Origin of the sequence: Cupriavidus sp. USMAA2-4 (assembly GCF_001854305.1) — a bacterium.
Classification (GTDB): Bacteria; Pseudomonadota; Gammaproteobacteria; order Burkholderiales; family Burkholderiaceae; genus Cupriavidus; species Cupriavidus malaysiensis.
The window spans coordinates 162,451-275,506 of the sequence record NZ_CP017748.1 but is presented as its reverse complement, the minus strand read 5'-3'; the positions used below and the strand labels follow the sequence as shown (position 1 = coordinate 275,506).

Genomic DNA, 113,056 nt, shown 5'->3' with positions numbered 1-113,056 from the left:
CAGCTCGAGTGCCGCCGTCATGCCTTGCCTCCCGCGATTTCCATCTGCACCTTGTCCCACGCCGCGCGCACCTTGCCCGTCGCCACCCGCCACGCGAGCGCACCCACCAGCCAGATCGCGGCCGCCACCGCCCAGGGCGTGAAGGTGGCGGCATCGAAGCCGAAACCCGCCAGCATCATGTCGGTCCCGTTGGCGCTGTCGACCTGCAGCTTGTAGACCAGCTCCACCGTCAGGATCAGCGCGCACAGCAGCACCAGGCTGGCGGCGCCGGCCGCCGCGTACGACGGCAGCATGCGGCGCAGCTTGCCCTTGGCCAGCAGCGGCACCTGCATCGTCAGCAGGCTGGCGATGCCGCCCGGCACGAACATCACCATCAGCACGAAGAACAGGCCCAGGTAGAGCAGCCAGGCCTTGGTCAGGTCCGACAGCGCCACCGCGAACAGCACGAACACCACGGCGCCGATGACCGGCCCGAAGAAGACGCCCGCGCCGCCGATGAAGGCCGCCAGCAGCACGCCGCCGGAGCGCACCGCGCTGACGTTCTCGGCCGAGACGATCTCGAAGTTGATCACCGACAGGCCGCCGGCGATGCCGGCGAAGAAGGCCGACAGGATCACCACCAGGTAGCGCACGCGCTGCGTGTTGTAGCCGATGAACTCGACCCGCTCCGGGTTGTCGCGCACCGCGTTGGCGATGCGCCCCAGCGGGGTCTGCGTCCACGCGTACATGGCGGCCATCGACAGCAGGCACCACACGGCGATCAGGTAGTAGACCTGCCGCGCCGGGCCGTAGGTGATGCCCAGCACCGCGTCGCCGACCATGCGGTTGGTGGAGATGCCGCCCTCGCCGCCGAAGAAATCAGGGAACATCAGCGAGCTGGCGAACACCATCTCGCCGATGCCCATGGTGATCATGGCGAAGGTGGTGCCCGACTTCTTGGTGGTGACGTAGCCGAACAGCACGCCGAAGAAGGCGCCCGCCACGCCGCCCACCAGGGGCAGCAGCGAGACCGGCACCCACAGCTTGCCGGCGCCCGCCATATTAAGCACGTGCACGGCGATGAAGGCGCCCAGGCCCGAATACACGGCGTGGCCGAAGGACAGCATGCCGGTCTGGCCGAGCAGCATGTTGTACGACAGCGCGAAGATGATCATGATCCCCATCTGCGACAGCAGCGTGATGGCGAAGCCGCCGGGGAACAGCAGCGGCAGCACCGCCATCAGCAGCGCGGTCACGCCCCAGAGGATCCAGCGCGCCAGGTTCAGGGGGCGATAGCGCATGGTACGGCCGGTCCTGGCCGGCTCGCGGGGTTGTTGCATCGTCGACTCCATGGCTCAGCTCTCCCGGGTACCCATCAGGCCGCGCGGGCGCACGATGAGCATCAGCACCAGCAATACATAGGGCAGCACCGGCGCCACCTGCGACACCGTCAGCTTCCACAGCGAATAGAACGGCGTGCTGCTGGTCACCTCCACCCCGAACGAGGCGAACAGGCCGGCCAGCGAGCCGTCGAGGGTGACCGCGAAGGTCTGCAGCAGGCCGATCAGGATGGAGGCGATGAAGGCCCCCACCAGCGATCCCATGCCGCCCACCACCGCCACCACGAAGACGATGGACCCCACCGCCGCCGCCATCGACGGCTCGGTGACGAAGGCATTGCCGCCGATCACGCCGGCCAGCCCGGCCAGCGCGGCGCCCCCGCCGAACACCATCATGAACACGCGCGGCACGTTGTGGCCCAGCGCCTCGACCATGTCGGGGTGGGTCAGCGCCGCCTGGATCACCAGGCCGATGCGCGTGCGCGTCAGCACCAGGTAGATCGCCACCAGCATCGCCAGCGACACCAGCATCATGAAGGCGCGGTACTTGGGGAAGGCGGAGGTGAACACCATGAACAGCGGCCCGTCCAGCTCGGCCGGGATGCGGTAGGGCACGGCCGCCAGCCCCCACACCAGCTTGACGCCTTCCTCGATCAGGTAGGCCAGGCCGAAGGTGAACAACAGTTCGGCGACGTGGCCGTACTTGTGCACCGTGCGCAGGCCGAAGCGCTCGACCAGCGCGCCGGCGCCCGCCACCAGCAGCGGCGCCAGGATCAGCGCCGGCCAGAAGCCCACCTTGCTCGCGATGGTGTAGGCGAAATAGGCGCCCAGCATGTAGAAGCTGGCGTGCGCGAAATTGAGCACGCCCATCATGCTGAAGATCAGGGTCAGCCCCGACGACAGCATGAACAGCAGCAGCCCGTAGCTGATGCCGTTCAACAGGGAAATGATGAAGAATTCCACAACCAGTCCTTCCGTCTTGCGCCGCCGGCACGCGGGGAGCCGCACGGCGATGGGGATACGGGCAATGCCGGCGGGCGAGCGCCGCCGCGCGGGCCGCCGGCAGGGGTCGGCAGGCCCGCGTTTCCAGATCCGCAGTATGCAGGAAGGAAGCGGCGCCGCGCGGCACCGCCTCCTATGCCACCTCCTGCGCCGTCTTCAAGGACGCTTCATCTGGCAGGAAGTCGGCTGCGCCGCCACGTACTGGTCCAGCAGGGCATCGGTCTTCCAGCCGTAGCCGGTGTTCTCCTGGTCGAAGCGGATGTCCTTGCCGTTGGTCTTGGTCCAGGTGGCGACCACCAGTTGCTGCTGGGCCTGGTGATCGGAGGCGCGCATTTCCACCGAGCCGTTCAGGCTGTCGACCTTCATGCCCTCCATGGCCTTGGCCACCTTCACCGGATCGGTGCTGCCGGTGTCCTTGAAGGCCTTGCCCAGCATGGCGATGCCGGTGTAGGCCGCCATCACGTAGAAGTCGTCGTTGTACTTCTTCTTGAAGCCCTCGATGACGTCCGCGCCCTTGAAGCCCTGGTTGTTGGTGTTGTAGTAGCCGACGTACTTGACGTGCTCGGCGCCGGCGGCGCCCATCGCGGTCGGCACGCCGGTGGTCGAGGCGTAGTAGGTGTAGTAGTTGACGTTGAGGCCGGCGTCCTTGCCCGCCTTGATCAGCAGGGCCAGGTCGCTGCCCCAGTTGCCGGTGATCACGGTGTCGGCGCCCGAGGCCTTGATCTTGGCCACGTAGGGCGCGAAATCCTTGACCTGGGCCAGCGGGTGCAGGTCGTCGCCGACGATCTGGATGTCAGGACGCTTGCGCTTCAGGTAATCCTTGGCGGCGCGCGCCACCTGGTGGCCGAAGGAGTAGTTCTGGTTGATCAGGTAGACCTTCTTGACGTTCGGGTCCTTGGCCAGGTAGGTCGTCAGCGCCTCCATCTTCATGTCGGAGTTGGCGTCGAGACGGAAATGCCAGTAGTTGCACTTGCTGTTGGTCATGTCCGGGTCCACCGCCGCGTAGTTCAGGTAGACGATCTCCTTGCCCGGATTGCGCGCATTGTGCTTGGCCACCGCATCCTCCAGCGCCAGGCCGACGGAGGAGCCGTTGCCCTGCACGATGTAGCGGATGCCCTGGTCGATGGCCTGGTTCAGGATGGTCAGGCTTTCCTGCGGAGACAGCTTGTTGTCGAAGCCGACCACCTCGAACTTGTGCGGCCCGCCCCAGCCCTTCTGGTTGGCCACGTCGGCAACGAACTGCCAGCTCTTGAGCTGGTTCTGGCCGACCGGCGCCATCAGCCCGGAAAGCGGATCGATGAAGGCGATCTTCACCGTATCCGCGCCTGCCGCGCCGGACCCCAGGGCGGCGAACAAGGCGGTGGCGGCCACCAGCGGACGCATCTTGATCATATCTGTCTCCTTTGTCTTTTTTCGTTGGCTTACCTGGTCCTGACGGCCGGCGGCAGCCACCCGCCCGCACCGGTGCCGGCCCGCGCCGCGGGCCGGCGGGAATACCCTGCCACCGCGGCCTCAGGCCGACGGCAACCGGTAGTCCTTGAACTGCTCGCGCAGCTTCAGCTTCTGCATCTTGCCGGTGGCCGTCAGCGGGATCTCGGTGGTGAACACCACGTCGTCCGGAATCCACCACTTGGCCACCTTGCCTTCGAAGAAGGCCAGCAGTTCCTCGCGCGTCACCTCGGCGCCCGGCTTCTTGACCACCACCAGCAGCGGGCGCTCATCCCACTTCGGATGGAAGGCGGAGATGCAGGCCGCCATGTGCACCGCCGGGTGGGCGGCCGCGACGTTCTCGATATCGATCGACGAGATCCATTCCCCGCCCGACTTGATCACGTCCTTGCTGCGGTCCGTGATCTGCATGTAGCCATCCGCATCGATGGTGGCCACGTCCCCTGTGGGGAACCAGCCATCCACCAGTGGCGAGGCATCGACACGGAAGTAGTGGTCGATGACCCAGGGCCCGCGCACATGCAGGTCGCCGAAGGCCTTGCCGTCCCACGGCAGTTCCTCGCCATCGCCGTCGACGATCTTCATGTCCACGCCGAACACCACGCGCCCCTGCTTCTCCAGGATCAGGTGCTTCTCGTCGTCCGGCAGCGCATCGTGCTTGGCCATCAGCGTCCCGGCCGTGCCGAGCGGCGACATCTCGGTCATGCCCCAGGCGTGCACCACGTCGACGCCGAGTGCCTCCAGCGCGCGGATCATGGCCGGCGGCGCGGCCGAACCGCCGATCACGGTGCGGTGGAAGCTGGAGAATTTCAGGCCATTGCCCTGCACGTGCTGCAACAGGCCGAGCCAGACGGTCGGTACGCCGGCCGAGAAGGTGACCTGTTCCTGCTCGAACAACTCATAGAGCGAAGCGCCGTCCAGCTTGGCCCCGGGGAACACCAGCTTGGCGCCCACCAGCGGCACCGAGTACGGCAGGCCCCAGGCATTGACGTGGAACATCGGCACCACCGGCAGGATCACGTCGCGCGCCGAGCAGTTCAGCACGTCCGGCAGCGCCGAACCGTAGGAATGCAGCACGGTGGAGCGGTGCGAGTAGAGCGCGCCCTTGGGATTGCCGGTGGTACCCGAGGTGTAGCACAGGCTGGAGGCGGTGTTCTCGTCGAAGGTCGGCCACGTGTAGCCGCCGTCCTGCCCGTCGATCAGGTCCTCGTAGCACAGCAGCGGCACCTTGGACTCGGCCGGCATGTGGGCACGGTCGCTCATCAGCACCCAGCCCTTGACCTTCGGGCAATGCGCGGCCACGCCTTCGACCAGCGGCAGGAAGGTCAGGTCGAAGAAGACATAGCCGTCCTCGGCGTGATTGATGATGTAGGCGATCTGCTCGGGGAACAGCCGCGGGTTGATGGTGTGGCAGACCGCCCCCATGCCCGACACCCCGTAGTAGATCTCCAGGTGGCGGTAGCCGTTCCAGGCCAGTGTGCCGATGCGATCGCCCTGCTGCACGCCGAGCGCGGCCAGGGCCTGGGCCAGCTTGCGCGAGCGCAGTTCGCACTCGCGGTAGTTGTAGCGGTGGATGTCGCCTTCGGTGCGCCGCGAGACGATTTCGGTGTCACCGTAATAGCGTGCAGCGTGCTTGATGATGGAGGAAATGAGCAGCGGTGCGCTCATCATTTGACCCATCAATGCCATGAACTCGTCTCCTGTCTTCTCATTGGTTGCCGGGCACCCGTCAAAAAAGCGAACAATCGTGCTATTTTTTTGCGATTCTTCCCATCCGTTGCATCAACGTCAACGGGATCCCTGGAATGGTGATGCGACTGCCGCCGCCGCTCTCACCTCCACGCTGGCTCCTCGCCAGCCCCTCCCACCGATCACATCAGGCATCGACGGGGACCGGGCGGTGAGCTTTCCGTGAAGGCTGTCAGACAAGAGCCGGTTTTCGGCGTCCAAGTACAATACTGCGTGGCATGTTGCGCCTCAACATGTCGTTTTCCCTAGCCTGCAAGCGCACTTGCAGACAATGCACGGCCCCGCGCCGCTGCGCCGCCCCCAAGAGAGACCATGGCCACGGACCTGAGCGCCCCTCCCACCGAACCCGCAGGCAGCGACTTTGCGCCGCTGCACACCGAGGACGGCTTCGCCGCGCTCGGGCCGCAGTTCTTCACCCGCCTCGCGCCCACGCCGCTGCCCTCGCCTTACCTGGTAGGGGTAGCGCCGGCCGCCGCCGCCCTGCTCGGCTGGGATGCCGACATCGCACGCCAGCCCGGCTTCGTCGAAACCTTCGTCGGCAACCGCGTGCCGGACTGGGCCGACCCGCTGGCCTCGGTCTACTCGGGCCACCAGTTCGGCGTCTGGGCCGGCCAGCTCGGCGACGGGCGCGCCATCCGGCTGGCCGAGGCGGCCACTGCGGCGGGCCCGCTCGAGATCCAGCTCAAGGGCGCCGGCATGACACCGTACTCGCGCATGGCCGACGGCCGCGCCGTGCTGCGCTCGTCGATCCGCGAGTACCTGTGCTCGGAAGCCATGGCTGCACTGGGCATCCCGACCACGCGCGCGCTGGCCATCGTCGGCTCCGACGCCCCGGTGCGGCGCGAGACCATCGAAACGGCAGCGGTCGTGACCCGGCTGGCGCCGACCTTCATCCGCTTCGGCCACTTCGAGCATTTCGCCGCCCACGACGACGTGGCCTCGCTGCGCGCGCTCGCCGACTTCGTCATCGACCGCTTCCTGCCGGCCTGCCGCGACGACGCCCAGCCCTACCAGGCCCTGTTGCGCGAGGTGACCCTGCGCACTGCCGACCTGGTCGCCCAGTGGCAGGCCGTGGGCTTCTGCCACGGCGTGATGAACACCGACAATATGTCGATCCTGGGGCTGACCATCGACTACGGCCCCTTCGGTTTCCTCGACGCCTTCGACGCCAACCACATCTGCAACCACTCGGACAACCAGGGCCGCTACGCCTACTGCCAGCAGCCGCAGATCGCCTTCTGGAACCTGCACTGCCTGGCCCAGGCCCTGCTGCCGCTGTGGCGCGACCCGCAAGCCGGGGAAGCCGGCAAGGAAGCCGCCATCGCGGCCGCCCGCGCGGCCCTGGACCCGTTCCGCGAACGCTACGCCAGCGCCTTCTTCCGCCTCTACCGCGCCAAGCTGGGCCTGCGCCGGCTGGGCGAGCGCGACGAAGACGACGAACCGCTGCTGACCAGCCTGTTCCAGCTGCTGCACGGGCAACGCGTCGACTACACGCTGTTCTGGCGCCACCTGAGCCGCATCTCGTCGGCCGACGGCAGCCGGGACGCGCCGGTGCGGGATCTCTTCCTGGACCGTGCCGCCTGGGATGCCTGGGCCGATCAGTACCGGGCGCGCCTGCGTGCCGAACAGTCCGACGATGCCGCGCGGGCCGCGGCCATGCTGGCGGTCAACCCCAAGTACGTGCTGCGCAACCACCTGGCCGAGACCGCCATCCGGCACGCGCGCGACAAGGATTTCAGCGAGGTGGAGCGCCTGCTCGCCGTGCTGTCGCGTCCCTTCGACGAGCAGCCCGAGGCCGAGGCCTACGCCGCGCTGCCGCCCGACTGGGCGGCCGGACTGGAGGTAAGCTGCTCCTCCTGAACCCGTCCCCGGGACTGTAAGGTCGGGCCCCTGCCGTCCGACTCATGCTGACGCCGGGCCCGCGCGCCCGGCAACACCGCCAATCGTGGCGCGCTCCGGCTGGCCCGGGCCGCACCTGGAGAACGACATATGACCGTCAAGAAAACCGACGCCGAATGGCGCCAGCAACTCTCCGACATCGAATACCGCGTGACCCGCGAGGCTGCCACCGAGCGCCCGTTCACGGGGCGCTACTGGGACCACTGGGATTCCGGCATCTACCACTGTGTCGCCTGCGGCACGCCGCTGTTCGAATCGGCCACCAAGTTCGACGCCGGCTGCGGCTGGCCCAGCTATTTCCGCCCGATCAACGGCGAGGTCATTGCCGAGCACACGGACCGCTCGCACGGCATGGTGCGGGTGGAAGTGCGCTGCAAGGAATGCGACAGCCATCTCGGCCACGTCTTCGAAGACGGGCCGGCGCCGACCGGGCTGCGCTACTGCATCAACTCGGCTGCGCTAAAATTCGACGACCGCGATCCGGCGCAGCGGGAAGCCGACGGGAACCATCCGTCCGGCGCCACGCCGCCGGACGCCTCCCGCTGATCTGCTGCAGCGCCGGGCCTGCGCCCGGCGACGCCACGGAAACCGCCGGAAGCGCGGAAACCGCCGGCGGGGGACCATCCCCGGCCGGCGCCGATCCTCAATCCTGACCAGCCTGCATGAAATTCCTGTTCGACCTGTTCCCGGTCATCCTGTTCTTCATCGCCTTCAAGTTCCAGGGCATCTACGCCGCCACCGGCGTGGCCATCGTCGCCACCGTGGTGCAGATCGCCTGGACTTTCGCGCGCCACCGCAAGGTCGAGCCGATGCAGTGGATCAGCCTGCTGATCATCGCCGTCTTCGGCGGCGCCACGCTGCTGCTGCACAACGAGACCTTCATCAAGTGGAAGCCGACCGTGCTCTACTGGCTGTTCTCCGTGGCCCTGCTGGGGTCGGTGATCGGCTGGCGCAAGAACCTGATCCGCGCCATGATGGAAAAGCAGGTGACGCTGCCCGAGGCCATGTGGGCCCGCCTGAACGCCGCCTGGGCCGGTTTCTTCGCCGCCATGGGCGTGCTCAACCTGTACGTCGCCTACACCTTTTCCACCGACGCCTGGGTCAACTTCAAGCTGTTCGGCAGCATGGGGCTGATGCTGGTGTTCATCGTGCTGCAGAGCATCTGGCTGTCCCGCCATATCCAGGAAGACACCCAGGACAAGACGCCCGACTGAGCGGCCGCAGCGAATCACCCGAGACTTTCCAGCCATGGCAGCCGACCCCGCCACCCTCGACGCGCTGCTGCGCGCCGCCCTCGCCCCCACCACCCTCGCCGTGCGCGACGACAGCGCGCTGCATGCCGGCCATGCCGGCGCGGCCTCGGGCGGGGGCCATTATCACGTGACCATCGTCAGCGAGCGCTTTGCCGGACAGAACCGCGTGGCGCGGCACCGCATGGTGTATGATGCGCTGCGCAGTCTGTTCCCGGCGCAGATCCACGCGCTGGCCGTGACCGCCTACACCGAACAAGAATACCGATCCCGCGACTCTTCCCGCGATTGATTCTTCACGCAATTCACGCAACTCTCCGACCTGATTCCATGAAGACCTCCGTCCTCTCGTTCAGCCTGGCGGCTGTGCTTGCCGCTGGCAGCCTGCCCGCCTTTGCCCAGAACGCCGCCGTCGTGAATGGCAAGGCCATCCCCTCGGCCAAGGTGGACAAGCTGATCGCCAGCACCGGCCAGCCCGACAATCCGGAGCTGCGCGACCGTGCCCGCAGCATGCTGATCGACCGGGAACTGCTGCTGCAGGAAGCCAACAAGCGCGGCGTGACCCAGCGCGACGACGTGCAGGAACAACTGGAGCAGGCCAAGCTGAACGTGCTGGCCGGCGCGGTGTTCGAGGACTACGTGAAGACCCACGGCGCCAGCGACACCGAGCTGCGCAAGCAGTACGACAAGATCAAGTCGCAGTTCGGCAACGGCAAGGAATACCACGTGCGCCACATCCTGGTGCCGAGCGAGGCCGAGGCCAAGGCGATCATCGCCAAGATCAAGGGCGGTGCCAAGTTCGAGGACCTGGCCAAGGCCTCCTCCAAGGATCCGGGTTCGGCGGCCAACGGCGGCGACCTCGACTGGGCCAACAGCAGCAGCTACGTGCCCGAGTTCTCGGCCGCGATGACCAGCCTGAAGAACGGCCAGCTGACCGACACCCCGGTCAAGACCCAGTTCGGCTGGCACGTCATCCAGCTGCTGGAAACGCGCGACGCCAAGGTCCCGACCTTCGAGGAAGTCAAGCCGCAGCTGCAGCAGATGCTGATGGGCGACCAGAACTGGCAGCGCGAGCAGTTCCAGGCCATGATGAAGTCGCTGCGCGACAAGGCCAAGATCCAGTAAGCCTCCCCATCCCGCATGCCGCCACACGCGCGGTAATGCACACAGCCTGGCGGCACCGTCTCGCGCTGCCAGGCTGGACAAGGGGCTCCCGCCCCTTTTTTCTTTCCTGCGGCAGATTCCCCTGCCGACTTCCCAGCCGGTTGCTTGATCATTTCCGCCGCCACATCTCCGGCGCGACTGTGCGCTGCCCGCCGGCAGCCGACAATGGATCAGATTTTTCCACGCTCGATCGGGATTCATTCCTAATCCCATCGGATTCGTCTCATAGAAGGCACGAGCTGTTCCAAGGAATATGTCGTCATATTCCCTAAACGCATTGATCCGTGCCTATCCAACGCTCACTACTTTCCTATAACCGCCCCCTTCCGCCACGCAACGCCACACCGCGCCATGCCGCGTGCCCGCCGGCCAGTGTGGCGGCGCATCCGTCCGCCGCACTGGCCTCGGCGACGGCACCTACGCTTGACGACATCCGGCGCGGCCTTGACGCCGGCGAGTTCGTCGCCTATTTCCAGCCCAAGGTGGACCTGCGCGATGGCAGCTGGCACGGCGCCGAGGTGCTGGCACGCTGGCAGCACCCGCGCCTGGGGCTGTTGACGCCCGGCGCCTTCCTGCCGGCCATGGAAGCCGCCCCCGCCAGCTCGCGGGCCCTGTTCACCGAGCTGTTCGCACGCATGTTCGGCCAGGGGCTGGCACTGCAGCGTGAGCTGTCAGGGCGCGCGCAAGCGCTGGCGCTGGCGTTCAACCTGCGCCCCGAGCAGCTCGCCGGGCCGGGCTTCGCCGACGACGTCGGCCGCGCCGCCGCGGCGGCGGGCCTGCCGCTCTCGGGCCTCGCCTTCGAGGTGGTCGAAGCCGACGCGGACGGCGTTCCCGTCCTGGGCCCGGCCGCGCTGGAAACCCTGCGCGCGCTGCGCCGCATGGGCTGTGCGCTGGCCATGGACGACTTCGGCCAGGGCCACTCGTCGCTGGCACGCCTGTGCGAGTTCCCCTTCGACCAGATCAAACTCGATGCCGCCTTCGTGCGCGCGCTGGAACACAGCCGCGCCAGCCGCGCGGTGGCGCGCGCGTCCTTGCTGCTGACGCGCGAACTGGCCGCTGAACTGATCGCCGAAGGCGTCGAGACATCGGCACAGCGGCAGCGTCTGCTAGCCATGGGTTGCCGTATCGGCCAGGGGTTCGGCCTGGCGCCGCCGATGGCGCGCGAGGCACTGCTGCGACGGTTTGCCCCTCGCGCCGCCGCGCTGGCGGCACCGGCCCGCGCCACGGGCGGGACGTCTTCGCCCGCGCTCTGATCGCCGCTGCGGCGGGCACCGCGCTCCCGCCACCCGCACGCCCTGCGCAACGCGCACGGCGCCCTTCGTTGCCGACCCGGATTCCCGCCATGCCTGAACGACGCGTCCTGCCGCCGCGCACGCTGCACGCCTGCCGGCCCTCCACCCTTGCGCTGCTGCTGGCACTCGCCGCCGCCATGCTGGCTGCCCTTGCCCTGGCGCCAGCCCCTGCCCTGGCCCAGGATTGGGACGACAACACCTCGTCCCTGTCCCTGCAGAGCCACCTTCTGCTCGAACGCCGCACAGTGCCGCTCGACGCGGACGACTGGCGCTGGCTGCGCGACAAGCGCCGCCTCGTGCTCGGCGTACCCGCTCCGGGTCAGCCACCGCTGGACATCGTCCACGGCAGCGATTACGAAGGCATCACGGCAGATGTGACCGCCTTGCTGCGGCAGCAACTCAATGTCGACATCGAGATCCGCCGCTTCGCCGACCGCGCCCAGGCCACGCGGGCCCTGGAAGCCGGCACCATCGACCTGCTTGCGAGCGCCGGCCGTGCCGCGCGCGCGAACGGCAGCCTGGTGGTCAGCCGGCCGTACGCGCCCGACCTGCCTGCCCTGTTCCAGCGTCAGGGCGAAGCCGCCGCGCCGCCCGACGACCTGTCGGGCCTGACGGTGGCCCTGGCGCAGGACTACCTGTCCGGCCCGGCGCTGCAGGCGACCTATCCGGACGCCCGCTTCGTGCGTTACCGCAGCCATGCCCAGGCCATGGCCGCGGTGGCGTTCGGCCAGGCCGACCTCTATCTCGGCGACCTGCTATCGGCTTCGCTGCTGGTGAGCCAGAGCTTCTTCAACTACGTGCGGCTGGCGCGCTTCCTGCCCGTCGAGCCGAGTGGCTTCGGCTTCGGCATGCGCCGCGACGGCACGCCGCTGGCGCGCATCGTCGACAGCGCGCTGGCCTCGCTCGGCCAGGGCAAGCTGGACCGCATCGCCATGCGCTGGAGCGGCGACAGCGTGCTGCTGCCCGGCCAGCGCGTCGAGCTGGACGAAGCGGAGCGGCGCTGGATCAGCCGCCATCCGGTGGTGCGGCTGGCCGTCAACGACGACCTCGCCCCCGTCGCCTTCTTCGATGCCAACGGCAACTTCAACGGCATCCTGGCGGACCTGCTGCAACTGGTCTCGCTGCGCACCGGCCTGCGCTTCGAATTCACGCGCACCGGCAGCTTCGACAGCCTGCAACGCGCCCTCACCGACGGCAAGGCCGACCTCACCGTGCTGAGCCCGACCAGCGAGCGCGAGGAATGCCTGCGCTTCTCGCGGCCGTTCACCTCGGACTACTTCGTGCTGGTCGCGCGCAAGGACGCGCCGGTCGAACCGGATGCCCTGCAGCCGCCTTCGGCCAAGCGGCTGGCCATCGCGCGCGGGCACATCGCCACGCAACAGGCACGGGCCGCCTACCCCTCGGTGCCCATCGACACGCCGTCGACCATCCTCGACGCGCTGCACATGGTGTCCGAGCGCCAGGCAGACGCCACCGTGCTGTCGCTGGGCGCGGCGCGCTACTACATCACGCGCCTGTACGGCGACAAGCTGGCCGTCAGCGGCCTGATCAGCCCGGACAGCACCCCGCTGAGCCTGGCCATGCGGCGCGGCGACACCGAGCTGCAGTCCATTCTCGACAAGGCCCTGTTGGCCTCGGGCCCGCACGAGCTGCAATCCATCGTCAACCGCTGGCGCCCTAACGCCGCCATGACCGGCCAGACCTGGCGCGACTACCGCCAGACCATCGCCTGGATCGTCGCCGGCGCCGTCGCCCTGCTGGCACTGTCCGCCGCCTGGGTGTTCCACCTGCGCCGCCAGGTACGCAAGCGGCTGCGCGCCGAACGTGCGTTGAGCGACCAGTTGCAGTTCCAGCAGACCTTCACCGACGGGCTGCCCGACCCGGTCTATGTGCGCGATTGCACAGGCCGGCTGCTGTCCTTCAATCGCCGCTACGAAGAGGTGCTCGGCATCAGCGCGCACGATGCCCTCGGCAAGACCGCCGCGGCGCTGCCTGCCAGCCTGTTCAAGTCCGCCCCCGACTTCCACGCCGGCTACCTGCGTGCGATCGCCGACGGCCAGCCGCAGCGGCGCCAGCTCGCCGTGCGCATCCACGGCGAGGCACGCTGGATCGACCATTGGGTGCAGCCCTATCGCGACGCCTCGGGCACGCTCAAGGGCGTGGTGTGCGGCTGGCAGGACATCACCGACCAGCGCCGCCTGATCGACGCGCTGCAGCAGGCCAGCCGCGCCAAGACCACCTTCCTGGCCACCATGAGCCACGAGATCCGCACGCCCATGAGCGCGGTCATCGGCACGCTCGAACTGGCGCTGCGCCGCGCCCGCGCGGGCGAGATCGACCGCGCGGCCATCGAAACCGCCTATGCGTCGGCCAACGGCCTGCTGGCCCTGATCGGCGACATCCTGGACATCGTGCGCATCGAATCCGGCCATCTCAGCCTGACACCGTTGCGGGCCCGCCTGCGCGACCTCGCCGAATCCGTCGTGCGCGTGTTCGACGGCCCGGCCCGGCAGAAGGGACTGGCGTTGACGCTGGAAATGGATTCCAGTGTCGGCGCGGACGTGCTGGTGGATCCGATGCGCTTCAAGCAGATCCTGTCCAACCTCGTCAGCAATGCGATCAAGTTCACCGCGCACGGCTATGTGCGCATCCACCTGGGCGGGGAGCCGGCCGGTGCCGAACGGATGCGGGTGAAGCTGTCGGTCGAAGACAGCGGCATCGGCATCGCGCCGGTCGATCAGGCGCGCCTGTTCCAGCCATTCTCCCAGGTCGCGCCATCCGGCGACGTGGATGAACACGGCGCCGCACATGGCGGCGCCGGCCTGGGGCTGTCGATCTGCCGCTCGCTGTGCGAAATGATGGATGGTTCGCTGCTCATGCACAGCGCCGCCGGTGCCGGCACGCGCATCGAGGTCGTACTGACCCTGCAGACCTTGCCGGCTTGCCAGCCCGCGACGCCGGACACCGCGAGCGCCGCCGCGCAGGCCGCGCCGATGCCGGCACCGGCCCGCAGGCTGCATGTACTGGTGGCCGACGACCACGCGGTCAACCGCTTGCTGCTGTGCCAGCAGCTTGCCTTCCTGGGCCATCGCACCACCTGCGTCGAGAACGGCCGGCAGGCCTTGCAGGCCTGGCACGAGGACCGCTTCGATGCGGTCATCACCGATCGCCATATGCCGGAAATGAACGGGCTGGCGCTGGCCAAGGCGATCCGCGACGATGAGCGGTCGCGCGGGCTCGCACCTTGCCTGGTGCTGGGCCTGACCGCCGACGCGCGCAAGGAGGAAATCGCCGCCTGCGTCGAGGCGGGCATGGACGACTGCCTGGTCAAGCCGCTGGGACTGGACCGCCTGGAGCAAGTGCTGGCCACCGCGGCAGTGCGTACGCCCGGCGGGGCCGCCGCCCTGCCCGCTCCCGCGCAGCCGGCAGCTGATACGAATGCGGATACGAATGCGGATACGCAGGCTGATGCAGCCGGCGCCGACGGCCTTGCACTGCCGGCCCTGCCGGACGTTCCCGACTCGCGGGAGGCGGTGACGGCTGCGCTCGAGCCCACGCCGCGGGCACATGCCGATGACCCACGCATGGCGCGGGAACTGAGAGAACTGGCCGGCGGCGACGCGGCACTGGTGCAGCGGCTGGTCGACGCCATGCTGCACGCCAATGTGCAGGATCGCCGCACCCTCGCCAGGCTGCGCCGGCAGCCGGACACCGAGGCCCTGGGCCGCGTCGCCCATCGCATCCGCGGCGCCGCCGAACTGCTCAGGGCAGCGCAGCTCGTCGATGCCTGCTCAGGCCTGCAGGCCGCGTGCCGGGCGGTGCCGCCTTCGCGGCAGGCACTGCGCGCCGCCATTGCGGCCGTCGAAGCGGCCACACAGGCGCTCGACGCGCAACTGCTGCGCGTCAGCAAGCCGGACTGAGGCAGCCCGCCGGAGCTCAGGCCACGCCGTTGCGCTTGGCCAGCTCCACCAGCGCGACCAGGTTCGATACGTTGAGCTTCTGCATCAGCCGCACCCGGTAGGTGCTCACCGTCTTGTGGCTGATCAGCAGGTCCCTGGCAATCTCCTGGTTGCCCAAGCCGCGCGCCAGCAGCCGCAGCACCGACAGCTCGCGGTCGGTCAGCGCGGCCACCTGCACCTGTTCCTCGCTGGCCGCCTTGGCGTTCTCCTGCAAGGCGATCAGCGCGTCCTCGGGGAAATAGGTATAGCCGGACAGCACGGCCCGCACGGCGCCCACCAGTTCGTCCAGGTTGTCGTCCTTGCAGACGAAGCCGGCGGCGCCGGCCTGCAGGCAGCGCATGGCGAAATTGCGCGAATCGCTCGAGGTCAGGATCAGAACCTTGACGCGCAGGCCCGCGGACTTCAGGTGAGCGATCACGGCGAAGCCGTCCATCTTGGGGATGGACAAGTCCAGGATGAGCAGATCGGGCTGGTGCTCGCGCACCGCCTGGATGCAAGCCGTGCCGCTGTCGCATTCGGCGACGATCTCGTGGCCTTCCTTCTCCAGCATCAGGCGCACGGCAAGATGGATCAGCGGGTGATCATCGACGACGATGATTCGGCTCATGTCTAGGATTCCTGGGCGGCGGGCGGCAGGGCTCCGCAGAATAGGAATTTCCTGCGGGCATATGCCGATCTTTCTAACTATGTATAGAGAAAAAGCTTAGCACAGGCGTGCACCGCCCTGCACCCGACCGACGGCGGACTCTATCCTGTCGAGCAAGGCCTGCAGCGGCGCATCGCCGGCCAGCGTGCGCCCCTCGGCCAAGGCCGTTTCTTGCTCGCGGCAGGCAGTCACGAGGTCAGCCCCACGCGCTACCGACAGTGCGCCGCGCATGCGATGCAGCAGCTGGCGCAACAGCACGGCATCGCCCTTGGCGAGCGCGGCCCGCGTGGCGGCCAGGTCCTCCGCCATGGTGGACAGGAACAGCTGGCGCAAGGGGGCGGGCACGTCCAGGGCGTCATCCGCTACCGCTCCTGCCGCATCGGCCACATCGGCCGCATCGGCCACATGGGCCACATCGGCCACCGCAACGGACTCCATTGCCCCGACTGCCGCTGCCCCCCCCACTGTCCCTGCTGCCGCCACCGCCGCACCAGCGGCCTTCGCCGCTGCGTGCAGCCGCTCATAGAGCGTCAGCAGGCTGATCGGCTTGGTCATCCACGCGTCCATGCCGGCGGCCAGGCAGCGCTCGCCTTCGTCGCGCATGGCGTTGGCGGTCACGCCGAGGATGGGCAGCGAGGCACCGCGCGCGCGCAGGGCGCGCGTCAGCGCATAACCATCCATCACCGGCATATTGACGTCGGTCAGCACCACGTCGAATTGCCCCGTCTGCGCGCAGCGCAGTGCCGCCTCGCCGTCGGCCGCCACCGTCACCGTGCAGCCGAGTGCCTCGAGCTGCTCCTTCAGCAGGGTCCGGTTGATCGGGTTGTCCTCGGCCGCCAGCACTCGCAGCCCCAGCGGCGGCCGCTGCGTCGCGGCATCGTCACCGCCGGCCGCGGGAAGGAGGCCCGGGTCCAGCCCGGCCGCTGCCGCCAGGGCCTGCAGGATGCCCGCGCGGCTATGCAGGTTGACTTGCCAGCCGCCCGCGACGGACTCGGGCCGCAAGGCCGCGTCGTGCCGCGCCGTCACGCGCGCTCCGGCCCAGGGCAGCGGCGCCAGCCACGCCGGCAGCACGTCGAGCAAGAGCGCGTTCCCGGTGTCCGCGCCGCCCTCGCCCGGTGCTTGCTCCGGCACGCCATCTGCCGCCAGCGCATGCGCGTCCCAGCCGAGCGAGACCAGCCATCGGCAAAGGCTGGCGGTCAGATCCGGCGCGGGCGAGCGCACGCAGACAGGCCGCGCTGCCACGGCCACGGCAGCGCCCGGCTGCGCCGGCAAACGCGGCACGGCGGCCAGCGGCACCGTGAAGGCAAACTGGCTCCCCACGCCGGGCACGCTGACCACCTCCAGCTTGCCCCCCATCAGGTCGCTCAGGCGGCGGCAGATCGACAAGCCCAGCCCGGTTCCGCCGATCGGGGCAGGGGCGGCGGGCCGATCCTTGCCGCGGCCATCGAGGCGGGCATCGGCCTGGTTGTCAGCCTGATAGAAGGGCTCGAACAACCGCTCCTGCTGGGCCTTCGACAAGCCGCTGCCGGTATCGACCACTTCCCAGCGCAGGCGCACCACGCCGTCGTCCGCCTCCCGCTCGCGCCGCAGGGTCACGGCGACGCGGCCCGCGCCGGTGAACTTGATGGCATTGCTGACAAGATTGGCAAGGACCTGCCGGATGCGCATGCCGTCGCCGACCACCGACTGCGGCACGTCGGCGTCCAGGCAAGCGTAGAACTGCAGGCCCTTCTCCTGCGCCCGCGCCGCGTAGCCGCGCAGGATCTCCTCGGTCAGCGCCTGCGGGTCGAAGGCCTCGGCTTCCAGCGGCATCTGGCCCGCTTCGATCTTGGAAACGTCGAGGATGTCGCTGATCAGTTGCAGCAACACATCGGAGGAACTGCGGATGGTGTGCAAGTAACCCTGCTGGCGTGCATCGAGCGGGGTCAGGCCGAGCAGTTCCAGCGTGCTGACCACGCCGTACAGCGGCGTGCGGATCTCATGGCTCATGGTGGCCAGGAAACGGCTCTTGGCCGCATTGGCCTCGTCCGCCGCGGCGCGTGCCCCGCGCAGCGCCGACAGGGCCTCACGGTGAGCGCTGATGTCGTGGAACGCGCAGAGCAGCACGCTGGCGCCGCCATACTGCGCCGGCGCCCAGCGCGCGTGCAGCGACAGGCCCCCGGCCACCACGCAGGCTTCGCCGGGCACCAGCCGACCGGCCTCGATCAGATGCCAGTCGCGCACCAGCGACACCATAGCCTCCGGGCCGCCAAGCCATGCCTGGGCCAGCGCGTTCTGGATGACGACCTCGCGTCCGCCCTGGTCCAGCACGCACAGCGCGACAGGCGCGGTCTCGATGATGGTGCGGTTGAAGGCGTGGCTCTCCTCCAGCGTGTAGTGCGCTTGGCTGGCCGGTGCCACCACGCGCCGACGATACCAGCGCAGCAGCGCCCAACCGGAGCCGAGGATCATCAGGAATGCCGCGACCAGCGCCACGATGGCCCAGCGCTCCTGGCGGAAAAGCTCGCTGTAGGTGATGAAGTAGACGGCCTGCCAGCCCTGGCGCGCACTACTGCCGCACTTGATCAACAGCCCGCTCGCCGCCAAGTGGACGCCATCGCCATACCTCTCGACCCGCTTCCGGGAACCCAGCAGCGCCTGGCCATCCGGGCTCAGCAGGTCGAAGGATGGTGTGTAGCGCCACCCCAATTCCTCGGTCAGGGCATCCAGTTCCAGCACCGTGGCAACGATCACCCGCCGTGGCGCATCCGGTTGCCACCATAGCGTGTCCGGCACGCTGTCTTCCATATAGGCCAGCAATTCCGGCTCCTTGCCACCGAAAAAACCGGTGCCGGCTTGCCAATGCACCTTCAATACGCCGGGCGACGGAAGGTCCTGGCGCACCTGCTCACGGGCGCTGTCGAGAACGCGCAGCAAGCCCTTGCGCGCCCTGACCAGCAGGTCCGGCCTGGCGTCGATCGACGGCACGGCCATGCCTGCCACGCTGTCCAGGTCGAACAGCAGCACCTGCGGTGCCCGATAGCGCGAGTGGCTCCAGAAGCTGCTGTAGACGCTGTCCGCCATCACCCCCAGCCTGAGCTGGCGCTCGCGCGCTTGCGGCGCCTGCGACGCCAGCGCCCACTGGCCGCCGGGCAAGGACAGGGCAAACGGGGGGGAGAAAGCGAACTGCTGTCCCTCGTAGATATCGACCTCCCCGCGCGGCATCACCTTCAGCGTGGCCAGTTCCGCAGGCTGCCCGGCGGGCGCGCCGGGCGACGGGGGCCTGGACTCCGGTTCGGTCGCGCGGGTGAACTGCAGCAGGAATCGCTCGTGTTCCTGCATCGTTCCGACCAGCCGTGCGAAATGGAAGGCGGCCTTTGCCTGCTCGAACCAGAGCACGCGGGTGATGGCCCAATATGCGGTACCCAGGAAGAAAAAAGCAAGCAGGATGATGACCAGCAGGCCAACGTTCAGGCGCAGCGCGCTTTGCGCCAGTTTCTGGACTTTCGAACCCCGAACGTTTTCCATGGGTGCCGACCGCAAGCGTTCGCTTCTCATTGGCGGCACACAGCAGGCCTGGCGGCCTCTGTCCCCGGGTTCCTGCCACCGTGTCAGCAGGATTGTAGCTTTGAACGCCACTTATCGGCGACTAGCGGGCATGGCCCTGCGAACGCCGGACTTCAGTTCGCTTCAGGTCAGCACGTCCCTGGCGACGCCGCGGAAGCGGTGCGCACCAGGACCGGAGCCACTACTGATAAGAGAAAGTAATCGTACTCTGCGCCTCAACCGATCCCGGCGTGACGGTTGTCCCGGTCTTGACATACTTGGCCACAAAGGGAAGCCCGATCACCCCATTTGCCCCGGCCGTATCGACGTACCATTGGTTGGCATTCCCGTTCGCCGACGAGTCCGGCCCGTAGCTGACCGGCTTCGTTTCCTTCTCGCGATAGATCCGGATACCGACACCGCGGGCACCCGAACCTTTGCCAAGACCGAGCGTGTCGCTTGTATTCACGGGATTCGATGCATCCGTCATCGTCGCGTAGACCTTCACGCCCTGATCGCACTGCAATCCCAGCGAGAACGGGGCAGAGGATTCTGCTGACTCGCCCGCCTGCTGATTCAGGCTGTGAGCCGACACCGTTGGCAGCAAAACGGTCTGCTTCGCACCGCTCGTCAGCTTGCATGAACCGGCCTTGACGGTAGCATTTCCTTTCACTCCCAAGGTCGTCGTCAGCAGGGTCTTTGACGTCGATTTCTGCTTGATATAGTTAACCAGGCTCATGGTGAAGCTATAGCTCCCGGATTTCACGCGCCCCGTGAAAACCAAAGTTGCCCTGAGCTGCAGACTTATAAAGAACAACCCGCTCGACGGCTGACTCAGCGAGCCGATGCCCTGCTCTGCGGATTTGATCGGGACCCAATCAGCCGTATTGCTCAACCTGGCCGCCATGGCAACCCCGACTCCCGGCACGCTAGTCTCCCAGACGGCGTGCTCCACGCCATTCTGCGTATAAGTGACGGTGGACTTCTTAACCGTCTCAGGAATGACGATCGACCCATTGACTCCCGACCTATCATTGCAGACCAGACTATCATCGATCTGAAGTATGCCGTAGCTGAAAGAATTGTTGGTAGCTCCGGAAGACACTGCCGTCCCCGGCACCATGGCATCCTCCGCACTCGAAATCGTTTGCGCAGGAAATGATATGGTCGTGCTACCGCTCGCCGACCAGCAGATCTCCGCCGCACGAGAGAAAAGTGAAAACGCGGAAAATATAAGAAATAATAATATTCTTGTTGCCACCCCTTACCTCCAGAATACGAAGCAAGTCAATCAAGAACACGCACCGCATAACGCTCGCCTAGATGCTGTCGACCGTCCCGCCGCGTACACGGCTGACCGCTTGTCGCCCGTATGCCAGCCCCCCGTTCCCCGTATCAGCTCGGACATGACCCTGTCACCCCAGCGCGCAGCAATACCGCTCCGGCCCTCAATCCGATCCCGCTTTCAGCAGTCCGGAAACCCGTCCGCTCATTGATAGCTCATGGTGAACGTGGCAGCCCCATTCGCCGTACCGGGCACGATAGTAGAGGACGTTCGCACATAGCGAGCCTTGAAAGGAATGGTCACGTTGACGTTGCCGAAGTTGCCGACCTTCCATTGATTGGGATTGTCTGCCGCCGCAGAGTCCGGACCGTAACTGACCAGCGTGTCATCAGCACCACGCAGGATCTGAATGCCGAAGCCTTTGGCCTGCGAGCCGGACGCCAGCGAGAGCGTATCGGTCTTATTAGCGGGACTCGTCGAGTCCGTCAGCGTCATGTACATCTGCGTCGTCGTACCTGGGTTACCACCAGAGCACTGGAGGCGCACCTCGAAGGATTTTGGTGAAGACGTTGCGCCGACGCTTTTCAGCTCGCTGGTTGTTGCCTTCCCCAGATCAACGTCCACTTTCGGGGTCAACACATTGCAGGTCGGAACTTTCGGAACGATATTGATCGATCCATTCGTCACGATGGAGCGGATCTTCTTTTCATGCGGGATGATATAGGTCATACCGATCTCCCCGCTCAAAACGCCTGCTGCCGTGATATCGCCGGTCTTCACAAGCTCAATGGTAAATTCCGTCCCTGCGACCATCCCATACGTAGTATTGGCCCCCTCAGTCGATTGCGGCCACCAATCATCCTTATTGATACCCCCTCTGATGCGAACCCCCACTCCGGCAACCGGCGTGGGATAGGTGTTGTACTTTCCGGGAGCGGCGCTTGTCGAACCGAAATACCCGACGAGACCAACGGTTGAATCGCAATACGCCGTCCCGCCCGATCCGGTCGAGCTCCCCGACGACGTGAAGATCACCGTGCCCTCCTTGACATTGGGATCAAATGGAGGCGGAGAGAATTTCGGCAGCGTGACGACGAGATAATCCACTTCTTTGTTATCGCTCGTCTTGACCGTGCATTTCGCATTCGCATAGCTGGATAAAAGAACCAGGATCGCGACGCCGATGAATTTGATTTTCCCCTTGTTCATGCTTGACTCCTTGTTTTCCGATCTTCCCGCGTGCCATGGCCGCGTCTTGTTCTGCGTTCAGCCTCGTCGATTTCGCCGCTGGTTTCGTGCGCAAGCGCCGCACATCGATGCAGCCCAGGCCCCCGATGCGCGGCCCCGGAAGGCGATCACTTGACGGTGGTGACCATCGCGCCGCGCACACAGCTCGCCACCTGCCGCTCATACATCAGCGCCTTGTTCTGCGGCTTCAACGCGTAGCCGACGGTGCATTGCTCGTCGCCCCAGCGCACGTCGATGCTGCCCTTGTCCTCGATACCGAACACCAGCAGGCGCGACTGGTTGTCCACCATGCCGAGCGGCCTGCCCTTGGCGTCATAGGCGTGGGCGCCGAACGGCACCTTGCCGGCCTGGTCCAGGCTCAGCTCGAACTGCACGCGGCGGCCCGTCTCGGCCTCGAAGCGCGTCTTGACCACGGCGCCGCGGGTGGGCACCACCATCTTGGAGTTCTCGGTGATCTCGGTCTCGACGCCGGTGCTGGACGGATCGACGTTGAGCCAGTTCACGCGATAGGGCTGCAGATAGGGCACCACGGCATAGCCGCTGCGGTCGGTGCGGACCGACGGCGAATTGCTCATCGACACGCCGGCCACCTTCGGCACCTCGACCACGGCAAAGGTCTCGCCCAGCGGCTGGCCCAGTGTCACGCCGCCGCCGTGCAACACCACGGAGCCCGACGCGCTCGCATCGACGTGGCTGCCGAAGCGGTTCTGGCTGGCGTTGCCGCTCAGCTTGGCCGTGGGCGTATCCCAGCCCAGGCTGACGCCGCCCGAACCGCCGCCGTCGCGGCTGTAGCCGGCCTGCACGCCGTAGTTGACGGTATTGGCATCGTTCAGATAGCCCGTCACGCCGGACTGCAGGTTGTAGTCGCCGCGCACCGACGACACCGCGTTGGCGTAGGCCCGATGCGTTCGCCCCACCTTGCCCAGCGGAATGCTGAGCGACACGCTGAACTGCGTTTCGGGCCGGGCGGCCAGGCCCGAGTCCCGTGTATGCGACACCGACAGGCTGTAGCTGATGTCTTTATAGCTGCTGCTGTAGCCGAGCTGCACGCGCCGGCTGCGGCCGTCGCCGCTCCAGTAGCTGGTGTCGCCCACGCCGAGGTACAGCGAGCCGCTCGACAGCGGCTGGCTGATATTGACGTCCACCCGGCTCTTCTGCCGGCGGAAGCCCTGCCCGTCGGGGCGGTCGGTCTCGTCCACGTGCTGGCTGAAGGTGCGGTAGCCGTCCGTGGAATAGCGGTAGCCCACCATGGTGAAGGTGGTGTTGGTGGGATTGACCGTCTTCGAATACAGGAAGCGGACGCTCTGCCCCTGCCGGGTGCCGTTGGGCGTGCGCGAGCGGCTGTGCGTCACGTCCAGCGACACGCCGCCGATGCGGGTGTTCACGCCCACGCCAAGGTTGGCCGCCGCGTAGTCTTGCGACGCCTGGATGCCGCCATAGGCCGTCCAGTCTTCGGACACGCCGTAGACCATGGTGCCCTGCAGGAACTTCGGGCGCGACGAACCTTCGCCGCGGTACTGGCCGCCGGCCAGCGCATAGCGCAGGCTGCCGTGGCGCACCATCACCGGCAGGTAGGAGTACGGCTGCGTAAAGCGGCGCACGCGTCCGTCGGCCTCGGTGATACGGATCTCGAGGTCGCCGTTGGAGCCGCTCGGATAGATGTCGTTGATCTCGAACGCGCCGGGCGGCACCGCCGTCGAATAGATGACGTAGCCGTTCTGGCGCACCTCGACCACGGCATTGCTCTCGGCGATGCCGCGCACGGTCGGTGCGAAGCCCATCTCGCCGTCTGGCAGCATGGCCAGGTCGGTGCCGATCTGCCCGCCCAGGAAGCGCACGCTCTCGAAGATGTCGCCCGGCGTGTACAGTTCGCCCGCCGACGCCTTGCCGCGCAGGCTGGCGAAATTCCGCTCCACGTAGGTGCGGTTGCTGGAGAAGCGGCTGCCCGTCTCGGAGGAGCCCGACAACGAGGATTCGTTGCGGAAGCGCCAGCCGCCGATATTGAAGCCGCTGCGCAGGCCGAGGTAATAGTAGTCGCTGTGCTGGCCGTTGCCGTCGTTGCGGCTGTAGGTGGCCTGGTAATCCGTGTAGAGGGCCGGCACGCCGTCATCCCACAGCGACGGGTCCACGTAGCCGCGCGCGGTGCGCAGCACATAGGCCTGCGGAATGCTCAGGAAAAGCGAGAGCGTGTTCGCCTCGAAATCCACCGCCGCGCCGTCCGCCAGCGCGGACAGGTCAACGGCAGCGTTGTCATCGGTGCCAGCAGGGATGCGGCCCTCCTTCGCCAGCTTGGCCACGTCGACACCGATCGCGCGCAGCAGCCCGAGCGGGATGGCGGGCCGGACCAGGCCTTCGGCATCCGGACTGAACTGCACGGTGTGGCGCCGGGTCAGCGACTGGTTCAGGTAGACGTCGACGTCGTAGCTGCCGGGCAGCACCGCGTTGCCCTTCTCGAAATAGTGCAGCGCGACCGGTCCATCACCCTTGCGCAGGAAGGACTCGTTGAATTCCACGGCATGGCCCGCGGAGGGCAGCACCAGCCCGAGCATGACCAGCCAAGGCACGCTGATCTGCGCGACGTTGCCGAGTTCACTGGACTGCCTGATGACTTCCTTCCTGACGATGACCATAACCGTTTTCTCTTGTGATTCGCCTCCCAGCCCGTTCCGCGGGCGGGCGCAAAGCGCCCTCCCCCCCCCATCCATGAACGGGGGTGGCGGAGATCAAGGGGAAGCGGCGTGTTAGGCGGCGGCTGTGAGGCGACAGCCTCAGCTGCCGGTGGCGCCTTCGTGCGACTGGATGGCGCCGTAGTCGTTGATGGTGTCGAAGCGAACCTTGGCGTCCGCGTTGGCGGCTCCCGCCGGCAGGCCCTTCACTTCGAACCGGCGCGTCCCGGCCGGCGGCACCATTTCAGGTGCGGCCTCGTAGTCACGGCCGCCGCTGTGCAGCTTGACCCCGGCCAGCGAGACGTGGAATGCGGTGGGATTGCTCACCTCCAGCTGCGCCTTGCCATCGTGCGGAACCAGGCGCCAGCGCAGCTGCGCGGGGGCCTTGGCCGCCTCGCCGGGCAGGCCGGCAGGCCGGTAGAAGAGCTTGATGCGCTGGCGCAGCGCGATCTGCAGCGTGTTCTCGTCCTTGGGCTTCTGCGGGATCTCCTGCACGTTGACCCAGAAGACCGATTCGCGGTCGGTGGGAAGCCCTTGGCCGTAGTAAAGAATGCGAAGCGTCTGCTGTTTCTCCGCACCCAGGCGGCCAAGCGTCGGCGTGATGGCGAACGGCACGTCCGCCTTGTCGTCGGCGCCGTCGATCCAGGCCTGGATCATGACGTCAGCCGCCGCACGGTTACGGACCAGCACCGACGCCTCCTTGCTCGGCGCGGCCAGCACGACGCGGGTACCGTCGAGCGTGATGCCGGCGAGCGACGCGCCCGAAGCCAGCCCCAGAGAGCCGGCCAGGGCCAGCCCAGCAATGTGAGAGCGTTTCATATTGGATTCCGTAGTATCCGGACGGGCGGGAGGCCTGGGCCCCCCGCGCAGCCCGGAGGGTTGGGGGGGATTACTCGTAGGTCAGCGTGAAGGGCAGCGTGCCGTTGGCCTGGCCGGCAGCGACGGCGGCGCCGTTCTTCACGTAACCCGCGCGCAGCGCCAGCTTTGCCGTGTACTTGTCGTCGGCGCCCTTTTCCAGATCGCCCTCGATCACGCTGTTGCCGCTCAGGTCCAGCAGCTCGTTCTTGCCGTTGTACAGGCCGATGCCCACGCCGGTGGCCTTGTCGTCGGTCGGGCCGGTGGTGGCGAGCAGCTTGTTGTTATGCGTGTCGATACCCGAGCCGGAGGCCGGGTCGAAGCGAACCTTGACCGTCTTCAGGCCTGCGGCGGAGTTGTCGCAGTTCAGGTCGAGGTTGATCGAGGTGCCGGCGATGATGTTGCCGCCTGCGGTGCCACCCAGCGAATCGGTGGTGACCTTGCCGAGCTTGACGTCGATGATCTGATCACCCTTGCCACCGGTCACGTTGGTGCCGCTGCCGCCGACGAGGCTGCAAGAGGCGGCGATGATGCTGCCGGTGAAGTTGATGGTGCCGTCGGCGGCCATGGCCGAGCTGGCGCCGAAGGTGGAGGCGGTGGCGGCGGCGGCGATGAGGGCCATGCGGATCTGCTTGGACATATTGTGCTCCTGTGAAGGTTGGTAGTGAGGTTCTCCCGAAAGAGGACCCCATTATCTCGACCGAAGCACATTCCGATAAAGCAGCCGAATCCTAAGATTGGATCAGAAAAATCTGATTATGGTCAGACCCCACCCTTTCCGCCCCCCGACACCATTTGAGAGAAAGCATGACGCCAACCTAGGGTATAGTATGGATTAATCCTGGCCACTCCTCAGCGGGAAACGACTCCACCAACCTATGAATGCTCTGAATATGCGGAAGCCTTTGCGCTCTCTCTTCGCCGCCACCCCACGCGCAGCCGCCCCACGGCGGTCCGAACGCCCAAGCACCGCCGTCGACGCACACGGCGATGGCACGCAGGCACTGCCACGGCGCAAGCCCTGGCAGATCTGGCGCCTGCAATCGGCCGGATGGGGCTACTGCGCCCTGGCGACAGCCATTCCGCCGCAACTGCAGGCCGGCCGCAAGGCGTGGCGCGGGCAGCTGCCGGCGCGCGACCGCTATGGCGAGGCTAAGGTGGCACGGCTGGGCTGGGCCACCTTGCAGGTCGTCGGGCGTGCGCCCGCGGCGGCCGGCGTGATCGGCGCCAAGCGTGCGCTGCGCTGCCTCTATCAGCCATGGAGCCTGCAGTTCCGCGCCGGCTGAGCCCGCCACGCCGTCGGCAGCCATGCCACGCGGCACGGGTTTATCGGAAGGATATTTTCCAGCGCTTCACCCAGCACTTTCACCGCACTCCTCGCCGCCACCACGTACCCTGATTGGGAAAGGAAGACCTTGTCCCAACGGGGGAGACATGATAATCCGGCCGCCATCCGAGAGATCGAGGCATCAGAATCCGCATCGGAAAAAGCGGATTCTAAATGAATATCCATTAATACATCGAATCCAGTCTCCGCGGCGCTCCCGGGCTTCTTTCAACCATGACAGGGATGCCGACGCCGGCATGGGCGGCGACCATGGGTGGGCGGCCCTGATGAAACACTGGGCGGCGGCCTGCCGGGCCGCCGCGGAACGTGCTGCCCTTGGCTGCCTCAGCCGATACGCACCCGCGCCTGCAGAGCGCCACCCGTGCCATGCATGCGCCCGGACAGTTCCAGGGCCAGGCCGGCACCGAGGTCGGCCAGGCCGGAAATCACCGCATCGCCATCGCTCAATTCTGCGATGGCCTGCAGCAGCGCATGCAGGTGCCCGCAGGCCAGCCCGGAAATGGCCGTGCGCCTGGAAATCGCGTTCGGCAAGAGCGCCGAATCCTGGCTCGCGCACCAAGCCGCCTATGACCTCTGGCTCGTCGAGCAAAGGCGTGGTGAGTTGCACGTCCATCCGCTGAAGCACGCGGCCTGAGCCTCAAGGCAACGCGGCGCCATCAAGGCGCCGCGTCATACCAACAGCAATCGCAACAGCTGCCAGCTGCCGCTACTGTCTTACCCCACCCACTTGCGCGCGTTGCGGAACATGCGCATCCACGGGCTGCCGCCGTCGGCCACCTGCTTCCAGGCGTCCGGCGCCCAGCTCATGGTGGCGGCGCGGAAGACGCGCTCGGGGTGCGGCATCAGCACGGTGAAGCGGCCGTCGGTGGTGGTCACCGAGGTGATGCCGTCCGGCGAGCCGTTCGGGTTGAGCGGATAGGTCTGGGTGACCGCGCCGCGGTTGTCGACGAAGCGCAGCGCCACGTCGACCTTGCCCTGGTCGCCCTGTTGCGAGAAATCGGCGAAACCCTCGCCGTGCGCCACCACGATGGGGATGCGGCTGCCTTCCATGCCGGCGAAGAAGATCGACGGCGAGGACTGCACTTCCACGGTGACGAAGCGCGCTTCGTACTGCTCGGACTGGTTGCGCGTGAACTTGGGCCAGGCACCGGCGCCCGGAATGATCGGGGCCAGGTTGCTCATCATCTGGCAGCCGTTGCACACACCCAGCGCGAAGGTGTCCTGGCGGTTGAAGAAGGCGGCGAACTGCTCCGCCATCTGCGCGTTGAACAGGATGGTCTTGGCCCAGCCCTCGCCCGCGCCCAGCACGTCGCCGTAGCTGAAGCCGCCGCAGGCCACGAAGCCGGTGAAATCGGACAGCTTGGCGCGGCCGGCGATCAGGTCGCTCATGTGCACGTCGTAGGTGTCGAAGCCAGCGCGGTCCATGCTGTACGCCATCTCGATCTGCGAGTTCACGCCCTGCTCGCGCAGGATGGCCACGCGCGGACGCGCGCCGCTGGCGATGAAGGGCGCGGCGATGTCTTCGGCCGGATCGAACGTCAGCACGGGCGAGATGCCGGGGTCGGCGGCGTCGAGCACGCGTTCGTATTCGCTGTCGGCGCAGGCCGGGTTGTCGCGCAGGCGCGCGATGCGCCAGCTCACTTCGCTCCAGTTGCGCTGCAGTTCGCTGCGCGGCGCGCTGTAGACCTTCTTGGCGTCGCGGAAGATCTCGAACTGGTCGCTCGTGTTGGGCTTGCCGACCACATGGCTGCAGGCCGACAGGCCCGCCTCGCGCAGCACGGCGAAGACCGCGTCGCGCTCGTCGCGGCGCACCTGGATCACCGCGCCCAGTTCTTCCGAGAACAGCGCGCGCAGGGTCTGGTCGTTGCGGCGCTCGGCGATCTGCTGGGCCCAGTTCTTGGCATCGCCGTAGTCCTGTTCCTGGCCCGGCTCCAGCGTCAGCATGTCGACATTGAGCGACACGCCGGTGTGGCCGGCGAAGGCCATCTCGGCCAGCGTGGCCAGGAAGCCGCCATCGGAACGGTCGTGGTAGGCCAGCAGCTTGCCTTCGCGGTTCAGGCGCTGGATCACGTTGAAGAACTGCTTCAGGTCTTCGGCGCTGTCCACGTCCGGCGCGCTGTCGCCGACCTGCTGCGTCACCTGCGCCAGGATGCTGCCGCCCATGCGGTTCTTGCCGCGGCCCAGGTCGATGGCGATCAGCACCGTCTCGCCCTGGTCGGTGCGCAGTTGCGGGGTCAGCGTGCGGTCGGTGTCATCGACGGCGGCGAAGGCCGAGATGATCAGCGACACCGGCGCCACCACTTCCTTGTCCACGCCCTCGTCCTGCCACTTGGTGCGCATCGACAGGGAATCCTTGCCCACCGGGATGCTGATGCCCAGTGCCGGGCACAGGTCCATGCCCACCGCCTTGACGGTGTCGTACAGCTTGGCGTCCTCGCCGGCCACGCCGCAGGCTGCCATCCAGTTGGCCGACAGCTTGACCTTGCCCAGGTCCTTGACGGAGGCGGCGGCCAGGTTGGTCAGCGCCTCGCCGATGGCCATGCGGCCCGAGGCGGGCGCGTCGATCACGGCCAGCGGGGTGCGCTCGCCCATGGTCATGGCCTCGCCGGCGCGGCCCTTGTAGTCGAGCGTGGTCACGGCCACGTCGGCCACCGGCACCTGCCACGGGCCGACGAACTGGTCGCGCGCGTTCATGCCGCCCACGGTGCGGTCGCCGATGGTGATCAGGAAGGACTTGCTGGCCACGGTGGGATGGCGCAGCACGTCGCGCACGGCCTGCTCCAGCGCCACGCCGGTGACGTCGACCGGCGGCAGCGCCTGCTCGACGTGGGTGACGTCACGGTGCATGCGCGGCGGCTTGCCCAGCAGCACGTCCATCGGCATGTCGACGGCGTAGTGATCCTTGAGGGCGGCGTCCACGCTGGAATCTACCAGCTGCAGCTGCTTTTCCTCGGTGGCCACGCCGACCACGGCGAAGGGCGAGCGCTCGCGTTCGCACATGGCCTGGAACAGCGGCAGCGAATCCGGCGCGATGGCCAGCACGTAGCGCTCCTGCGACTCGTTGCACCAGATCTCGGCCGGGCTCATGCCCGACTCTTCCAGGTGCACCTGGCGCAGGTCGAAGCGTGCGCCGCGGCCGGCACCGTCGACGATCTCGGGGAAGGCGTTGGAGATACCGCCGGCACCCACGTCGTGGATCGACAGGATGGGGTTGGCGTCGCCGAGCTGCCAGCAGGCATTGATGACTTCCTGCGCGCGGCGCTCCATCTCGGGGTTGCCGCGCTGCACGGAGTCGAAGTCCAGGTCGGCGGTATTGGTGCCGGTGGCCATCGAGCTGGCCGCGCCGCCGCCCATGCCGATACGCATGCCGGGGCCGCCGAGCTGGATCAGCAGCGAGCCGGCCGGCACGCCATCCTTGTGCGTGTGGCTGGCGTCGATGTTGCCGATGCCGCCGGCGATCATGATGGGCTTGTGGTAGCCACGCACCGTGCCGCCCACGTTCTGCTCGTAGACGCGGAAGTAGCCGCCCAGGTTGGCACGGCCGAATTCATTGTTGAAGGCGGCGCCGCCGAGCGGGCCGTCGATCATGATCTGCAGCGGCGAGGCGATGCGCTCGGGCTTGCCGGTCACGCCCGGCTTGTCGTCCGGATTACGGTGCGCCAGCGGCTGGGCTGCATCGCGGTCGTTCTCCCACGCCTCGAGCGCATCCGGCAGCATCAGGTTGGACACGGTGAAGCCGGTCAGGCCGGCCTTGGGCTTGGCGCCGCGGCCGGTCGCGCCCTCGTCGCGGATCTCGCCGCCGGCGCCGGTGGAGGCGCCCGGGAACGGGGAGATGGCGGTCGGGTGGTTGTGCGTCTCCACCTTCATCAAGGTGTGCGTGAGCGCCTGGTGGCGGCCATACTGCTGGCCCTCGCCGCGCGGGAACCAGCGCTCGGCCACGTCACCTTCCATCACCGCCGAGTTGTCCGAGTAGGCCACGATCGAGCCCTGCGGATTGAGCTGGTGCGTGTTGCGGATCATGGCGAACAGCGACTTGTCCTGCTGCACGCCGTCGATGGTCCAGGTGGCGTTGAAGATCTTGTGCCGGCAGTGCTCGCTATTGGCCTGCGCGAACATCATCAGTTCGACGTCGGTCGGGTTGCGGCCGAGCTTGGCGTAGGCGTCGATCAGGTAGTCGATCTCATCTTCCGACAGCGCCAGGCCCATTTCCACGTTGGCCTGCGCCAGTGCCGGGCGGCCGCCCGCGATGTCGATGAAGCGCAGCGGCTTGGCCGGCAGTTCCTCGAACAGGCCGGCGGCCTCCTCCCGCGTGGCCACCACGGTCTCGGTCATGCGGTCGAACAGGTGGGCGGCGACAGCCGCGCGCGTGCCGGCGTCCAGCGCCTTGCGGCCGCGCAGCAGCCCCTTCTTGCAGACCACCGTGATCTCGATGCCGCGCTCGATGCGGTGCACGTGCGTCAGGCCGCAGTTGTGCGCGATATCGGTAGCCTTGCTGGCCCAGGGCGAGATGGTGCCGAAACGCGGAATCACGACGAAGCGGTCACCCTCGGGCTGCGCGGCGAACGGTGCGCCGTAGGTGAGCAGCGCTGCGATGCGGCTTTGGTCTTCGGCCGAGAGCGGCGCGTTGCTGTCGACGAAATGCACGAATTGGCCGTGCACCGATTCGATGTCGGCGTCGATCTGCTTGAGGGCCGTGAGCAGGCGTTGCTGGCGGAAGGCGGAAAGCGCCAAAGCGCCGGGGAAGCACGAGAAATGCGCCATGATCTGAGCGGTCGGGAGGCGTAGGAGGAGTGGACTGCAGCCGGCGGGCGCCGCTGAGTGGGGCGTCCGGCAGCGAAAGCATGGAATTATACCTTAGCGAGGGGCGTTTCCCGCAGTGCGGCGACGCATCCAGACCTGCCCGGATCCGCCTGCCGGGCCGTCCGCAGAGAAGGGATGTGCAGGGAACGTCCCGCGCCCGCGCTGACTGCTGCCCGGGCCCGCGTGGCGCGCCTCCGCCTGCACCCTGCTCCGCGCGCGTCCGTCGCGCCGGTCGCGGCCGGCACGGCGTTACCGCCCGGCCCGCTCTGCTACAAGGAGGTCGCGGAGCGCGCTGCCTGCTCGTACAGGCCGGTCAGCACGCGCAGCAGGCGCGCCAGTTCGCCGATCTCCGCGTTCTCGGCACTGCCAGGCGTCATATTGCTGGTCAGGCATTGCTCGCGGATCTCGCGGTAGCGGGCGCAGGCCTCGGCACCGGCAGGCGTGGTCGAATAGGTGGCCTCCTTGCCGACCCGCTCCCCCGCCGCCAGGCCAAGGCCCTGCAGCTTCTTCAGGGCGTAGGTGACGAGATGGGTGTCCTCCACGTTCAGCACGAAGCAGATGTCGGCCAGCCGCTTGGCGCGGCCGCGGTGGTTGACGTGATGCAGTACCAGCACGTCGAGGAAGGTCAGATCGTGCACACCGGCCGCCCCCATGCAACGCACCACCCAGCGGCTGTAGGCGTTGTAGGCCGTGTTCAGGCCGAACTCGAACTCCGACAGTTCCGGGCTGCGCGCCGAGACCAGGTGGGCCGAGGAAACGATGTTGGGACCCACCGCGCGCTGCAGCGGGATGGGCGCCGCTTCCGGGGTGACGGCCGGGACGGCGGCCGGGTCGGCCTGGACTGGCTTGCGTGCCATCGAAATACTCCTGAATGCGATCTGCGCGGCGTGCCTGCCCATGCCGGCACGCGAGGCGGAAACAAGGACTGCCGCCGGCACCACCGGCCGGACCCGCCTGCCGGCGGCTCGCTGGCGGCACACTGGTGGCGGCGCTGGCGTCAGCACTGGTGGCAGGCTGACGGTGGCTTGGGGGTGGATCGAGCGTTGATTGGCGGCAGTTTTCTTGACAGTTTATTGGCAATTCGCCCACATGACCACCGCGGGCCACCGCTGCCAGCCCTCTCGGGCAGGCGGTCCCCGGGGCATGGTTGCGCACGCTGGCGCACCTCGCTAGACTCGACCGATCCGCTCCGGTTCCGCGAGCCCCGTCAATCCAGGCCTGCGCGCCTGCCGCTCCCCCGCCATGATGCTGCCCGACCTCGATACCCTGCAAGCCAGCCTGCGCGCCGGCACCACCAGCCGCACCGCCATCGTCGAAGCCGCCCAGGCCGCCGCCGCCGGACCGGCCGCGCGCTCCGTGTTCCTGCAGACCAGTTTCGACGAGGCCCTGCGCGTGGCCCGCGCCGCCGACGCCGCAGCGCTGGCGGGCCAGCCGCTGCATCCGCTGGCCGGCCTGCCGGTGTCCATCAAGGACCTGTTCGATATCGCCGGCGAGGTCACGCGGGCCGCCGCCATCGCGCGCGACGACGCCGCGCCGGCCGATGCGGACGCGGCGGTCGTGGCACGCCTGCGCCATGCCGGCGCCGCGCTGGTGGGGCGCACCAATATGAGCGAGTTCGCCTTTTCCGGCGTCGGCATCAACCCCCATTTCGGTACCCCGCGCAATCCGCTCGACCCCGCCGTCGCGCGCGTTCCCGGCGGGTCCTCCTCGGGTGCCGCCGTCTCGGTGGCGCTGGGGCTGGCAGTCGCCGGGCTCGGCAGCGATACCGGGGGCTCGATCCGCATCCCGGCGGCACTGTGCGGTCTCACCGGCTTCAAGCCGACCACCCGCCGCGTCCCGCTCACCGGCGCCTTTCCGCTCTCGTACACGCTGGACACCGCCTGCGCCATGACGCGCAGCGTGAGCGGCTGCGTGCTGGTGGACAGCGTGCTGGCCGACACCCCGGCCATGCCGATCGGCAAGGCTCCGGCGGCCATCCGCCTGGCGGTCGCGCGGCAATACCTGCAGGATGACCTGGAACCGGTGGTGGCGCAGGCCTTCGACCGCGCGCTCGGGCGCCTGTCGGCGGCCGGCGTGCGCATCGAGCACATCGAGCTGCCGGAGCTCGAGGAGTTGCCGGGGCTCAATGCCGCGGGCGGCTTCACCGCGGCCGAAGCCTGGTCGATCCATCGCCACCTGCTGGCCACCCGGCGTGCCCAGTACGATCCGCGCGTGGCCATGCGCATCGAGCGCGGCGCCGCCATGAGCGCTGCCGACTACGTCGACCTGATGCGCGCCCGCCTGGATTGGATCGCCCGCGTGCAGGCGCGGCTGGCCGGCTTCGACGCCATCGTCTGTCCGACCGTGCCGATGGTGGCGCCACCGCTGGATCCGCTGCTCGCCGACGATGCGCTGTTCTTCCGCACCAACGGCCTGCTGCTGCGCAACACCTCCGCCTTCAACTTCCTGGACGGCTGCTCGATCTCCCTGCCCTGCCACGCGGCCGGCGAACTGCCGGTCGGCCTGATGCTGTCGCACGGTCCGCTGCACGACGCCGGGCTGCTGGGCATCGCCCTGGCGCTGGAAGCGATCGTGCGCCCGGCGGCCTGAGCGCGGGCCCGCCATGTCCCACGCGCCGACCGCCACCGACGACTGGTTCGCGCTCGACGCTGCCAGCGCCACCCGCATCCCGCTGTACGACACGGCCGGCGTGCGTGCCATCGAGCACGCCGCACAGGCCGCGCTGCCACCCTTCACGCTGATGGCGCGTGCCGGCACCGCCGCCGCCGGCTGGCTGGCGCGGCATATGCCGCAAGGCCCGCTGCTGTGCCTGGCAGGCCCCGGCAACAACGGCGGCGATGCCCTGGTGGCGGCCACCGTCCTGCACCGCGCCGGCCGGCAGGTCGAGGCCTGGCTGGCCGCCGATCCGCTCAAGCTGCCGGCCGACGCCGGCCGTGCCTGGCAGGAGGCGCGCGCGGCCGGGGTGCCGCTGCGCGAGTTCGGCACACAGGTGGGCACCGATGCGGCTGCGCAGCCGGGCGCACTGCCCGACTGGCCGGCCGGCACGGCGGCCATCCTGGACGGCCTGCTCGGCATCGGCCTGAACCGCCCGGCCGGCGGACGCATCGCCGACTGGATCGCCCACGTCAACGCCTCCGGCCTGCCGGTCTTCGCGCTCGACGTGCCCAGCGGCCTGTTCGCCGACACCGGTGCCGGCAAGCCGGCCGTGCAGGCGGCGCGCACCCTCACCTTCCTCGCCGCCAAGCCGGGGCTGCTGACCCTGGACGGGCGCGACCGCGCCGGCGCGATCGATATCGCGCCGCTCGGCCTGGCCTATCCCCCGCCCGGCCTGCCGGCGGCCTGGGTCAACGGACCCGCCGTGTTCGCCGCCGCTCTGCCGGCACGGCGCCACGACAGCAACAAGGGCACCTTCGGCTCGCTGGCGATCATCGGCGGCAACGCCGGCATGGTGGGCGCGCCGCTGCTGGGCGCGCGCGCGGCACAGTTCCTGGGAGCCGGCCGCGTCCATATCGGCTTCCTCGCGCCCTCGGCGCCGGCCTTCGACCCCATGCATCCCGAACTGATGCTGCACGCGCTGGCCGACCTGGACCTCGCCGCCATGTCGACCCTGGTGATCGGGCCGGGCATGGGTGCCGGCGCCACCTCGCGGCAACACTTCACGCAATTGCTGCATGCCCTCGCCGGACTGCGGGCGGCGCTCGTGCTCGATGCGGACGCCCTGAACATGCTGGCCGCCGATGCCGGCGCAGCGCAGGCGCTGCGGGCACTGGCATCGCCGCGCGTGCTGACGCCGCATCCGCTGGAAGCCGCGCGCCTGCTCGGCAGCAGCGTCGAGGCGGTGCAGCGCGACCGGCTGGCGGCTGCCAGGGCATTGGCTGCGCAGTGGCAGGCCACGGTGGTGCTCAAGGGTTCTGGCAGCGTGATCGCGGGGACCGACGGCGCCGTACCGGCGCTCAATCCGAGCGGCAATGCCGGCCTGGCCAGCGCCGGCACCGGCGACGTGCTGGCCGGCATGATCGGCGCGCTGCTGGCGCAGGGCATGTCCGCCACGCAGGCCGCCTGCGCCGGCACCTGGATCCACGGCCGCGCCGCCGACCGTCTGACAGCCGCCGGCGAAGGCCCTGCCGGCCTGACCGCCAGTGAACTCTACCTGCCCGCGCGCGCCATCCTCAATGCACTGCTGCGGGAGCCCGTGCGGGCATGAGCGGCGCCGGCGGCATTTCCCTGAGCAGCCCCGCGCGGCGCCAGTTGCTGACAGGCATCGCGCTGCTGGTGATCGGGCAATGGGTGCTGAGTCTGCTCGACGCTACCAGCAAGACGCTGACGCAGCAGGGCCTGCCGGTGATGGCGGTTGCCTGGGTACGCTACGTCGGCCATGTCGCGGCGGTCTTCCTGCTGCTCGGGCCGGCCGGCTGGCGCCGGCAGTGGCGGCCCGCGCGCCCCGGCCTGCAGTGGCTGCGCGGCGGGCTGATGCTGGTTTCCACCGTCGTCTTCTTCAGCGTGCTGCGCTTGATGCCGCTGGCGCAGGCCACTGCCCTGAATTTCTGCGCCCCGCTGTTCGTGGTGGCGCTGTCGCCGTGGCTGCTGGGAGAACGCCCGGGGCGCCATGCGCGCTGGAGCCGCTGGGCCGGCGTGGCGGTTGGTTTCGCCGGCATGCTGGTGGTGGTGCGCCCCGGCGGCGAGCTCAGCCCGGTCGGCATCGCGCTGGGGCTCTTCTCGGCCCTGGTGTTCGCGCTGATGCAGATGCTGACCCGGCGCATCGCGGCGCATGATGCGCCGCTCACCACCTTGATCTGGAGCGGCGTGACAGGCGCCTGCCTGACCTCCCTGCTGGTGCCCGCCTTCTGGTTCGAGACCATGCCGACGCCCGCCCAGTGCGCACTGCTGCTGTCGGCCGGCCTGACCGGCTCGCTCGGCCACTATTTCGTCATCCGCGCCTTCCAGTATGCCGACGCATCGTTCCTGAGCCCCTTCCTTTACCTGCAGATCCTGTCGGCCACGACCATCGGCTACCTCGCCTTCGAACAATTGCCGGACTGGACGACGGCCCTGGGCATCGGCGTGATCTGCCTCGGCGGCCTGTGCGTGGCCGGCGGCGAACCGCTGCTGCGGGCGGCCGCGACGCGCTGGCAGTCCCGGCGCTGAGGACGGCCCCTCCGATGGTCGGGTGCGAGTAGGCGGGCGAGTCACCTCTGCGCCACGCGCACGCACGTTATACTTGGCGATGCAACCACAGCGCCCGCGCAGCGGGCCCGAAGCCACTGATTGCCACGCATGCCCACAAATCTTCACGCTTGGGACGCCCTCCAGCAGCACCATGAGGCCATTCGCGAGCAGCAGATGCGCGACTGGTTCGACGCGCCCGATGCCGGCCAGCGCGTCGCACAGTTCTCACTGGAAGCCGCAGGGCTGTACCTCGACTACGCCAAGAACCGCGTCACGCCGCAGACGCTCGCCCTGCTGATGCAGCTGGCCGACGAGGCCGGGCTCAACGAGCGCCGTGACGCCATGTTCGCTGGCGACCAGATCAACGCGACGGAGCACCGCGCCGCGCTGCACATGGCGCTGCGCGCCCTGCCGGAGGCCGGCTACCAGGTCGACGGCGCCCCGGTCATGCCGGCGATCCAGGCTGTGCGCGAGCGCATGCGCGATTTCTCCGAACGCGTGCGCGGCGGCCAGTGGACCGGCGCCAGCGGCAAGCGCATCACCGATGTGATCAATCTCGGCATCGGCGGCTCGGACCTGGGACCACGCATGGTCTGCCGGGCCCTCGCGCACCTGCCGGGCAATCGCCTGCGCCTGCACTTCGTTTCCAATGTCGACGGCACCGAGCTGGCCGAGACCCTGTCGCGCGTCGACCCCGAACACACCCTGGTGATCGTCTGCTCCAAGACCTTCACCACGCTGGAGACCATGGCCAACGCCGGCAGCGCGCGGCGCTGGTTCCTCGACAACGGCGTCGCGGAAAACCAGTTGTCCCGGCATTTCGTCGCGGTCTCGACCAATGTGGAGGCCGTGCGCGCCTTCGGCATCGACCCGGCCAATATGTTCGAATTCTGGGACTGGGTCGGCGGACGCTTCTCGCTCTGGTCCTCGGTGGGCCTGTCGATCGTGCTGGCGCTCGGCTACGATGCCTTCGCCGAACTGCTGGCCGGCGGGCGCGCCATGGACGAACACTTCCGCACGGCCCCGCTGCCGGCCAACATGCCGGTCGTGATGGCGATGCTGGGCATCTGGTACCGCAATTTCTGCGGCATGTCGACCAGTTGCCTCGCGCCCTACTCGACTTCGCTCGAACTGTTTCCGGCCTTCCTGCAACAGCTGGAGATGGAGAGCAACGGCAAGTCGGTCCAGCTGGACGGGCGGCGCGTCCACGCCCACACGTCGCCGGTGGTATGGGGCAGCGCCGGCACCAACGGCCAGCACGCCTACTTCCAGATGATCCACCAGGGCTCGCAGATCGTGCCGGTGGACTTCATCGCGCCGTTGCGGCCGCCGCGCGCGCTGCCCGGGCACCACGCCAAGCTGCTGGCCAACTGCTTCGCCCAGGCCGAGGCGCTGATGCGCGGCCGCACCGCCGAAGAAGTCCGCGCCGGCGGCACGGCAGACGATGCCTGCGTCTCGCACATGGTGTTCGATGGCAACCGCCCCAGCAACACCCTGCTGATGCAGGACGTGACCCCGCACACGCTGGGAGCGCTGATCGCGCTATACGAACACCGGACCTTCGTGCAGGGCGTGATCTGGAATATCAATTCCTTCGACCAGTGGGGCGTCGAACTCGGCAAGCTGCTGGCACGCCCGATCGAGGCCGAACTGAACGGCGCCGCCGCCGCTCCCCACGACGCTTCCACCACCACGCTCATCGCGCGCGCCCGCGCGGCGCTGGGCAGCGCCTGAGCCCGCTTCCGCGCCGCCTTGGCGCACGCGCGGCAGGATGGGCGGCGTGGCTACACCGCGGCGCGCGGCGCGCCAGGCAAGCGAGGCATCAGACCTCGGCGGCCATCCACTCGTCGCTGGCCACGCGCCCAGCGTCGATGGTCAGGATACGGCCGCAGCGTGCCGCCACCGAGCGATCGTGCGTCACCAGCACCAGCGTCGAGCCCGCATCCCGGTTCAGTTCGAACATCAGCGCGATCACGGCCTCGCCGGTCGCCGTATCGAGGCTGCCGGTCGGCTCGTCGGCGAACAGGATCTCCGGCCGCGTGACGAAGGCACGCGCCAATGCCACGCGCTGCTGCTCGCCACCCGACAGGGTGCGCGGATAGTGGTGCAGGCGCGCCGACAGGCCCACCCTTGCCAGCATGTCGCGCGCGCGCTCCCGTACGCTCTCGCGCTCACCGCGCAGTTCCAGCGGCAACATCACGTTCTCCAGCGCGGTCAGGTGGCCGACGAGCTGGAAAGACTGGAAGACGAAGCCCACATGGCGCGCGCGCAGCGCCGCACGCTGGTCTTCGTCCAGCGCGAACAGGTCCTGCCCGTGCAGGCGTACCGAACCGGTACTGGGCAGGTCGAGGCCGGCCAGCAGGCCCAGCAGCGTGGACTTGCCCGAACCCGAGGCTCCGACGATGGCCAGCGTCTCGCCGCGCGTGACGGAAAACGACACGTCATGCAGAATCGTCAGAGAACCCGTGGCATCGGCCACGGTCTTTCCAAGCGAAGCCACGGCAAGGATAGGTGAGGACATGGGCAACTCGATCTGGAGACAACTGCGCAGGATCGCGCTGGTGGCCGGCCTGGGGCTGGTATCGCTGGCCGCCTCCGTCAGCACGGCGGTGGCCGCGCCATCCTTGCTGGTGCTGGGGGACAGCCTGTCGGCCGAATACGGTATCGCGCGCGGCACCGGCTGGGTCAAGCTGCTGGAAGACCGGCTGCGGGCGCAACGGCTCGATTATAGCGTCGTCAATGCGAGCGTCAGCGGCGAGACCACGGTAGGCGGCAAGACGCGCCTGCCCGCTCTGCTGGCCCGCGAGCGGCCGGCCGTGGTGGTGGTCGAACTCGGCGCCAACGATGCGCTGCGGGGACTGCCCCTGCAGAACACCGAGGCCAACCTGCGCAGCATCGTGGACAGCGCCCGCCAGGCCGGCGCCAGCGTGCTGCTGGTCGGCATGCGCGTCCCGCCCAACTACGGCCAGGACTACGCCGAGCGCTTCCACGCGGTCTATACGCGGCTGGCCGAGGAAACCCGCGTGCCGCTGGTGCCGTTCTTCCTGGAGAAAATCGTGGATCGCCCGGACTGGTTCCAGCGGGACCGCCTGCACCCGACCGCTGCCGCGCAGGCCGCCCTGCTGGACACCGTCTGGCCGCAGCTGGCACCGCTGCTGCAGCCTGGCGCCCGCCCGCAGAAGACCTCGGCGCGCCGGTAAAGGGTAAGCCGTCGGGGCCGCCGCCGGTCGCTAGCCGACGGACCGCGCATGGGAAGGCCGCACCACCGCCACCGCCGCCTCCCCGAAAAAGACAATCCCCCGCGGGCACCAGGCCGGCGGGGGATTGTCCTTGGGCGATCCGCTAGCGCGGACGCGAGACGCGGCAGCCTGCCGCCAGATGCACCGGATCAGTTGCCGGCGCCCTGCTCCTGCGTGCCGGCCGAATGCAGCACCTTGACCTTCGAACGTGCCTTCAGCGCTTCATAGTAGGCGCCCAGCTCGGCCTGGCCGGCCACTTGCGCGATCTGCTGCGCTGCCGCCTGCAATTGCGCGGGATCGGGCTTGGCAGGCTGGCTGACCTTGGCGACACGGTAGACGGCATAGCCTTGCGGACCCAGGTCCACGCCGGCGAAGGCGGGCAACTTGGACGTATCGACGCGCATCACGGCTTCGAGCGCCTTGGGCGACAGGCCTTCTGCCTTGGTACGCGAAACCGTGGCGAGCGCACCGAAGCCTTCAGCGCTGCCGCTCTTACGCAGTTCGGCCAGGCGGGCCTCGCCGTCCTTGCGGGCCAGCTCGGCGGCCTGCTGCGCGATGTAGTCCTCGCGCACCTTGGCCTGCACGTCGTCGAACTTGCGCACCGAGGCCGCCTGGTAGTCGACGATGCGTGCCGACACCAGCGTGTTCGGACCGACCTGCACCGCCTCGGTATTGCGCTTGTTCTTGATCGCGTCGTCGTTGAACAGCGCCTTGAGCAGCTTGTCGTTGTTCAGCGGGTTGCTCGCACCCAGCGCCGGGTTCGGCTGGCGCGTCACGTTGTCGGCGCTCTGCACGGTCAGGTGGAACTTGTCGGCGGCCGGCTTGAGGCTGTCGGACTGCTCATAGACCATGTTGCCGAACGCATCGGCCATCTCGGCGTACTTCTTCGCGGCCAGCTGCTTGCGCAGTTCCGCTTCCAGCTCCGGCTTGACGACATCCAGCGGCTTGGTCTCGGCCGGCTTGATGCCGGTCAGCTTGACGATGTGGTAGCCATAGTCGGTCTCGACCACGTCGCTGATGTCGCCGTCCTTGGCCAGCGCGTACATGGCGTCCTCGAACGGCTTGACCATGGTGCCGCGGCCGACGAAGCCCAGGTCGCCGCCCTTGGCCGCCGAACCCGGATCCTGCGATTCCTTGCGCGCCACGTCGGCGAAGGTATCCGGATGCTTACGCAGTTCGGCCAGCAGCTTCTCCGCCTTTTCCTTCGCTGCCTGGCGTTGGGCCGCCGGGGCATCTTTCGCCGCGGCGATCAGGATGTGGCTGGCACGGCGCTGCTCATCGGTGCGGAAGCGCGCGAGATTGCTCTGGTAGTACGAGTTGAGCTCGTCCGGCGACACCTGCTGCGCAGCGGCCAAGGCATCGGCGGACAGCGCCAGGTACTGCACCTTGGCATGCTCGGGAACCGAGTAGTCGCCCTGGTGGGCTTCGAAGTAGGTCTTCAGCGCCGCATCGTCGACCTTGACCTTGGCGGTGTAGTCGGACGGCTTCAGCAACAGCGCCTGCACGTCACGCTGCTGGTCGCGGATGGCCAGCAGGCGTTCCAGCAGCGACTTCGGCATGAAGGCCGTACCACTGACCGCGCCGCTGAGTTGCTGCGTGGCAAGCTCGAAGCGCATGCGCGCGTCGAACTGGTCGGGCGTCATGCCCTGGGCAGCGAGCAGCTGCAGGTAGGCCTTGTCGTCGATCGAGCCATCGGCCTTCTTCGGCAACTGGGCGATGGCGGGAATGCTGCTGATCGTCTCGACCAGCCGGGCATTGGAAACCGTCAGGTTCTCGCGTGCCACCTCGTCGGAGACCACACGCTGCAGCACCAGCTGGTCCAGCACCTGCTTGCGCGCCTCGGGACCTTCGAACATACGCGCGTCGTAGCTGGCGCCCAGCGCTTCCCGCATGCGCTCGCTCTGATCGCGCACGGCGTTGTCGAGCTCCTGCACGCTGATGGTGCGGCCGTCCACCTTGGCCGCGTCGTGCGAGCTGTCCATGAAGCGCGAATAGCTCTCCACGCCGAAGAAGACGAACGACGGGAAGATGATCACCAGCAGCAGCAGCAGCATCAAGCGCCGGTTATTGCGTACGAAATCAAGCATGCTCACTCGGAAATGGGGTTGGCTCGAGAGTCAAGAGAGACAAACCTCGGGATTCTAGCAGGAGTGGCAATCCCTCAAGCCATTCGGACGTCACGGGTACATCACACACACGCGCGCACACACGAACACGCAGGCGGCGCTGCCGCCGGGACTGTAGCGGGCGCGCAGCGCCGGCGCCGCCACTCAGGCCGCCGTGGCCGCCACCTTCAGGCCGACGATGCCTGTCACGATCAGCACGACGCAGGCCAGCCTGGCAAGGCTGGCGGACTCGCCGAACCGAGGATGCCGAACGCCACCGTGCCGACCGTGCCGATGCCCGTCCAGATCGCATAGGCGCTGCCGAGCGGCAAGGACCGCGATGGCATCATTTCTAGACTGGCGCGGGCCGCATCCGGCCCGTACAAAAGAAAATCCCCCGAGGACTTGCGCCCTCGGGGGATTCCGGAATCTGGCGGAGCGGACGGGACTCGAACCCGCGACCCCCGGCGTGACAGGCCGGTATTCTAACCGACTGAACTACCGCTCCGCGTCGGTGCAGCTTTCATCCTCGCGGATCAAGCACTGCAAGACTTGATGCCCTCGGGCGTTTCCCTTTCCGGCCTGCCATCGCGAAACCGTCGGGCTTCTCGATTCACGCCAGGGTCACCCCTCGGACAGAAAACCTGGTGGAGATAAGCGGGATCGAACCGCTGACCTCTTGCATGCCATGCAAGCGCTCTCCCAGCTGAGCTATACCCCCATGTGGCCATTTAGGTCAAGTTGCCTTGCACAACGAGGAAACGGTGGTGGGTGCTGAGGGGCTCGAACCCCCGACCTACGCCTTGTAAGGGCGCCGCTCTACCAGCTGAGCTAAGCACCCGTTCGCCTCGTTGCAGGCATCTGGACCTGCTGGATTCGCCGCGCACGTTTCGGAGCACTTACCGCTGTTTGCGTTGCGAGGGCGCGATTGTAATACAGGTTTTTCGTCTTTGCCAAGCCCCCGAAATAAAAACGCCGCGGGATGTCCCGCGGCGTCTTGCCGGCTGCCTGTGCGCCCGCGCAGCGGCGCAGGCGTCACGCCTCAATGATGGATCATCTCCACCTTGGCGGCGGCCTTGTCGGCCACCTCGGCAGGCTTGGCCTCTTCTTCCGGCAGCGGCTCCGGCTTGCGCTCCAGCGCCAGTTCCAGCACCTTGTCGATCCAGCGCACCGGAACGATCTCGATGCTGTTCTTGACGTTGTCCGGAATGTCCGCCAGATCCTTGACGTTCTCTTCCGGGATCAGCACCAGCTTGATGCCACCGCGATGCGCCGCGAGCAGCTTCTCCTTCAGGCCGCCGATCGGCAGCACCTCGCCGCGCAGCGTGATCTCGCCGGTCATGGCCACATCCGCGCGCACCGGGATGCCGGTCAGCACCGACACCAGGGCCGTGGTCATGGCACCGCCCGCCGACGGACCGTCCTTGGGCGTGGCGCCTTCGGGCACGTGGATGTGGATGTCGCGCTTCTCGAACATCTCATCCGCGATGCCCAGGCGGCGTGCGCGCGAACGCACCACCGAACGGGCTGCCTCGACCGACTCCTTCATCACGTCGCCCAGCGAACCGGTGCGGGTGATGTTGCCCTTGCCCGGCATGATGGCGGCTTCGATGGTCAGCAGATCGCCACCCACCTCGGTCCACGCCAGGCCGGTCACCTGGCCTACCTGGTTTTCCTTGCCGGCCAGGCCGAAGTCGTACTTGCGCACGCCGAGGAACTTGTCGAGGTTGGCCGCTTCCACGGTCACCGTGCCCGACTCCTTCTTCAGCAGCAGCAGCTTGACCACCTTGCGCGCGATCTTGGAGATCTCGCGCTCCAGCGAGCGCACACCGGCCTCGCGCGTGTAATAGCGGATGATGTCGCGGATCGCATCTTCGGCGACAGCGATCTCGCCCACCTTCAGGCCGTTGTTCTTGATCTGCTTGGGCAGCAGGTAGCGCTGGGCGATATTGACCTTCTCGTCCTCGGTGTAGCCCGACAGGCGGATCACCTCCATGCGGTCCAGCAGCGGCGGCGGGATGTTCAGCGAGTTGGACGTCGCCACGAACATCACGTCGGACAGATCGAAATCGACCTCCACGTAGTGGTCCTGGAAGGTGTGGTTCTGTTCGGGATCCAGCACCTCGAGCAGCGCCGACGACGGATCGCCGCGGAAATCCATGCCCATCTTGTCGATCTCGTCGAGCAGGAAGAGCGGATTGCGCACGCCGACCTTGGAAAGGCTCTGCAGGATCTTGCCCGGCATGGAACCGATATAGGTACGGCGGTGACCGCGGATCTCGGCCTCGTCACGCACGCCACCCAGCGCCATGCGCACGAACTTGCGGTTCGTGGCACGCGCCACCGACTGCCCGAGCGAGGTCTTGCCGACACCGGGGGGGCCGACCAGGCACAGGATGGGCGCCTTCACCTTGTCCACGCGCTGTTGCACCGCGAGGTACTCGAGAATGCGTTCCTTGACCTTCTCCAGGCCATAGTGGTCTTCGTCGAGCACGCGCTCGGCATTGGCGAGGTCGTTGTTGACCTTGCTCTTCTTGCGCCACGGCAGGTTGACCAGCGTGTCGATGTAGTTGCGCACGACGGTGGCCTCGGCCGACATCGGCGACATCAGCTTGAGCTTCTTGAACTCCGCGTCGGCCTTCTTCTTGGCTTCCTTCGGCATGCGCGCCGCCTTGATGCGCTTGTCGAGCTCTTCCAGGTCGGCGCCTTCCTCGCCCTCGCCCAGTTCCTTCTGGATAGCCTTGACCTGCTCGTTCAGGTAGTACTCGCGCTGGCTCTTCTCCATCTGGCGCTTGACGCGGCCACGGATGCGCTTCTCGACCTGAAGGATGTCGATCTCGCCCTCGAGCTGCGACAGCAGGCTTTCCAGGCGCTCGGTCACATTGACCATCTCCAGGATCTTCTGCTTCTGCTCGAGCTTGATCGGCAGGTGGGCCGCGATGGTGTCGGCCAGGCGGCCCGGCTCGTCGATGCCGGACAGCGAGGTCAGGATCTCGGGCGGGATCTTCTTGTTCAGCTTCACATACTGGTCGAACTGCGACACGATCGCGCGGCGCAGGGCCTCGGTCTCGGCGCTCTCGACGGGCGCGGGCGGCACGGGCACGGCCTCGCACATGAAGTGCGATTCGTCCTCGCTCACCTCGCGGATATTTGCGCGCTGCGTGCCTTCGACCAGCACTTTCACCGTGCCGTCGGGCAGCTTCAGCATCTGCAGGATGTTGGCGATGCAACCGACCTCGTACAGGTCGTCCGCGGTCGGCTCGTCCTTCGCCGCCGTCTTCTGGGCTACGAGCATGATGCTCTTGCCCGACTCCATCGCAGTCTCAAGCGCCTTGATGGACTTCGGGCGTCCCACGAACAGCGGGATCACCATGTGCGGAAACACCACCACGTCGCGCAGCGGCAACAGTGGCAGGCGAATCGGCTCAGCCGGGAGGAGTTGTGTTCCGGACATCATTATCCCCAGTCAGTCATTTAAGGCGTAAATTGGGCCGCATGAATCGATTACAAGATGGCAGGCCATCGATTCCGCATCCATTCCGATACTGCACGCAAATGCTTCTCCACGCACTTGCAAGCCCCCCTTTGAAACAGCATACCCGCGTTTTCTCCCAGACGTGGACGGAAATGAAGAAAAAAAGCCGCTCGCTTCTCGCGAACGGCCTTTCGGGGCGCTAGCCGGCAAATCCGCTGCCGGCCGTCGCAACATCAGTTGGAACCGGCCACCTTGGGCTGCTCCTCGTACATCAGCAGGGGCGGTGCATCGCCGGTGATCGTGTTCTCGTCGATCACCACCTTCTGCACACCCTTGTAGTTGGGCAGGTCGTACATCACATCCATCAGCGATTGCTCGAGGATGGAGCGCAGACCGCGCGCGCCGGTCTTGCGGCGGATGGCCTTGCGCGCGATCGCCGTCAGCGCCGCCGGGCGGATTTCCAACTCGACGCCTTCCATCGCCAGCAGCTTCTGGTATTGCTTGACCAGCGCGTTCTTCGGCTCGATCAGGATTTGCACCAGCGCCGCTTCATCCAGCTTGGCCAGCGTCGCCACCACCGGCAGACGGCCGATCAGTTCGGGGATCAGGCCGAACTTGATCAGGTCTTCCGGCTCGACCTGGGGCAGCACCTCGGAGGCCTCGCGCTCTTCCTTGCTCTGCACCTGGGCACCGAAGCCGATGCCGGTCTTGTCGGAGCGCTGCATGATGACCTTCTCGAGGCCGTCGAAGGCACCGCCGCAGATGAACAGGATGTTGGTCGTGTCGACCTGCAGGAAGTCCTGGTTCGGATGCTTGCGCCCGCCCTGCGGCGGCACCGAAGCCATGGTGCCCTCGACCAGCTTCAGCAGCGCCTGCTGCACGCCTTCGCCCGATACGTCACGGGTGATGGAGGGGTTGTCGGACTTGCGCGAGATCTTGTCGATCTCATCGATGTAGACGATGCCGCGCTGCGCCTTCTCGACCTCGTAGTTGCAGTTCTGCAGCAGCTTCTGGATGATGTTCTCGACATCCTCGCCCACGTAGCCGGCTTCCGTCAGCGTAGTGGCATCGGCGATCACGAAGGGCACGTTGAGCAGCCGCGCCAGCGTCTGCGCCAGCAGCGTCTTGCCCGAGCCGGTCGGCCCGATCAGCAGGATGTTGCTCTTGGAAAGTTCGACGTCGTCCTTCTTGCCGAGGTGCTTGAGACGCTTGTAGTGGTTGTACACCGCCACTGCCAGAATCTTCTTCGCCGGCTCCTGGCCGATCACGTACTGGTCCAGGCTTTCGCGGATCTCGTGCGGCGTGGGCAGATCGGAGCGCGTGGCCGCGGCGGCGTCCTTCTCGGATGCCGTCGCCTCGTCACGGATGATCTCGTTGCACAGGTCGATGCATTCGTCGCAGATGAACACCGACGGGCCCGCGATCAGCTTCTTGACCTCGTGCTGGCTCTTGCCGCAGAACGAGCAATACAGAAGCTTCTCGCTGGATGAACCTTTTTTATCCGCCATAGGAATCAGTCACATTAGCAGTGTGCGCGCCACGGCAGCGGGCCGCCGCGGAGAAAACGCTTCAAACGCATCATACGCCAAAAAGTCAGGCACTACCGGAGGATCCCCCACCGTGTGGGGCGAACACAAAAAACGAGGCACGAGGCCTCGTTCCGGTGCAGCCTTCGTCATTTCGGAGCCAAGCCTACCCGGCGGCGCCCATCGATGTGAGCGCGCCGAGCCTGCCCCGTCAGCCGCGGCGGGTGATGACCTTGTCGATCAGCCCGTAGTCCATGGCCTGTTCGCCGCTCATGAAGTTGTCGCGATCGGTATCGCGCGCAATCTTCTCGATCGGCTGGCCGGTCACTTCCGACAGGATGCTGTTCAGGCGCTCGCGCAGGTACAGGATCTCGCGCGCCTGGATCTCGATGTCCGAAGCCTGGCCACGCGCGCCACCCAGCGGCTGGTGAATCATGATGCGCGAGTTCGGCAGCGCGGAACGCTTGCCCTTGGCGCCTGCCGCCAGCAGGAAGGCGCCCATGCTCGCGGCCATGCCCATGCACAGCGTCGCCACATCTGGCTTGACGAACTGCATGGTGTCGTAGATCGCCAGCCCGGCCGACACCGATCCGCCAGGTGAGTTGATGTACAGCGAGATGTCCTTGTCCGGATTCTCGCTCTCCAGGAACAGCAATTGCGCCACGACCAGGTTGGCGGTCTGGTCATTGACTTCGCCGACCATGAACACGAGCCGCTCCTTCAGCAGGCGCGAGTAGATGTCGTAGGCGCGCTCGCCGCGGCCGGACTGCTCCACCACCATCGGCACCAGCCCCAGCCCCTGGGTTTCCAGGGCAGAAGCCTGCGTGGTGGCGAGCCGGTCAAGCAAATCATTGCGGGTCATGCAAGTTCTCCTGGTATTCGGTGATGGCCAGGCAGCGCAGGCTGCCTGGCGGCACCGGCCGCGCGGCACACTCGGCGCCGCCGGCCGGCTTGCGCCGGACTCAGGCCTGTTGCGGGCCGCCCTGGGCGGTCAGCTCTTCGAAGCTCACCTGCTTGTCGGTGACCTTGGCCTTGTCGCACACAAAATTTACCACGTTGTTTTCGAGCACGTAGGCTTCCATCTCGGCCAGGCGCTGCTGGTCACCGTAGTACCAGCGCATCACTTCCTTCGGATCCTCGTAGCTCTTGGCGAAGTCTTCGATTTCTGCCTTGACCTGCTCGGGCTTGGCTTCCAGGCCATTGGCCTTGACGATCTCGGCCAGGATCAGGCCCAGCTTCACGCGGCGCTCGGCCTGCTGCGCGAACATCTCGGCCGGGATCGGCATGGCCTTGGCGTTGGGCATGCCACGCTGCTCCAGGTCGCGGCGGGCCATCTCGACCAGGCGCTCCTGGTCCTGCTCGATCAGGGCCTTGGGCACGTCCAGCTCGCTGACCTTGATCAGTGCTTCCATGACCTGGTCCTTCAGCATCGAGTGGGTACGACGCTTGACTTCACGCTCGAGGTTCTCGCGGATGTCCGAACGCATCTTGTCCAGGCTGCCGTCGGCGATACCCAGCGACTTGGCGAAGGCTTCGTCGACTTCCGGCAGGTGCGCCCACTCGATCTTCTTCATCGAGATGGTGAACTCGGCGGTCTTGCCCGCCACTTCCTTGCCGTGGTAGTCGGCCGGGAAGGCCAGCGGGAAGACCTTGCTCTCGCCGACCTTCAGGCCCAGGGCGGCCTGCTCGAACTCGGGCAGCATGCGGCCTTCGCCCAGCACGAACACGAAGTCTTCGGCCTTGCCGCCGGCGAACTCTTCGCCTTCGATCTTGCCGACGAAGTCGACCGTCACGCGGTCGCCGCTCTTGGCTTCCACGCTGCCGCCGTCACCGTGCTCGCCGGCCTCGCCGCGCACGTGGTAGTGCACGCGCTGCTTGCGCAGGATGTCGACGGTCTTGTCGATCTCGGCTTCGCTCACTTCGGTGGTGGTGCGGGTGACTTCGGCGCTCGACAGGTCGCCCAGCGTGACTTCGGGGTACACCTCGAAGGTCGCGTCGAACGCCACCTGGTCATCAGCCACGCCCTCGGTCTTGACCTCGAACTTCGGTTGGCCCGCGACCTTGACGTCCTGTTCCTTGGTGATGTCGAAGAACTTGCGCGCAGCCTTGTCGAAGCGCACTTCGAATTCGACTTGCTGGCCGTACTGCTTCTCGACCATCTTCATCGGCACCTTGCCCGGGCGGAAGCCGGACATCTTCACCGTCTTCGACAGGCGAACCAGACGCTCCTGCTTTTCCTTCTCGACTTCGGCCTTGGGAATGGCCAGGGTCACCTTGCGGTCCAGTTTGCCGAGGTTTTCAATGACATTCGACATGGTCGTCAATCCAATCCAGTGATGTGTTTGTTCGTCAGCCAATCCGATTGCGCGCCAGTCCGTGCGGCGCACCGGCAGGAAGCGTCAGCCACGGCGCACCGGCACGCCAGATCACTCTGGTACCGGCAGGCACTCGCGAACTGCAAACTCTCCGCGCAAACGGAAAACGACCATTATCGCACGGTTTTGATTCGCTTCCGGCAGTTTTTACCCTGATTGCCGCCCGCCGGCTTCCAGGTGTCCGTGACGCAGAGCCCGGAGCAGCAGCCGCGCCGGATCCAGCGCGTCCGCCAGGTCGCTTTCCAGCGGCAAGGGCTCGCCCTCGATCTGGCTGGCCAGCAATTCGGCCCCCAGGGCGGCCCAGGTCAGCCCGCGCGAAGCGTAGGCCAGCGCCGCGTACAGCCCCGGCAGGCGGGGCAGATCACGCAGGTGCGCGCCGCGCAGGGCCTGCGCGTGCCGCGCCGCCTCAGCCTCGTCGGCCACTGCGCCGACAAAAGGCAGGCGATTGTGCGACACCGTGCGCACGCCGACGTAGCCGCGCAAGCTGGCCGGATCCAGCGCGCGCGCGGCATCGGCCGTGGCCGGCAACAGCGCCGCCAGCCGCGCCAGGTTGGCCGCGTGGATTTCCGGCCGTTCGAAGCGCGGCCCGGCATCGTCTTCATAGCTCGAACCGACGCGCGCGCAAGCGTCCGCCCCCTGCGGCAGCAGGTAGCCGGCGCCGGTGACCACGCAGTCCGGCCAGCGCCCCAGCGCGGCCACCGCCTCGGGTGGCAAGGTGGTCAACTGGCCACGCACCCGGCGCAAGGGCAGGAATTGCAGCGGCAGCAAGCGCTCCGCCTGGTGCGCATTGGCCATGACCAGCACCGGCGCCTCGGCCAGCACTTCGCCGGCGGTGCCGGTCGCCTGCCAGCCGTGCGCTGTGCGGGCCAGCGCGGCCACGGTGCAGCCGAAGCGGGCCTGCACCGCCGCGCCGGCCCGTGCCAGCTGGGCGCGGCAGATGTCCGGCGGCGCCACCCAGCCGCCCTGGCCGAACCACAGGCCGCCGCGCGCAACGGCCGCGCCGTGGCTGGCGGCCGCCTCCTCCGGCGCCATCCAGCGCACGTATTCGGGCGGGAAACCCAGCGCCTGCAGCGCGCCGTGCAGCATGGCCGCCTCGGCTTCGTCCGCCCCGGTCTGCAGCACACCGCAGGCGTGCCAGCCGACCGGGTAACCGGCCTCGGCCAGCGCCTGCCAGGCCCGCAGGGCATACAGGTTGCCCGCCCGCGACAGACGCGAAAGCAGGCTGTCATCGGCGGACAGGTGCGCATGCATAGCCGCGGCGTGATGCGCCGAGGTCTCCTGTGCCGGCCCGGGATGGGCATCGAACAAGGAGATGCGCCAGCCGCGCGACGCCAGGCGCTCGCTCACTGCGCAGCCGGCCAGCCCGGCGCCGATCACGATGGCATGGCGCTCCGGCCATTGCGCCGGCATGACCGGCGGCCGTCGGCGGTTGCGCCATTCGGTGCGCATGCTGGCAACCGTCATGTCGCGCTTGCCGGCGAAACCCGGCGCCTTGGCCACGTCGAACCCCGCCGCCTGCAGGCCGCGCCGGACGAAACCCGCCGCGGTGTAGGTGGCCAGCGTGGCGCCGGGCCGCGCCAGGCGGCCCAGTCCCTTCATCACCTCCGGGGCCCACATGTCGGCGTTGCGCGCCGGCGAGAAACCATCGAGATAGAAGGCGTCGGCGCCCAATGCGAGCTTCGGCAACAAGGTTTCCACGTCGCCCAGCGCCAGTGTCAGCACCACCGCGCCATCCTCGAACGCGAGCCGGTGCAGGCCCGGCAGCGCCAGCGGCCAGGCAGCCTGCAACTGCACCGCCAGCGGCTGCAGCGCCGCCTCCAGGCCGGCATGCAACTCGCGCAGGCCGGCCTGCGTGAACGGATGCTTCTCGATGGAGACGAAATGCAGGCGCGCACAGCGCGCCGGATCGTCGCGCCAGGCCTGCCAGGTAGCGAGGAAGTTGAGGCCCTGCCCGAAGCCGGTCTCGACGATCACGAACTGCTCGCGCGCACCCCAGGCCTGCGGCAGCCGGTTGCCGCCGAGAAAGACATGGCGCGCCTGCGCCAGGCCGCCCTGGCTGCTGTGATAGACGTCCGCGTAGCGTGGGGAATATGGCGTGCCGTCAGGCGAAAGGATGGGTTCGGCAGGTTCGAGTGCTCGTGGCATGGAGCGCGGGGACAGGGTCCGGCCTGGGGCCGGTGGTGCACGGAAGGAGCGTAAGGACTGCGAAGCGGGACAGCGCAAGGTGGACCCGAGGTGGGCCCGAGGTGGGCCCGAGGCGGACTTCGGGCATACCTGGGGCGGGCCGGATGGTAGCATAGCGCCCTTCCCAGGCATTTCACCGCGCCGGCCGTGCAGGCGCCCCACCCCATGCTCAGCTATCGACACGCCTTCCACGCCGGCAATCATGCCGACGTCCTCAAGCACGCCACCGTGGTGCAGTTGCTCGACCACCTGACGCAAAAGGACAAGGCGTTCTGGTACATCGACACCCATGCCGGCGCCGGGCTCTACGCACTCGACCACGCCTACGCCCAGAAGCGGGCCGAGTACGCCACCGGCATCGCCCCCATCTGGGAAGCCGCCGCCGGCGGTACCGCCTTGCCCGCCCTGCTGGACGACTACCTCGAACAGGTGCGCGCGCTGAACCCGGACGGCACGCTGCGCCACTACCCCGGTTCGCCGTGGCTGGCCTGGCAGATGCTGCGCGAGCAGGACCGCCTGCGCCTGTTCGAACTGCACAGCACCGAGATCCAGGTCCTGCGCGACAATTTCCGCGGCGCCGGGCGCCGGGTCATGCTCTACGACGGTGACGGCTTCGGCGGCATCAAGGCCATCCTGCCGCCGCCGCCGCGCCGCGCGCTGGTGCTGATCGACCCTTCCTACGAGGACAAGCAGGATTACGCCCGCACCGTCCAGACCCTCAAGGACGGCATCGAGCGCTTCGCCACCGGGGTCTATGCCATCTGGTACCCGCAGGTGCAGCGCCGCGAATCGCTGCAACTGCCCGTCCAGCTCAAGCAGTTGCCGCTCAAGAGCTGGCTGCACGTCACGCTGACGGTCAAGCACCCGGTCGAGGGCGGCCTCGGGCTGCACGGCAGCGGTATGTTCATCGTCAATCCGCCATGGCGCCTCGAAGCCACGCTGCGCGAGGCGATGCCGATGCTGTCCGGCCTGCTCGCGCAGGACGACGGCGCCGGCTTCCTGATCGAATCGCACGAGGCCTGAGCCCGGCCGGCGGGGGCACAGCGCAGGCGCGGCCCTCGCTCAGCTCCCTCCGCGCGCCGCCAGGCGCCGACGGAGCAGCGCCGGCACGCGCCCGGCCCTCAGGCCCGCCTTTCGGCCGGCCACATGCGCGCCACGGCCAGTCCGGCGCCGAATCCCAGCGCCAGTCCCACGGCATCGGCCAGCAAGTCTAGCCACTCAGCCGAGCGGTAGCCGGTGAAGGATTGCAGGATCTCGATCAGCCCCCCGAACGCGAGCAGGCCAAGCCAGACCCGGCCCGGCCATGCCGGGTACGCGCGCCATCCTGTCAGCATCAACACCGCGAAGCCCAGCATATGGTTGGATTTGTCCCAGCCGGTAGTGGGCACATACGGCTCGGGCGGGATCAGCGAAAGGACCAGCACGGCCAGCACGCAGGGCCAGAAGAGGCAGCGCCAGAGACGCGGCGCGCGCGGGGACAGCGGCATGGGTCGAACTCCGGAGGAAGGCGCGGACGGACGCCGATTGTAGCGACAACACCACCGCAGGGATGCCGCTGGCCGGCCCATCCCCTCCTCGGCGGGACACCGACATCCTTTCCGGCAGCAGGACTTCCCTGCCGCATGCGCGCCAGCTATACTGTATATTCATACAGTATTCATCGCCTTCGACGATCCGTCGCCTGACCTGCCCTGGCCCGCCGCCAGCCCCGCCGAGGAACGCCATGCGCCCAGAACCTGCCAACTGCCCGCTCTGCAAGTCCGCCGCCGAACGCATGCGCAAACGCGGGCCGGCCGGCTTTGTCTACACCTGCCCGGCTTGCGGCAGCTTCGAAATGGGCAATGCGGCGCTGCGCCAGGCGGCCAGCCTCGGCGGCGCACTCCAGGCCGACCTGCGCCGCTTGCGCCAGTACGGCTATCGGCCGCGGATCGACTTCAACAGCCGGGACGGCATGCGCATCAGCCCGGCCGACACCTCACGGAACTGAACATGGTGCAATTCGCGGTCGATGCCATCTCGCTGGAATCCGATCCGATCGGCGGCCACGCCGAGTCGCTCCGCCTGCCCTGCGCGGCGGTCTGCGTGACAGGGGGCGTGCTGCTGGTGAACGGGCTGCACACCAGCCTCCTTGCGCAGCTGCCATGGCCCCCCGACTACCTGTCCTTCGAGGCCGGCGGCGAACGTCATCGCTTTCCGGTTGCGCGGCCCGCGATCACCGGCCCCAGGGCCGTGCGCTTTCCCATTCTTTGAGTCCGAAACCAACCCCCGGTCCTCGCCAGGCCTCCTCCTTCTGAGTCGGCCAAGGGGTGGCCGAACACATCGCATGCCTGGTCACCCTCGAACGCTTGCAGCCAGCCAACGCCGTCTGCCACGGCCACCCGCGCGGCGAGCCGGCATCCGCGGCGCAACCAGCCTGGCGGACGGGGGCGCTGCTTCCCCCGCTGCTTCCCCTGCTGCGCGTCCCCTGCTACTTCCCATTTCCGCGCGGGCCGGCGACCATCGCGCCCCCTCTTTCCATTGACCTGCACCGCAACAACATGGCCTCGAACAAAGCCCACCACGCGACCGGATGGGCTGCAGGCCTGATCGCCGCAGCGCTGGTCGCTCATGCTGGCACGGCCGGCCCCCAGGGACTCCGGGCCGGCCTGGCGCTGTTCGGCGCGATCGCCGGCGGCACGGCTCCGGATTGGCTCGAGGTGGCCTGGTGGTCGCGTTCGCGCCGGCTGTGGATCACGCATCGGACCCTGACTCACTGGGGCATCGGCTGGGCCGCTGCGTGCGCCTGGGCCTACCATTCGCTGGCCGCACATCCCGTCGCCGCACTGGGCTTCGGCTTCGCCTGCGGTGGACTGATGCACCTGCTGGCCGACTGGCCGAATCCCCGTGGCGTACCCTGGATCTACGGCAGGCACTCGCTCAAGCTCTGGAACAGCGGCCGCTGCGACCTGATCGTTATCGCAGCTGCATGGCTGGCCGCCGCCGCGGTCGCCGACCACGTCTGGTTCCACGGTATCCATAGCCGCTGGCTTGTCGACGTGGTACGCGCCGGGCGCCCGATTTCCTGAGCAGGCAACGCGCACCTTGCGGCGGCATGCGCAGGCGTCTGCCGGCATCCATGCCGCCCTTCCGCAGCCAGAGCACGACGACGCCCCCCCTCCCGAGGATACCGGGCGCATGACTCACGACACGATTCGGGTATCCGGGCCTCGCTAAGGGGCAGCTGAGGGGCAGCTAAGGGGCAGCTGAGGGGGCAACCAAGGGGCCCCTGCTCCCGACCCGGATCTCCCGTCCGAGAACCAGGTTCCTGACCCTTCCCCGGGTTATGGCAGCCCTGGCAAAAATCCCTCTGCGCAAACCCCGGCACCGTATGTGCCGCCATATTGTCTGCCCACCCCGCACACATGCCGATCGAATATCGAAAGAGAAGCCATTTATTTCCCAGCCATCCTTTCAGGATAAAAACCCCACCAACGAAGGGCATTACCACGCCGCTCACGGGATTCCCACAGCCCCGCCCGTGACAAGGCAGCACAGCCGGACCAACAAGGACTAAAATCGCCGTTTTCCAGTTGCCATTGCCCTCGGTCCGATGCGTTGGCTTGTCGACGCCGGCGTTCCCGCCAGTCAGGTCATTTCGCGCACAGGATTGGTACGCCGCGGGGAAATGGATTATCCAGGCCGCACGTCGCGGAGACATGCACACGATCGGGCGCTCACGCTGTTCGGCAAAATATACTCCCGCCGGAAAGACGGCGTCGGCCCCAATGGGTAATGCGCAGCGGATGGCATCGAAATCAGAACAAGCAACGGAAGCTGAAACAGCGAGGGAAGCACAATGCATGTGAAGTACCTGATGATTACCATCGCCGCCGCGACTGTGACGGCCTGCGGGGGCGGGGGCGATTCCGGCTCCCTGTCATCCCTGGTCTCGCAACCGACGACCCCGACCCCGGCTCCCACGCCGACACCCACACCGACACCGACGCCGAGCCAGGTACCACAGAGTGCGGCCGAGGGGATCTGGATCGGCACGACCAATACCAACCGTACGGTCAACGGCGTGGTACTCAACGATGGCAGCTACTATCTCTTCTATTCGCCAGCCGGGCAGCCGGGGCAGATCGGCGGCGTCATCCAGGGCAGCGGCACGGCCAAGGGCGGCAGCTATGCTTCCGGAGATGGCCGCGACTTCAACCTGGCGGCGAACACCTTGACCGCACTCAGCCTGTCGAGCAGTTACCAGGAGCAGAAGACGCTCGCCGGCATGGTCACCTACGTCGCGGCGGGCGGCCCCACGGAGACGCTGACAACGGTCTACAGTTCCATGTACGAGGCGAAGCCGGCACTCTCCGCTCTCGCCGGCCAGTATTCGGTCCAGATCGGCGTGCTCGGCACCGTCGGCACGGCGACGCTCGCCGTGGGCAGCGATGGCTCCCTGGTCGGCTCGAGCGCCAGTATCAGCACCAGCACCAGCAATAGCTGCGGCATCTCCGGTACGTTGGCACCACGCGATCGGGGCAACGCCTACGATGCAACCATCGTGTTCGACGCCAATTGCGCCTACCCCACGCAGACCACGAAGGGAGCCGCCTATTTCGATGCTTCCAGCAAGCGCCTCTATGTGGTTACGGTGAACAACGAACGCACCCGCGCCGCAGCGATCGTCGGTACCAGACCCTGATGCCCCGCCTCACCATGCATTGACATGGGCTCAAGGCACGGGTCTCTTACGCCCGGCACGCCCGACGCCCTTCGCCATAGACGATGGCAAGAGGCAATGCGCCCGCCCTAACGTAGAATTCGCGCCGGAGAATCGCCGGCGCGAATGTGTCACGCTACGGAGGCCTCTATGAGCGTCACCTTGAAATTCTGGTCAGAGGACGGCGAAGTCGCGGCCGTCGATGTGCCGCCTGCGGAACTGGCCACGCAACTGAATCCAAGCCCGACGGGAACCACCGTCGCGCAACCGCCGGCCCACCGGTCGCAGCCGGAACGCTGGACCATGCCGGACGAACCGGACCACCTGGGCGATTTCGCGTAGCACGAAACCTCATCGGATACGCTGCCTTGGGGACAGCGCCGCACAGGCGCCGCAGGAGAAGGGGCCTCCATCACGGGCCCATAGCGCGCCCTGCAGCGCGGGCCGCCCCTTCAGGGCTGCTCAGGCATCCGCCAGCCGCGAGGCGAACTGCCGCGTGATCATTTCCACGCCGAGATCGAGCAGCATCGACGCATCGGAATCATCACCGATCGACGCCACGCTGACCAGCCGGAAGGACAAGACTGTCATCGTGTACTTCTGCCGGTACACATCCGCATAGGACTTCAACTGATGCAGGGCGTCGTTGAGGGGCAGCAAGGTGGCATATGCCGCCAGCCGTGCGCGCGAACTGACGAAGCTGTTCGCATTGGGTTCTGTCCGGGTCGACAGTGTTTCCTCAAGTGTCAACAGCAGCATCGCAACCTCTCTCACCCTCATACCCGGCGGACAGACACGGCAACCGATCGGCCTGCAGGCCGCCTGTAGGCATATCGGAGCGCGGATTGCCCGGCCGCGGCAGGAAACCGTCATCTGCGGCAGCCGCGCGGACGACCATGTCGGGATCATACGCCGCCGATAACTGCCCGCCACCCTGCCCGAGCAGGCCACCCGATCCGAGCGGCGGCAGACCCGCCCGGGGCTTGCGCCTCGCGCGGGGATCATGCGCTCCATGCGCCACGGCATGGAAACCGGATAGAATCGGCGCCGGGCCGTTCGCCGAACAGCCCGCCCCCACCAGCCGGACTCGCACCCTGATATGTTGCCGCCAGCCAGCGCAGCGCCCACCACCCGACCGCATGGCACCGCCGGCGAAATCCTGGCCGTGTTTCTCAAACTGGGCCTGACTTCCTTCGGCGGGCCGGTCGCCCACCTCGGCTACTTCCGCCGCGAATTCGTCGAGCGACGCCAGTGGCTGAGCGACGAGGCGTTCACCGACCTGGTCGGACTGTGCCAATTCCTGCCCGGGCCAGCCAGCAGCCAGGTCGGCTTCTCGATCGGCATGCTGCGCGCCGGCTGGCTCGGAGGGCTGGCCGCCTGGTGCGGCTTCACGGTGCCTTCCATCCTGCTCCTGCTTGCTTTCGCCGCCATCGCGCCGGGACTCGGCGGAGCGCTCGGCCAAGGCCTGATCCACGGCCTCAAGCTGGCCGCGGTGGCCGTCGTTGCGCAAGCCGTCTGGGACATGGCGCGCAAACTGTGCCCCGATCACCGTCGGGCGGCCATCGCGCTCAGCGCCATCCTGCTCCTCAGCGTGCTGACAACGGTCTACGCGCAGGTCATCGCCATCGGTGCCGGGGCCGTGCTGGGACTGCTGCTGTGCCGGCGTACCGATGGCGCCGGCATGGGTGCGCCTGCATCACCCGCGCCAGGCGGCCCGCTCTCGCGCCGGACCGGAATCCTGGCGCTGGCACTGTTCTGCGCACTACTGATGCTGGGCACCGCGCCGCTGCTCGGCCAGCAGTTCGGCCGCGCGGCCGAAGTCTTCGACGCGTTCTACCGCTCGGGCGCATTGGTATTCGGCGGTGGCCACGTCGTACTGCCGCTGCTGCAGAACGAAACCGTGGCCACGGGCTGGGTGTCGTCAAGCGATTTCCTGGCCGGCTACGGCGCGGCGCAGGCGGTGCCCGGTCCCCTGTTCACCTTTGCCGCCTACCTGGGCTGGATGATGGCCGAACCGCCGCACCACCTGGCCGGTGCCGCGCTCGCAACGGCCGGCATCTTCCTGCCCGGCCTGCTGCTCGTGCTGGCGGCCTTGCCCTTCTGGCACACGCTGCGTGCCCGACCGGTGGCCGCGGCCATGATGCGTGGCGTCAATGCCGCCGTGGTCGGTCTGCTGGCCAGCGCACTCTATTCCCCGGTGTGGACCAGTGCGGTGCATACTCAACTAGATTTTGCCGCCGCCGCGATAGCCTTTGTGCTGCTCACCCGCTGGAAGGCACCGCCCCTGGTGGTGGTCCTGCTGTGCGCGCTGGCCGGCATCGCCCCGGCGGCGGTGGGCTGAGGCGAGAATCCGCCGGCTGCCGCCGGCACCGTACGCAGGCCAGGCCACGCTGCCAGTCCACGGATGGCCGCGATGAACTCACAAGCAACCGGCATGGGCGGCATGGACGACATGAACAGCAAGAAGCACTGGGAAGCGGTCTATGGCAGCAAGAGCGCCGACGCGGTCAGTTGGTATGCGCCGCATCTGCAGACCTCCCTGCGCTACATCCAGCGCGCCGCGCCCGACCGCCACAGCCGCATCATCGATATCGGCGGCGGCGAGGCCACGCTGGTCGACGACCTGCTCGCCGCGGGATATGAGAATCTCGCCGTGCTCGACCTGTCGGAAACGGCACTCGCGGCAACCCGGCTACGCCTCGGCACGGCGGCCGCAGCGGTGCAATGGCTCGCTGCGGATGTGCTCGAATCCGACTTCGCCCCGGATTCGCTCGATGTCTGGCATGACCGCGCCGTCTTCCACTTCCTGACCACCGACTTGCAGCGCCGGCGCTACGTCCAGCAGGTGCTCAAGGCCCTGCGCGTCGGCGGCCATGCGATCGTCGCCACGTTCGGGCCGGACGGTCCGCTCCAGTGCAGCGGCCTGGACGTTGCGAGGTATGCGCCGGAGCAGTTGCATGGAACCTTCGGTGCGCCATTCCAGTTGATGGACAGCACCACCGAGATCCATACCACCCCCTGGGGCGCCCCCCAGCAGTTCACCTACTGCTTCTGCCGCATGCAGGAGCGCTGACCGGCATCGGGCCCGAGCCATGGCAACAGCGGGCGGTGCCCCAGCGGTGCCATACCCCCGGCCGACCGCGTGCGGACCAGATCCGCCACCTTTGTTTGCAGAAGCAGACGCCGAAAACAGCCATACTTTTCCAATATGCCGACGCCGCACGGCATGTACGATTCACTAAAACGAATTCGGGAAAGTCCATGCCCTACATCAAAGCGGCAGCCTGCCTGCTCGCCTGCGTAGTGGTCAGCCTGGTCCTGGCCGACCGCTATCCCCAGTATGACGATGCCCTCGCCCTGGCGGGCCTTGCGTCCGGTCTCGCGCTCGCGGGCCGCGCGGTCTTCCGCGGCACCCGCAAAGCCAGCTGATTTCCCCTTCCCTGGCCGGGCTCCCGGCCTATCCGGGCGCTGAGCGCCGGCTCCTGCGCTGAGCCGGCCCACCTGCCCGGCGCGCCTCGCGACCCGTTTCCGCGACCTCCCTGCCCGTCCTTTCCGCACGTTTCGCGGCTCGCCGAGAATCAGCTCGACGTTCATTGCCCTCACTCGCAAACGCTAAGCCGGGCAGCCGGCCTGCCTGCCACCCCGGCGCGCCACGACGCCACATTCCCCTGCGTACTGCCTGCCGCCTTGGGCGCCAGCGCGAATTCACCTCCCGAGCCCATGGCGAAGACGATGCGTCAACCACGAAAGAATTGCGAAAGTAAAGTGTCAAAAATATTTCATTAAGTTTTACTTATATCTGTGTTCAAATTATCTAAAGCAGCGTTGCTGCACTCCCAAGCGCGCCTATTGCGCAAGGCTGGCCGGCAACCATGCCAGCCAGCCCCCTTTTCCTCCCAACCCCACATTCGAGGTAATACGGAAAAGGCGTTGGAGAATCGATACACAGCTCGCCGCGCCTCCACGATCCGACATGACTGTGCTCTACTTGGCATGCGCAGGCCGCTATGCGCAATCCTTGTACGCCGGGCAACCGAGCCATTCCGTTGTCCGGCGTCTTCCTCCCTCGCGCTGGCGCCGCCCACCGGCCGCATCGGTATCACCGCCCTCCAGTCAGAGAAACAGAGGCCGATTTCCCCTTCATTTCCCCGGCTCGGCGACCGCACCTCGGGCGTAGGATCCGTATCATGATCGTGCTCCTCGAGGAAACTGCATGCCGCACCTCAAGGCTCTTGCCACCCTGTCTGGCTGCCTGACGCTCGCCATGCTGATGGCGCAGCGGTTCCCCCAATATGCCGACGGCATGGGCCTGGCCGGCATCACCCTTGGCCTCGGACTCGCCGGACGCCTCATTTTCCAAAGCCCGGACAGGACCATCGATCCTTGATGGCCGGCCTGCCCCGACCGGGCGATCCTTCGCCTGTCGGGGCCTCCCCGCTTTTCCGCACCGCCCGCGCACGCCCAGCCTGACGCAGCACAGGCCTGCCCGCGCCTGGCGCCGCCTCTCCGCGCCGCGCCATCCCGCCAAAACCTCTCCCCGGCGAAAAGCCACCATTTCAGCACAATGCCGGACCATGCATCCCACGGCCGGTAGCGTCCGCATGCGTCCAGACCCCGCCCAGGGCGCAACGCCTCGGCAGCCGCGATAACGCCTCGCCAATCTACACGCACGTAGTCGTGCAATGGCTCAATGGCTCAATGGCTCAATGGCGCAATCGCAAGCACACCCGCCCGCCCGACGTGCCGACAGCGAATTACGGCATTAAAGTCTCATCCATAAGACGTATATTCATATTATCTGAATAATCATGCATTTTGACATTTTTAGCATATTAAACATTTTTGTCACACAACAAAAACAAACTGCCAACGCCTCACAAGAAGGCAACGCAGCCGATCACGCTGCGGTTTCAGCAATAAAAACCGGAACCCCAACAACCCCACAAAATGAAAAAGAAACTGTCTTCCTATCCGACCCGTCGCATTCTGCTCGGCCTGACGGCAATTGCCGCGGCAAGCGTGCTGGCCGCATGCGGCGGCGGTGATAACGCCTCGAATACGACCTCGCCCTCCACCTCCAGCCCGGGCAACGGCAACTCGTCGGCCACGGGCAACGCCTACGCCACAGGCAACCTGCTGGTTTCGCGTTCGGCCTATGACCCGGCCTTCGTCGTCAGTGGCCAACTCCCCTACAACGCCACGCCGACCACCACCAATACCGCGCCCGTCAGCGCGGTCTCCCCGGGCACCTTCCCCAACGTCTTCACCAACGACGCCAACGATGGGAACTTCGGCGTCACCTCCAAGGCTTACCTGGACCAGTGGACGCCGGGAGCATTCGCTCCGTCCCAGACGACCGACATCACGGCAGCCGCTGCAACCCTGGCCGCGCCCGAGGCTTTCTCCACCAGCTTCGCTTCGAAATCGGAACTCGGGCTGACCGTCTCGCTCGACAAGAAGTCGATCACGTTCATGGGCTATAACGCCGCGCCGAACCAGCTCGATATCTCGAACTCGAACACGCCGGGCGTGGTGGACACCACCAATACGGACGTCGCCACCGCCACCTACCGCACCGTGGCCCAGCTCGACTTCTCCACCGGCAAGCTCGCCTTCACCCATACCAACGCCTATAGCGGTAACAACGGGCGTGCGGCGGTCCTCGCCGGTGGCATGTACTACATGGTGGGCAACGCCGGCAACTCGGGCAAGAATCCCAAGCCGACCACCGCACAGCTCGACATGCTGAGCATGAGTACCGGTGTACAGAGCATTGCGGCCGGCAGCACGTGCGCCTTCACGCAAGTGATCGGCACCTTCCAGTCCGGATCGGGCACCGGCACCTACACGGCCGCGCCGGCCGGTACCGCTTGCTCGCTGGCAAGCCTCGGCACCATCGCCGGCGGCAGTCCGACCGGCGACCAGTTCGGCTTCACCATCGCCAGCCTGCCGACCACGCCGGCCACCGCAGCCGACAAGACCGGCAAGGATGTCAATCTGCGCGGCCTCTATGTCGGCCCGGACGGCACCATGTACGTGTCCAAGGGCAGCGGCGGTAATGGCGTGAACACGGTCTACCAGGTCGGCGCGGCAGGCGTGCTCGCCAACGGCGGCAAGCTGCCGCAGAACGCGGCCATCAGCATCCTGCCAGGCTTCCCCACCACCCTGGCGACGAACCTGCCGGCCAGCATCACCTCGGCGAGCCAGGTCACCGGCACGATGTATCCGTTCGGCATGTGGATGCCGTCGAGCAACACGTCACTGATGTTCGTTGCGGATGAGGGTGATGCCGTCGTCGGCGACCAGCAGATCGGCAGCGGCGGCCTCTGGGTCTACCAGAAGCAGAGCGGCATCTGGACGCCGATCGCCCACCTGACGGCCGGCCTGAATCTCGGCACCGCCTACACCGTCACCGATGCCAAGGGCACGTATGGCACCGCCGGCGCCAGCTACACCACCACGCCGGACGGGCTGCGCAACCTGACCGGCCAGGTCAACAGCGACGGCTCCTTCACCCTGTACGCGACGACCTCCACGATCGGCAACAGCCTGGGCTCAAAGTTCGACGCGGGCGCCGACTCGAACCAACTCGTCAAGATCACGGTATCCGTCAACGGTTCGACCGTGACGGCGAGCGGAAGCGGCTTCAGCGTGATGCAAACCGCGCCGTACGGCCAGGTCCTGCGCGGCGTGGCACTGGTGCCGAGCGCCTCCTAGGCGACAAAGCGCACCTGATACGGTGGCGGGCCATTGCCGGACGGCCCGCCATCCTGTGGCGCGCAGCCAGCAGCTTTGGCTTGGCCTGGCGACCCTGCGTCGCCCACCTCAATCCTCAGTCGCTGCCGCCGGCGGGTCCGTCACGACGTGATAGGCATCCGCAGCCGTCTCGACGATCCCCGTCATCACGCACAGCAGGTCTTCATCGACCGCACCGTCAGCGCGGACACCGGTCGCGGTCGCGGCCCCGGCACCGGGCGGGTCGAAGGCAAAGACCACCACCGAGGCCAGGTCGGGACACTCCCGCAGGCGGGCGTTCAGCTCGTCCAGGTACTGCTGCCTGGTCAGCGGCGTGCGCAGGTCCATCGGGGGGAAGCTCATGAGGAAGCTCAGGCGAGCTTATGGGGAAGCTTGTGCGGAACCGCCAGAAGGAAAACTCAGAAGTCCCAGCTATTGAGCGCCACATCGCCGGACGCATCCGCCGCCCACTTCTGCCTGGCGGCCTCCAGGATGCGGTCGCGATGGGCGTGGAAAACGTCGATCGGCCGGCCGATCTGTCCCTGCGTCAGGGCGTCCAGGGCCGAACGCGAGACGAAGCCTCGTCCGGCAGCAGCGCCTGCGCGGATAGCAAAAATGACCTGCTCGCCGTCTTCGGACAAGCTGGCGGTGTGGATGTCGAATACGGCCGACATAGGCGTCTCCGGTTGGGTGAGCGATGCATGCTAGCACGAAGCCGGATTCCACCCTGCCCCACGTCGGCATGGAATCAGGTGCCTTGCGATCCACGCCCCGTCGCCACGCCAGCGCATACGCCCCCGAAGCTCAGGGCAGTTCCAGTCCTCCTCCGGCCTGCGGCCTCGCTCAGCTTCGGCGGCCGAAGAACTGAAGCACAAGGGAAGCACAAGGGAAGCACACCTGCAAGACGGGCTTCCGTCCGCCCGCTGCGATGGGGTATCGAATGAGAGCCACTGTACTGCCGTGACCGCCGGGCGGCTTTTCGCCGCTCGGGAGCCACGGAAGCATGAAGACACACCTCGAACCGACCTTTCAAGGGCGCGCCTGCCTTGCCCGACGCGCCCATCGAGGTGGCACGCGCCAAGTGGATGATGCGCAAGGTCAGCTCAGTAGCGATCGCGCTGATGCTGGTCGTCGCGATCACGATCGTGATCGTCGCCGTACCCGCGATGCTCACCTCGATCACCTCGATCACCTCGATCGCGATCCCGCTCGCGGTAGGCGGGATCGCCACCATGTTCGTCACCATATGGCGCAACGACGCAGCCGCTCATCAGCACCGTGGAGGCAGCCAGCAACACAAGAATGAACCGCATGGATCCCTCCCTCTTCGCCATGATCTTTTTCTAGCCTATGCACGGAGTTGCCGGCTAGCTGTAAGCAATCGTTTCCGACCGCTTCCGACCAAGCGGGTTGTCCGTCAACGCCCCACCGCGCGTCAATGGCGGCGGACGAGCGCGACCGATGCCGGCCGGTCAGCAGTTCCCCTTCTTGGCCTGGCCCGGCGGGCAGAACGACTCATTGCCGTACGGGTCGACCCGGCAATTGCCCTTCTTCGCCTGGCCGGGCGGGCACCCCGGGCCAGGGCCGCCACCGCGGTAGCCGTCGTCGTAGGGTGCAACAACGCAGCCGCCAAGCAGCGCGCTGCAGGTGATCAGCAAAGCCAGTCCCTTGCGCATCGATCTCTCCTGTCGTGGGGATTTTGTGCGGCCAAGCATATCCGGACCGGTTCCGAGAATCTGTAATGAATGGTGAACGCGACGCCAGCGGTGCTCCGCATCGATCTGAAGCATCGATCCTGACGCATCGCACAGACAGTGCTCTTGCATACCGAGAGGCACCCGCCCTGTTCAGCATCGTTCAAGCGCGGCATCGTTCAAGCGCCGGCATACAGTACGATACCGCGAAACAACTCAGGGAAAATCATGCGTTACGTCAAGGCAATTGCCATCCTGCTCGTCTGCATCCTGCTGGCCGGACTGCTCTCCCGGCAGTGGCCCCACCTGAGCCCGATCCTGGTGATGGTCGGCGTGGCAGCCGGATTCGCCCTGGCGGCCCGCGAAGTCAGGCGCGAGTGAAGCGAGACAGCCATGAGCCACGTCATTCTCGAGTCGCTACTGACCTGCCCGCACTGCGGCTTTTCCCGGCGCGAGACCATGCCGACGGACGCCTGCCAGTTCTTCTACCAGTGCCAGGGCTGTGGCGTCGTGCTACAGCCAGAGCGAGGGGACTGCTGCGTCTTCTGCTCATTCGGGACGGTGAAATGCCCGCCCGTCCAGCAGCAGCGCGAATGCTGCAGATAACGAAGTTGGCGCAGCAATAACCCACGCCAACGGTCAGCGAGTTGGAGGGACGCCCCGTTTATAGGCTTAGCGAAAAAATCTCGCCACGCTATGCCGAGATCACCTCCGCTCCAGGTCCCGGTATGGGTTTCCAACCGGACAAGCCCGCAAGAAAGGAGACAGTTTTCTCGCGTACCGAATCGGTCCCAGGTGCAGGAATCCAGGAAAGGAGACTCGCATGAACAATAGATTGACAATCGGCATAGTGGCCGCAGCCTTGATGACCTGTCTCGCCCTGACCGCGCATGCACGCGGCGGAGGCATGGGCGGCGGCATGGGTAGTGGCGAAAGAATGGGCGGGGAGCCAGGTGGACAATCCAGTAGCCACATGAGCAACACGGGCCAGCGCAATACGAACGGTCAGGAATCCCTGGATCGTGACAAAGGCAAAGCACGCGCGGAAGACCGATCGGGATCGCATCATGCGAACCAATCCGGCAATCGTCATCCCCAGCGCAACAAGAAGCACTAGGTGGCGTTCGCTCTCGCATGCAGAGGGGGGAACAAAGAACAGCCATCCCGCCACGTACGGTCGTGCCTTCGCCCCGACTTGCCGATCGCGCACCTTGCGCAGGGGCCATCCGCCAATCATGCGATCGCCCCCTTTCCACAACACGACGTTACACAACGCCGAAACAGCTTGAGCACAATCCGGCGAGGAATGAGGACACGGCCGGCCCTATCCTGCAAGGGCAGCGTTCCGCCGCGTGCTTCGAATACGGAATTCCCCGCCAGCCAGCCTCCCTCCATGGCCGGCGTCCTTTTGCCTTCATTCTGTCTGCCGTCACTCGCCACGGCTGCCCCAGGACCGGCTCGATCGACAGGGGGGGCACCACGACACACTTTCGCCACAACTTTCCGCGCAGGCGCCGCTAGACTGCACTCGTCAACGCTTGCGCTCTTGCGCGGGGCTGGTCGCCCGACAGCCGGCCAGCCCTCTTTTTTCCCATACCCGAGACGTCACCACGCAGGGGGGATCCTCCAGAATACCTGCAGCGCGGCCAACTCGACGTCCATCAGTTGTCACACCGGACAGGGGTTGACGTGCCAGCCGGGCACAGCCATAAGCGCGGTGATCCCCTCGATGCTTGGGCCTCCCAACGCACTCTTCCGCCTCGACCGGCAGCCTCGCAATCGGCAGCACCCCGCGCAGCACCTATGTGGTACCTCCCCTCTCCTGTGAAACAATCGAGAACTCTCAACTTCACAAGAGCCGATCACCGGGGAATTCATGGACAACTCACAACTTCAAGTCCTGCGGGAAACCCTCGAGCACCTGCTCGACAGGGTCAACGAACTGGAGCAGCAGAACAAAGCCTGGCGCACGGCGTTCAATCTGCTTCTGGCACGGTCCGATCTGGCCGAGCTATCGATTCACGACCTGTTCGAAACTCATGAGCACCGCGATCAACTCGCTGCCAGGGCCAGGCAGAACGCCACGGACCTGCTCGACACGCGCGCCGAGCAGCCGAATCCGGAATACGAGCAATACCTGACGCTATCGCTGGCAGGGCTGCTCGAAGCCGCGGGAGAGCCGCCGCGCTGAGCGGAAATCCACGCACCTCACTCATATAGACGATCCCGGTCGAGATCGGGCAGGCCACGACGATCTCGCCTGATCTCACCGCCTCGGCACAATCCATCTCCGTGGCATCCCCATAGCCAATTCCCCCCTCCCCTTGAAGAGAAGCGTATCGAATTGGTACGCTGATTTTTTGTGGAGCCTACGCTTCCCGGAGATTTCGCTGCACGACGGGAAGCGACCTTCCGCCCCCCAATCGCCATTCCATCTTCGCCCCAGAACCTGAGGGCGGCAGATATGGAACTAAACAGCGAAGCGGCTCGCCAAACTCATGCAGGCCGTCTTGGCAATCCTCTGCCTAGACGATCGAGAAGGATATAGCCGCCCGAGTCGTGCAGACTTCCGCACATATTCTGCCGGCGCCCGATCCGCACCCATGTTGGGGGCCATCATGACTGACTTGCCGACGAGCCGTCCGACGGCCGCTATCGCGCCGAGAATTGTAGCAATAGGGGCATCTGCCGGAGGTATCACGGCTCTGCAGAAATTGTGCGAAACGCTACCGCTCGATATCCCCTTTGCAATCGTCGTGCTGCAGCATCTACCCCCGGCGAATTCCAGCATGCTGCCCACGCTGATCTCCCGCTGGACAGCAATACCGGTCCGTATCGCTACCGATGGATCCCGGCCAGACATCAATTGCATCTACATTCCGTCGCCAGAACACATTCTGACGTTGGAGCACGGAGTCTTTCGAACAAGAGCTGCCGATGGGGGCGGCCGCCGACCAGGCATCGATTCCATCGACGCCTTTCTCGAAAGCGTGGCGCGATGCCCCGGGCCATTCCCGATCGCCGTGATTCTTTCTGGCACCGGCATGGACGGAACGGCGGGAGCCGTGCGCATTCGGCAAGCTGATGGGGTCGTGATTGTCCAAGACCCGCTTACAGCCCTGCACGATAGCATGCCAAACGCCGTCATACAGCGGGGTATCCACGACCACATTCTCCCGGTCAGCGCCATCGCACAGCAGATATTGATGTGCATCGAGCCGGAATACAAGCGACCGTCCACATCGATCGACTGGCCGAACGACGTCAGTAAAACCCTGGACCGAATCATCTGCTCAATCCGGAGACAATCTGGTTTCGACCTCAGCGGCTACAAACCTTCACCTTTGTTCTGGCGCATCCAACAGCGCATGGATGCCCGGCGGGTATGGACTTTCGCAGATTATTCATCTCTCATCGAAGATGATCCGATCGAGCTTGAAACGCTCAGCCGATCGCTTCCGATTCATGTGACCGAATTTTTCCGCGATCATGATGCATGGATAGTACTAAAAAGAGATGTCCTTCCGGATCTCTTCCATGCCGCTAAGAAATTCCAGCCGATACGCGCATGGAGCGCTGCGTGCTCGACAGGTGAAGAGGCCTACTCCATTGCGATGCTTCTCGATGAGGTGTCGCAGGAGAGCAATGGCCAGGCAGACTATACGGTGTTTGCCACGGACGTCGCACCGGAGATTCTGGCACGCGCCGGTCGCGGGCTGTTTCACGAGAGTTCCCTTGCCGGCGTGTCCCTTGCGCGTCGCGCCGCCTATTTCTACGCGGTGGACCAACAGTTCCGCATCAAGCGACCATTACGTGAGCGAATGGTTTTTGCTCCGCACAACCTCATCCTGGATCCGCCTTTTGGTGGCGTCGATTTCGTGACATGCCGGAACCTATTGATCTATTTGGAGCGGGAAAAGGTTGACCATGTGCTTGCCGCCCTGTTTTCTTCCCTCAGGATCGGCGGCTATCTCTTTCTTGGAAAAGGTGAATCATATCACCTGAATAATCTAGGATTCGAGGTCATCTCCCCCAAATGGAATATCTTCCGCAAAACCTCATTGCATTTCGGAACGAGTATAGCAAGACTTCCCACCAGACCGACCCCGACCACTGCAAACCTTGCCGCAGGCGAACAACGGATTGCACTAGAGCAAGCTGGCCTCCCGTCAGCACTAATCGATGAAGCAGGATCCATTCTGAGGCTCTACGGGAATACAGCTGGCATCCTGAGCCTTCCTGCCGGTGAGCCCACGCACAATATCTTCCAACTTGTCTCCAGGAACTCAAGCCTGAGATTAAAAATCGCGGTGCAGCAGGCTTTCTCTGATCATGAGCCCATGAACCTGATCGACCTTGACCGCCGACCACAAGATCCAGCCTCAGTTGGTGTGCGCTTGACGCCACTGCAAAATCCAGCTGGAGCGTGGAATAGGATGTTCATTACATTCCTTCCCGAGGAAGGAATTCTCGACAAGCCGCAAGCACCTGACGCGCCCTCCGGCGAGCCCGATGGGCAATACTACCCTGAGGCTTCCGAGCGGTGGCGCGATGATGACGCACGGATAACCCGCGAGGAATTGGAGGCATCCCGGGAGGAATTGCAAGCATTAAACGAAGAGTTGAGAGCATCCAATTCACAACTCAACGCCAGCAACGAGGAGCTCAACGAGTCGAACTACCAGTTGCGCGAAAAAATCGACCAGTTAAACATGCAGAACCGCGTGCTTTTTTCCGGGGAAGTCATGACTCTTTTCCTGGACGGTGACCTGAGGATACGCTGGTTCACACCCGCCATGCAATCCGTTTTTAAATTGGCACACGCAGATATCGGTCGAAAAATCTCCGATCTCGTGTCAATATTTGACGATCCGGCCTTCTACCCCGACATCCAAGACGTGCTCCATGCCACGGAGTCGCGAGAAATCGTTGTTGCAAGCCGCGACCCGAAAAAATATTTCTCCAGACGAATTCACCCCTACCAATCCGTCCCAGGAAGAATTACTGGTGTCGCCGTGACATTCTCCGACGTCACAGATCGAACGATCATCGAACTCAAGTTGCGACAACGCGAGATATGGCTCAATGCACAGATGTCAGCTTTCGAGCTCGCGATGACCAATGCGCCAATCGAGCATTCCCTTGGACTGCTAATCAGCGCGCTGGCAGATGGAACCGAAGATGATCGGCGATGCGCCTTTTACATCGCACAGGGAGATGGCTTGAGACATGTGGTTGGCATGCCCGACGAATACGCGAAGTGCGTGAATGGATTCCTGATTGCCGAGGAATCGCTCGCATGCGGGCTGGCAGTTGCGACGGGGAAGCCGGTGATTACACGAGACATCATGATCGAGCCACGCTGGAAACCATGGATCTGGCTGGCAAAGAGATTCGGGTATCGAGGCTGCTGGTCTTTCCCCGTTATGGAAACCGGTGGGACCCCACTCGGCTCGCTCGCCATGTACTTTGCGGAGCCCCGCGAGCCGACGCCGATCGACCTCGAACTCGCGTCGTTATTCACGAAGACTGCGGCAATCATCATTGCCAGACATCAGCAAACAAGACTTCAATGACGTAGTGCCTTGGTGTCGACAGGTGCGCGGCCATCACAGCATCGGCTGCGGTGGGCGTTCTCAGGAAAATCCCCGGGACAAGCGCTTCGATTATTGCGCGTAAAAGTACCCATTTGCTAGGTGCTGGAAGGGTATGCCCGCCCCGGTGGTCTCGCTGCGCAGGAGATTGCGGAAATTTATTGGGGGGAGACGAGAAGAGCCTTATAAGGCAGTTGGTGCGAGGGAGGGGCACCAATCTTCCTTAAAAATCAGTATCTTAGTTGGCTTGTGGGGCGTATGTGCGTCATTCCGGCAAGGGAGTCGAGAATCGGCACCCGAAACCACTTCCCCACGCGCAGTAGGATACCGCCAATCAACACGGGGCACCATGCGCCCCCCTTGGCGCCCCAGAAAGCAGGCGCCAGTGAGGTACCGCCGCTATACTGTATATCCATACAGTATTCGAATCGCCGTCCCATGTCTGAGCCATCCGCGCCTCCCCCGCCAAGCGACTCCGACGGCTACCGCTATTACGTGCTGGATGAGGCTGGCCGGCCCGTGCGCGTCGAAGATCTCACCGTGCACATCAAATGGGTCAGCGGCCCAGGGAAGGCCTTCCGGCTGGAAGACAAGATCCCCGAGCACAACGTCACGGTATGCACCTACTTCCCGGGGAATCCGTCGCCCATGCAACCCGGGCCACCACAGTTCTGGACCTGCATTCAGCAAGGCACCGACCTGAGGATTTTCTGCTCGCCCACCTGGGAAGAGGCCCAGGACAAGCACCGGCGCGTGCTGGAAAAGGCGCGGCGCGTGCTACCGTACCGGAAGATGCGACCAGAGTAGTCCTATCGGGAGACCCTGATGTGCACGAACTGCGCCCCAGTGCAGGCCCAGCTGCTGCGCGACGTCTTCGGCGTCGAGCCGCCGGCGTCGGTCTGGAAGCCGGAAACCTACCGCGACTACCTGGCGCCGATCGTGCGCGCTGACCAGGCCGGCCGCCGCGACTGCGTGCTGTCCGGCTTCGGCATGATCCCCCGAGCCGAGATCAAGCGGCGCAATGCCGAGCAGGAAGAGCGCACCGGCGCGCCGCCGAAGCTCAAGGATTACGACACCATGAACGCCCGGGCCGAGACGGTCGGCTCGAGGGCGTCTTTCTCAGGCCCCTGGAAGAAAGGCCAGGTCTGCTTGGTGCCGATGACCGCCTTCTACGAACCGAACTACGAGCACGGGCCCAAGTCGGTGCGGTACCGGATTTGGATGAAGGACGAGCCCGCATTCGGCGTGGCCGGACTTTGGAGGGATTGGCCGGATGGGGCCTTAACGTTCACCATGCTGACGGTCAATGCCGACCACCATGCGGTGATGAAGTGCATGCACGCGCCGGAGAAGGAAAAGCGCGGCATCGTGATCGTGCCGCGCGGACAGTGGGATGACTGGCTGATGTGTCGGGATCCGGAGGTGGCGCGGTCATTCCTCACGTTGCGAGCTGCTGAACTGATGGATGCCGCGCCGGCGCCGAATTCAGTCAAAGAAGGTACGAGCGCCTGAGGGCAACAGCCTCATCCGCCTATGGCCCTCTTTTTCCGCCACCCCGACGTCAGAAAGCGTCGCCCAGCACCCTCGTACATATAGTTGACTGGGGAGCGACGGTATGCTGGAGGTATTAGCTGTACGACGACCGCATATGACGTTAGCTGTCACGGGGCACTCAACGCGACTTTCCAATCGGTGCCGACAACATTACTGGAACCTGTAGTCGCTCTGCGGTACATCCATGGGGTTCCCGATGCTGCACCCGTTACAAAGAAAATGTCGTCGGTTGCAAAAGCTCCAGTCGTAGGAATGGTTGCCCCGTACAGCACCCGGCGAGCATTTTGCCCAACATTCTTCCCTGATGTATCAGAAAGCGTCGTATTCCAAGAGCCAGGAATTGGGAGATAGGTGTGCGATCCACACATATTCACCTCGCCAGCGGTGGCTAGAGCTGTCTTCGCACCCGACGTACTACCCACAATGCCAATCTCGCATGACTCTAACGTCAGCGCCTTAGAGCTTGTAGCACTCGCCAAATAGACTCCCGTTACCGTAATCGGTCCAGCAACCGCTGCCTTGAATTTCAACCGCCCCGCGACGGCGGTCGATACGATGCCGTAGGTCGTCGTGTGATTGCTAGCCTCAGCACCTCCGATTGCCACTTCGACTTCATCGCGGCCAATCACGTTCCATGTGGGAGCTTGCACATACCATGGATTGCAAATGGTCTCAGAGCCATAGTTGACGGGAGTAGCACGCAACTTCCCCTGCGCACTGCCAGACAGAAAATTCAGTGTCTCTGGCGGAATTATTATCCCCCTTGTCGCGACCGGCCCCAATTTTAGCTTGACATCAATGTCATAGTCGCGGAACTCAAACTGCGAAATGCTTCCGAAAGGCAGCGATGAGGCGGGTGTAAGTTGCGCAACGATTTTCGAAACCGTGCAATTTCTTACGCGAAGGCGTCGAACACTACATGCCACTCCATACATTAATAGAGGCGTATCATCAACCGCCTGATACGCTCGCAAGAAAACATCACTTAGCTCGTGATTTTGGCCAAACGTCGCACCTCCAGAGAGGCCTGCGCTAATGTCCCCGCGCGCTCCAACGATAATAGGCACCGTGGCTGGGCTCTTAGCTCCAGCATCGAGGTTGATAGCACTGATACGCCATCCATCCGCGAAACAGCCTACCTGTACAGACGGTGCAACAACGTTACCAGCGGCGGCAGCCGAGACAACACCATCAATTCTTCGGATTATGACGTCCGTAGATATTTCATGCCCGGGGAAATTGCGGTTTTCAACAATATCCAAAGACGCGCCAGCGCGAACTTGTTCATTGTAGCTCTGCCCGCCTGTAATCCAAGCAGGATCATCCACACCTGCAAGATCGACCATCTCGATCGAGTCGTAGACGTGACTAAGACTTGCAAAGAGCTTATGGCGCTGCTTGATTTCTAAGGCTCGGCCTCCGTTGGATACAATGAGATCCCCGCCCCTCATCCCATGACATTGGTAGACAAATAGCCCATACGCATAGAAATCCGCGATTGAAATACGACTGTACTTTGGCCATGCGCAATGGCGGAACTCGACGCCATTCCCATTACTATTCTGTACATCCGCATTCACTTCGCATTTATCAGCGAAATAGAACATGAGTTGAGTCGGCCGGCGCACCCCATCAAAACTCCTCACCTTTAGCCCGGTTACCTTCACGCCAACACAGGAACTGGCTGTCTCGTATGCTTGACTGAGGAACTGATTAGACCAAGGCGATCCGGACAAAGTTCTATCTACCGTAGCTCCGTGAACAATTAAACTATACTGCGGCCCTGCTCGCACGAGGAGATACCCGCCCTCAAATTGCACCTCTACTCTATTCTTATTGGAAAGATACAAGGTTTTATTCGACACAGGAGATCCGATCACGCGCAGCTTAGACCCATCGACCGCCGCATCAAACATTTTCTGTATCGCAACAGAATCTAGCTCATCAGAGAGTGCCACTGCAGAAGGAAAATCTGATTGTGCGGCAACCAGGGAGTCATACAGCGTGGAAAGCGGATGACTATTTCCATCGCAAATTGCACCATAGTCGTTTGCACTAACAGAAGCAGCATTCATCGTGAGGGCCTCAGTTTTTTGAGAGATACCATAAAAATCCATTTAATCGATCTACGCTTAGCGTTGAGCAAAATCAGCACGATACCCACAAGCGCCGATAGCGCACCGCACATTGCCTATTCTAAGTCGCCTATAGAGGCAATCAACTATTTACTATAATCCTGCTTGCGTGGGGATTATAAATTTCATGGTGACGAGATGCTTCCGCGTGCCGCCATCGACCTTGCTAGACGTTGTACTAATGGGTGAGAAAGGCAACTTCCACCCCCCAGATGTCTCCTGCATCCGTCGATGCTGCGCAGCGGGGCTTCCTGCGCGTCGGCCGGATCCCCGCCAGTGCGACCCGCCGCCCAGCCGCACCCCCAGTACCTCAGCCACCGGCGCTCGACCGCTCCTCCACCGTATTCCGGTGCTGAGCAGCACAGTCGCCCCCCTGCACATCTCAAAGGAAGCTGTTCTTCATACCCCTTAGATCCGCCCTATACCAGCCTTCAAATTTCTGATCCCCACATTAGTATGGACACCCCATTAAGTGGGGAAAGCATTCTTTTGCACTACAGCATAATCCCCGTCAGCAACGAATTTGACCCCGTTGCGACTTCCCCAAGGGCATAGGTACTCCCCGCGCCTATGCCCTATTTTTCTCCCCCGTCTCCGCTTGCATTTACTTGCAAAAACAGTGGGAGAAAAATGGCACAATTCCTCGAAATCTAAATCAACCGTGTCGCACAAGATGCACGGACAATAAATTGAGGAAGAAACATGTCCTACGTGAAGGCGGCAGCGATCCTGCTCGTCAGTTTCATCATCAGCCTCGTGCTCGGCGACAGATTCCCCGGGCACGCCGATCCGCTCGTGCTGGCCGGCTTGGTCATTGGCATCGGGATAAGCGCCCGCGTCATTCTCCGCAAGTCCACCGCCTGACGGGTGCCATTCCCGCATCGCATCCCTCCTATGCAAGGGGCTGACCGGGGATTCCAGTGGGATGCCCCTCCGAGCCCCCAGTACATCAATCACCGTCGCAGGGGCGACAGCTAGTGGCAACTGAACCCATCCGCATTACGAGATTTCGACTCGATCTCAGGCCTGGACCAGCAGCAATAAGCTAGTCATCTTCTGGCGTAGCAAGCTCCCCTGCTAGCCTGCTCCTCATCCCCTTCGGCGCCCCCTTCAGCATCCGATCAGCGCTCGGCGTCGCCATCTGCTTCACCTGGTTGACCAGTGCCCGGTTCGTCACGATGATCGGGGACTCGGGGTTCTTCTCGTTCCAGTCCTGCAGCCAGGCTACCGCCCTCTCCTGCATGCCCTTGTCGCCCTCGGCCAGGCCGCGCGACCACAGATCCATGATGTTGCTCTGGATCTTCTTCACCAGTGCGATGTCCTGGCGCGCCGGCATCCGGCGACGGGTGTCCTCGGCGACCTTTGTCGGCGTGAAGCCGGCGAACTTCACAATGGCATCACCCAGGCCAACATCGGTGACCTTGCGGCCCTTGTAGTCGACTGCCTTGTCCGTCATCGCCATCTCCAGGCCGGCTGCCATATTGTTGACCGCCTTCGGCATCAGCGCCATGACGGCGCGGCCGGGCTGCTTGGCCTGCCAGGCGTCGTAGGCGTCCATCGCCGAAGAAACCAGCGCGCCGGCCGGGCCGACAACGTCGGTCACCTCGCGGGTGCGATCCGCGCTCTCGGCAGGCTTCAAGAGGCCGGTACCTGGGATCAGGTTCCCCAGCCCGAGGCGGCCTGAGAAATCCAGCGGCAGCATCGACGAGACGCCATAGAGCGCAAAGTCTCCGGCCGTCTTGCCAAGAACCTCGTGCGCCCACTTCCGCTTGTCGCGCAGCAGGTTGGTGTCGTAGCCCATGGCCTGGCCGATCGTGTCGACCAGGTCGGTGATGTCCTGCGAGAACGGCAGGCCCTCGGCGCCGGCGGACAGCACCAGCACGGCCATCATCATCAGCGCCGCCTTCTTGCCTTCCGGGCCGGCGCGCCACATGCGGCGAACCAGCTCCACGTACATGATGCTGTACTGCTTGAAGGTCATCAGCAACCGACCAACCGTACCGCGCGCCCAGTTCGGGCGGTTCACCTTGTTGAAAATGCCCTGGGTCTCGTTGACGGCGCGGACGGCGAAGGCGTAGGGATCGGCATGGCGAGTCGACTTCGCCAGATCCCAGGCGGCCACGAACGTCAACTTGCGGTTGAAGGATTCGGCCGCGGCGAACATCATGCCCCACAGGGTGAAGAACCCCTCCATGCGCGCGCGGGCGCTCTCTGTGCTCGACTGGAGACCCGCCCCGACCTTCGGGATTTGCGCCAGCTTCTTGGCGATCGAGGCCGAGACGGTCTGTGCCCCCTGCGAGTAGAGGTGGAAGATCTCCTGACCCTCGACGATGCCCTCCTGGCTGCCGCGCTTCAGGGCCGCGCGCAGTTCCGGATCGGAGATCTGCTTCTTGCCCAGGGCAAACGGCAGAGCCCTGGCCATCGCGGCTGCCGTCTTCGTCGCACCCCACTGCGACAGGTAGGGGGCGGTCATCATGAACGGCTGCGTCAGGTTGACCACCGCTGATGCCACGGAACCGCCCAGGAAGTAGGCGAACATCAGCGAACTCGCGCCGGCGCCGGCGTCGTTCGCGTCCATCATGAAGTTGCGCAGCTTGATCGCCTCGTCCTTGACGTCGCCCTTTGACTTCGGGATCTGGCGGATTGAGCGCATCAGGTCGCGCACATAGTAGCGCTGTGCGGCGTGCCGGCCGTTCGACGTGATGAAGTTCGCCAGCACGCGCGGCAGATCGGTGCTGTAGCCCTCGATGGCGCGCCGGGTCAGCCTGCGCTTGAGCGCGGAGCGCTCCGCCAGCGCATGCTGGTAGAACCTCTTGGTCGCCTCGTCGTGGCCGACGACGTCACCGAAAAGGGAGATCGTCTCCGGCGAGATCCCGCTGAACAGCTCATGGCCCTTCTGGTCCTTCTTGCCGCGCGTCACGCGCACGTCGCCGCGATCGGCGTAGCGCGCGCGGAGCTGGTCGGCAGCGTGGATCGCCTCCGCCTCGGTCTCGAAGACGCCGAAGTACAGCGTCAGCGGCTCGTCATTCTCGTCCCGGAGGACTTCGCCGTTCGGCCCAACCTCGTTGGCATAGACCGTGTACTTGCCGAAGCGCATCATCGGCGCGTAGCCGGCAGCCTTCATCATGCCAGCCTTGTCGAAGATCTCGCTGACCTTATCGTAGGTCTCGTGATACGGGCCCAGGGCGGACTGCAGCGCCGCAGCCTTCTCCTCGGCCGACTTCCCGCGCGACGCCGCAGTGGTGGCGCGCTCGAGCATCTTGATCTGCTGCCCCAGGGCGCCCAGCAGCACGCCGCGAGCACCGGCCGGATTCTCGATGATCTCCCTCCGCAGCCCGCGCGGCACGAAGCCCTGCGACATGGCATAGGCCTCTGACGCCGCGACCTCGTCCAATGACGCATCGATGGCCGCCCGCGCTTGCCGGTAGAGGGTGATGCCGCGCTCGCTCAGGCCGAAGTCGGCACGGAGCTGGTCGTCGGACCACACCTTACCCTCGGCGACAGTGCGCCCCGCCGCCGTGCCGGCGAAAATCGCCCGCGTCGCGCCCTCCAGCTCCTTGTCTCGCCGGCGGCCCAGGATGGTCTGGCGCAGCGCGGTACCGAAGGCGTCCACCTTGGGCATGAGAGCGGGCGCCAGCTCGGCCGGGCGCACAGAGGCCATGGAGACCTCATTCTGGAGCGCCATGGCATAGCCGAACACCTCGCCGAAGTGCGGATCCTTCAGCGCCTTGTTGTACTGGGTGCCGACGGTTCGGTCCCACTTCCCGAAGGTATCGACGGATCCCTCCTGCTTGCCCTCGAAAAGGCGGAAGAGGTTCATCTGAGCGCCGTCGCGCACGCGCGAGAAAGCCGCCGCCGGCGCGCCATCCTGCACGCGGCTGACGTGTGTCTCGCCCTTCTTGGTCACACCGAAGACCGAGTCGCGCGCCTGGCGCAGCAGACGGAACGTCTCGGCCTGGCTGAGGCCCTCCAGCCAGTCGGCGACCGCATCCAGGCCGATGCGTCGCAAGCCGGCCTGGATCTCCGCCAGCAGCCGACGCACAGGACCGGCGATCGGCACCGTACCGGCCAGGTCGGCAAGAGCTTCCTCGACCGCCAGAAGCCCGGCATTGCGCATGGCCTCCGCGTTGGGCTGCCCGGCATCCCGATTCATCATGATCGTATCGAGGCCGAACTGCTCATACCATTTGTCAGCAGCCTTGGCGACCTTCGGATTCGCCCGGCGGATCCGCTCCATCATCTCCGCGTAGACGTCGCCTTGCAGGATGGAGCGCAGCCCCTTGTGCCCGTAGACCTCGTGAAAGACCACCTCTTGCGCGCGCCCGGCGCTCGCCAGGTTGTCGGCGATCAGGTAGACCTTGTCGGACTTCGGCAGGAAGAATCCTTCGACGCGGCCATCCTCGTTGTTCGAGCGCAGGTAGTCGGCCAGGCTGGTCGGCAGATCGTCGATCGACTGGACGATGTCCACGCCTCCCTTTGGCCCGTTCTTCCACTTGCTGACGATCGGGGCGAACTGCGCGCGCAGCTCATCTGCCGTTACCTTCCCGTCGCCCGCGCGCGAGAAGAGCGCCGGCTGCTCGGCACCCTGCTCCTTCTGGAACTGCTCAGCCATTGCGATGAACTTGCGTGGCTGCCACTTGACCAGTTGGTCAAGCGTCTTCAGTACCTCCTTCTCGCCCAGCTTCTTTCCGTACTTCACCGCCATAGCGTCGCCATGCTCAGCGAACAGGGCCTTCGCGGCTGCCTTGTCCTCTTTGCGCTGCGCCGCATCGCGCTTGCCCTGCGCCTTGGCCTCAGCTGCCTGTGCAGCCTTGTAGCGATCCAACTCCGCGTTGATGTTCTTCGTGCGGCCCGGGATGTTCAGCTCGCCATGATCGAGTGGCTTAGCGGCGGCCTGGGCGCGCTCCTCGCGCAGTTGCTTCTCGGTTTTCGGCTTCGGGCGCGACAATGCAGGCTTGGCTTCGTCGGCCGGGGCGGCGGACATAGGAAGCAGTCCGCCATACTTCGCCATCTCGGCGCTGGTGCGGGTCTTCCCGTTCTGGAACCATTCGCCGCGCCCGGTCCACTTGTCGGCCCCGGTCTTCTCCCAGAACAGGCCCTTGCCCTCGGCGTGCTCGGACGGGCGCAGGCGCGTGCCTACCGGCTGCTCACGCAGCGCTGCGGCCTCCTCATGTCGGCGGCGTTCGCCGTCCTCCTCGATGGCGCGCCTATCGTGGAGCAGTGCCTCGCCGCGCACGGCTTGCAGATCCGCGCGCGCCTTGTCAGCCACTTCGATCGCCCGCTGCGCGGCGGCGCCATCGCCGGCGTCCAGCGCTGCCTTGCGCCCACGCACCGCAGCATTGAAGCGATTGGTGGCGGCATCAAGCCTACCTTGTAGGGGGTGAGGCTGTCCGGCGACGGCCGACGCTCGCTCCGCGCGGATCTCGGTTTCCGTCTTCGTATTTGCCTTCTGCGCCGGCGCCGCTTTCCCGGCAGCATTCCGCGCAGCCCTCGCCTGCTTCTCCGTCTTGGGCTTCCCCACCTTCGGATTCAGGGGCTGGGTGGTGTCGCCGTCCTTGAGCCACGCCTTGAAGTCGGCCATCGACATGGGCGTGATGGCGCCGGCGCCCTTCCACCCCTGCTCGTAGTTGGCGAGGTAGCCAGCGCGCGCGGAGGCCTGGGATGAGAACCCCAAGAGGATCTTGTGCTCGTCGAACCTGCCGGAGCGCGGATCGACCTGGTCGACCACGAAAACCTTGGTGCTCTCCGGCTTCGGCCCGATGAAGACGTCGACGTGATCACCGTCGGCACCCTCGGTCCGTTTGATGTAGCCATAGTGGTTGGCCATCTCCACCGACCAGGCCTTGCCGTCGGCATCCGTACCGCTGCGCGTCGAGCCGCGCGGGTTCTCGATCGAAATATCGAGGCCGTGCAGCATCGCATGGCCAAGCCGATAATTCCCTGCCTGTTTCTGGGCATCGGTCGGTTCCGGCAGGCCGTTCTGCGGCGAGGTGGCAGCCTCGTGGGCGGCAGCCTCCAGCTTCGCTGCTGCATGCGGCTCCTCGCGCCGCTGGATCTCCGCGTCAAAGCGGTCCCGCTCGGCGGTGGACATCTTGTTCCAGCCGCCGTTCGCGCGGGCCTGCTCCCGCACATAGGCCGCGCGCTCGCGCAGCTGGTCGTCCGTCATGTCGGCCGGCGCGACTGGAGGCGACGCCTCGGCGGAGGCGGTCGCCCGCGGGGCGCCGTCCATCTCTACGATCTGGTTGCCAGCGTGCATCCCGCCGTAGGCGTCGAAGCCAGGGACATCATCCCGGATCTGCCAGACCTCAAGCGGGTAGCGGCCGACTGCCGGCTCCGTGTAGAACCTGCGCCCTTCGCGCACCGACGGCGCGAGACCCCAGCGCCCTTCCGCCTCGTTCCAGGTAACGAGCGTGGCGCGGTCGCCTTTGATGATGACGCGCGCAGGCGCCCCGCCCTGCAGCCCAGCAGCTGACAGATCGGCTACCGGCGCATCGAAGTAGATGGTGCGCGCGGAGCGCTCCTTCTTCCCCGAATCGCCTTCGTGACCTGGCTCAGAACGCGCGGCCTTATCGCGCGTGGTCGTGCCATCCAGGTGGACCTGATAGACCGAGCCCTTGGCCGTCCTGAAGATCAGTGCCTGCTGTCCGTCGGTGGCTCCGTCTGCACCAGGTACAGCATCAGCAGGAGGGGCTCCATCCTCGGCGGCACCGGCTCCTCGTCCATCGCTGCCTTGTACAGGTCCGGCACGTCCATCGGCCGGATCAGTCCCCAGTTCTGCATTCGGCGCAGTGCCTCGTCGATCGAGACTTGCGGCTGGCACAGCAGTTGCGCTGTCATGGGCGGGCTCCTCGTCAAATCCATAGAACCGCGCGAGCGTGGCCACGTCACCGCGGCTCTGCTCGAGCACTGCGAGTTCTCGCACCTCGTCGGGAGTCAGGGCCTGGCCGTCGATCTCACCGTCGACAGGCTTTCCATCTTCCCCAATATGCATAACGGCTTCGCCGTCGCGCTTTGTAGCCAGGCGCTCATACCGTGCCTGGGCGAAGTCCAGAACGGCGCGCTGGTCGTATGCGGGCGGCTGGGCATGCGATGCAGCGACTGGCTCGACAGGCACTTGGGGCTGCGCTGCGGGTGTGGCTTGGGGCGGCGGCGCCACAGAAACCACCGGCCGTTCCGACGGAAGCAATTCAGCAGGATCTATGCCAGCATCCGCCGCCATCTCGCGCACGACCTGCTCCGCGGCCAGGGTGCTGGCGTGCTTCTGGCGTGGCCGGCCGAAAGCGGCGGCCTTGTCCAGTGCTTGCTGGCGGGTGTCATCCGCTGCAGCTGCGCGCTCCTCAGCAAGCGCCTGCTGCTGGATCGCCTCAGCCGGATCATCCTGTGGCGTGCGAAGGTGCGCGACAGCAGCGGGCACCGCCGTCGTCCCGCCCATCATCAGGCCGCCCTGCATGACCGTCTGCGCCAGCGTGTCGCCGGCCTGCTGCAGGTACTCGGCCAGGCCCGCTTCCAGGTTCATGCCGATACCGGGAATCTTGTCGGTCAGGAACTGGCCGAGGGTGGTCAGCTCCTCGCCCGGGATCTCGCGCAGCATGCCCTTCGCCAGGACCGTGGCGATGTCGCGCGCGTCCGCGCCCTTGGCCGCCAGCTTCATAGCCTGGAGCGTCTGGCCGAGCCCGAACTTCTCGCCGATCACCTCGAAGGCGCCGAAGATGCCGGCGCGCGTCGCCGCCTGGGCGCCGTCCAGCCCCTGAGCGCGGCCCTGGCCGTACTCCTGTCCGAACGTCTGCGTGAACATGGCCGCGAGCGGTACAGCCTCCGTGCCGGTGGCCACGCCGGCCAGCAGCGCCGGCAGCTGCTGCGCGATCGAGGACACGGCGCCCTCGAAATTGCGCTGCAGACCGTCTCCACGCTCGCCGATGGCGGCCGTACGCTGCTGGGATGCCTTGACGCCGCCGGCGGCGATGTCGGCGTACTCCCGGCTGCCAGTTGCATCGAACAGAGCCTGGGCGAGCCCAAGGGAACCCGCCTTGTACCCTTCGTAGCCCTTCACCGCGGCACGGATGACGGGATTCGAGAAGACCGGATCCTTGTTGAAGCGCTGCTGGGCGTCGAAGTCGAAGTCGCTCCTCCCGGCCGTGCCCAGTTCGGTGCCGGGCACCTGCCCCGCTGAAGCGCCGTAGCGCGCGAAGGTCTGCGCCGTCTGGTGGTCGGCGCCCTCGCTGGCCAACCGCACTGCGCGCGCCTCCGCTCGGGTGTCGAACTTGGCGGCCGTCTGCCCTTGCGGCGCCCCCTCGAACTGGCCCGCCCGCTCGCGCACCAGTTGCCCGACGACGCCATCGCCCTGCGCCATCTGCTGGCGCTGCGCCGGCGTCGCCGCGTCATAGGCACGGCTCACCTGGTCGCGGAACTCCTGCGTCACCGGCGCCATGGAGGCATTCGGCGCGGCCGGCGCTGGCTGGCCGCTCATGACACCCATCTTGCCCGGCGCCTTGGCCTGGGCCGCGTCAGCCGCCGCCAGGGAGGCGGGATCGACGGCGGCGCCATCCGGCATCGCCTCTCCCTTCCCCGCTGCTTCCAGGATCGACTTCCCGACCGATGCGATCCGGCTCATCAGCCCGGGCTGCTCAGCCTTGGCGCCACCGCCCTCGATCTGTGCGGCGCGAGCCAGGAAGGCTTCCTTCTGGCTTCCGCGCTCTGCTGGCGCCAGATGCGGCGCCACGTAGCGGTCGAAGTAGGCATCGCGCGCCTGCGCCTTCTGGCCGGCATCCAGCTCCGCCCAGGCCGGCTTTGCGATGAAGTCGCGGTACTTGGGTGCCTTGCTCAGGTCGGGCGCTGGCTCGGCCTTGGCGTCGGGCACCACGGCATTGCCCACTCGCGCGAGCACATCGCGCACGTAGGAGGACACCGATTTGCCGTTCCCGTCCCGGCGATCTTCCTTGTACGGCTGGTCGCCGGCGGCGGAGACGTTCCCCTCGCCCGAGAAGTAGCCGGCCGCCAGGCGCCCAGGATCATTGCCGAACCGGTCGGCCATCGTCTTGAGATAGCGGACGCCGACGCGGAAGTTATCCTCCGGATTGTCCACCCGCTCGCTGCCGCGCTTGAAGCGGCCGAACGTGGCGCCCATGACCTGCATGGGGCCGATGGCACCATCGGTGCTGGTACGTGCGTTGGTGCCGCTGCCGGACTCCTGGCCGTAGATTCCCATCACGGTCGGCCGGATCGCATCCGCGCCCTCTTCCGCAATGATCCGGCTCACGGTGTCAGCATCGAGCGGGGTAGTCTTCCCGCCGCGGCCGCCGGGCCGGCTTGGCGCTCCAGGTTGCGGGGTCGAGAAAGAGAGACTGCCGAATTCCTGAAGCGCCATGTGGGTTACTCGCTATTCAAATAGGCTTTGCACCTTCGGATCGAGTCTATTGGCGGCACTGGAATTCGAGGATGCCCCGGCGCGCGCGCCGTCGCTGCCGCCGTTCAAGCGGTCGTACATCGCGCCAAACGAATCCTCAAGCTGGCGAATCTCTTCGTCCTTCATCTTCGGCATGATGGAGTTCTTCATCATGTCGGCGATGAATCCGGCCTTGCCCTTGGCGCGCGAGGTGCGCAGCTTCTCGAAGGCCTCGTTCGCATCCTTCGCGACGCCCTTCTGGACCATCCATTCCATGGTCGCCACCTCGGCCGGCTGCTTGGACAGCTTCTCGGCCTGAGTTTCCGGGGCCTTGTACAGCTCGGTAGCCGTTCCGGTCCGCGAGTTGACGCCGACCAGGCTGTGCCCGGGCTTGACGTCCTTGATGTCGACCTTCTGGCCACGCGCCAGGTAGCGTCCCATCGTCGCCTGATCCATGCCGAAGATCCGCTTGTCCCCACTGAAGAAGGCGATCTCCTCGCGGCCATCCGGCGTCTTGCCCATTCGTACGTCGGTCGCCTTAGGGCCCGGCATATCACCCAGCGCCCCAGTGTCGACGATCGCGTTGTAGAACTGGACCGCCTGCTGCGGCGACTGCGACGTGTGGAGGACGTCTGCCAGCTTGGTCAGCGCGGCATCATTGGCATCCTGCTGGCTGATGGCGTTCGTGATTCGGTCCTGGCGCAGCTTGTTGCCGAAGTCCAGGTAATCCTGGCCGACCTTCTGGCTTTGCATGCTGGTCTGCTTGCGCGCGATGTCCTGCGTGGCCGGCTGCAGTTCGGTCTGGATGTCCGCCTGCCCCTGCTGAAGGCCGATCTGGCTGCCGGCCAGCCGAGCACGCGCCGGCACGAGCCCCAGTTCAGCCGTGTTCTGCGCGGTGCGCAGCTGGTTCGCCGACTGCGCTGCCGAAGCCGCATCCTGTAGACCTACCTGTTCGGCGTCCATCTTCGCGCGGTTGAAGTCGCGCTGCCGATTCTCATAGTCGATCTGATTGCCGAGCTGGTAGCCGACTGCGGCCAATCCGAGTGCTGACATGGTGATTCCTTAGAGACCGAAGTCCTGCGCAGCGAGCATCGCTGTCTGCTGCGACCCGGGATTGGTGCCGTACTGCGCGGCAGTGGATTGGTTGGAGTTGGAGCCGAAGCCATTCCAGATAGATTGCAGCCCCGTACCGATCTGCTTGGCCGTCGCGCTGATCGCGCCAGCCTCGTTGGCTGCGACCCCGTAGTTGTACTTGGCCTGGTTCAGGCTGTTGCTCGAAACCTGAGCGAGCCCTGTGCTTGCCTGCGCCGGCAGGCCCTTACCCAGGCTCAGCATGTCGCTCTTGCGCGCCCAGGCAGTGTCCTGCACGTTCTTACGCGCCGTGTTCTGCGAAACCGCATCGGCAGCGGCCTGAGAGCGGTCCAGATCGGACAGGCCTGCTGTGTAGGCGGCTGATGTGGGATCCAGGCCAGGCGTGCGCGTGAGGCGATCACGCGCGTTCGAGTAGGCCTGTGACACGGCGCCGGAGGCCTCGCCGGCCGCCCGCTCGTACTGGGCCGGCGAGTCGTAGTTCTGCGCCGCACTGATCATGGAGTCCTCGAGCGGCGCGAAGACGGTCTTGTACCGGTCCCACTGCTCCTTGGCGATCTGCGCCTGCATGTTGTTCGCGCTAGCGGCCGCGGCATTCGCATCGCTCGCGCCGCCGTCCCCCGACATCACACCCGAAACCACCGATCCCGCGACAGCCGCGGCCACGCCCCAGGGCATCTCAATCTCCTTGAATCAAGACGCGATCCACCTTCTCGGGATCGGTCTCGTTGGTCGCGTGGATGCAGAACCAGGTTACATCCTCGATCGCGGTAATGGCGTGGTTTAGCCCGGCCTTGATCTCGATGCATGCCGGCGCGCGGTAGGTCTGCTTGCCGTGATCCGTCTCGACCACGGCGACGCCGGCCGCCAGGATGCTGAGGTGGTCGTACGCATGCTTGTGCGACACGGCCATGTGCCCCGCCGGCAGGTGCATCTGCTTGGCGTAGACCCCGGCGGAGAAGTGGTGGACCGTGCGCAGATCGGTCTGATCACGCTCCGCCAGGTCGCGCATGCGCTCGGCGATCATCTATCCCTCCGCGTGCACACGATCAGGGTGATGCGGTCGTCGTCGCCATCGTTTCGTACCTCATGCTCGATCGTGTTGTCGAACCAGTAGACGTCACCGGCCTCCATGGAGACGGTCTCGTCCTCCACCCGATTGAAGCACTGCGGGTTCGACTGCAGGACGACGTACAGCTTGGTATTGAAGTGCTCGACGTGCCAGCCACGGTCGACATGCGGCAGAATCCGGCCGCCCGGCGGGATCTTCGTAATCAGCACGCCTCCGAGCTGCACCGCTTCCACCTGGGCCATCAGGCCGAAGATGATCGGCCGGACCTGCGGGAGCGCGTCGTAGGCTGGATACCAGACCGGATAGTGCGGGTCGTTGAAGCGCGCCAGGTCGCCGTCGGGGAACTTCCGGATGTCGTTGTAGCGGATCCAGATGTCCGACATGGCCGCGTGCGGCGTCTCCGGCGCGATCTTGCGCGGGTTGAACTCGTCCCACAGTTCGGGATGCTGCTTGATCGCCAGCAGCAGCGGGACGACGTTGACGCCAGAGAGGATCTTCTGGAAGTGCTTCATGGGCTTGAGGATTCGGGTGATACCTGATCCTAGCCCCCGGCCTCTAATTCGAGTCGCCCGGCTTCGGGAACCTGGCCTTCACCGCCTGCACGCGGTCAAGCATCGCGCTGGTCTCAGTCGGCAGCGACTCGCGCGGCAGCGTGGCGAGCGCTTTCCAGATGGCGTCGAGCTGATCGCCGACGTCCGGGTATTCCAGCGCCCGGCGCGGCCCATGGTCCTCCTTGAAGACGATCGGCATATCAGGCCTTCGTGTAGGCGAACTCGCCGGTCAGGTAGCCGGGCGCCTGCACCCAGATCTTGTAGTCGCCCGGGTAGGTGAACGAAACTTCGTCCTCGGCCTGCGCCGAGTAGAAGGACTGCCGGGACAGCGCCGACTGCACCACGATCAGGCTCGGCACCGGGAGGCCCGTCAGGCGGTCGCCATCGAGAGCGGCCGGACATGCTTGCTTGGCGATGACTTGGCCGTCGGCCACCCGCTGCGTCTGCCAGTCAGGCGCGGTCTCAGCCAGGATGAAGGCCTCGCCCGGGAGCAGATTACGCTCGGCCTCGTCCTCGGGTGCGCTCACCAGGCGGGTGATTTCGCCGTTGTCGATTCGGTAGATGATGATCATCGCTTGCATCCCAGGCAGGCAATCGTTGCAGTCACGTTCCCCAGCGCGATCACGCTGATGGCGTATGTCCCGCCGCCAGAGTATTGATCGTGCCAGGCCAGTGGTATGGCCAGCTTCTCGGCCTGCACGTTGACGTCGTAACTCGTGAGCGTCACTCCATCCCTTGTCAAGGTAATGGAGGCCTGAGCTATGGGAGGGCCGTCATTGCCGAACGTGATGCCCGGAACGTTGACGGTGCCAGATACCACCACAGCAGACGCGCCCCCGGGCACATAGACGGACGCCACGTTACCCATGTTCCCGGTGCCGGTCGCCGCCCGGGGGATCGTGACGGTTTCGCCCTGCAGCTTCAGCGTGTCGATCTCCGCGTTGCCGATCTTCGCGTTCGTGATCGCTGCATCCTGGATCTGCGCGCTCCCGATCGCGGCGCCGTGGATATGTGCCTGCTTGATCGCCGCGAACTGGATCTGGGCTTCGCCGATCGAGGCGACCGAGATGGCTGCGGCATCGATGTAGACGCCAGGCGGAACGCGGTACCCATTCACCCACTGCTCAGTGGTCACCACGATGAATGGGATACGGGATGGAACGCCAGGGCCAGACGGCGAACCGATGGCAAACCGGTCGGCCCGGACGATGAACCCGGAGAACGGCACATCGTTGTTCGCCGTGCTCATCAAGCCGAAGCCAGACACGTACCCGTTGATGTCCGTCTTGACGGACCACTGCCCCATCAGGTGGCCGTCGGCATCGGCACGCACCTGCGCTTCTTGCTGCAGCGCGGCCGTGTTCGCGTCGACTCCAGCAGTCAGCGTGGTGACTTGCTGCACCAGGGATGCCACCGCGTCGCTGCGGACAGTACGCTCCTCGTCGAGCTGGGCAATCACGCCGGTGCCCGGCGCGTCCACCTTGTTGACCCGCTCCCCCAGCGCCTTGAAGAGCGGCGACTCCATGACCTGCGCCTGCAAGTCGTTGATCACCCGGGCGATGTCCGATGGCTTGATGACCGGATAGGTGCCGCCCTGGGTCTGTGCCGCCCCAGCCACGCCGATGATCGTGCCGCCGCCACGGAGGTTGGCGACCTCGGCCCGGGTCACGAAGGCATTGTCGGAATCGCCGGTCTGACCGTTCCGGACATTCAGCATGTCCGAGATGGCCTTGAGGACGGCGTAGATGTTCCGGTCGGAGATATTCTCCAACGCCGATTGAGGGATCGAAGGGACGCGCGCCATCAGACGTCCTTCAGCGACATGGCGGTCTCACCGATGCGCAGATCCTTGAACGTGCCGCTACCGGACAGCCGGACCCGGTAGCGCTGGCCCTTGTAGCCCCCAGGTAGCCGGAATCCGGCCGCGCCGGTCAGAGCCTTGGTGTGCCGCAGTACCCAGGCATCCGCCTCCTCGTTGTAGGAGTGGAACTCGATCGACCAGCTTCCACTGCAGATCGCCTTGGCGAAACCGAAGTTCAGCGGGCTCGGCAAGACCATCTCCCGCGACTCCCAGACGGTCGGCAGCGGGTCGCCTGCATTGAACCGGTACAGGCCCTGGCCGAGGCCATAGTAGACCCCATCGGCGAACTCCGAACTGAACGTGCACGCCGCCTGGAAGGCCGGCATGTCCGTCATGGTGCCGCTCGCCTCGTCCAGGCGGATCATGAAGGCCGGGAAGGAGTTGTCGCCGGCGTAGACCACCAGCCGACCGTCCCAGACGGAGAACCGCATTGCGCCGAGATGCGCGCCGTACCGGGCGCGCCACACATCCCTGGTGAAGAACCGCTCAGACAGCGTCAGCGAGGCCTGGCCGCCCTGCACCACGACGATGCCGTCCGGGCTCGCGTAGGCCAGGAAGCCGTCGACCAGCACGATGGATCGCTTGGAGACCCCAGCCTGGGCAACATTGAGGCTCGTCTCGCTCATGCCTGCCGGCGTCTGGCCGGAGATCAGGATCGGCTCTGTGGTCGTGGTGATCAAGACACCGGAGCCATATGGGACGCCACCGACGATGTTGTGCTGGTAGGTCTTGACGTACTGCGGCGGCCAGGCCCACGGCTTGTAGGCCTCCGAAAAGTGGAGTTCGTTGCCCTTCCAGGCGCAGAGGATCCCGTTCTTCAGGCTCATCAGCCCGACGAGACCAGGGTCCGGCGGGTAGTACTCGTCGGATGCCAGCATCTCATTCAGCGCGGCCACCTTCACGTCGTCGTGAAAGACGTAGTTGCCTGCAGGCTGGCTCAGCACAAGGATCGAGCCGGCATAGAAGTAGCCGACGACGTTGCTGCCGTACATCGTCCGGTAGACCCGGATCTCCTTGATCGGGGCATAGTTCGCCGTCCACGCATCGAGGGCGGCGGTCACGTCGACGGCTTGGCCGCTCTGGAGGTTGAAGGTGCCGGCCGGCGACGGAGGCCCCTCCTCCCCGTAGGTATTGACGTAGGTATAAACGACCGCGCGCGTCTCGGTCTGGGCCGCCGTGCTCTTCGACGCCAGCACCAGGGTGTAGCTCTCGGAGTTGTCGTTCCGGGTGAGCACCGCATCCCAGTCGTTCACCGCGGTGAAAGCCGAGTTGCTGGTGTAGATGTCGAAGGCAGTCCCGCCCGTGCTGGCGCTCGTGCCGATCAGTCGGATCACCGGGAAGGCCTGCTCGGGCGTCAGGTTGCCGACGGAGCCGCCGGTGTTGTCGTCCAGGTAAGAATAGCGCGTCAGCGAGTACAGCGTCTCAAGGACGTGCTCACGGCCGGCATCGTCCTTCACCTTGACGACGCCCTGCAGCAGCGAGTTGTCTGATACCTTCCGGAGGGTATCGGGCGAGCTGGCGATGACACGGGTGCCGGGCGGGAACGTGAACCACCGCTCTTCCAGCGGGGTGTCGAGGCCGCTGTTGGCCATGATGCAGTACCAGGTCGCAATGAAGGACTCATCGCCCGGCCCGTAGGCCGCCCCGGTATTCTTCGCCGGCGGCGTGAAGGTCCACTTCTGCTTGTCCGTGACCACCGTCAAGCCGATGTCCTGCTCCTGGTACTTGACCCCGCTGTACTCATAGTGGAAGCGAGCCGCGATGTTGATGTCCTGCAGGCTGGTGGGCGTCCCGGAGACGGAGAACGTCGGCGCTGTCGTGGGCTTTGGCACGCCGACCCGGTAGCTCGACCCCGGCGGGCCGCCCTCTGGCCGCGTACCGAGGCTGTTCGTCACCAGGAAATCGGTTGGAGTGGTGTAGTAGACGCGCCGGTATTGGTCCTTGGCTAGCGGCGCGCGCACAGCGTCGACGTCGACGTCCCAGGTGTAGAAGCTGACGCCGTCCTCCGTGTAGAGGCTCTTGACCGCGTTGGACACGTCCGTCAGCTTGGCGCCGCCGCGGGTGCCGCGCAGCTCGCCGTAGCCGAAATCGCAGTTCTCGGCGACCGTCGCAGCCGTCTGCGGCAACAGCGCCGGCGGCACGCGCGGGAAGATGCCAGAGAACTGGGTGATCGAGAGCGTCGCCATCGGGTCAGTGCTGAGAAACGGTACGCAGCGGCGCACGCGACAGGCTGCGCAGCGCCTCGACCTTCGCGCCGGCCATCGCGGCCTCGAACTGGCCACGGTAGAGCGAGTACAGCTCCGGGCTGGTCCAGGGCTTCTTCGGCATCTTCATCAGGCGCGCCTTCGCGCCGCCGGCCAGCGCGTCAAAGTACCGGCTCCAGATCCAGGTCGGGAACATGGTCGACGTGCGGGTCGGCTGAAGCGCCAACGTGACCACCAGGCCGCCGGGGATCTTCCGATCCGGCACAGGCGCCAGGATGATCTGGCTCGGGTCATCGGTCAGGTAGTTCCGCGGCGTGTCGCGCTCCGTCTGCCAGCGCGGGCGCTTGGCAGAGAGGTCCGCCTCGCTGATGGGGTCGATCGTCTTGCCGTCGACCTTCACCAGCAGCACCTGGGCAACCTCCGCACCGATCGGCGGATCCAAATCGTAGGTATTGAGGCCGGCGAGGATCGGGGCCGGGTCCATGAAGTAGCGCCAGCACCAGGAGCCCTGGCAGAATTCAATGATCGCGTTCCGGATGGCGTTGACCGCCAGATCCTGGCCGGCGCCTGGCACCTCAGGCAAGACCTCGTCGAACAGGTCAGTGTACTTGGTATCGCTCATGTGCTGGACACCAGGGTCTGGAACAGCTTGTAGGACTTGACCTCGCGGTTCTCGTTGACGTTCTCGTCGTCACGCGTCTCCGCACGGAATGCGATGTAGTGCTGGATGGCCACGGCGTGCGCCGCCGAGAGCGGGAAGGTATCCGTGGCCGCGAGGACCGCAATGGGCTGGCCGAACTTGCCGACGCGCAGATCCGGCCGCAGTTCGTAAATCTCGGCCACGCCGTCGTTGACGTAGTCGAGCAGGTCGCTATCCGGGTAGCGGACCTTGTCGGCATCGTTCAGGGGCTTCCGACCCCGGTCCATGACCTGCTGCACCGTCGGCATAGCTTACGGGGTGACGCCGGCTTGCAGAGGATCCGGGCCTTTCTCGGCCAGCTCGATTGCGTCGATTATCTGCTTCTTGTTGAGGGTAGGCTGCAGCGAGAGCTTGATGCTCGCCGCATAGGCTGCCAGCTCCGCCTTGCTCATCTTCTCGAGTGGCTTCGCCAAGCTGTCCTGCGTCACTTCCGTCTGCTCTCCGGTACCCGGGTCCGTCACGGCGACCATCACCGGCCCGTCAACCAGCGCCGCATCGTCGGGATTCGCCAGCGCCCACTGATCGGGATGCTTGAGCAGCATCCTTGCCTGGTTGACGCAGACCTCCTGCACGTCGCCCGGACCTTCCCAGGCCTTCCCGGAGCCGGCGACGTTGTCGCGCGTCCAGGGCTTCTTGCCCACATATTCGATGGGGATCATCGTCTTCCTTGTGCTCCATGAAGGACGGGGCGAGCCAGCCCACCCCGTCTACTCTCGCCGCCAGCGAGCTGGGGCCTTAGATGCCCCGCGGCTCGTACAGCAGGACCGAGTCGATCTGCCCGCTGGCCGCTCCACCGCCGATCGTGGCGACGATGTAGGCGTCCTTCGGAATCACCACCGGCGCAGCGACCGAGGTGTTCGCGCCGGCAGCGTTGGTCGCCTGGGCATTGAAGAAGGCGACGGGATCGCCACCGGAGCCGTCGGCATACTCGTAGCCGAGCGAGACGGTCGTGCTCGCGCCGAGCGCGCCATTGACCAGGCGCGCGTGGTGCACCTTGGCACCGGCATAGATCTTGTTGAGGCGAACCTTGTCGCCCACCTGGGCGGCGGCCAGCAGATGCCGGCCGTGCGCCGGGGCAAGGGGATCCTCGCCCGAGAACAGCACGTCCTGCAGGGTCGAAGCAATGATGGTCGTCATCGTGAATCTCCTAAAGTCTTGACCGGGGCAAGTTCATCCCCTGCCCCGCCCACATTACGAAGCGAGCAGCGTGCGGCCAGCAGGGGAGTTGGGATCCGGCGCGTACGAGTCGATGACAGCCACGCCGTGGTCGGTGTCGGCGCCGTCGATCTTGAAGCGGACCTTTGCCGTGCCGGCCATGCCGCCCACGACGATCTCGACCGAGTTCTTGTGGTCGACCAGTTCCTCATCCCAGTTGTAGAAGTAGTCCGACGCCGACTTGCCATAGGCCTTGGCCAATGCCTGGGCACCGACCAGGATCGCGCGGTCGACCGGCTGCGCGGTCTGCACCGTCGATTCGGTGTACGTCAGGCCATCACTGCCGCCGGAGTCGACGATGACGTTGGAGCCGGTGTTGAAGCGGATCGCATAGCGGTTCATCCGCTTGATCAGCACGCCGTTCCACATGATCGTCTCGTAGGAGTCGAACAGCGGGTGCTTGACGCCCGGAGCCTTGCGCTCGAAGGCCATCTGCATGGCGGTACGCCAGTCCGACTGCGAAGTGCGCGACTTCAGGTAGAGCCACTGGCGCTCGGTCACGAACAGCGCCCACATCGGATCGTTCCAGGCACGGTCGTCGCCCTTGATCTTGATCGGCTGCAGCACGGCCGGCGACTCCCGCTGCATCGACACGATGCGGTCGACGTCCTGCAGCGTCAGCGCATCGTTCGTGCCGATGTCCGCCGGGCTGGTGGCGTCGTTGGCCGCGTAGTAGCGGTTCTTGGTCGGTGCCTTGACCGGGTTGGTCATGATCTCGGCGAAGTCCGGATCCACCTGGAAGGGCACGACCCAGTCGACGGTAGCCTGATCGCCTCGCGCGCCAGCGAGGTGCACCAGGGCGGTCTGGTCTTCCAGCCGCTGCGCCCACGATTGCAGGCCGGCCATAGCGATTGCGCGCAGGTTGTGCTTGGTGCGCTTCTGCGTCATCTTGCCGCCGCCGTCCGCGCCGCCACGCCACTGGTTGATGGAGACCTCCATGGTCGACGACGTCAGGCCCATCATCTTGCCTTGGATGCGCTTGTCGCCCATCGTCGGCTTGCCCTGCAGCGGGTTGAAGAGGTCGATGGTGACGGTATCGCCGGCGCCTTTGGCCAGGTCACCCGCCTTGACGATCGGGTAGTCCGGGCTGGTCTGGCCCTTCGCCTTGGCGGCGAAGCTGCCTTCGGTCGGCATTTCGCCGGACAGGAGGTTCATGAAGCCCGGCGCCGATTGCACGCGGGAGAACAGGCCCACGCCATAGACCTTGGCGGCGAGGGGCGAGCCATACGGGATCGAGGTAGACATTGCAGTGGTTCCTCAGGTATCAGAGTTTGCTCAGGTAGGCGTCCATCTGCTCGGGCGACATCTTGGAGAACTTGTCCGCCAGCTGGGCCGGCGTCATGCTCTCCAGGGCTGCTTGCTCGCTTTGAGCGGGGGGATCGCCTGCCGGGAAATCGCTCATGGAGGTGGGAACAGCCTTGCTGGCTGCTGCCTTGGCCACTGCTTCGGCCTCCGCCTTGAGCTGCTCCGGCGTCTTCTGTGCAGCGGGAGGATTCGCGCTAGGGATCTCGATCGCGCCGTGCGTCGTCTCGACGAGCTTGACAGCCTCGGCAAAGCGTTCAGCCAGGGGCTTGCCCTGCCATCGCGGATCAGCGCGCAGCACGGCGTCATAACGCTGTGCCGCGGTGAAACGGTCTGGATCGGTAGCCTGGATGTGCGCCAGCTTTGGCGTCGCGTCGATCGCTTCCTGGACCATTTCGGCCTGGGTGCGCTGCCGCTCGGCTTGCTGCTGATGCCGCTCCTGCTCTACCTGCTGTTGCTGCGCCTGCAAGGCCTTGATGGTCGCCTGTTGGGCCACCAGTGCCTTGTGCATGGTGGGGAAATCCTCGCGGATCGCCTCCAACTCCTCGTCCGACAGTACGGTTTCGGCTGCTGCCTCGGCGGTGCGGGCGCTCTCACCAGGTTTCGCCCCTTGATTCCCTGCGGCAATCTGCGCTTTGAGCGCGGCGATCTGGTCGGCTTGGTCCTTGGCCAACTGCTCGGCCCGGCCCGCCCGGTCGCGCTCGCTCTTGAGCACCGAAAACGGGATGACGTTCTTGCCATCGCGGGCAAGCACACCCTCCGCGTTGCTTTCGTTATCCTGTGTCGCTTCGACCTTTCCCCCGGGCGTGACATCCTGCTTGGCGCTGGCCGCCTGGGCCGCTGCCGCGTCCGCCGCGGCCTTCTCGGCCGCTGCAGCTGCATCAGCTGCGTCCTTGACTGCCTGCGCCTCCCGCGCTGCCCTGTCGGCGTCGCTCTCACCGCCCTGGGGCAGTTCGACCGCTTGACCGCTTTCGGCGGCTTGGAAAGCCTTGAATGCCTGCTCCGGATCGTTCAGATCGAATTCCATTCCACTCCACTCCACGTATCGCGTTGGCTGCGAGGTTTGATCCCTTGCCGGTCTGCCTATCCGGGCAGCACGGGAACCGGCTGTGGGTTGGAGGGAATGCTATGGGGCGTGGAGCAATTCGAGTCGATTTGGACTGGCACACTACGGAATTGGTAGCGCTTACTCGGAACAAGCATAAAAAACCCGCACCGCGGCCAGATTCATGAGAAATACGCCAGCCCATTAATCTATCGCATCTATTAATACCTCATAACCGCAAGTGCATAACAATTTTCTTACACTACGATTAATTTCATGATTAAATCCGACTACACGGCCACATCGCATCTTCTGATCGAATCGCACACCAAAACAAAGAAGCCCGCTCGCGCGGGCTGTGTTGCGTACTCTCGCCTGATTCTGCCCAGGAAATTAGCTCTTCCAACTGCAGCCTAGATCTAGCGAAACAACGAAGTCATTCATTCCTCGTGGCGAGCGCCTTATTCGCCTCACAGTAGGCATTTGTACCGATTTTTAGCACAGCCGTTAGACATAACGTCACTGCACCCACCACCACGCCGAGTGGTAATGAGAAATTTCCGGCCACTGCCGTAGCAACGATTGTGATCAAATTCCTCACAGTAGCCGCTCCCTCTTTTCGTTCATCTCGATACCTTTGCGAATTGGTGCAAAAGAGATCGTAGATCTCCTTCTTTATATACACCGAAACCGGCACAGCCTTTCCCGCCGAAGGCCCGAGGTCGGCGTTCGTGAGTGCAATCCCTCCTTTAGGTCGACTCTCGCCCAATAGTTCTCTTGCGTTCGATTCATATTCCTCCTCAGAGATGTCCTTCTCTTTTACTAGAGAAATGACTCGAACTCTCTGATGGGATGGCACAAGGGCCTCCACCGCATCTAAGAGCTGCCTCTCATCATAGACCACATCAAGCATTTAGCCCCTCCGCCCGCATTAACTCTAGCCCATACGAGATAGACGTAGCGTATGAAATTCCGCTGTCGCTTCCAAGGACGCGTCCACCCTTCGTAATTACGAATCCGTCAGTCTTCCTGCCTGGCGCGAATCGACCAGCTACAATACCAAAAACGCGACCAGTCTGTACGTCTATAACCGGCCCACCGCTGCACCCCTCATGAATCATAGCATCCAGTTGAAACTGCTTCACTCCAGTTTCCGAGAGAACTTTAGAGCTTACGGTGGTCAAAGCTATGTGCCTTACCACAAGACCAAGATCCGAAAATGGGTAGCCGAGATACGCTGCTGTCGCCCCAACGACAGTCGATCCTTCATCCACCGATGGAATTACGAAACCCTCTTGCACATTACTTTGGTTAGATATCCTCAACAGCGCTACGTCGTTTATTGGGTCATACTGAGCAACCCCAACTCGAAGCGGAACGACCCGATCGAGCGACATTGGGGTAAAGTCATCAACTGATGATGGCTCAATAATAGCCAGCTCGTCTGTAAGGCCTAAAGCATGAGCGCAGGTCAGCAGATAGCCACGACCGTGACATAAGAATGCAGTGGCTATAGGAATAGCCATGTCCTTGGCACTATCGATGCGACATAGCAGCGCCGTTTTCTCACTATAAACTCTCGCGACATTCCGCAGCATTGCAGTCCTCCATCACGGCCCAGAGACTGCTAGTCTATCTACAAGTCACATTCACTTACCCCCCACTTCGAGGGGTGAACCACGGGTCAGCAATCCTGTGCATCGATGAACTTCGGCATGGCCTTCAAGTGCAAATATGCCTGTTCGATAGGGTTCGCCTCACTAAGCTCATAGGGCACGCCCATGAACACTTCCTCGGTGAAGAATGGTGAGCCGTCATCAGCCACATAGGCGCGCAGATGGAAGTACATCTGCTCCTTGGGGTTGATCATCACGCATTCCACGCGCAGGTAGGCGTTCGAGACCATCACGCCACCAACGCCCTCAGTTTCCATTCTCAGTGCCACTTCGTTCTCCTATACGATTGCGCCGGCCATGTCGACCCACGCTGCGCCAGTCCATCTGATCGGCTTCCCGGCACCAACGAGCGTCGTATCTAGGTACTCCACACCAACGTCCGCCGCCCCGAGATTCGGACGGGATGACGTTGGCCCACGCACAACGATCCACGCAGTTGCCTGCCAAGTCCCAGGGCTACCGCCCGCGATGCACACCCACCGTGTGACTGGATTGGCGGCGGTAGGATTGACACGCTCTACGACGTCACCAACGTTGTAGAAGCCACTCGTCGGAATGGATGCTCGACGCATGACGCGCCGAGTGTTCGCCCCAGCGTTGTCCGACTGAAGGATGTCCCGCGAGCTGATCTCGCCAGTGCTGGCGTTCAGTTTGATCGTGACGACGCCAGATCCGTCTCCCTTGTAGTAGGAGACCGAGCACTCGCCGCTGGTGACCATGTTGCGGAAGTACTGGATCAACCCTGCAGCCGCCGAGTTGTATATATCGAAGTCGATCATGCAGATCGACGAGGTAGTGAAGTACGAGGACCTCCCACGCATCGGGCCGAACTTCAGCTCGCCAGTGACGCCACCAGTAGTCGAATCGTTCCGCGTCTCAAGCACCGCGCCATGCACGCTGGCATCCTGCACTTGCACCGTAACGTTCGTTGCGAACGAAGTTCCAATACGCACGGTGTGCGTGCCGTTGACCGTGATATCGAATCCGATGGGCGCCGTCTCCATATGGACGCCGAAGAACATATTGTTCGGTGCGTCGACCCGGATGTGGCGATCGGTATTGTTCTCGAAGTCTGTTCCCGCGATGTAGTTCCCGGAGGACAGGCTCAGGAACTCCATACCGCGGGTGCTGCTACCGCACTTCCCACCAAACACTTGATTGGCATTCGCCCCGCGCGTAAAGCGAATGCCGACCCCACCTACACCGCTTGCGAAGGCGCGCGGCTGATTGATCTTGTTGAAATAGCACTGCAGCGAGACATTGCTGTCGAGCAATAGCCCTGCTGCCGCATCTTTGTCAGCCCGGTATGCACATTGATCGGGCTTCGCGTACGACGTGTTATAGAGAGACAGGCCGGCGTCTCCGTACGTCTGGGCATTGAAATAGATACCAACCGGATTGAATCCATACGTGACGGCGGTCGGATTCGCCGGCTCCACTACCGAGGATGCCGGTGCAGTCAGTCGAATCTCGGAGCCACCTCCGACGACGTTGATGCCACCGGCAGCAACCCACGACTGGCCGGCGTAGAACTTCAGCGGCGCGTCGACGGCGTACACCTTGCCCCCGAGCGTGATTTTTCCCCCGACGCCCGCTACGTCGAGAACTTTCTGGCATGCCATGCGATCATTTGCCACCCCCATGCCAGTGGCACCACCCCACGCCATATCCAGTGGCCCACTGAATACCCGCTTGAAACGCACCCCGGCATTCGGCCCGCTCGCCACCACAACGATCGTGACACCATTGTCCGCGCTGGTCTTGTCGCTATCATCGCGAACAAAGTCTCCAGCGATGCCAGAAGGCGCAGCGAGGGCAAGGTATCCCGTGACCGCGACGGTCGCCGCTGCTCCAGCAAAAGTGCGGAGCGCCGCGTAGTCCGGCACGCTGATTGGAGTGATGACGGACGCCGCCTCGGATGCTGCGGCTTGCGCGAGAGAGGCAGCGGCCGCTGAGTCCGATGCGTACTTCTTGGCGGAGAATTCCGTATCATCGACTGTGCCACCAATGTAGTTGGCCCAATCTCTTGCGGACCCGCCACCCGCTTGTCCTCGAGTGAGCATTCCTACCGCCCACTCTTTGGCAGAGTACATCCCTGCAATCACGGCCGCGCCAACTCGCGTAGCCCATGATTTCGCGTCTCCACCGGAAGGCTGCCCATTGCCGCTGCCACCGACAGCCCAAGACTTTGCCGAGTTGGTCGTTCCTCCAGCATAGTCGTCCGTCCTCTCAGCGTAGCTAGATGCCGAAACGGCACTGCTAGCCGCAGTCGCTGCACTAGCATTCGCGGCATTCGCCGACGACGAACTGCTCTGGGCGTTCTGCGCAGCCGCCACCTTGCTAGTCGCAGCATCGTCCCGCGCTTGATACGCGCCTGCAGCACTCTGCGCTGCCTGCGCCGCATTCGAGAGCGCTACGCCTGCCGAGGCCGCGGCTTCATTCGCCTTCTCAGTTGCAAGTGCCACGCCAGTATCAAGATCGATGAACTGCGCAGCGATTGCCTCTGCCTTCTGGGAGGCAACGACAGCTTGGACGGCGGATGCCGCCGCATCGCTCTTGCTTTGCGCTGCACTAACCCGGCTGCCGTCGGCAGCATCCCTTGCAGCGATCGCCTGCGCCTCCGCTTCAGCCGCCGCCTCTGCAGAGTCGGCAGCGCTTGACGCTTGACTCGACGCTATGCGCTCCAGATACTTCAGGTTCGCTTCCTGCTCTGGCACAGTGACCGAGCGCAGAACGTCTTCACGGAGGATTAGCTTATCGGTTTCCATCTCGACTTCCGCATGGAGTTACAGGCTGCCGTAGCCAGTGAGCACCCAGGCCGCGCCATCATAGGTCGCATGAGCCCACTGGCCTGGCGTGAGATTCTTGAGCGCGCCCAGCGCCACGTTGTAGGCGCCAGATGCTGCAGCAGTACGCGTGAGACGCACGGTGTCGCCTGCGGCGGGATTGGTCGTGTTGAGCGTCACCGTGCGCGTCGCCGTCAGTGGCGTGTCGTAGATAAGCACCGTATTGACGACACGAGTAGACGTGTATGCGCCGTCGCCCGGCTTTGCCACGGTCGGCGCCACGGCATTGCTGTACTGCTGTGCCAAATCCCGAGCAGCCTCGGCTGCCGTCTTGGCACTCGCAGCATCGGCAGCACTACCCGCCGCAGCCATGGCCGATGCCGATGCCTCGCCTGCCTTGGTGGTGGCCGTGCCTGCCTGGGTTGACGCCGTGGCGGCAGAGGTCGCGGCGGCGGCTGCGCTCGCGGCCGCGTCGCCGGCCTTCGTTGTGGCCGTGGCGGCTGATCCAGACGCAGTGGTCGCCGAGCCGGCCGCAGCCGTTGCTGATGCGCTGGCACTACCCTGGCTGCTCGAGGCGGCGGTGGCACTTGCAGCAGCCTGGCCTGCGCAGGTCGAAGCGGCCGAAGCCGAGCCAGCCGCGGCTGTCGCGCTGGCTGCCGCTGCCCCCGCCTGGGTGGTCGTATTCTGAAGCGAGGCCGCTGCGTCATTGGCGCTCTGCTGGGCAGAAGCCGCCGAAGCGAGAGCAGCCGCTGCCGATGACGCCGAAGCAGATGCGCTATCAGCGGATCCGTCCGCTCCCGACTCGGCCTCAGCCTGCGCATCCTGAGCGGCGACCTTGGCCGCATTGGCGCTATTCACCAGGTCATCGGCAATGCCCTGCGCCTGCTCGAAGTACTCCTGGAAGTCCGTCTTGCCCGGGATCTCGGGAAGTTGCGCGATCTCATTCAGGTTCGCTGTCGGCGCATCCGGAACGATAGCGATCGTGCTGTAGCCCTTGGCGTCCGTCGGCTGGACCTTGATCTTGTAGTTCGATGACTGGGAGCCGAGGGAGTTTGGCCAGAGATCCAGCGTGCATTCGCCGAACTCGTTGGTGACGGCCTCGAAGGTCTGCGGCACGACAATCCCGTCATGAATCTCGTACCGGTCGAGTTGGGCTGTGACCGTGGCGCCGGCGACGGCCTGGGCATTCTGGTCGTATAGCCGGACGGCGACGGCGCAGGTAGGGACGGCGGCCATTATTGCTGCTCGCTGGTGGCGTACTGGGTGTACTCGGCCGGCGTCAGGCCGAGCTGGGCGGTGGTGGCCTCCAAGTTGTCGGCCTGGGCGTTCGTGAGGCGCACCTTGGACGCGCGCTCGGCCGCCTTGAGGGTGGCGTCACGCATGGCCATCTTTCGCTCCTGCTCTGCGGCGGCCTCCTGCTCCGCCGCGGCCTGCGCCTGGGCCTCGGGGTCCATGAAGCCCAGCTTCTGGCGCAGCTCGTCGACCAGTTCGGCCTTGTTCGGCAGGTCAAAGCGCTCCACCAGGTAGGGGATCAGGACCGCCTGCAGCTCCGGCGGCAGGCCCTGCGACAGCTGCGTGAGCATCTGGGCCTGCTGGAGGCGGAAGGTCGGCGTCGACGGGATGTCGTCCAGCACCACCTTGGCGCGCACGCGGGTCGTGTCGTTCTGCACCACAGGCTGGCCGGACTGCTCGTCGATGGCCGGCTGGTTCAGGACGATCACGCGCTTGCGCTTGCCGTCCCCGATCTGAACCGCGATCTGCCGGCCCTCCATGTCCTCCAGCATCATGGAGAACAGCATCTCGCCGACCATCCGGCGGGCGAAGCGATAGTTGTCGTTCGTCTCCCCGAGGGTGTTCAGGCCCTGCTCCACCAGGGAGTTGATCGCCAGGCCGGATGTGGCGGCGCTGGTCTGCCCCATCATGGCCTTGTGGATGCCGGAGGACTCGGCGATCTCCTGCTTGGCCTCCTGCATGGCCTGGAACTGCTGGGCGGCCAATTCGCCGCCGACATCCAGCTTGAACTGGCTCGCCGGCTTCCGATTCTCATTGAGGATGATGTAGGCGTCCGGTCGCGCGGCTTCATGGCGCGTCTGCTCGTGGTCCTTGACCGCATCCGAGTCGGTAATGACGCGCCGGCTGTTCAGCAACCAGAGATTCTTGCTCTTCCGCGCGTTGATCTCGTCCTGCGGGCTCAGCATCGGGCGGATCAAGCTATAGGGAGCGAGGGTCAGATCCTCCCGGAAGCCGAAGAACGGCGCATAGGGGAACATTCCGTGCTTGTACGGGCTCGGCACGTCGTAGAGGAAGTGCGGCCCGCAGTACCAGGCCAGCCGCACCCGCTCGAAGACACGCTTCTCCACCTTCACAGCGCCGGCGAGGATCGCCATGCTGTGCTTCGGGTTGTTGAAGTCCGCCTCGATGGCGCGGCCGTTCGGCAGGCGCATGACGTAGCCGGAGACCCACTTCCGGTACCAGATTTCGTAGAGGCAGACGCGCCGACGGAAGGTGTCGCGCCAGTCCTCTTCCTCTAGGCGGGTGTCGCGCTCGATTGCCATGGAGTTGACCAGGCCGGTCTGCGGCGAGAGCGCCGGATCGAACCCCACCCAGCCGGAAACGCACTGGCGCAGCAGCGCCGCATACTCCGGCATCTTGGCGATCGCGGAGTCGACATCCATCCAGCGCCGGCGGATCAGGTACTTGGCGTCGGAGAGGTCGGGCTGCTGGGATCGCCAGTCCCACGAGATCTCGCGCCGGTGGACGTACCGGGCGCGGTATGGGAACTTGAACGGATCGGACTCGCGCGAGACTTCCACCCAGCCCACGCCCGTCTTGCATTGGGCGGCATAGGCGTCCGAACAGGCACGGTCGGCGCGCGTCTCGGTCTCGGCGTGCTTCAGCTTGAGGGAGAGCGCCTCAGCCATCTCCGGCGTGGCGATGCCGTCATCCTCGGCACGCACCAGCCAATCCGTGCGGGTCTTGGCCTCCATGCCCAGGATCGTGTCGATCGTGGGCTTGATCAGGTTGGTGATCAGCGGCGGCTGGCCGCGCTCCTGCAGGATCTCCAGCGTCCTGGCGTCCAGCTGGTTGCCGTCGTAGTAGTCGGCGCACTTGTCCGCCTCGCGGCGCCAGTTGGGCTGGTGCTTGATCTCGTAGAGGAAGTTCTCGACCTGCTCGCGGCTCAGGGGCTGGTCGGCCAGCTCGGGCGGCTGCTCGTCGGAGCGCTGCACGTCGCCGTCTACACGGCCTGCACCCTCGCCGCCGTGCTGCGGCCCGTCGGTCGTAACGGCGGCGCTGGTCAGTTGAATGTCGCCCATCGGCTGGAATCTCCATGGCGCGCGCCAGGAGGTCAGCCGGCGCGCCAGTCGTATTCTCGGCGTCGGGCATCAATTCGAGTCGGCACCGGCGGCGTAGCGGCAAAGCGCAGCGTCATGGTGCCGTAGCGGCTGGCGGACATCAGGTCGTCCTTGAGTTTGACGATCTTCCCGTCCTTGCGGTGGTAGAGCCGGAATTCCTGGAACCAGTCGTTGAGGTGGCCGAAGACCTTCCACTTTCCTGTCTGCATGCGGGTGAGCATGTCCATCAGGCCGGCCTCGACGGAGGAGCGCGAGACCTTCGATCCATCCTCCGTGCCTGTTTCTTCGTACTGCGCACGCTCCCACAGCATGTTCACGCCTGCCTTGCGGTACAGCTCGGCCAGTTGCTCGCCGCTGCCCTTCTCCGTGTTGAGGCCGTCGTGCGGCCACGCCACGGGAATCCAGTCGCCGCGGGAGAGGATAAGCGGCGCCTGCTGCTCCGGCGTCGTCTCACGTACCCGCAGGCAGTCGTAGACGTAGACGATGTCGTTGTCGCGGTCCCACGCCAGCCAGATCATGGCGCTCGGGTGATCCCAGCCGAAGTCCAGGGCGCAGATGCGCGGCCAGGAGTCCGGGAGGGTGAACGACGCCACCTTGATGGCCTCCTCGTCCACCGGGAAGATGCGGCCGGAGCCCAGCACCGGATAGCCCTTGGAGCGAGCCTCGCGCAGGTATGGCGGCGTTGCCTCCAGCAACTCGCGCTTCGTCTTCTCGTCCAGGTGCGGGACGTCACTCCATCCCGCCATGACAAGGTATTTGGATTCGCTTACGGCGGGCACTTCGCGCCTTTGTCGAGGTTCTCGCGGGCGGACAGAAGTTGCAGGTTTTCAATCACATGCTCACCGCCGCTCGCCAGCGGAATCACGTGATCCACCTCGATCTTCAGTTGCAGGACGTCATCGCATTCCACGCAGGCCATTAGCTTTGCCTGCAGCAGGACAGCTTCACGGTACAGAGCTTTGATTTCTTCGCAGCTGTGCTCGCCTGAACGGTACTTGGCTTTCCTGACGCGCTGGTGATAGGCCCGGATCCGCTTGCCGTGATCTGTCGATCGCCATTGCCTCATCCCTTCGGCAAGGCGCTCTGGGTTCTCCCGCTTCCATTGCAGCGAAACCGCCTTATCGCGCTCCGGATTCTCTCTGTATCGGCTGCGTCGACGTTGGCGCGCGCATTCAATGCACCGCGATTCTGTCCGGACGCTCTGCTTGCCTTGCCTGGTTGTGTACGGGTAACTGTAGAAGTCCGTCACTGGCTTCGTTTGCTTGCAGGCAATGCACTCGCGGCAGCCGTCCTTGATCTTCGTGTACATGACCTACGTTACCTCCGGTATCCCGTTTGGCAGGAAAGAAAGAACCGTCTCGCTCATCCCTTCAAGTGGCGTAAAGGTTATGTATATCAACCCCCCAGTGGTCGCCGTCCGGATGAGGCACTCGCCATAGATCTCGATCGGCGGCTCCTCGTCCAGCCAGATCCCGTCCTGTTCCGTGCCCTCGAACGAGCCGCGGCCCTGCTGGTAGGACTTCAGGCCCAGCTTCGACCAGCCGCCGGAGGCATGCTTGATCCGCACGGTGTCGATCAGATCCTGAACGCCCTGCTTCCAGGCGATCGCGCCGACGTCCTCGCCAGGGATGAGGCCTGTCCCGGCCACGCCCTTGCGAGTGCCAGTGAAGGTGATATCCCCGAACAGCTTCCCCTGCACGATGTCGCGCGTGGTCTCGTTCGTCTTCCCGGCTGCCCAGAACTTCACCGGCTTGTCGAAGCGTCGCCCCTTCCACCAGGCCGGATACCGCCCGGTCAGGTGGAGCGCGGTCTCGTACCCACCCGCGCCTTCGGTCTTCCCTATCCGGTTGGCGGCCAGGAAGCAGCGCTCCCGGTAGTCCGCGCCGGCGGCGAAGAACTCCATGTGCTTGGGGTACAGCTCGCGGCGTAGCGACCCAGCCTCTGGGTAGTAGGTGAACAGCTTCCGCCGGGATGTGCGCCGACGCCTCTCCTCGAGCAGCTCTAGTAGTTCCAGGCGCTTCGCTCGCGGCAGATGCACAAGCGCTGCAAGAAGCTGGTCACTTGGTAAGGAGGCCAGCGATTCGGGCGTCAAGCTCATCGTCCGTCAGGTCGGAAGTCTGTTTGATCTCGCCGGAGTGGTGAGTCTCGATGCGGTCGCCATACTCCTTGGGCGCCATCCTGGCCAGGAGCCACTTCCGGGTCTCGACTCGCAGCTTGGAGCGCTGGATGACGTCGTAGTCGGTGCGCGGCTGCCCCTCCTCGTCCAAGTAGGTGTCGTTGCGGCCGTCATCCGCGATGGCTACGGTCTCAATGACCATCTTGTCCGCCGCAGCTTCGCGCGCGTGCGCGTACGCCTCCGAAAACTCGGGATGCTCCAGCCGCCATTTGAAGACCGTACTGCACGATGGCATGGCGGGATCGGCACATATCTCGGTCAGGAACTTGCCGCCGGCGATCTTTTCCAGGATGGTGTCGACGATCGCCTGCGTGTAGAGCGATGGGCGGCCGACCTTGCGCGGCACCTTCTTGGCGGCGGCGCGCTTCCTGGCCGGCTTCTTCGGTACTGCAGCAGGATTACCATTTGCCGGCTGAGCGGCTCCCGGCTTGGCGGTGGTCTTACGGGCGACAGGCTTCTTCGCTGCCGGCTGGGCAGGTGCGGCCTCGGGTTCCACTCGGCGCCGCTTATCGGACGGCGAACCGTACTTGCTCACGGTGGGCTCCTCTCTTGGTGGCGGCCGGCGCTCAGCCGGTCCGGGGATTCTGGGCAGCGACGGCTGGCGGCATGCTCGTCCGGCGGTAGGTGTCCAGCATCACCGTGCCCGAGGCGGCGATCACTGCCAGCATCCCGGCAATCACCCAGCCGCGCACCAGGCGGAGCGTCGGCATCTCCGTCTCGATCGTCCGTACCCGGGTGTCGGTGTCCTTGATGGCCTTGAAGGCGCGCTCCTGCGCTTCCCTCGTCTCCAGCAGGCACTGCTCCAGGGCAATGATCCTGGCGTTCTGCTCGACCAGGCTGGACAGTGTCTTCTCGATCTGGCTCAGCCGGTAGACGATCAGGGTGGTCTGCTCCCCCTGGGCTTGGGTCTCCTGGCCGGTCATCGGGTCACCTCCACTGCCAGTGCTTCCCTTGCTTGGACGGCATCGATCAGCCTCTCCATCCTGGCGGAGCAGGTCTTACCGTACTCCTTGGCTTCTCCCAGGCGGGCTGCCAGGTCGTACTGGTCTGCGGTGGTGAGTGGATTGAAGATTGGGCTGCCGCACGGCTGTTTCAGCTCGGCCGGCACGGGAGGGAACTTAACGGTTAAGGTCGTCCCGCAGCCCGTCAGGAAGACGGCAAGCAGTAGGGGCAGGGTTCGCACGGGCGGCCTCTTGTAGTTGGCGTTGGAATTCGGCGGCTTCGGTCTTGGCGGTGGCCAGCTGCTGGCGGAGCTGCTTCACCTGGGCGGTGTCGGCGGTGGTCACGGCCTGGGTCGCCACCTTCTCGACGGTCTTGGCGGCGGTCTGCTCGCCGGCGTGGCGCCCGGAGACATACAGCGCCCCCGCGGCGACGCCGAGGAGGAAGGCGGCCAGCACCAGGGCGGAGGCCTTCCACAGCGCCAGGGACAGGACGCGGGTCAGCATGGATACCCCACCGTCCGGCCCCAGCCCTTGAACAGCGGCTGCCAGCGGCCCAGGATGTGATGCGGGTAGGACTGGTTCTCCCGCTGGTTCGCCGGGTGGATGCCCGGGTTGATGGCGCCGGTCGTGCCCCAGCTGCCCGGCGTGGCAGACAGCTTCTGGCGCTTGTAGACGTAGCCAAGGCCCCCGTTGTAGGAGCTGAGGACGAAGGCCCAGCGGTCGCACTCGCTGTCGGCGGTCTTCACCCGGTCATAGAGCCAGCGGTCGTACCAGACCCCGGCGCGGATGCTCCACTGGGGGTTCAGGGGCTGGACCGGGCCGGATATTCCCGCCTGGCCGGCCCACTCCGCCGTCGCCGGCATGAACTGCATCAGGCCGAGCGCGCCCACCTGGCTCCTGGCCAGGGGGTTGAACTTGCTCTCTTGCATGATCTGGGCGGCCACCACCGGAACCGGGCCGTCTACCCCGAAGCGGAAGGCGGTCTCCCTGGCGATTTGCTGGCGGTACTGGTGAGCGACGACCGGGATCTGGGCCTGCGCCACCGCGGCAAGGGCGGCGGTCAGCAGCAGCAAGCAGCCGATCGCGCCCAGCGCCGCCTTGGCGCAGCCGCGCATCCCGGCCCGAGGGTCGACCGGGGGAGCGTTCCGACGGGCATGGGATGCGCGAGTGCTCATGGTCTACACCCGATCCGGGAAGAAAGCGTAGCCGGCGGCGCGCGACGGGCCAACGATGGCGTCGCGTGCGGCGGTGCGGCTGGTGTAGACGGGGATGCTGCTGAAGATCTTCGGCGACTGGAGGTCCGGGAAGGCGGTCACATTGACCAGTGCGCCCTCGCCTGCCCCATGCACACGGGTGATGATGCCCGGGTGCTCGTCGGTGCCGTTGGCGATGTAGCCCTTCACGGTTACCATGCGGCCGGCTGTGGGCTTCCACTCGGCGGCTACGGCCGCCGGCGCAGGCTCAGGCACCGCCTTTCCCACCTCCGCGCTGCCGGCCAGCGCAGCGGCGGCGCCGGCATCGAGGATGGACCAGTCCTCGGCCAGCATGTCAGTCTGCGAGGCAAGCCAGCCCATCAGGATCTCGCCGGTGGCGGTCTTCATGGTGATGGAGGGAAGCACGGTCGCCTTGCCCCCATTCGCCTCTGCATAAGCGCGGTTGGGCGGAGCCCAGAAGGCGGCGGCCGGCACTTCTCGCGTGCCATTGCAGCTCAGCGCCAGCCACATGTCTTTGCCATTCCACCCGGCGCGAGCCACGCGCAGCCCGGCCTTCAGTGCCTCGATGGCCTGACCAAAGTTCAGCGCCTTCATGGTCAGAGCCCCGTCAGTCCAGCGATGATCACGCAGCCGATCACGATGGCGCGCGCCAGGCGGTCTTCCGTGCCACTGCAATGCACGACGCGGCCGATGGCCTGACGGGAGATCCAGTAGCCCACCCAGGCAAAGGTGGTGACGTGACCCAGCTTCTGGCAGGTCACCTGGACAGTGGGGAACCGGGCGCCGTCGATCAGGAAGACGGCGACGTAGAAGGCCAGGCCGGCAAGCAGCCAGATGGCCATGCGCATGCGGTCCTGCAGCGCATTGCTCTTAATGGAGAATCGGGACATGCTCGCCTCGCTCTGTGGGAGAATTCAGTGAGCACATCCTATGGCGCAGCGAGGAATTCGAGCGCGACGAAGCCAACCTACAGTCTCAGGGGTAACCGATGCATCGCAAGAACTTCGAGGAACGCCACGCTGCAACGGACTTGCCGCATTGGAAGTGTCCAAATGCAAAATGCGAACAGGGAATCCTGAAACTCACCAAAGGCAGTATGCGCGTGGCGCGCTCTGGTGCGCTGGACGATTTCATCAGCGTAAACGGATACGATCCCGAATACGATGATGGCAGCTTCTCGGCGATGCTGGAGTGCGTTGTTTGCGGTGACGACGTGCTCCTGGTTGGAAAATATCTCCATCAGGTAGTAGAGCAATATGAAGGTGGATACGAGTGGGAAAAATTTCTGTTTCCAAAGTTCTTTGAGCCGGCGCCCCCACTGATCTCAATACCACCGGCATGCCCGGAAAGCGTCCGAGAGGCACTCGCGGACTCCTTCGCTCTCTACTGGCAATCGCCATCGAGCGCGGCAAACTCCGTGCGGATTGCGCTAGAACGCCTCATGGATGAGCTAGGTGTACCAGAAATGCGCGATTTGCATAAGCGGATTGAATCGTATTCAAAATCAAATGCGAAGGTAAAGAATCACCTGTTGGCCGCAAAATGGGTCGGAAATCATGGTAGCCACGGGAAGGAGGTGCTTCACGGCCAAGTGCTTGATGTGCTAGAGATTGTTGAGAGTGCCTTGGCTGAGATCTATCCGCGTGATCATTCTCGAATAACTGCGCTAGCTGCAAGCATCGTCGCAAAGAGGGGCCCGGTATAGGTAGTTCTAGCCATTGGTGCCCAGCGCGCGGAAGAAGTCCTCGATACCTCGGAACCCCGTATCCCTCCGCAGCAGCGCCATCCGCCCCCACCGCGCCGTGAACTTCCGCCCCTGGCGCGCGATCTTTCCGTCGTTGTACAGGTAGGTCAGCGCGTCCAGCGATGCCTTGTATGGCAGGCCGGCGCGGTCCGCCACCTGCTGGCCGGTCAGGAAAACATCGCTGGCCGCCAGCACCTCCAGAATCCTCTCCCGGTGCGTCCTCGCCCGGATCTCCAATTGCAATGTCAGCTGCCCCGCCGCCTCCCAAGCGGCGCGCCTTCTGGCATGTACTCCCATGTCCCGCCCCTGAAAGGGACCCGTACTATTCAAACTGCACCCCTAGGTCTGCTGCGGCGTACGCGCTGACCTTTGTCATGTATTCCGTCATCGCCGCGATCGAGATCTCTCCCCTGGCGATGGACGGCTGGACCTGCTTGATGCTCCCGTCCGGCATGCGCATCTCGCGCGCCGGCAGGAAGCGTTCCTTCATGTGCTGGTGCCAGGCCCTGGCGCTGTACTGCCGGCCTTCCAGCCATACCTGCTCTGCAATGGGCTCGATCACTGCAGCCCAGTAGTGCCTGACCTGGATCTCCAGGCGGTCGTGGTCCTCTGCGGCAAGGATCAGGCGCATCGGGGCACCCTGCCTTGCCATGTCCGGGGCTGCCGCGCGCACGGTGGAAACCACCTCGGCCCAGTCGGCGCGACCGCGCAGGGCGAACTCCCGATAGATGCCCGCCATCAGATCCGTATCAGCCCGGCTGCACCGCGCGTGATGGCTGCCCGCGCATATCGCCGCCGCCCCTCTTCGCTGCTCTCGGCATGCCAGGCCTCGGCGGCGACCCATTTCAGGTCGAGGAATGGGCACCGGACCGCCAGGCGGAAGGCCTCGCCGTCGTCCGCCAGCGGGTTGAAGTGCCGCCACGTGCCGCCCTGCTCCCTGACGTGAATCACCTCCAGCTCGCGCACGCGGTACCGGCGCACCTCGTAGCCGGCGGCGCGGCCAGCTGCCTCGATCAGGTCCAGATCCTCCGGCATTGCCTGCCCAATCATGCCGCCAGCCCCGCGAACTCCAGCCGGCGCGTGCCTTCCTTCTTCAGCCGGACGACATTCCCGGCCCGGATCCGCCGGTCCGCCTCATGGATCGCCGCGGCGTGCTGGCGCTTCGTCACCGTCTCGAGCAACTGCTCGTACAGCTCGATGCCGTCGTTCAGGATGCGCAGGCCGTCGCCGGAGATCCCCAGCTTGCCGGTGCGCTTGCAGCGCTCACCTACCTCGATCATGGCGTTCTGGGCGGCGTGGATCACCGCCAGGCCGATGTGGCGATTCCCGGCGCTCTCGCACAGCACCTGGGAGGTGTTCAGGGCGTTGACGATCGTGTGCCAGTCGTCGCGGGTGGACGTGCCGCGCACCAGGGCGGCCACCGCCCCGCGCACCGCGAGAAGGATCGTGGTGCGCTGATCGGCCGGCAGCGGCTGATCTCCCTCGAACAGGGTAGCCATGATGTTCAGGCGCACCTCGCGCGGGCGGTAGGGCTTGTTGCGCTTCTTCGCCGTCATCTCAGTATTCCTCCCTCTTCCATCCGCCGCCCTGCTTCGCAGGCAGCTTGATCGCCTTCACCATCCGGAAGTACGGCAGCACCTCCGCGCACAGCTTGATCTTCATCTGGCCCTTGTCCGTGGTGTAGCCGCCCTTGGTCTCGTGGATGGCCAGACGCATGTCAGCGTGCAGCACCAGGAAATCGACCTCGTAGAACGTGTTGTCGGCCAGCCGGATCCGCATGGGGTGGAAGCGCCAGTCGATCACCTGGCCCTGGCGCTTCTCCTCGTCCAGCAGGACGGAGTAGGCGCGCTCGGTCTTGTTCATCTGGTCCTTGGGCAGCCGGCCCAGCGCCTGAAAGCGCGCCATCGGGTTGGGCTTCGCGTCGCCGGCCGGCACCGACCGCGCTGCGGCTGGACGCCGGCGCGCCTGATGCGCCTGTAGTTGCTCGGGGGTCCAGCGGAGTGCGTTGCTCATGCCACCCCCTTCGAACTTCCCGCGGTCAACCGGCTCACTGCGCCCTCCAGCCACTTCACGCGCTGCTCCAGAACAGCGATGCGCGTGTCACGCTCCCGGAAATGGCAACCTCTGAGGCATTGGCCGTGCACGAAGCAATCCCCGCTCGCCACGGTGCATTCCATGTGCGGGACGAAGGCTTTGCTCATGCCGCCCTCACCTCGACGCTGACCCGCCCACGGCAAGCCTTGTTCTGTCCGTCGGCCCGCCGGACAATGCCGCAGTCGAAGCAGCAGCGCGCCTTGTAGAGCACGGAGCCCTCGGTGAAGCCCAGTTCGCCGCCGGTCACGAAGCGGTGCCCGTTCTCGTCCAGTGCCTCGACCGTAACGCGATCAGCCTCGCCCGGCCGCTTGATCTGTACTTGGCTCATGCTTCTGCTCCTTCGGCATAGGACTCCACCGCAGCGCGGACCCGGCCCTTGGATTGCTCGGTGCGCTCGCGCGCCGCAGACGACCTCGCTTCGGAGGCGAGGCGCAGCTTCTCGGACGCGGGGCGCAGCTGCGCCACTGCGGCGCGGAGGCGATCCAGACCTTCGCGCGCCGCAGCGGACGGCTCCCCACCGCCGGCCGGAGACGGGAGGTGCCCGGCAACAGCCGGCGCGGACAGCAGGCCGACGCTCACTGCCTGCTGCAGCGGCTCGGCGCGCTTCTCCGGATCCCAGCCCACGGACGCGATCCAGCTGACCTTTCGGCCGGCGGCGCGGGCGTCGGCCACGATCCGCGTGTAGGCGTCCTTGAATGCCATGCGGGCACCCACCTTGTCGCCGGCCTCCAGCACCGGGCCGGCGGCAGAGAGCGCCTCCATCACCTCGGGTGTCGTGACGACCGTTTCCGCCTCGTCCATGCCGCGCAGCGCCAGCGCCCAGGCCTCGTCCGGCCCCGGGCGCCCGTCGTTCGCTTGCGCCGCCTCGATCTGGGCGATCAGGTCGGCCGGCTTCGGGGGGTACTGGCCGCGCTGCGGGTCGCGGACATGCCCATCCATCGCCGCGCTGACCACGCCGAGCGGGTACGCCGCCAGCACACGGAAGAAGACCGCCTTGGACATGGCCGGCAGGGTCTTGCCGTGCAAGCCATACACCGCGTCGAGGTTCGCGGCGAACTCGTCGAAATCACGCTCAAACATCGATCACCTCCGCTGCGCCGAACAGCAAGGCCTTCGCCTTCTCGTTCTCGACGCCGTTGTCCAGCCGCTGTGTACCGTTCCCGCCGGCGGCGCCGCCCTGGCTCTCAAGCCACTTCGCCCTGAAGCCAGCCCAGCCCGCCAAGACCGAAGCCTTCACGGCCTCGCCTGGCGTGATCCCAGCCCTCTCCGCTTCGTCCTTCACACCGTCCCAGGCAGTGCGTGTCAGCGGCAGTCGCTTGGCTTTGCGCAGCGTCAGCCAGTCCTTCGCGACCTGCTTGTCCACGCCGTCGGCAACGAGTGCAGCCACACCCAGCGCGGCAGAGGCATCGGCGCCGGCCGGCGCCCTTTGTGGGTTCCCTGAGGGTTCCCTTGTCGGTTCCATGGGGGTTCCGTGTCCCGAACTTGGTACTGTTTGGACGGAAACTTGGGACTCTTTCCCGGAAAACTTGGGACTCTTTCCAGGAAAAGTTGGAACAGTTCCGGATTTGGAACGGTTCCGGATTTGGTCCCCTTCAACGATCCCAGATCCGGTACCGTTCGAACCATCTGCCGACGTGCAGGCGCTGCTCGGACCGATCGCAACCGTTTGTGCTGACTGGCTCTGCAGCCGGTAGACAGGGATCTGCCGCGTCTCGCCTTGGCGCTTCCCCGTGTCGACAAGGAAGCCTGCATCGATGAGGAAGCGGACCTGCTTGATGACGGTCTTCCGGTCGAGTTCGGTGTACTCCTCGATCGAGGCCACGCTCGGAAAAGCCGAGAAATCCTCGTTCGCGAAGTCCGCCAGCGCCATGAAAACGGCTTTCGCTCGGCTATTCCCCACGCGCTGCTTCCGCGCCCAGGTGAGCGCCTCCATGCTCATGCAACTACCTCCTCGGGGACGTGGGGAGCCAGCAGCGCCTGCGTCTCGCGCGTCAGTTCCGCCTCGTCGAACCCGTACTCCTCCGAGAACCGCTTCACGCCCAGGCCATGGATACCCTCGTTACCGCGGTGGTGCGCCGGGCACAGCGGAATAGCATCGCGGTGCGGCGCGCGCTGGGCCATGCCCGTGCCCTTGCGCGGGTGGTGGACCTCCGCCGGTGTCGGGCCGTAGCCCAGCCGGCGGCATACCGCGCAACCCAGGGCTGCGACGTGGCCGAGATAGTCGCGCTCTGCCTTGCGCGGCTTCTTCTTGGACTTCTTCTTGAAGGGGCTCGGCAACAGGCCGGCCGTTTGGCGCAGCCTGGTGGTGGAGCGAAGCGGGGTGCGGCGCTGTAGCGGGGCGCCGGGCTTCATTGGGGAGCGGCGGGTCAGCATGGCGCGACCTCCAGTAGCCAGTACGGCGGCTTGGTCACGATGCACTGCACGCGGACGTCGGCGGCGATCAGGTCGCGCATGACGTTGCGGCATTCGCCTTGGTAGCAGTGGTCGAGCGTCATGCTAGGATGACTCGCAAAAATGGGAGAGGCGAATGGATGAGCTTCGCTACAGGTACTTTGTTACTCTTCTCTTGGTGCTCGGCCTCGTTGCTGTAGTTTGTTGGGCATTTGCGCACTGGACGCCAAAGGACAGCAGTGAGGTCGCAACTTGGGTCCAGGCAATCGGTGCGATCATTGGGATCGGGATCGCTATCGCGGTACCCGCGTGGCAGCACAGAA

105 protein-coding genes, 3 tRNA genes and 1 pseudogene (2 of these 109 running past the window's edge) are annotated in these 113,056 nt (G+C 65.5%); 34 read left to right on the top strand and 75 right to left on the bottom strand.

The genetic code is table 11. The features are described 5' to 3' along the window. The 5 genes from BKK79_RS01330 to BKK79_RS01310 all read right to left on the bottom strand — a co-directional run. Positions 1–21, bottom strand: the 5' portion of a protein-coding gene (locus tag BKK79_RS01330; RefSeq protein ID WP_071012874.1) for an ABC transporter ATP-binding protein. 753 nt of this gene lie to the left of the window's left edge; 21 of the gene's 774 nt are visible here — the first part of the coding sequence; the start codon lies at positions 19–21; its stop codon lies off the left edge, out of view. Further along, entirely contained in the window at positions 18–1,331 is a 1,314-nt protein-coding gene (locus tag BKK79_RS01325; protein WP_071036896.1) for a branched-chain amino acid ABC transporter permease, read from the bottom strand. Before BKK79_RS01325 ends, BKK79_RS01330 begins: the two co-directional genes overlap by 4 nt. 3 nt (positions 1,332–1,334) lie before the next feature. Continuing rightward, positions 1,335–2,282 carry a branched-chain amino acid ABC transporter permease gene (locus BKK79_RS01320; protein WP_071012878.1) on the bottom strand — a complete coding sequence of 316 codons (948 nt, stop codon included), beginning with the start codon at positions 2,280–2,282 and terminating at the stop codon, positions 1,335–1,337. 195 nt (positions 2,283–2,477) lie between these two features. Next, complete coding sequence (locus BKK79_RS01315) at positions 2,478–3,713, bottom strand: branched-chain amino acid ABC transporter substrate-binding protein (RefSeq protein ID WP_071012880.1); 1,236 nt, start codon at positions 3,711–3,713, stop codon at positions 2,478–2,480. A gap of 120 nt (positions 3,714–3,833) precedes the next feature. Continuing rightward, positions 3,834–5,459 carry a 3-(methylthio)propionyl-CoA ligase gene (locus tag BKK79_RS01310; RefSeq protein WP_071012881.1) on the bottom strand — a complete coding sequence of 542 codons (1,626 nt, stop codon included), beginning with the start codon at positions 5,457–5,459 and terminating at the stop codon, positions 3,834–3,836. Positions 5,460–5,831: 372 nt separating this feature from the next. Between BKK79_RS01310 and BKK79_RS01305 the strand changes: the two genes are divergently transcribed. The 7 genes from BKK79_RS01305 to BKK79_RS01275 all read left to right on the top strand — a co-directional run bounded on the left by BKK79_RS01305 (position 5,832) and on the right by BKK79_RS01275 (position 15,044). Then, entirely contained in the window at positions 5,832–7,379 is a 1,548-nt protein-coding gene (locus BKK79_RS01305; protein ID WP_084084385.1) for a protein adenylyltransferase SelO, read from the top strand. Positions 7,380–7,508: 129 nt separating this feature from the next. Beyond that, on the top strand, positions 7,509–7,964 hold the full coding sequence (msrB, locus tag BKK79_RS01300) for a peptide-methionine (R)-S-oxide reductase MsrB (RefSeq protein WP_071012883.1): 456 nt from the start codon (positions 7,509–7,511) through the stop codon (positions 7,962–7,964). A 116-nt stretch (positions 7,965–8,080) separates the two neighbouring features. Beyond that, positions 8,081–8,632, top strand: coding sequence for a septation protein A (locus BKK79_RS01295; RefSeq protein ID WP_071012885.1), 552 nt, complete (start codon positions 8,081–8,083; stop codon positions 8,630–8,632). A gap of 34 nt (positions 8,633–8,666) precedes the next feature. Continuing rightward, complete coding sequence (locus tag BKK79_RS01290) at positions 8,667–8,960, top strand: BolA family protein (RefSeq protein ID WP_071012886.1); 294 nt, start codon at positions 8,667–8,669, stop codon at positions 8,958–8,960. A gap of 38 nt (positions 8,961–8,998) precedes the next feature. Next, positions 8,999–9,793 (top strand): peptidylprolyl isomerase, encoded by a 795-nt coding sequence (locus BKK79_RS01285; protein WP_071012888.1) that lies wholly within the window; start codon positions 8,999–9,001, stop codon positions 9,791–9,793. Between the two features lie 323 nt (positions 9,794–10,116). Beyond that, positions 10,117–11,085: an EAL domain-containing protein gene (locus BKK79_RS01280; RefSeq protein WP_084084384.1), complete on the top strand. Its 969-nt coding sequence runs from the start codon at positions 10,117–10,119 to the stop codon at positions 11,083–11,085. Positions 11,086–11,174: 89 nt separating this feature from the next. Next, positions 11,175–15,044, top strand: a complete 3,870-nt coding sequence (locus BKK79_RS01275) for a transporter substrate-binding domain-containing protein (RefSeq protein ID WP_071036894.1) — start codon at positions 11,175–11,177, stop codon at positions 15,042–15,044. Between the two features lie 16 nt (positions 15,045–15,060). On the opposite strand, the gene BKK79_RS01270 is transcribed toward BKK79_RS01275, so the two are convergent. The 7 genes from BKK79_RS01270 to BKK79_RS01240 all read right to left on the bottom strand — a co-directional run bounded on the left by BKK79_RS01270 (position 15,061) and on the right by BKK79_RS01240 (position 25,948). Next, positions 15,061–15,690 carry a response regulator transcription factor gene (locus tag BKK79_RS01270; RefSeq protein WP_071012892.1) on the bottom strand — a complete coding sequence of 210 codons (630 nt, stop codon included), beginning with the start codon at positions 15,688–15,690 and terminating at the stop codon, positions 15,061–15,063. A gap of 96 nt (positions 15,691–15,786) precedes the next feature. After that, entirely contained in the window at positions 15,787–19,236 is a 3,450-nt protein-coding gene (locus tag BKK79_RS01265; protein ID WP_071036893.1) for a hybrid sensor histidine kinase/response regulator, read from the bottom strand. Positions 19,237–19,456: 220 nt separating this feature from the next. Continuing rightward, entirely contained in the window at positions 19,457–20,515 is a 1,059-nt protein-coding gene (locus tag BKK79_RS01260) for a fimbrial protein (protein WP_157128341.1), read from the bottom strand. Positions 20,516–20,743: 228 nt separating this feature from the next. Then, positions 20,744–21,748: a fimbrial protein gene (locus tag BKK79_RS41390; protein ID WP_232346249.1), complete on the bottom strand. Its 1,005-nt coding sequence runs from the start codon at positions 21,746–21,748 to the stop codon at positions 20,744–20,746. Positions 21,749–21,894: 146 nt separating this feature from the next. Continuing rightward, on the bottom strand, positions 21,895–24,417 hold the full coding sequence (locus BKK79_RS01250; protein ID WP_071036891.1) for a fimbria/pilus outer membrane usher protein: 2,523 nt from the start codon (positions 24,415–24,417) through the stop codon (positions 21,895–21,897). Positions 24,418–24,555: 138 nt separating this feature from the next. Beyond that, entirely contained in the window at positions 24,556–25,272 is a 717-nt protein-coding gene (locus tag BKK79_RS01245; protein ID WP_071036890.1) for a fimbrial biogenesis chaperone, read from the bottom strand. A 70-nt stretch (positions 25,273–25,342) separates the two neighbouring features. Further along, the gene (locus tag BKK79_RS01240) at positions 25,343–25,948 is read right to left on the bottom strand and encodes a fimbrial protein (RefSeq protein ID WP_071036889.1); all 606 of its coding nucleotides are present in this window, start codon (positions 25,946–25,948) and stop codon (positions 25,343–25,345) included. Positions 25,949–26,201: 253 nt separating this feature from the next. Here BKK79_RS01240 and BKK79_RS01235 point away from each other — a divergent pair, with 253 nt between their 5' ends. Continuing rightward, positions 26,202–26,594 carry a hypothetical protein gene (locus tag BKK79_RS01235; RefSeq protein ID WP_232346248.1) on the top strand — a complete coding sequence of 131 codons (393 nt, stop codon included), beginning with the start codon at positions 26,202–26,204 and terminating at the stop codon, positions 26,592–26,594. Between the two features lie 386 nt (positions 26,595–26,980). Here BKK79_RS01235 and BKK79_RS40100 read toward each other — a convergent pair whose 3' ends face one another. From BKK79_RS40100 to BKK79_RS01220, 3 genes are all read right to left on the bottom strand, one after another. Further along, complete coding sequence (locus tag BKK79_RS40100; RefSeq protein WP_071036888.1) at positions 26,981–27,187, bottom strand: hypothetical protein; 207 nt, start codon at positions 27,185–27,187, stop codon at positions 26,981–26,983. 183 nt (positions 27,188–27,370) lie between these two features. Continuing rightward, positions 27,371–31,417: a phosphoribosylformylglycinamidine synthase gene (gene purL, locus BKK79_RS01225; RefSeq protein WP_071012902.1), complete on the bottom strand. Its 4,047-nt coding sequence runs from the start codon at positions 31,415–31,417 to the stop codon at positions 27,371–27,373. A 308-nt stretch (positions 31,418–31,725) separates the two neighbouring features. Next, positions 31,726–32,313 carry a winged helix DNA-binding protein gene (locus BKK79_RS01220; protein ID WP_071036887.1) on the bottom strand — a complete coding sequence of 196 codons (588 nt, stop codon included), beginning with the start codon at positions 32,311–32,313 and terminating at the stop codon, positions 31,726–31,728. A 388-nt stretch (positions 32,314–32,701) separates the two neighbouring features. Between BKK79_RS01220 and BKK79_RS01215 the strand changes: the two genes are divergently transcribed. The 4 genes from BKK79_RS01215 to pgi all read left to right on the top strand — a co-directional run bounded on the left by BKK79_RS01215 (position 32,702) and on the right by pgi (position 38,356). Next, positions 32,702–34,045 (top strand): amidase, encoded by a 1,344-nt coding sequence (locus BKK79_RS01215; protein ID WP_071016378.1) that lies wholly within the window; start codon positions 32,702–32,704, stop codon positions 34,043–34,045. A 13-nt stretch (positions 34,046–34,058) separates the two neighbouring features. After that, positions 34,059–35,660, top strand: a complete 1,602-nt coding sequence (locus BKK79_RS01210; RefSeq protein ID WP_071036886.1) for a bifunctional ADP-dependent NAD(P)H-hydrate dehydratase/NAD(P)H-hydrate epimerase — start codon at positions 34,059–34,061, stop codon at positions 35,658–35,660. Next, positions 35,657–36,601 (top strand): DMT family transporter, encoded by a 945-nt coding sequence (locus BKK79_RS01205; RefSeq protein ID WP_071012908.1) that lies wholly within the window; start codon positions 35,657–35,659, stop codon positions 36,599–36,601. Before BKK79_RS01210 ends, BKK79_RS01205 begins: the two co-directional genes overlap by 4 nt. Positions 36,602–36,730: 129 nt before the next feature. Then, entirely contained in the window at positions 36,731–38,356 is a 1,626-nt protein-coding gene (gene pgi / locus BKK79_RS01200; RefSeq protein WP_071012909.1) for a glucose-6-phosphate isomerase, read from the top strand. Positions 38,357–38,444: 88 nt separating this feature from the next. On the opposite strand, the gene BKK79_RS01195 is transcribed toward pgi, so the two are convergent. Next, positions 38,445–39,143 carry an ABC transporter ATP-binding protein gene (locus BKK79_RS01195; RefSeq protein WP_071012911.1) on the bottom strand — a complete coding sequence of 233 codons (699 nt, stop codon included), beginning with the start codon at positions 39,141–39,143 and terminating at the stop codon, positions 38,445–38,447. On the opposite strand from BKK79_RS01195, the gene BKK79_RS01190 reads away from it, so the two are divergent. Further along, positions 39,142–39,822, top strand: coding sequence for an arylesterase (locus BKK79_RS01190; protein WP_071012913.1), 681 nt, complete (start codon positions 39,142–39,144; stop codon positions 39,820–39,822). The genes BKK79_RS01195 and BKK79_RS01190 overlap by 2 nt on opposite strands. Positions 39,823–40,010: 188 nt before the next feature. On the opposite strand, the gene BKK79_RS01185 is transcribed toward BKK79_RS01190, so the two are convergent. From BKK79_RS01185 to mnmC, 10 genes and pseudogenes are all read right to left on the bottom strand, one after another. Beyond that, a complete protein-coding gene (locus tag BKK79_RS01185) occupies positions 40,011–41,948 on the bottom strand; it encodes a SurA N-terminal domain-containing protein (protein WP_071036885.1) in 1,938 nt (645 codons plus the stop codon). A gap of 183 nt (positions 41,949–42,131) precedes the next feature. Further along, a pseudogene (locus BKK79_RS38665) lies at positions 42,132–42,388 on the bottom strand (DMT family transporter). A gap of 9 nt (positions 42,389–42,397) precedes the next feature. Next, positions 42,398–42,474 (bottom strand) — tRNA-Asp (locus tag BKK79_RS01180). 137 nt (positions 42,475–42,611) lie between these two features. Beyond that, positions 42,612–42,687 (bottom strand) — tRNA-Ala (locus BKK79_RS01175). A 44-nt stretch (positions 42,688–42,731) separates the two neighbouring features. Beyond that, positions 42,732–42,807: transfer RNA gene (locus BKK79_RS01170), tRNA-Val, on the bottom strand. Positions 42,808–43,008: 201 nt separating this feature from the next. Then, complete coding sequence (gene lon / locus BKK79_RS01165) at positions 43,009–45,420, bottom strand: endopeptidase La (RefSeq protein ID WP_071016380.1); 2,412 nt, start codon at positions 45,418–45,420, stop codon at positions 43,009–43,011. Between the two features lie 254 nt (positions 45,421–45,674). Next, a complete protein-coding gene (clpX, locus tag BKK79_RS01160; protein ID WP_071012917.1) occupies positions 45,675–46,949 on the bottom strand; it encodes an ATP-dependent Clp protease ATP-binding subunit ClpX in 1,275 nt (424 codons plus the stop codon). Between the two features lie 229 nt (positions 46,950–47,178). Further along, positions 47,179–47,829, bottom strand: a complete 651-nt coding sequence (clpP, locus tag BKK79_RS01155; protein WP_071012918.1) for an ATP-dependent Clp endopeptidase proteolytic subunit ClpP — start codon at positions 47,827–47,829, stop codon at positions 47,179–47,181. 100 nt (positions 47,830–47,929) lie between these two features. Continuing rightward, positions 47,930–49,282, bottom strand: a complete 1,353-nt coding sequence (gene tig / locus BKK79_RS01150; RefSeq protein WP_071012920.1) for a trigger factor — start codon at positions 49,280–49,282, stop codon at positions 47,930–47,932. A 207-nt stretch (positions 49,283–49,489) separates the two neighbouring features. After that, entirely contained in the window at positions 49,490–51,487 is a 1,998-nt protein-coding gene (gene mnmC, locus BKK79_RS01145; protein ID WP_071012921.1) for a bifunctional tRNA (5-methylaminomethyl-2-thiouridine)(34)-methyltransferase MnmD/FAD-dependent 5-carboxymethylaminomethyl-2-thiouridine(34) oxidoreductase MnmC, read from the bottom strand. 204 nt (positions 51,488–51,691) lie between these two features. On the opposite strand from mnmC, the gene BKK79_RS01140 reads away from it, so the two are divergent. Continuing rightward, a complete protein-coding gene (locus BKK79_RS01140; RefSeq protein WP_071012923.1) occupies positions 51,692–52,549 on the top strand; it encodes a 23S rRNA (adenine(2030)-N(6))-methyltransferase RlmJ in 858 nt (285 codons plus the stop codon). 98 nt (positions 52,550–52,647) lie between these two features. Here the strand turns inward: BKK79_RS01140 and BKK79_RS01135 are convergent, their stop codons facing one another. After that, positions 52,648–53,013: a VanZ family protein gene (locus BKK79_RS01135; protein ID WP_071012924.1), complete on the bottom strand. Its 366-nt coding sequence runs from the start codon at positions 53,011–53,013 to the stop codon at positions 52,648–52,650. A gap of 236 nt (positions 53,014–53,249) precedes the next feature. On the opposite strand from BKK79_RS01135, the gene BKK79_RS01130 reads away from it, so the two are divergent. From BKK79_RS01130 to BKK79_RS01110, 5 genes are all read left to right on the top strand, one after another. Continuing rightward, a complete protein-coding gene (locus tag BKK79_RS01130) occupies positions 53,250–53,513 on the top strand; it encodes a hypothetical protein (protein ID WP_071012926.1) in 264 nt (87 codons plus the stop codon). 2 nt (positions 53,514–53,515) lie between these two features. Further along, positions 53,516–53,776: a hypothetical protein gene (locus BKK79_RS01125; RefSeq protein ID WP_071036884.1), complete on the top strand. Its 261-nt coding sequence runs from the start codon at positions 53,516–53,518 to the stop codon at positions 53,774–53,776. 287 nt (positions 53,777–54,063) lie between these two features. Continuing rightward, positions 54,064–54,591, top strand: a complete 528-nt coding sequence (locus tag BKK79_RS01120; RefSeq protein WP_071016382.1) for a metal-dependent hydrolase — start codon at positions 54,064–54,066, stop codon at positions 54,589–54,591. A 788-nt stretch (positions 54,592–55,379) separates the two neighbouring features. Continuing rightward, positions 55,380–56,207, top strand: a complete 828-nt coding sequence (locus BKK79_RS01115; protein ID WP_198173299.1) for a hypothetical protein — start codon at positions 55,380–55,382, stop codon at positions 56,205–56,207. A gap of 168 nt (positions 56,208–56,375) precedes the next feature. Beyond that, a complete protein-coding gene (locus BKK79_RS01110; protein ID WP_071012931.1) occupies positions 56,376–56,567 on the top strand; it encodes a hypothetical protein in 192 nt (63 codons plus the stop codon). Between the two features lie 120 nt (positions 56,568–56,687). Here BKK79_RS01110 and BKK79_RS01105 read toward each other — a convergent pair whose 3' ends face one another. Then, positions 56,688–56,984: a hypothetical protein gene (locus BKK79_RS01105; protein ID WP_071012933.1), complete on the bottom strand. Its 297-nt coding sequence runs from the start codon at positions 56,982–56,984 to the stop codon at positions 56,688–56,690. A 340-nt stretch (positions 56,985–57,324) separates the two neighbouring features. Here BKK79_RS01105 and chrA point away from each other — a divergent pair, with 340 nt between their 5' ends. The 5 genes from chrA to BKK79_RS01090 all read left to right on the top strand — a co-directional run bounded on the left by chrA (position 57,325) and on the right by BKK79_RS01090 (position 62,942). Further along, positions 57,325–58,566, top strand: a complete 1,242-nt coding sequence (gene chrA, locus BKK79_RS01100) for a chromate efflux transporter (RefSeq protein ID WP_071036882.1) — start codon at positions 57,325–57,327, stop codon at positions 58,564–58,566. Between the two features lie 111 nt (positions 58,567–58,677). Further along, positions 58,678–59,298: a class I SAM-dependent methyltransferase gene (locus tag BKK79_RS01095; RefSeq protein WP_071016384.1), complete on the top strand. Its 621-nt coding sequence runs from the start codon at positions 58,678–58,680 to the stop codon at positions 59,296–59,298. A gap of 188 nt (positions 59,299–59,486) precedes the next feature. Then, complete coding sequence (locus BKK79_RS40095) at positions 59,487–59,654, top strand: hypothetical protein (RefSeq protein ID WP_157128339.1); 168 nt, start codon at positions 59,487–59,489, stop codon at positions 59,652–59,654. A gap of 784 nt (positions 59,655–60,438) precedes the next feature. Further along, the gene (locus BKK79_RS40090; RefSeq protein WP_156811237.1) at positions 60,439–60,612 is read left to right on the top strand and encodes a hypothetical protein; all 174 of its coding nucleotides are present in this window, start codon (positions 60,439–60,441) and stop codon (positions 60,610–60,612) included. Positions 60,613–61,172: 560 nt separating this feature from the next. After that, positions 61,173–62,942, top strand: a complete 1,770-nt coding sequence (locus BKK79_RS01090) for a hypothetical protein (RefSeq protein ID WP_071036881.1) — start codon at positions 61,173–61,175, stop codon at positions 62,940–62,942. 108 nt (positions 62,943–63,050) lie between these two features. Here the strand turns inward: BKK79_RS01090 and BKK79_RS01085 are convergent, their stop codons facing one another. From BKK79_RS01085 to BKK79_RS01070, 4 genes are all read right to left on the bottom strand, one after another. Continuing rightward, the gene (locus BKK79_RS01085; protein ID WP_071012938.1) at positions 63,051–63,323 is read right to left on the bottom strand and encodes a hypothetical protein; all 273 of its coding nucleotides are present in this window, start codon (positions 63,321–63,323) and stop codon (positions 63,051–63,053) included. Positions 63,324–63,379: 56 nt separating this feature from the next. Next, entirely contained in the window at positions 63,380–63,634 is a 255-nt protein-coding gene (locus BKK79_RS01080) for a DUF1488 family protein (RefSeq protein ID WP_071012940.1), read from the bottom strand. 429 nt (positions 63,635–64,063) lie between these two features. Next, complete coding sequence (locus BKK79_RS40085; RefSeq protein WP_157128338.1) at positions 64,064–64,273, bottom strand: hypothetical protein; 210 nt, start codon at positions 64,271–64,273, stop codon at positions 64,064–64,066. Between the two features lie 159 nt (positions 64,274–64,432). Next, positions 64,433–64,636, bottom strand: a complete 204-nt coding sequence (locus BKK79_RS01070) for a hypothetical protein (RefSeq protein ID WP_071012944.1) — start codon at positions 64,634–64,636, stop codon at positions 64,433–64,435. A gap of 246 nt (positions 64,637–64,882) precedes the next feature. Here BKK79_RS01070 and BKK79_RS41040 point away from each other — a divergent pair, with 246 nt between their 5' ends. The 7 genes from BKK79_RS41040 to BKK79_RS01045 all read left to right on the top strand — a co-directional run bounded on the left by BKK79_RS41040 (position 64,883) and on the right by BKK79_RS01045 (position 71,760). Continuing rightward, positions 64,883–65,035, top strand: a complete 153-nt coding sequence (locus BKK79_RS41040; RefSeq protein WP_167366674.1) for a hypothetical protein — start codon at positions 64,883–64,885, stop codon at positions 65,033–65,035. A 12-nt stretch (positions 65,036–65,047) separates the two neighbouring features. Further along, positions 65,048–65,260: a GDCCVxC domain-containing (seleno)protein gene (locus BKK79_RS41385; RefSeq protein WP_071036878.1), complete on the top strand. Its 213-nt coding sequence runs from the start codon at positions 65,048–65,050 to the stop codon at positions 65,258–65,260. Positions 65,261–65,477: 217 nt separating this feature from the next. After that, the gene (locus BKK79_RS40080) at positions 65,478–65,771 is read left to right on the top strand and encodes a hypothetical protein (RefSeq protein ID WP_157128337.1); all 294 of its coding nucleotides are present in this window, start codon (positions 65,478–65,480) and stop codon (positions 65,769–65,771) included. A gap of 759 nt (positions 65,772–66,530) precedes the next feature. Further along, positions 66,531–66,845, top strand: a complete 315-nt coding sequence (locus tag BKK79_RS01060) for a hypothetical protein (protein WP_071012947.1) — start codon at positions 66,531–66,533, stop codon at positions 66,843–66,845. A 427-nt stretch (positions 66,846–67,272) separates the two neighbouring features. Next, positions 67,273–70,230, top strand: a complete 2,958-nt coding sequence (locus BKK79_RS01055) for a CheR family methyltransferase (protein ID WP_071038378.1) — start codon at positions 67,273–67,275, stop codon at positions 70,228–70,230. 456 nt (positions 70,231–70,686) lie between these two features. Continuing rightward, a complete protein-coding gene (locus BKK79_RS01050) occupies positions 70,687–71,055 on the top strand; it encodes a hypothetical protein (RefSeq protein WP_071036877.1) in 369 nt (122 codons plus the stop codon). Between the two features lie 18 nt (positions 71,056–71,073). Further along, on the top strand, positions 71,074–71,760 hold the full coding sequence (locus tag BKK79_RS01045; protein ID WP_071036876.1) for an SOS response-associated peptidase: 687 nt from the start codon (positions 71,074–71,076) through the stop codon (positions 71,758–71,760). A 149-nt stretch (positions 71,761–71,909) separates the two neighbouring features. Here BKK79_RS01045 and BKK79_RS40075 read toward each other — a convergent pair whose 3' ends face one another. Further along, positions 71,910–73,919 carry a hypothetical protein gene (locus BKK79_RS40075; protein WP_157128336.1) on the bottom strand — a complete coding sequence of 670 codons (2,010 nt, stop codon included), beginning with the start codon at positions 73,917–73,919 and terminating at the stop codon, positions 71,910–71,912. Positions 73,920–74,639: 720 nt separating this feature from the next. On the opposite strand from BKK79_RS40075, the gene BKK79_RS40070 reads away from it, so the two are divergent. Beyond that, positions 74,640–74,801, top strand: a complete 162-nt coding sequence (locus tag BKK79_RS40070) for a hypothetical protein (protein ID WP_157128335.1) — start codon at positions 74,640–74,642, stop codon at positions 74,799–74,801. 181 nt (positions 74,802–74,982) lie between these two features. Here the strand turns inward: BKK79_RS40070 and BKK79_RS01040 are convergent, their stop codons facing one another. From BKK79_RS01040 to BKK79_RS00910, 31 genes are all read right to left on the bottom strand, one after another. After that, the gene (locus tag BKK79_RS01040; RefSeq protein ID WP_084084381.1) at positions 74,983–83,301 is read right to left on the bottom strand and encodes a PLxRFG domain-containing protein; all 8,319 of its coding nucleotides are present in this window, start codon (positions 83,299–83,301) and stop codon (positions 74,983–74,985) included. Positions 83,302–83,313: 12 nt separating this feature from the next. Beyond that, the gene (locus tag BKK79_RS01035; protein ID WP_157128334.1) at positions 83,314–84,372 is read right to left on the bottom strand and encodes a hypothetical protein; all 1,059 of its coding nucleotides are present in this window, start codon (positions 84,370–84,372) and stop codon (positions 83,314–83,316) included. A gap of 9 nt (positions 84,373–84,381) precedes the next feature. Then, on the bottom strand, positions 84,382–85,086 hold the full coding sequence (locus BKK79_RS01030) for a hypothetical protein (RefSeq protein WP_071036873.1): 705 nt from the start codon (positions 85,084–85,086) through the stop codon (positions 84,382–84,384). A gap of 1 nt (position 85,087) precedes the next feature. After that, positions 85,088–85,435 carry a hypothetical protein gene (locus tag BKK79_RS01025; RefSeq protein ID WP_071036872.1) on the bottom strand — a complete coding sequence of 116 codons (348 nt, stop codon included), beginning with the start codon at positions 85,433–85,435 and terminating at the stop codon, positions 85,088–85,090. After that, entirely contained in the window at positions 85,432–85,992 is a 561-nt protein-coding gene (locus BKK79_RS01020) for an aspartyl/asparaginyl beta-hydroxylase domain-containing protein (protein ID WP_071036871.1), read from the bottom strand. Before BKK79_RS01020 ends, BKK79_RS01025 begins: the two co-directional genes overlap by 4 nt. A 43-nt stretch (positions 85,993–86,035) precedes the next feature. Next, positions 86,036–86,230 carry a hypothetical protein gene (locus BKK79_RS01015; protein ID WP_071036870.1) on the bottom strand — a complete coding sequence of 65 codons (195 nt, stop codon included), beginning with the start codon at positions 86,228–86,230 and terminating at the stop codon, positions 86,036–86,038. Position 86,231: 1 nt separating this feature from the next. Continuing rightward, complete coding sequence (locus BKK79_RS01010) at positions 86,232–86,603, bottom strand: hypothetical protein (RefSeq protein ID WP_071036869.1); 372 nt, start codon at positions 86,601–86,603, stop codon at positions 86,232–86,234. Then, on the bottom strand, positions 86,600–87,835 hold the full coding sequence (locus tag BKK79_RS01005; RefSeq protein WP_071036868.1) for a phage tail tip fiber protein: 1,236 nt from the start codon (positions 87,833–87,835) through the stop codon (positions 86,600–86,602). Before BKK79_RS01005 ends, BKK79_RS01010 begins: the two co-directional genes overlap by 4 nt. Further along, positions 87,835–90,078 carry a hypothetical protein gene (locus tag BKK79_RS01000; protein ID WP_071036867.1) on the bottom strand — a complete coding sequence of 748 codons (2,244 nt, stop codon included), beginning with the start codon at positions 90,076–90,078 and terminating at the stop codon, positions 87,835–87,837. The genes BKK79_RS01005 and BKK79_RS01000 overlap by 1 nt, the downstream gene beginning before the upstream one ends. Positions 90,079–90,082: 4 nt before the next feature. Continuing rightward, positions 90,083–90,718, bottom strand: coding sequence for a hypothetical protein (locus tag BKK79_RS00995; protein ID WP_071036866.1), 636 nt, complete (start codon positions 90,716–90,718; stop codon positions 90,083–90,085). Further along, entirely contained in the window at positions 90,715–91,023 is a 309-nt protein-coding gene (locus BKK79_RS00990; RefSeq protein WP_157128333.1) for a DUF6682 family protein, read from the bottom strand. Before BKK79_RS00990 ends, BKK79_RS00995 begins: the two co-directional genes overlap by 4 nt. A gap of 24 nt (positions 91,024–91,047) precedes the next feature. Continuing rightward, a complete protein-coding gene (locus tag BKK79_RS00985; RefSeq protein ID WP_071036864.1) occupies positions 91,048–91,455 on the bottom strand; it encodes a Rho termination factor N-terminal domain-containing protein in 408 nt (135 codons plus the stop codon). A gap of 76 nt (positions 91,456–91,531) precedes the next feature. Further along, complete coding sequence (locus BKK79_RS00980) at positions 91,532–91,933, bottom strand: hypothetical protein (RefSeq protein ID WP_071036863.1); 402 nt, start codon at positions 91,931–91,933, stop codon at positions 91,532–91,534. Positions 91,934–91,987: 54 nt separating this feature from the next. Next, a complete protein-coding gene (locus tag BKK79_RS00975; RefSeq protein ID WP_071036862.1) occupies positions 91,988–93,256 on the bottom strand; it encodes a N4-gp56 family major capsid protein in 1,269 nt (422 codons plus the stop codon). 19 nt (positions 93,257–93,275) lie between these two features. Continuing rightward, a complete protein-coding gene (locus BKK79_RS00970; protein WP_071036861.1) occupies positions 93,276–94,340 on the bottom strand; it encodes a hypothetical protein in 1,065 nt (354 codons plus the stop codon). A 454-nt stretch (positions 94,341–94,794) separates the two neighbouring features. Next, positions 94,795–95,271, bottom strand: a complete 477-nt coding sequence (locus tag BKK79_RS40065) for a hypothetical protein (RefSeq protein WP_157128332.1) — start codon at positions 95,269–95,271, stop codon at positions 94,795–94,797. Further along, a complete protein-coding gene (locus BKK79_RS42235; RefSeq protein WP_442873258.1) occupies positions 95,264–95,884 on the bottom strand; it encodes a S1 family peptidase in 621 nt (206 codons plus the stop codon). Before BKK79_RS42235 ends, BKK79_RS40065 begins: the two co-directional genes overlap by 8 nt. Positions 95,885–96,042: 158 nt before the next feature. Next, positions 96,043–96,303: a hypothetical protein gene (locus BKK79_RS00965; protein ID WP_157128331.1), complete on the bottom strand. Its 261-nt coding sequence runs from the start codon at positions 96,301–96,303 to the stop codon at positions 96,043–96,045. Between the two features lie 9 nt (positions 96,304–96,312). After that, on the bottom strand, positions 96,313–98,802 hold the full coding sequence (locus BKK79_RS40060) for a hypothetical protein (protein ID WP_157128330.1): 2,490 nt from the start codon (positions 98,800–98,802) through the stop codon (positions 96,313–96,315). A gap of 18 nt (positions 98,803–98,820) precedes the next feature. Then, entirely contained in the window at positions 98,821–100,056 is a 1,236-nt protein-coding gene (locus BKK79_RS00955; protein ID WP_071036858.1) for a hypothetical protein, read from the bottom strand. After that, positions 100,056–102,134, bottom strand: coding sequence for a portal protein (locus BKK79_RS00950; protein WP_071036857.1), 2,079 nt, complete (start codon positions 102,132–102,134; stop codon positions 100,056–100,058). Before BKK79_RS00950 ends, BKK79_RS00955 begins: the two co-directional genes overlap by 1 nt. A gap of 32 nt (positions 102,135–102,166) precedes the next feature. Beyond that, complete coding sequence (locus tag BKK79_RS00945) at positions 102,167–102,919, bottom strand: phage terminase large subunit family protein (RefSeq protein WP_071036856.1); 753 nt, start codon at positions 102,917–102,919, stop codon at positions 102,167–102,169. 20 nt (positions 102,920–102,939) lie between these two features. Beyond that, positions 102,940–103,482, bottom strand: coding sequence for an HNH endonuclease signature motif containing protein (locus BKK79_RS38655; RefSeq protein ID WP_084084377.1), 543 nt, complete (start codon positions 103,480–103,482; stop codon positions 102,940–102,942). Between the two features lie 3 nt (positions 103,483–103,485). Next, positions 103,486–104,265 carry a terminase large subunit domain-containing protein gene (locus tag BKK79_RS00940; RefSeq protein ID WP_232346247.1) on the bottom strand — a complete coding sequence of 260 codons (780 nt, stop codon included), beginning with the start codon at positions 104,263–104,265 and terminating at the stop codon, positions 103,486–103,488. Continuing rightward, positions 104,231–104,884, bottom strand: coding sequence for a hypothetical protein (locus tag BKK79_RS00935; RefSeq protein WP_157128329.1), 654 nt, complete (start codon positions 104,882–104,884; stop codon positions 104,231–104,233). Before BKK79_RS00935 ends, BKK79_RS00940 begins: the two co-directional genes overlap by 35 nt. A gap of 31 nt (positions 104,885–104,915) precedes the next feature. Then, complete coding sequence (locus tag BKK79_RS00930; RefSeq protein ID WP_071036853.1) at positions 104,916–105,272, bottom strand: hypothetical protein; 357 nt, start codon at positions 105,270–105,272, stop codon at positions 104,916–104,918. Continuing rightward, positions 105,269–105,457 (bottom strand): hypothetical protein, encoded by a 189-nt coding sequence (locus BKK79_RS42230; RefSeq protein ID WP_442873240.1) that lies wholly within the window; start codon positions 105,455–105,457, stop codon positions 105,269–105,271. Before BKK79_RS42230 ends, BKK79_RS00930 begins: the two co-directional genes overlap by 4 nt. Positions 105,458–105,467: 10 nt before the next feature. Further along, positions 105,468–105,794, bottom strand: a complete 327-nt coding sequence (locus BKK79_RS00925; RefSeq protein ID WP_071036852.1) for a hypothetical protein — start codon at positions 105,792–105,794, stop codon at positions 105,468–105,470. Continuing rightward, positions 105,788–106,465, bottom strand: coding sequence for a transglycosylase SLT domain-containing protein (locus BKK79_RS41380; protein WP_084084375.1), 678 nt, complete (start codon positions 106,463–106,465; stop codon positions 105,788–105,790). Before BKK79_RS41380 ends, BKK79_RS00925 begins: the two co-directional genes overlap by 7 nt. Positions 106,466–106,468: 3 nt before the next feature. Next, positions 106,469–107,098, bottom strand: a complete 630-nt coding sequence (locus tag BKK79_RS00915; RefSeq protein WP_071036850.1) for a DUF2829 domain-containing protein — start codon at positions 107,096–107,098, stop codon at positions 106,469–106,471. 2 nt (positions 107,099–107,100) lie between these two features. Continuing rightward, positions 107,101–107,394, bottom strand: coding sequence for a hypothetical protein (locus tag BKK79_RS00910; RefSeq protein ID WP_071036849.1), 294 nt, complete (start codon positions 107,392–107,394; stop codon positions 107,101–107,103). A gap of 98 nt (positions 107,395–107,492) precedes the next feature. Here BKK79_RS00910 and BKK79_RS38650 point away from each other — a divergent pair, with 98 nt between their 5' ends. Next, entirely contained in the window at positions 107,493–108,209 is a 717-nt protein-coding gene (locus tag BKK79_RS38650) for a DUF4145 domain-containing protein (protein ID WP_084084373.1), read from the top strand. Positions 108,210–108,215: 6 nt separating this feature from the next. On the opposite strand, the gene BKK79_RS00900 is transcribed toward BKK79_RS38650, so the two are convergent. The 11 genes from BKK79_RS00900 to BKK79_RS41920 all read right to left on the bottom strand — a co-directional run bounded on the left by BKK79_RS00900 (position 108,216) and on the right by BKK79_RS41920 (position 112,837). Next, positions 108,216–108,443 (bottom strand): hypothetical protein, encoded by a 228-nt coding sequence (locus tag BKK79_RS00900; RefSeq protein WP_157128328.1) that lies wholly within the window; start codon positions 108,441–108,443, stop codon positions 108,216–108,218. Between the two features lie 127 nt (positions 108,444–108,570). After that, positions 108,571–108,987: a hypothetical protein gene (locus tag BKK79_RS00895; RefSeq protein WP_071036846.1), complete on the bottom strand. Its 417-nt coding sequence runs from the start codon at positions 108,985–108,987 to the stop codon at positions 108,571–108,573. Next, on the bottom strand, positions 108,987–109,283 hold the full coding sequence (locus BKK79_RS00890; RefSeq protein ID WP_071036845.1) for a hypothetical protein: 297 nt from the start codon (positions 109,281–109,283) through the stop codon (positions 108,987–108,989). Before BKK79_RS00890 ends, BKK79_RS00895 begins: the two co-directional genes overlap by 1 nt. A gap of 11 nt (positions 109,284–109,294) precedes the next feature. Then, positions 109,295–109,804 carry a hypothetical protein gene (locus BKK79_RS00885; protein WP_071036844.1) on the bottom strand — a complete coding sequence of 170 codons (510 nt, stop codon included), beginning with the start codon at positions 109,802–109,804 and terminating at the stop codon, positions 109,295–109,297. Between the two features lies 1 nt (position 109,805). Next, positions 109,806–110,261, bottom strand: a complete 456-nt coding sequence (locus BKK79_RS00880; protein ID WP_198173298.1) for a hypothetical protein — start codon at positions 110,259–110,261, stop codon at positions 109,806–109,808. Continuing rightward, positions 110,258–110,449 carry a hypothetical protein gene (locus BKK79_RS40055; protein WP_157128327.1) on the bottom strand — a complete coding sequence of 64 codons (192 nt, stop codon included), beginning with the start codon at positions 110,447–110,449 and terminating at the stop codon, positions 110,258–110,260. The genes BKK79_RS00880 and BKK79_RS40055 overlap by 4 nt, the downstream gene beginning before the upstream one ends. Further along, positions 110,446–110,670 (bottom strand): hypothetical protein, encoded by a 225-nt coding sequence (locus BKK79_RS00875; protein ID WP_071036843.1) that lies wholly within the window; start codon positions 110,668–110,670, stop codon positions 110,446–110,448. The genes BKK79_RS40055 and BKK79_RS00875 overlap by 4 nt, the downstream gene beginning before the upstream one ends. Continuing rightward, complete coding sequence (locus tag BKK79_RS00870) at positions 110,667–111,422, bottom strand: hypothetical protein (protein ID WP_071036842.1); 756 nt, start codon at positions 111,420–111,422, stop codon at positions 110,667–110,669. Before BKK79_RS00870 ends, BKK79_RS00875 begins: the two co-directional genes overlap by 4 nt. Then, entirely contained in the window at positions 111,415–112,281 is an 867-nt protein-coding gene (locus BKK79_RS00865) for a helix-turn-helix domain-containing protein (RefSeq protein ID WP_071036841.1), read from the bottom strand. The genes BKK79_RS00870 and BKK79_RS00865 overlap by 8 nt, the downstream gene beginning before the upstream one ends. After that, a complete protein-coding gene (locus BKK79_RS00860) occupies positions 112,278–112,715 on the bottom strand; it encodes a Ref family recombination enhancement nuclease (RefSeq protein WP_232346246.1) in 438 nt (145 codons plus the stop codon). The genes BKK79_RS00865 and BKK79_RS00860 overlap by 4 nt, the downstream gene beginning before the upstream one ends. Beyond that, positions 112,709–112,837, bottom strand: a complete 129-nt coding sequence (locus tag BKK79_RS41920) for a hypothetical protein (RefSeq protein WP_257787590.1) — start codon at positions 112,835–112,837, stop codon at positions 112,709–112,711. Before BKK79_RS41920 ends, BKK79_RS00860 begins: the two co-directional genes overlap by 7 nt. A 32-nt stretch (positions 112,838–112,869) precedes the next feature. On the opposite strand from BKK79_RS41920, the gene BKK79_RS00855 reads away from it, so the two are divergent. After that, a protein-coding gene (locus tag BKK79_RS00855; protein WP_071036840.1) for a hypothetical protein crosses the window boundary here: on the top strand, positions 112,870–113,056 show its start. It continues 461 nt past the right edge of the window; only the first 187 of its 648 coding nucleotides appear in the window; its start codon is at positions 112,870–112,872; its stop codon lies beyond the right edge, outside the window.

What these genes read in the sequence shown, in the direction of transcription:
- BKK79_RS01325 (WP_071036896.1), bottom strand. Translation starts at nt 1,331, where the DNA reads ATGGAGTCGACGATGCAACAACCCCGCGAGCCGGCCAGGACCGGCCGT.
- BKK79_RS01315 (WP_071012880.1), bottom strand. Translation starts at nt 3,713, where the DNA reads ATGATCAAGATGCGTCCGCTGGTGGCCGCCACCGCCTTGTTCGCCGCC.
- BKK79_RS01310 (WP_071012881.1), bottom strand. Translation starts at nt 5,459, where the DNA reads ATGGCATTGATGGGTCAAATGATGAGCGCACCGCTGCTCATTTCCTCC.
- BKK79_RS01305 (WP_084084385.1), top strand. Translation starts at nt 5,832, where the DNA reads ATGGCCACGGACCTGAGCGCCCCTCCCACCGAACCCGCAGGCAGCGAC.
- msrB (WP_071012883.1), top strand. Translation starts at nt 7,509, where the DNA reads ATGACCGTCAAGAAAACCGACGCCGAATGGCGCCAGCAACTCTCCGAC.
- BKK79_RS01295 (WP_071012885.1), top strand. Translation starts at nt 8,081, where the DNA reads ATGAAATTCCTGTTCGACCTGTTCCCGGTCATCCTGTTCTTCATCGCC.
- BKK79_RS01290 (WP_071012886.1), top strand. Translation starts at nt 8,667, where the DNA reads ATGGCAGCCGACCCCGCCACCCTCGACGCGCTGCTGCGCGCCGCCCTC.
- BKK79_RS01285 (WP_071012888.1), top strand. Translation starts at nt 8,999, where the DNA reads ATGAAGACCTCCGTCCTCTCGTTCAGCCTGGCGGCTGTGCTTGCCGCT.
- BKK79_RS01275 (WP_071036894.1), top strand. Translation starts at nt 11,175, where the DNA reads ATGCCTGAACGACGCGTCCTGCCGCCGCGCACGCTGCACGCCTGCCGG.
- BKK79_RS01270 (WP_071012892.1), bottom strand. Translation starts at nt 15,690, where the DNA reads ATGAGCCGAATCATCGTCGTCGATGATCACCCGCTGATCCATCTTGCC.
- BKK79_RS01265 (WP_071036893.1), bottom strand. Translation starts at nt 19,236, where the DNA reads ATGGAAAACGTTCGGGGTTCGAAAGTCCAGAAACTGGCGCAAAGCGCG.
- BKK79_RS41390 (WP_232346249.1), bottom strand. Translation starts at nt 21,748, where the DNA reads ATGAACAAGGGGAAAATCAAATTCATCGGCGTCGCGATCCTGGTTCTT.
- BKK79_RS01250 (WP_071036891.1), bottom strand. Translation starts at nt 24,417, where the DNA reads ATGGTCATCGTCAGGAAGGAAGTCATCAGGCAGTCCAGTGAACTCGGC.
- BKK79_RS01245 (WP_071036890.1), bottom strand. Translation starts at nt 25,272, where the DNA reads ATGAAACGCTCTCACATTGCTGGGCTGGCCCTGGCCGGCTCTCTGGGG.
- BKK79_RS01240 (WP_071036889.1), bottom strand. Translation starts at nt 25,948, where the DNA reads ATGTCCAAGCAGATCCGCATGGCCCTCATCGCCGCCGCCGCCACCGCC.
- BKK79_RS01235 (WP_232346248.1), top strand. Translation starts at nt 26,202, where the DNA reads ATGCGGAAGCCTTTGCGCTCTCTCTTCGCCGCCACCCCACGCGCAGCC.
- purL (WP_071012902.1), bottom strand. Translation starts at nt 31,417, where the DNA reads ATGGCGCATTTCTCGTGCTTCCCCGGCGCTTTGGCGCTTTCCGCCTTC.
- BKK79_RS01220 (WP_071036887.1), bottom strand. Translation starts at nt 32,313, where the DNA reads ATGGCACGCAAGCCAGTCCAGGCCGACCCGGCCGCCGTCCCGGCCGTC.
- BKK79_RS01215 (WP_071016378.1), top strand. Translation starts at nt 32,702, where the DNA reads ATGCTGCCCGACCTCGATACCCTGCAAGCCAGCCTGCGCGCCGGCACC.
- BKK79_RS01210 (WP_071036886.1), top strand. Translation starts at nt 34,059, where the DNA reads ATGTCCCACGCGCCGACCGCCACCGACGACTGGTTCGCGCTCGACGCT.
- BKK79_RS01205 (WP_071012908.1), top strand. Translation starts at nt 35,657, where the DNA reads ATGAGCGGCGCCGGCGGCATTTCCCTGAGCAGCCCCGCGCGGCGCCAG.
- pgi (WP_071012909.1), top strand. Translation starts at nt 36,731, where the DNA reads ATGCCCACAAATCTTCACGCTTGGGACGCCCTCCAGCAGCACCATGAG.
- BKK79_RS01190 (WP_071012913.1), top strand. Translation starts at nt 39,142, where the DNA reads ATGGGCAACTCGATCTGGAGACAACTGCGCAGGATCGCGCTGGTGGCC.
- BKK79_RS01195 (WP_071012911.1), bottom strand. Translation starts at nt 39,143, where the DNA reads ATGTCCTCACCTATCCTTGCCGTGGCTTCGCTTGGAAAGACCGTGGCC.
- BKK79_RS01185 (WP_071036885.1), bottom strand. Translation starts at nt 41,948, where the DNA reads ATGCTTGATTTCGTACGCAATAACCGGCGCTTGATGCTGCTGCTGCTG.
- lon (WP_071016380.1), bottom strand. Translation starts at nt 45,420, where the DNA reads ATGTCCGGAACACAACTCCTCCCGGCTGAGCCGATTCGCCTGCCACTG.
- clpX (WP_071012917.1), bottom strand. Translation starts at nt 46,949, where the DNA reads ATGGCGGATAAAAAAGGTTCATCCAGCGAGAAGCTTCTGTATTGCTCG.
- clpP (WP_071012918.1), bottom strand. Translation starts at nt 47,829, where the DNA reads ATGACCCGCAATGATTTGCTTGACCGGCTCGCCACCACGCAGGCTTCT.
- tig (WP_071012920.1), bottom strand. Translation starts at nt 49,282, where the DNA reads ATGTCGAATGTCATTGAAAACCTCGGCAAACTGGACCGCAAGGTGACC.
- mnmC (WP_071012921.1), bottom strand. Translation starts at nt 51,487, where the DNA reads ATGCCACGAGCACTCGAACCTGCCGAACCCATCCTTTCGCCTGACGGC.
- BKK79_RS01140 (WP_071012923.1), top strand. Translation starts at nt 51,692, where the DNA reads ATGCTCAGCTATCGACACGCCTTCCACGCCGGCAATCATGCCGACGTC.
- BKK79_RS01135 (WP_071012924.1), bottom strand. Translation starts at nt 53,013, where the DNA reads ATGCCGCTGTCCCCGCGCGCGCCGCGTCTCTGGCGCTGCCTCTTCTGG.
- BKK79_RS01130 (WP_071012926.1), top strand. Translation starts at nt 53,250, where the DNA reads ATGCGCCCAGAACCTGCCAACTGCCCGCTCTGCAAGTCCGCCGCCGAA.
- BKK79_RS01125 (WP_071036884.1), top strand. Translation starts at nt 53,516, where the DNA reads ATGGTGCAATTCGCGGTCGATGCCATCTCGCTGGAATCCGATCCGATC.
- BKK79_RS01120 (WP_071016382.1), top strand. Translation starts at nt 54,064, where the DNA reads ATGGCCTCGAACAAAGCCCACCACGCGACCGGATGGGCTGCAGGCCTG.
- BKK79_RS01115 (WP_198173299.1), top strand. Translation starts at nt 55,380, where the DNA reads ATGATTACCATCGCCGCCGCGACTGTGACGGCCTGCGGGGGCGGGGGC.
- BKK79_RS01110 (WP_071012931.1), top strand. Translation starts at nt 56,376, where the DNA reads ATGAGCGTCACCTTGAAATTCTGGTCAGAGGACGGCGAAGTCGCGGCC.
- BKK79_RS01105 (WP_071012933.1), bottom strand. Translation starts at nt 56,984, where the DNA reads ATGCTGCTGTTGACACTTGAGGAAACACTGTCGACCCGGACAGAACCC.
- chrA (WP_071036882.1), top strand. Translation starts at nt 57,325, where the DNA reads ATGTTGCCGCCAGCCAGCGCAGCGCCCACCACCCGACCGCATGGCACC.
- BKK79_RS01095 (WP_071016384.1), top strand. Translation starts at nt 58,678, where the DNA reads ATGAACAGCAAGAAGCACTGGGAAGCGGTCTATGGCAGCAAGAGCGCC.
- BKK79_RS40095 (WP_157128339.1), top strand. Translation starts at nt 59,487, where the DNA reads ATGCCCTACATCAAAGCGGCAGCCTGCCTGCTCGCCTGCGTAGTGGTC.
- BKK79_RS40090 (WP_156811237.1), top strand. Translation starts at nt 60,439, where the DNA reads ATGCCGCACCTCAAGGCTCTTGCCACCCTGTCTGGCTGCCTGACGCTC.
- BKK79_RS01090 (WP_071036881.1), top strand. Translation starts at nt 61,173, where the DNA reads ATGAAAAAGAAACTGTCTTCCTATCCGACCCGTCGCATTCTGCTCGGC.
- BKK79_RS01085 (WP_071012938.1), bottom strand. Translation starts at nt 63,323, where the DNA reads ATGAGCTTCCCCCCGATGGACCTGCGCACGCCGCTGACCAGGCAGCAG.
- BKK79_RS01080 (WP_071012940.1), bottom strand. Translation starts at nt 63,634, where the DNA reads ATGTCGGCCGTATTCGACATCCACACCGCCAGCTTGTCCGAAGACGGC.
- BKK79_RS40085 (WP_157128338.1), bottom strand. Translation starts at nt 64,273, where the DNA reads ATGCGGTTCATTCTTGTGTTGCTGGCTGCCTCCACGGTGCTGATGAGC.
- BKK79_RS01070 (WP_071012944.1), bottom strand. Translation starts at nt 64,636, where the DNA reads ATGCGCAAGGGACTGGCTTTGCTGATCACCTGCAGCGCGCTGCTTGGC.
- BKK79_RS41040 (WP_167366674.1), top strand. Translation starts at nt 64,883, where the DNA reads ATGCGTTACGTCAAGGCAATTGCCATCCTGCTCGTCTGCATCCTGCTG.
- BKK79_RS41385 (WP_071036878.1), top strand. Translation starts at nt 65,048, where the DNA reads ATGAGCCACGTCATTCTCGAGTCGCTACTGACCTGCCCGCACTGCGGC.
- BKK79_RS40080 (WP_157128337.1), top strand. Translation starts at nt 65,478, where the DNA reads ATGAACAATAGATTGACAATCGGCATAGTGGCCGCAGCCTTGATGACC.
- BKK79_RS01060 (WP_071012947.1), top strand. Translation starts at nt 66,531, where the DNA reads ATGGACAACTCACAACTTCAAGTCCTGCGGGAAACCCTCGAGCACCTG.
- BKK79_RS01055 (WP_071038378.1), top strand. Translation starts at nt 67,273, where the DNA reads ATGACTGACTTGCCGACGAGCCGTCCGACGGCCGCTATCGCGCCGAGA.
- BKK79_RS01050 (WP_071036877.1), top strand. Translation starts at nt 70,687, where the DNA reads ATGTCTGAGCCATCCGCGCCTCCCCCGCCAAGCGACTCCGACGGCTAC.
- BKK79_RS01045 (WP_071036876.1), top strand. Translation starts at nt 71,074, where the DNA reads ATGTGCACGAACTGCGCCCCAGTGCAGGCCCAGCTGCTGCGCGACGTC.
- BKK79_RS40075 (WP_157128336.1), bottom strand. Translation starts at nt 73,919, where the DNA reads ATGGATTTTTATGGTATCTCTCAAAAAACTGAGGCCCTCACGATGAAT.
- BKK79_RS40070 (WP_157128335.1), top strand. Translation starts at nt 74,640, where the DNA reads ATGTCCTACGTGAAGGCGGCAGCGATCCTGCTCGTCAGTTTCATCATC.
- BKK79_RS01040 (WP_084084381.1), bottom strand. Translation starts at nt 83,301, where the DNA reads ATGGCGCTTCAGGAATTCGGCAGTCTCTCTTTCTCGACCCCGCAACCT.
- BKK79_RS01035 (WP_157128334.1), bottom strand. Translation starts at nt 84,372, where the DNA reads ATGTCAGCACTCGGATTGGCCGCAGTCGGCTACCAGCTCGGCAATCAG.
- BKK79_RS01030 (WP_071036873.1), bottom strand. Translation starts at nt 85,086, where the DNA reads ATGCCCTGGGGCGTGGCCGCGGCTGTCGCGGGATCGGTGGTTTCGGGT.
- BKK79_RS01025 (WP_071036872.1), bottom strand. Translation starts at nt 85,435, where the DNA reads ATGATCGCCGAGCGCATGCGCGACCTGGCGGAGCGTGATCAGACCGAT.
- BKK79_RS01020 (WP_071036871.1), bottom strand. Translation starts at nt 85,992, where the DNA reads ATGAAGCACTTCCAGAAGATCCTCTCTGGCGTCAACGTCGTCCCGCTG.
- BKK79_RS01015 (WP_071036870.1), bottom strand. Translation starts at nt 86,230, where the DNA reads ATGCCGATCGTCTTCAAGGAGGACCATGGGCCGCGCCGGGCGCTGGAA.
- BKK79_RS01010 (WP_071036869.1), bottom strand. Translation starts at nt 86,603, where the DNA reads ATGATCATCATCTACCGAATCGACAACGGCGAAATCACCCGCCTGGTG.
- BKK79_RS01005 (WP_071036868.1), bottom strand. Translation starts at nt 87,835, where the DNA reads ATGGCGCGCGTCCCTTCGATCCCTCAATCGGCGTTGGAGAATATCTCC.
- BKK79_RS01000 (WP_071036867.1), bottom strand. Translation starts at nt 90,078, where the DNA reads ATGGCGACGCTCTCGATCACCCAGTTCTCTGGCATCTTCCCGCGCGTG.
- BKK79_RS00995 (WP_071036866.1), bottom strand. Translation starts at nt 90,718, where the DNA reads ATGAGCGATACCAAGTACACTGACCTGTTCGACGAGGTCTTGCCTGAG.
- BKK79_RS00990 (WP_157128333.1), bottom strand. Translation starts at nt 91,023, where the DNA reads ATGGACCGGGGTCGGAAGCCCCTGAACGATGCCGACAAGGTCCGCTAC.
- BKK79_RS00985 (WP_071036864.1), bottom strand. Translation starts at nt 91,455, where the DNA reads ATGATCCCCATCGAATATGTGGGCAAGAAGCCCTGGACGCGCGACAAC.
- BKK79_RS00980 (WP_071036863.1), bottom strand. Translation starts at nt 91,933, where the DNA reads ATGACGACCATCATTGCTTCGACCCTGCAGGACGTGCTGTTCTCGGGC.
- BKK79_RS00975 (WP_071036862.1), bottom strand. Translation starts at nt 93,256, where the DNA reads ATGTCTACCTCGATCCCGTATGGCTCGCCCCTCGCCGCCAAGGTCTAT.
- BKK79_RS00970 (WP_071036861.1), bottom strand. Translation starts at nt 94,340, where the DNA reads ATGGAATTCGATCTGAACGATCCGGAGCAGGCATTCAAGGCTTTCCAA.
- BKK79_RS40065 (WP_157128332.1), bottom strand. Translation starts at nt 95,271, where the DNA reads ATGCTTGATGTGGTCTATGATGAGAGGCAGCTCTTAGATGCGGTGGAG.
- BKK79_RS42235 (WP_442873258.1), bottom strand. Translation starts at nt 95,884, where the DNA reads ATGGCTATTCCTATAGCCACTGCATTCTTATGTCACGGTCGTGGCTAT.
- BKK79_RS40060 (WP_157128330.1), bottom strand. Translation starts at nt 98,802, where the DNA reads ATGGAAACCGATAAGCTAATCCTCCGTGAAGACGTTCTGCGCTCGGTC.
- BKK79_RS00955 (WP_071036858.1), bottom strand. Translation starts at nt 100,056, where the DNA reads ATGGCCGCCGTCCCTACCTGCGCCGTCGCCGTCCGGCTATACGACCAG.
- BKK79_RS00950 (WP_071036857.1), bottom strand. Translation starts at nt 102,134, where the DNA reads ATGGGCGACATTCAACTGACCAGCGCCGCCGTTACGACCGACGGGCCG.
- BKK79_RS00945 (WP_071036856.1), bottom strand. Translation starts at nt 102,919, where the DNA reads ATGGCGGGATGGAGTGACGTCCCGCACCTGGACGAGAAGACGAAGCGC.
- BKK79_RS38655 (WP_084084377.1), bottom strand. Translation starts at nt 103,482, where the DNA reads ATGTACACGAAGATCAAGGACGGCTGCCGCGAGTGCATTGCCTGCAAG.
- BKK79_RS00930 (WP_071036853.1), bottom strand. Translation starts at nt 105,272, where the DNA reads ATGACCGGCCAGGAGACCCAAGCCCAGGGGGAGCAGACCACCCTGATC.
- BKK79_RS00925 (WP_071036852.1), bottom strand. Translation starts at nt 105,794, where the DNA reads ATGCTGACCCGCGTCCTGTCCCTGGCGCTGTGGAAGGCCTCCGCCCTG.
- BKK79_RS41380 (WP_084084375.1), bottom strand. Translation starts at nt 106,465, where the DNA reads ATGAGCACTCGCGCATCCCATGCCCGTCGGAACGCTCCCCCGGTCGAC.
- BKK79_RS00915 (WP_071036850.1), bottom strand. Translation starts at nt 107,098, where the DNA reads ATGAAGGCGCTGAACTTTGGTCAGGCCATCGAGGCACTGAAGGCCGGG.
- BKK79_RS00910 (WP_071036849.1), bottom strand. Translation starts at nt 107,394, where the DNA reads ATGTCCCGATTCTCCATTAAGAGCAATGCGCTGCAGGACCGCATGCGC.
- BKK79_RS38650 (WP_084084373.1), top strand. Translation starts at nt 107,493, where the DNA reads ATGCATCGCAAGAACTTCGAGGAACGCCACGCTGCAACGGACTTGCCG.
- BKK79_RS00895 (WP_071036846.1), bottom strand. Translation starts at nt 108,987, where the DNA reads ATGGCGGGCATCTATCGGGAGTTCGCCCTGCGCGGTCGCGCCGACTGG.
- BKK79_RS00890 (WP_071036845.1), bottom strand. Translation starts at nt 109,283, where the DNA reads ATGCCGGAGGATCTGGACCTGATCGAGGCAGCTGGCCGCGCCGCCGGC.
- BKK79_RS00885 (WP_071036844.1), bottom strand. Translation starts at nt 109,804, where the DNA reads ATGACGGCGAAGAAGCGCAACAAGCCCTACCGCCCGCGCGAGGTGCGC.
- BKK79_RS00880 (WP_198173298.1), bottom strand. Translation starts at nt 110,261, where the DNA reads ATGAGCAACGCACTCCGCTGGACCCCCGAGCAACTACAGGCGCATCAG.
- BKK79_RS40055 (WP_157128327.1), bottom strand. Translation starts at nt 110,449, where the DNA reads ATGAGCAAAGCCTTCGTCCCGCACATGGAATGCACCGTGGCGAGCGGG.
- BKK79_RS00875 (WP_071036843.1), bottom strand. Translation starts at nt 110,670, where the DNA reads ATGAGCCAAGTACAGATCAAGCGGCCGGGCGAGGCTGATCGCGTTACG.
- BKK79_RS00870 (WP_071036842.1), bottom strand. Translation starts at nt 111,422, where the DNA reads ATGTTTGAGCGTGATTTCGACGAGTTCGCCGCGAACCTCGACGCGGTG.
- BKK79_RS00865 (WP_071036841.1), bottom strand. Translation starts at nt 112,281, where the DNA reads ATGAGCATGGAGGCGCTCACCTGGGCGCGGAAGCAGCGCGTGGGGAAT.
- BKK79_RS00860 (WP_232346246.1), bottom strand. Translation starts at nt 112,715, where the DNA reads ATGCTGACCCGCCGCTCCCCAATGAAGCCCGGCGCCCCGCTACAGCGC.
- BKK79_RS41920 (WP_257787590.1), bottom strand. Translation starts at nt 112,837, where the DNA reads ATGACGCTCGACCACTGCTACCAAGGCGAATGCCGCAACGTCATGCGC.